Genomic DNA, 102,957 nt, shown 5'->3' on the forward strand with positions numbered 1-102,957 from the left:
CGGCGTTCTGCTGGGTCATCTGGTCCAGATGGCCGACGGCCTGGTTCACCTGCGCGATGCCGGAGCTTTGCTGCGACGCGGCGGCCGTGACCTCGCCGATCATGTCGGCCACGCGCTGCACGGACTGTACGATGTCCGCCATGGTGGCCCCGGCGTCCTGCACCAGCCGCGAGCCGGCGTCCACCCGCTCGACCGAGGCACCGATCAGCGCCTTGATCTCGCGCGCGGCCTCGGCGCTGCGTCCGGCCAGCAGGCGCACCTCGCCCGCCACCACCGCGAACCCCCGGCCCTGCTCGCCGGCCCGCGCGGCCTCGACCGCGGCGTTGAGCGCGAGGATGTTGGTCTGGAACGCGATGCTGTCGATCACGCCGATGATGTCTTCGATCTTGCGGCTGCTCTGCTGGATCTCTTCCATCGTGGCCACCACCTGGGACACCACCTCGCCGCCCCGCCGCGCCACGCCCGAGGCCCCTTCGGCGAGCCCGCTCGCCTCGCGTGCGCTGCCGGCGCTTTGCTGCAGGGTGCTGGAGAACTGCTCCATGGTCGCCGCGGTCTGCTGCAGGTTGCTCGACGTCTGCTCCGTGCGCGTCGACAGGTCCTGGTTGCCTGCGGCGATCTCCGCACTGGCGATGGCGATACTGTCGGTGCTGCGGCGCACCTGCTGCACCATGCGGCCCAGCGAATCGCCCATGGTCTGCAGCGAGCGCAGCAACTCGCCGAACTCGTCGCCGCGCGCCGAGGTTTTAGCGGCGCTCAGGTCGCCGCCTGCGATGCGCGCGGCCAGCGCATTGGCCTCGGCCAGCGGCTGCTGAATGCTGCGGATCAAAAAGTACGCCCCCGCAACGATGGCCGCCACCAGCAGCGCCACCGCCAGCGCGCCCAGGCGCACCGTCAGCAGCCGCTCCGCCGCCACGGCCTGCTGCCCCTCCACGGCGTTCCGTTGCTGCAGTTGCACGAAGTCGCGCAGCGTCTGCAGGTAGGCGGCCACGGCCGGGTTGTAGCTTTGCTTGACCAGGGCCGCGGCCTCGGCCTGCTTTCCCTCGGCCTTCATCTGGCGAGCGCGGGCCCGCAGGTCGGCCATGGTCTTGCGGGCTGTGGCAATGGCACCCATTTGCGCCTTATCAGCGTCCGATAGCGGCAAGGCTTCCAGCGATTTCTGCACCTCGGTGATCTGTGCGGTCGTGGCGGCGATCAGGTCCTTGAACTCGGCCTCCACCGCCGGGTCGGTGCTCACGATGATGGCCTGCGTGCGCGCGGCGTTGGTCTCGGTGAGGCCGGCCCAGCGCAGGGCCGCCTCCACCCGGCTGGCCATGTCGGCCGTCACCTGTGCGGAACGCGCCTGCGTGGCGGCCGAACGGGCGGCCGAGGTACCGACCACGGCGGCCAGGGCGAGCACGATCGCCAGGACCGCCCACCAGAGCTTGTGGGAAATACGCAAATTCTTCATGGCCGATCTCCGTTGGCTCCGTAAAACCCAGTGATGAAGGTTCCATGGTGCGCACGGTTGGAGGGCTTGTGCAGCGCACAAACCCTTGGGCGCGGAGGCGAGAAAACCCCAGCCCCGGCCCTGCCCTGGAGAGCCAGGGCCGTCGGGTTACTCGACCCGGAACAACGCTGCCGGCTTGAAGCCCAGGTCCGCCGCCTTGCCCTTGCGCCCGCGTGGCGAGCGGGCGTTGTTCAGCGAGCGGATCTCCAGCGTTTCTTCGCGCTCCTTGCCGCCACGCCCCAGGCCTTCCAGGCGAATGCTGCGTGTGTACGCCACGGCACCCGCCAGAGTGTCCTTCGGCTCCAGGTCGATCAGCATCAGGCCGCGCCCGCCATTGGTCATGGTCTTGAGTTCGCCGATCTCGAAGGTGAGGATGCGCCCGCCCGCCGAAGCGCAGGCCACGTGCGTGGCCGCCGGCAGCAGTTGCGCGCCGCTGGTGCCCCAGGCGTGAGAGGGGCGACACACCGTCTCGCCCTCGCCCAGCGACAGGAAAGCCTTGCCGCCCCGCTGGCGCGCCGTCATATTCTCAACGGACGCCAGGAAGCCATAGCCCCCCGATCCCGCCAGCAGCAGCGTGGCGGTGGCCGGCCCGGCGAAGTAGTGCAGCAGTTGCGTGCCCGACTCCAGTTCGATCAGCGTGGTGACCGGCTGGCCGTCGCCCCGCGCGCCCGGCAGCACCGACACCGCCACCGAATACACCCGGCCGTTGCTGCCGAAGGCCAGCAGCGTGTCCACCGTGCGGCATTCGAAGGTGGCATACAGGCCGTCGCCCGCCTTGAAGGCGAAGCTGCCCGCCTCATGCCCGTGCCCGTGCCCGCTGCGTGCGCGCACCCAGCCCTTTTGCGAGACGACCACGGTGACGGGCTCGTCCACCACGCGCACTTCGGCGATGGCTTTCTTCTCGGCCTGGATGAGCGTGCGGCGCGCATCGGCGAAGGTCTTGGCGTCGGCCTCGATCTCCTTGATCATCAGCCGGCGCAGCGAGCCCGGGTTGCCCAGGATGTCTTCCAGCTTGCCCTGCTCGATGCGCAGTTCCTTCAGTTCCTGCTCGATCTTGATGGCTTCCAGCCGCGCCAATTGGCGCAGGCGGATTTCCAGGATGTCTTCGGCCTGCCGGTCCGACAGCGCGAAGCGCGCGATCAGCGCCGCCTTGGGCTCGTCGCTCGCACGGATGATGGCGATCACCTCGTCGATGTTGAGCAGCACGATCTGCCGCCCTTCCAGGATGTGGATGCGGTCCAGCACCTTGGACAGGCGGTGCTGCGAGCGCCGCGTGATCGTGCCCTGGCGGAAGGCGATCCATTCCTCCAGCATCTTGCGCAGCGACTTCTGCATGGGCTTGCCGTCGCCGCCCACCATGGTCAGGTTGATGGGAGAGGACGTCTCCAGGCTCGTGTGCGCTAGCAAGGTGGTGATCAGCTCCTGCTGCGGCACCTTGCCGGTCTTGGGCTCGAACACCAGGCGCACCGGCGCGTCCTTGCTCGACTCGTCGCGCACGGCATCGAGCACGCCCAGCACGCTGGCCTTGAGCTGCACCTGGTCTTGCGACAGGGCCTTCTTGCCGGCCTTGACCTTGGGGTTGGTGATCTCTTCGATCTCCTCCAGCACCTTCTGCGTGCTGACACCGGGCGGCAGTTCGGTGACGATGAGCTGCCACTGGCCGCGCGCGAGGTCTTCGATCTTCCAGCGCGCGCGCACCTTCAAGCTGCCGCGCCCCGTGCGGTATGCGTCGGCGATGTCGCCCGCCGTGCTGATGATCTGGCCGCCGCCGGGGTAGTCGGGCCCGGGCACGATGGCCATCAGGTCGGCCTCGGACATCTGCGGCGTCTTGATCAGCGCCACGCAGGCATCGGCGATCTCGCGCAGGTTGTGGCTCGGGATTTCGGTGGCCAGGCCCACGGCGATGCCGCTGGCGCCATTCAGCAGCGCGAACGGCAGGCGGGCGGGCAGCTGGCGGGGTTCCTGCGTGCTGCCGTCGTAGTTGGGCATGAAATCGACCGTGCCCTCGTCGATCTCGTCCAGCAGCAGGCTGGTGATGCGCGACAGCCGTGCTTCGGTGTAGCGCATGGCCGCCGCGCCGTCGCCGTCGCGGCTGCCGAAGTTGCCCTGGCCGTCGATCAGCGGGTAGCGCTGGTTGAAGTCCTGCGCCAGGCGCACCAGCGCGTCGTAGGCAGACTGGTCGCCGTGCGGGTGGAACCGGCCCAGCACGTCGCCCACCACGCGGGCGCTCTTGACCGGCTTGGCCGCCACGTTGCGCGTCGGGCCCGAATACCCCAGGCCCATGCGGTCCATGGAATAGAGAATGCGGCGCTGCACGGGCTTGAGGCCATCGCACACGTCGGGCAGCGCGCGGCCCTTGACGACGGACAGCGCGTATTCCAGGTACGCACGCTGGGCGTAGCCGGCCAGGCCCAGGTTGTCGCCCGTTTCGGGCGAAGAAAGATCGAGAGGGGTTTGGTCGCTCATTCGGGGGATCGGGAAAGTCAAGGGGCGCGCGGGGCGCCGACGTTGCGGGCCGGCAGGCCGGACGCAGCGCTGGAGGGATTGGTGTCGTCGGAGCCGGCGCCCAGCTCCATGCGCACGCGGCCCGGCACGGCGCGGTGGGCCAGCAGCGGCGCCGGGGGCTTGAGCTGGGCATACAGGCCCAGCACGCTCTTCACGTAGTTCTGCGTTTCGCGGTAGGCCGGAATGCGATTGCCCGCGCGCTGCACCGCGCCTTCGCCCGCGTTGTAGGCGGCCAGCGCCAGGTCGGTGCGGCCATCGAACAGGTCCAGCAGGTGCCGCAGGTAGCGCGTGCCGGCCGATACGTTGATGGCCGGCTCGGTGAGCTTTTGCTCGACCGACCGGCGCGCTTCGCCCGACACGCCGAAGCGGGAGGCGGTGGCCGGCATGAGCTGCATCAGCCCCACCGCGCCCTTCGGAGAAACGGCGCGCGCGTCGAAGCCGGATTCGGTGGCGATCAGCGCCTGCAGCAGTTCGTAGTCCACGCCGTTCTGGCTGGCCGAGGCGCGCAGGTGGTGCTTGACGCGCTTGTAGTCGGGCGAGATGTCGAAGAACGCCAGCAGCCGTGCGCCCGAGGGCGTGGCCGGCTGCGCGCCGCCGGGCGCGACCGACGGGCCGTCGCGGGTGGAGTCGAAATCGTTGCCGCGAAAGAACAGCCCGTAGCGCTCGTCCACCTGCTCGGCCGCGAAGTGGGTCACGCCGCGCTCATCCACATAGGCCCACAGATCGGCGCGGGCAGCTTGCTGCAAAAACAATAGCAGCACACCGGCGCCAATCATGCGCCAGAGGCCAAAAAGGCTCAAACGCCGGGGCCGGTCAGACCACGCCATGGCCATGGTTCAGATGTCCACTTCCACGGCATCGCCGTGCAGTTCCATCAGTTCGCGACGCGCGGCCGCTTCGCCCTTGCCCATCAGCTTGGTGATGAGGCCTTCGGTGGCGGCGAAATCCATGTCGCCCAGTTGCACGGGCAGCAGGCGGCGCGTGTCGGGGTTGAGCGTGGTCTCCCACAGCTGCTCGGCGTTCATCTCGCCCAGGCCCTTGAAGCGGCTGATCTGGCATTTTTCGCGCGCCACGCCGTCCTTGGCGCATTTGTCCAGGATGGCGACCAGTTCGCCGTCGTCCAGCGCGTACATCTTGGAGGCCGGCTTCTTGCCGCGTGCGGGCACGTCCACGCGGAACAGCGGCGGGCGCGCCACGTAGATGTGGCCCGTCTCGATGAGCTTCGGAAAATGCCGGAAGAACAGCGTGAGCAGCAGCACCTGGATGTGCGAGCCGTCCACGTCGGCGTCCGACAGGATGCAGACCTTGCCGTAGCGCAGGCCTGAGAGGTCGGGCGAGTCGTTGGGGCCGTGCGGGTCCACGCCGATGGCGACCGAGATGTCGTGGATTTCGGTGTTGCCGAAGAGCCGGTCGCGGTCCACTTCCCAGGTGTTGAGCACCTTCCCGCGCAGCGGCAGGATGGCCTGGCTTTCCTTGTCGCGGCCCATCTTGGCGCTGCCGCCGGCTGAATCGCCCTCGACCAGAAACACCTCGTTGTGGGCCAGGTCGCGGCTCTCGCAGTCGGTGAGCTTGCCGGGCAGCACGGCCACGCCCGAGCCCTTGCGCTTTTCGACCTTCTGGCCGGCCTTCTGGCGCGTCTGCGCCGCCTTGATGGCCAGCTCGGCCAGCTTCTTGCCGTAATCGACGTGCTGGTTCAGCCACAGCTCGAGCGCGGGGCGCACGAAGCCGCTCACCAGCCGCACGGCATCGCGTGAATTCAGGCGTTCCTTGATCTGGCCCTGGAACTGCGGGTCGAGCACCTTGGCCGACAGCACGTAGCTGGCGCGGGCGAAGACGTCTTCGGGCAGCAGCTTCACGCCCTTCGGTAACAGCGAGTGCAGTTCGATGAAGCTCTTCACCGCATTGAACAGGCCGTCGCGCAGGCCGCTTTCGTGCGTGCCGCCCGCGCTGGTGGGAATCAGGTTGACGTAGCTCTCGCGCACCGGGTGGCCGTCTTCGGTGAAGGCCACGCACCAGGACGCGCCCTCGCCTTCGGCAAAGCTCTCGTTGTGCCGGTCGGCAAAGCCTTCGCCCTCGAAGAGCGGAATCACGGGGTCGCCGTTCAGGGTCTGGCCCAGGTAGTCGCGCAGGCCGCCCTTGTACTGCCAGGTCTGCGTCTCGCGCGTCTTTTCGTTCACCAGCGAGACGGACACGCCAGGCATCAGCACCGCCTTGCTGCGCAGCAGGTGCGTGAGCTCGGCCATGGGCAGCGCGGTCGCCTCGAAGTATTTACCGTCGGGCCACACGCGCACGGTGGTGCCCTGCTTGCGCTCGCCGGCGGCCAGCGGCCGGGCGACCAGCGGCTCGGTCACGTCGCCGCCTTCGAACACCAGGCGGGCAACCTTGCCTTCGCGGTGGGTGCTGGCCTCCAGCCGCAGCGCCAGCGCATTGGTCACCGACACGCCCACGCCGTGCAGCCCGCCCGAGAAGCTGTAGGCGCCGCCCGAGCCCTTGTCGAACTTGCCGCCCGCGTGCAGCCGCGTGAAGACCAGTTCGATCACCGGCGCCTTCTCTTCGGGGTGCAGGCCGAACGGAATGCCGCGGCCGTCGTCTTCCACGCTCACCGAGCCGTCGGCATGCAGCGTGACCTTGATCTTCTTGCCATGGCCGGCCAGGGCTTCGTCGGCCGCGTTGTCCAGCACTTCCTGAATGATGTGCAGCGGGTTGTCGGTGCGGGTGTACATGCCCGGACGCTGCTTGACAGGCTCCAGTCCCTTGAGGACGCGGATCGAACCTTCGGAATATTCGCTGGGTGGAGTGGAGGAGGGTTTGGCTGCCATGGGGGCGGATTGTAGTGCCGCAGGGCCTGGCGGGCTGTATGCAAACCCAGTTCCTATGGAAGACCCGGGGAATCTTTCTGCGGAATGCACCGTGGCGGCAGAGGCGCGATCTTCTCGGTTTGGCTACATTTGCCGGATGCAGCAAGACCCCAAAAAACTGTCCATGGCCCAGGTTCTGATGTGCGGCGCCGCCATCGTCACGCTGTCGATGGGCATCCGCCACGGCTTCGGGCTGTGGCTGCAGCCCATCACGCAGGACATGGGCTGGACCCGCCAGTCGTTCGCGTTGGCCATCGCCATCCAGAACCTCGCCTGGGGCTGCTTCGGGATTTTCGCGGGCATGGCGGCCGACCGGTTCGGCGCCTTCCGCGTGCTCATCGGCGGGGCCGTGCTGTACGGCCTGGGACTGGTAGGCATGGCCCTGTCGCCCACGCCGACGCTCTTCGCGCTGACGGCGGGCGTGCTGATCGGCGCGGCGCAGGCGGGCACCACCTACGCGGTGATCTACGGCGTGCTGGGCCGGCAGATCGCACCGGAGAAGCGATCGTGGGCCATGGGCGTGGCGGCAGCGGCCGGCTCGTTCGGGCAGTTCCTGATGGTGCCGGTCGAAGGCCAGCTCATCGTGCGGCTGGGCTGGCAGGAAGCGCTGCTGGTGCTCTCCGCCTTCGTGCTGCTGATCGTGCCGCTGGCGTTCGGCCTGCGCGAACCGGGCTTTCAGGGCCGCGCGGCCGGCCAGCGCTCGCAGACGGTGGTCCAGGCGATGGGCGAGGCCCTGCGCTACCCAAGCTTTCTGATGCTGACCGCGGGCTACTTCGTGTGCGGCTTCCAGGTAGTTTTCATCGGCGTGCACATGCCCAGCTACCTCAAGGACCACGGCATGTCGCCGCAGGTCGCCAGCTACGCGCTCGCGCTGATCGGGCTGTTCAACGTGTTCGGCACCTACATCGCCGGCACGCTGGGCCAGCGCAACCCCAAGCGCTACATCCTCGCCTTCATCTACTTCGCGCGCGCCGTGGTGATCACCATCTTCCTGCTGGTGCCGCTGACGCCCATGTCGGTGTACGTGTTCTCGGCCGTGATGGGCGCGCTCTGGCTCTCCACCGTGCCGCCCACCAACGCCACGGTCGCGCAGATCTTCGGCGTGCAGCACCTGTCCATGCTGGGCGGGTTCGTGTTCTTCAGCCACCAGATCGGCAGCTTCCTGGGCGTGTGGCTGGGTGGCTATCTGTATGACACCACCGGCAGCTACGACGTGGTCTGGTACCTGTCGATCGGCCTGGGCGTGCTCGCCGGGCTGGTGAATCTGCCGGTGAAGGAAGGCCCCATCCACCGGGCGCCACAACCCGCATGAACGGACACGAGATGCGCACCACCCCGCCCGGCCCCGCCCACAGCGCGCCGCGCCGGTCGGCCGGCGCCCGGCGGCGCGCCTGGGTCTGGGCCGCCGCGGGCGCCGTGCTGCTGGGCACCGTCTTCCTGCTGTACGCCGAGCCGGACTTCGTGGTGATGATGGCCGACCAGATGTGGGCGTGCTTCTGAAAGCCCTTGCATCAAAACGGCCTCCAGCGCATATTCCCCTAGGGAGTATTGCTATTAATTCAATAGCATGACGCCTTCACACGCCATCGAGCCGCCCTCGGCACCATCCGAATGGGTCCGGCGCTGGGCCCACCTCGTCGCGCCGGGCGGGAGCGTGCTGGACGTGGCCTGCGGCACGGGCCGCCATCTGCGCTGGTTCCACGGCCGCGGCCACCCCGTGGCGGGCGTGGACCGGGACCGCGAGGCCATCGCGCCGCTCCATGATCTGGGCGAAGTGGTCTGCGCCGACATCGAGGCCGGGCCGTGGCCGTTCGCCGGCCGCACTTTCGATGCCGTCGTCGTCACCCGTTACCTGTGGCGCCCGTTGATGCCCACGCTGATCGCCAGCGTGGCGCCGGGCGGCGTGCTGCTGTACGAGACGTTCGCCGCCGGCAACGAAACCGTCGGCCGCCCGTCGCGGCCCGACTTTCTGCTGCGCCCCGGGGAACTGCTGCAGGCCTGTACGGGTCTGTGCACGGTGGCCTATGAAGATGGCTTCCTCGATGCGCCCGAGCGGTTCGTTCAGCGCATCGCCGCCGTCCGCCTCCCACAGGGGGCTGCGCCAGGGCGACACAGGCTGGCACCGCCGCTCTAGTTAGAATGCGCCTTTACCCGTTTTCCACCGCGGACATGACCCTTCCCAGCTCTCTCACCGGCAGCATCGTCGCCCTCGTCACTCCCATGCACGAGGACGGCAGCGTGGACTACCCCACCCTGCGCCAACTGATCGACTGGCACATCGCCGAGGGCACCGACTGCATCGGCGTGGTGGGCACCACCGGCGAGTCGCCCACGGTGAACGTCGAAGAACACTGCGAGATCATCCGCGTGGCCGTCGAACAGTCGGCCAAGCGCGTGCCCATCATGGCCGGCTGCGGCGCCAACTCCACGGCCGAGGCCATCGAACTGGCCCGCTTCGCCAAGACCGTCGGCGCCGACACGCAGCTGCAGGTCGTCCCCTACTACAACAAGCCCACGCAAGAGGGCCAGTACCAGCACTTTAAGGCCATCGCCGAAGCCGTGGGCGACCTGCCCATCGTGCTGTACAACGTGCCCGGCCGCTCGGTGGCCGATATGCTGCACGACACCGTGCTGCGCCTGGCCCAGGTGCCCGGCATCATCGGCATCAAGGAAGCCACCGGCAACATCGAGCGGGCGCAATGGCTGATCCGCGACGTGCCCAAGGGCTTCGCCGTCTATTCGGGCGACGACCCGACCGCCGTGGCGCTCATGCTCTGCGGCGGCCAGGGCAACATCAGCGTGACCGCCAACGTGGCGCCGCGCCTCATGCACGAACTGTGCGTGGCCGCCCTGGCCGGCGACGTGCGCCGTGCCATGGAAATCCAGTTCAAGCTCATGCCCATCCACAAGCAACTGTTCGTCGAAGCCAACCCGATTCCGGTGAAGTGGGCGATGCACCGCCTGGGCCGTTGCGGCGGCGCGATGCGCCTGCCCATGACCCCGCTGAGCCAGGGCAACGAAGCGGTGGTGGAAGCCGCCCTTCGCGCCGGCGGCTTGCTGTGACCCTGCCGCATTGCCCGCACCGCTCCCCCCAGACATCAAAGAGGATTTCCGCGTGAACGCTATCAACCGCCTGGGCCTGCTGGGCCTTGCCATGGCCCTGTCTGCCTGCTCCGTCCTGGAAAACGACAAGATCGACTACAAGAGCGCCACCAAGGGGGCGACGCTCGAAGTGCCCCCCGACCTGAACCAGATCTCGCGCGATTCGCGCTATGCGGTGCCCGGCGGCGTGGTGTCGGCAGCGGCCTTCGAGGCCGGCCAGTCGCAAAAGCCCGTGGGCTCCGTCAACGCGGCCACCCGCACCATCGGCGACGTGCGCATCGAGCGCGACGGCAACCAGCGCTGGCTGGTCGTGACCCGCCCCGCCGACGCCCTGTGGGACCCGGTGCGCGACTTTTGGACCGAGAACGGCTTCGTGCTGGTGCAGGACCAGGCCAACCTCGGCATCATGGAAACCGACTGGGCCGAAAACCGCGCCAAGCTGCCCCAGGACATCATCCGTTCCACCATCGGCAAGATGTTCGACTCGGTCTACTCCACCGGCGAGCGCGACAAGTTCCGCACCCGCCTGGAGCGCGGCCCCAACGGCAGCACCGAGATCTTCATCAGCCACCGCGGCATGGTCGAGGTCTATACCTCCGCACAGAAGGAAAGCACCGTGTGGCAACCCCGCCCGGTCGATCCTGAACTGGAAACCGAATTCCTGCGCCGCCTGATGGTCAAGCTGGGCGTGAGCCAGGAACAATCCCGTGCCATCGCCGCCGCACCGGCGCAGCAAGTGCCCACGGCCCGCATGGCGCGCCAGGGCAACGTGCCCGTGGTCGAGATGGACGAGAACTTCGACCGCGCCTGGCGCCGTGTCGGCCTGGCGCTCGACCGCACCGGCTTCACCGTGGAAGACCGCGACCGCGCGCAAGGCGTGTACTTCGTGCGCTACGCCGAGCCCACCGAGAAGAAAGACCCCGGTTTCTTCGGCAAGCTGCTGGGCCGCTCTTCGGATGCCGCAGCGCCCGTCAAGTACCGCGTCGTGGTGCGCAGCGTCGAGAACAAGAGCACCGTCTCGGTGTTGAACGCCGCCGGCACGCCGGAAACCTCGGCCAACGCCGAGCGCATCGTCCGCGTGCTGACGGACGACCTGAAGTAATACGGGGGCCCGGGGCTGCGTGCTGCGTTTCAAGAACCTGGGCAGCGGCAGTACGGGCAACGCCACCGTCGTTGAGGGGCGCAGCGGCACGCAGGTGCGGCGCCTGCTCATCGACTGCGGACTGGGCCCACGGCAGCTGGCAGTGCGCCTGGGCGCAGCCGGCCTTTCGATCGATGACCTCGATGCCCTCTTCATCACCCACGAGCATTCGGACCACGTGGGCTGCATGGAAAAACTGGCGCTACGGCACCGCATTCCCGTCTGGATGAGCCATGGCACGCATGCCGCCATCGGCGCGCCCCTGCTGGACGGCCTGCTGAACATCGCCCAGGACGGCGTGCCCATCGACATGGGCGCATTCGAGGCCCTGCCCTTCACCGTGCCGCACGATGCCCGTGAGCCGCTCCAGCTGCGCTGCAGCGATGGCGAAACGCACATCGGCCTGCTCACCGACCTGGGCCACGCGACGGACCATGTGCTGGCCCACCTGGAAGGCTGCCACGCCCTGCTGCTCGAATCCAACCACGACCCGGAACTGCTGGCCGGCTCCAGCTATCCGGCCTTCTTGAAACGCCGCATCGGCGGCCTCTACGGCCATCTGGCGAACACCGTGGCGGCCGACATCCTGCGGGCCATGCAGCACACCGGCCTGAGCCGTGTGGTCGCGGCGCACCTGAGCGCCCAGAACAACCGCCCCGAACTCGCCCAGGCTGCGCTGGCCACCGCCCTGGGATGGGAGCTGTCGCAGGTGGATGTGGCCAGCCCGGTCACCGGGTCCGACTGGATCGCCTGCCACTGAGGCGCCCCGCGCAGCGCAAAGCCCCGCGCAAGAACGCCGCCTCACAGACCGCAGGCCGGCGCAAGAACAAAGACACCCCAGAAACAAAAAAGCCCCGACCTGGTGGTACGGGGCTTTTGCCGGGTCTTCAGTCACCCAAGGTGCCGAAGACCGGTGGCTGCAATTACTTGGCGGTCGAAGCGGCAGCGGCTGCGGCAGCTGCGTCGGCAGCAGCCTTGGCGGCGTCGCCTGCAGGAGCGGAGGCTGCGTCGGAAGCGGGAGCCGACATCGACGAGGCAGCTGCATCGGAAGCGGCAGGTGCGGGCATAGGAGCGGGTGCTGGTGCCGGGGCTTCCACAGGAGCGGGAGCGGGTGCAGGAGCGGCAGCTTCTTCCTTCTTGCCACAAGCGGCGAGAGCGACGGAGGCGACCAGGGCAGCCAGAACGAGAGAGTTCTTCATTTCAGTTTTTCCTATTGGACAGACGGATCTTGAATTGCCGCCATTGGCGCCCTCTTGCAGCGTGCTCCCTGGCGGTGCTTGGCGCTCAGGGCGCCTTTTTTACCTCAACCGCAAATTATAGGGAGATTCAGTCAATACAGACTAACACTGACGTGACGTTTTGTTTCCCTAAGGTAAACCATTGCGACACCTTGCTCTTCAAAGGCCGAGCGTGGTGGCTGGAAACCCGGGCGAACTCTTGCGCAGCAGCCACTCATTGAGGGCTTCGCGCGCCAGCAGGCGGCGCTCCGGCTCACGGCCTGCCACGCCGGCGCAGCGCTCGGGGTCGAGCCGCTGAAGGACCCACGCATCGGACCAGAGCACGCTGGGCAACTCCAGCCGGTCGGCAGATGGTGCACGCCGGCATTCGATCACGTGATCCCACACGCCCCGCCACTGCACGAACCGCGCATGGCGCCGCACCATCTCGTCGTACGTACCCGCCAGCAGCGTGAGGCGCCGGCCACGCCGGGCCCAGGCCTGCAGAGACGCAACCACTTCGCGTTCGCCCAGCGGCCAGTCGTGAAAATCGAAGTCGCTCAGCACGATCTCGCTCCATCCTTCCCTGGCGGCACGAGCCAGCCCGTCGCGCACCCATTGCCGAAAGTCGTTTCGGCCATTGAACCGCCCGGTGGGCAGCGCCGCTGCGGACTCGGCACGGGGGGATTCGTCGGTCATGGGAACTCCTTCGATCCTTCTCAGAGGCTTTTCGGGTTCACTCCGGTGCAGTCCAGGCGTGCGCCCAGCCGGTTTCGCACCAGGAAGACAGCAGTTCGAGCGCATCGTCGCTGGCTCGCGCCAGGTCGCGGCGGTGCAGCAAGCGCTCATCTGCCAGGCGGCGCATCAAAGTGGCATCGCGGCCGGCGGCCAGGTAGCTGTCGCCGTTGATGAACACATGGCGCGCGTCGTACAACATGCGCGTGCGTCGATCCAGTTGAACGCCTTCGAGCATGCCGCCCGCACGACCAGGCTCGAACCACACGTTGGGCTTGGGCTCGGTCAGACTTTCGCCCAGTGCGCGCTCCAGCGCCAGCGGCTCGGACAAAGCGCGTTCCAGTGCATCGCGGGCAAAAGCCTGCAGCGCCTGCGGAATCTCGCCGGGCTGCGCCAAGGCTGGCTGCGATGGGTCGCGATACAAATGCGGCGTGCCCTCGTCGTCAGCGGCATCGTCAGCCAGCCGCGACAGCAATTCCTGCGCAATGCCTGCACGGGCGGGCGCCCGGAAACCAATGGAATACGTCATGCATTCGCCCTCGGCGACGCCGTCGTGCGCATAGCGCGGCGGGAGGTACAGCATGTCGCCGGGTTCGAGCACGAACTCCTGCTCGGGCTCGAGCTCCGCCAGCACCTTGAGCGAAATGCCTTCGCGCAGCGTGAGGTCCTTCTGCCGTCCGATGCGCCAGCGGCGGCGTCCATGGGCCTGAAGCAGGAACACGTCGTAGCTGTCGAAATGCGGCCCGACGCCACCGCCATCGGACGCGTAGCTGATCATGAGATCGTCCAGCCGAGCGCGCGGCACGAAGCTGAACTGATCCAGCAACGCATGCACCGCATCGTCGTGCAAGTCAACGCCTTGCACTAGCAGCGTCCACTCGCGCGTGGTAAGCGGGGGCAGTGAGCGGCGCGCGAACGGGCCGTGCCTCAGCTTCCACGCACCCGCCTTCAATTGCACGAGGCGCGATTCGACGCTTTCTTGCGCGGCCAGCGCGAACAGTTCGGCGCGGCCCACGGGCGGGGCGAATGCGGGGACGGCCTGGCGGACCAGCAAGGGCTTTTTCTGCCAGTGTCGGCGCATGAATTGCGCCGGCGTGAGGCCGCCCAGCAGCGCCAGAGGTTGTTGAACATCCATGGGGAAAATACGCCGTGTGTGCGGCTGAGGGTCGAACTGCGACAATTCTCCTATGGAAATCAACCAACAATGTGTGGTCGCTTTGACCTGGATCTTGAAAGACACTCTGGGTGAGGAGCTGGACGTGCTCGATGAGCCGGTCGAGTTTCTCGTCGGTGGCGACGATCTGCTCACCCGAATCGAGGAGGCCCTGCAGGGCCACGCCGCAGGCACCTCGCTGTCGCTGCACCTGGAACCGGAAGAAGCCTTCGGCGACTACCAGGACACGCTGCTGTTCCTGGAGCCGCGAAACCTGTTCCCGGCCGACCTGGAGGAAGGAATGACGGTCGAGGGCAGCGCGCTGCCAGAGGGCACCAACCCGGCAGCACCCCGCGACGTGCTCTACACGGTGGCGCAGATCTATCCCGAGCACATCGTGCTCGACGGCAACCATCCGCTGGCCGGCATCGCGCTGCGCCTGCACCTCACCGTGCAGAGCGTGCGCGAGGCCACCGAAGAAGAGATTGGCCGCGGCTCGGCCGGGACCGGTTTCTTCCGCATCCAGCCGCCTTCGGCCGACAGTCCCACCCTCCACTGAACCGACGCAGCCAATTCACCATGCAAAACGGGCCCCGAGGGCCCGTTTTGCATGGTCCGCCCGGCGCCAATGCGCGTGGGGCGAAAAAAGTCCGGGGGTCAGATGCGGGAGATCTGGCCGCCATACAGGCGGACACGGTCACCCGTGCGCAGATCGCCCGGCGTGCTCACGTCATATACGCGCTGACCGCCCTGATCCAACTGGATCGTCAGGCGATAGCCCTCGACCTGTCCATCGTTATTGCCGGTGCGGCCTTCGACCTGGTTGCCCACGACACCGCCGCCCACGGCGCCCAGCACGGTCGCTGCGGCACGGCCGCTGCCCTTGCCCACCTGGTTGCCCAGAACGCCGCCGACCACGGCCCCCAGCACGGCACCAGCGCCGCTGGTGCCCTTGCGGCCTTGCAGCGTTTCGATGTTGGAGACCACGCCGAACTCGGTACCGTTCTGGTTTTGGTTCTGTGCGGCAGGGTAGGAGGAATAGCCCGGCTGGGGTTGAGCAGGGTAGTTGTTGGAATAGCGCGGCTGCTGAGCGCAGGCGGAGAGCAAGGTCACCAGGGCGACGGAACCAGCCAGGGTGGCGGAGCGGATGAAACGGGACATAAGAGTTCTCCTTCAGAGCGATGCGCAGGCTGTGGAAGCCTTTGACGTGAAGCGGATTGCACCATGCAGCCCGCCCCGGGACCCGCCGGGCAATCGCGGCCAGGCAAGCAAGACAATGACCGGCGGCCGTGTCGGCGCCGGACTACAAACATCCGTGAAATGGCGATCCGGATCAGGATTGACCGGTCGAGCCGTAGCCGCCTTCGCCGCGCTGCGTGGCCGGGAAGTCGCTGACCACGTTGAACTGCGCCTGCACCACCGGCACGATGACCAATTGGGCCAGCCGCTCCATGGGTTGGAGGGTGAAGGCGGTGCTGCTGCGGTTCCAAGCGCTGACCATGAGCTGCCCCTGGTAGTCGCTGTCGATCAGCCCCACCAGATTGCCCAGCACGATGCCGTGCTTGTGCCCGAGGCCCGAGCGCGGAAGGATCAATGCAGCGTATCCCGGGTCTTTCAGGTAGACCGCAATGCCGGTTGGCACCAGTTGCCAGGCATTGGGTTCCAGGGTGAGCGGCTCCGGTAGGCAGGCCCGCAGGTCGAGTCCGGCGCTGCCCGGGGTGGCGTAGGAAGGCAGTTGCTCTGCCATGCGGGGGTCGAGAATCTTGACGTCGATCTTCACAAGCTAAGTTCATTTCTTGGGGGGACGGGGAAGAGAAGGCTGGCGCGCTGCATGGCGCAGCGCTTCCAGCAGGGTTTGGAGCAGCGTGGTCCAGCCGGCTCCCGTGGTCGGCGTGGCGTTGCGGGTGCGGGACTTCCTCGTCGCGCCGACGCCTGCTGGCGCCGATCGGTCACCGAACAAGTCGGGTCGCACTCCAGGCGCGGTTGGCCGTGCAGGCTGCTGCAACTGAACGAGGCGCTCGACATAGCTCGCGAAATCACCGTCGGGCGGTGTGTCCCATTCGGGCCGGAGTGGATGCTGCACGGGCAATGGCCGATGGTGTAAAAAATCAGGCCGCGCCAGCGATGCGCTGGGCGATCTCGGCCACCAGTTGCTTGGCGAGGTCGCGCTTGGAAGCCCGCGGCAATTCGCGATGGCCCTGCGCATCCACCAGCAGCAGCGCGTTGTCGTCCTGCCCGAAGGTGGCCGGACCGATGTTGCCGACCAGCAGCGGCACGCCCTTGCGTTCGCGCTTGGCGCTGGCATGGCGCAGCAGGTCTTCGCTTTCGGCAGCGAAGCCGACGCAGAACAGCTGCCCCGAGCGCGCACGCTCGGACTGCGCCACCTGGGCGAGGATGTCGGGGTTTTCGACGAAGGCGAGCGTCGGCACCTGGCCGGAACCATCTTTCTTGATTTTGTGGTTGGCGGCCTGTGCAGGACGCCAGTCGGCCACGGCGGCAGTTGCTACGAAAACAGTAGCATCAGAAGCATTGCCCACCACGGCATCGCGCATATCCTGCGCAGATTGCACATTCAAGCGGCGCACGCCGCGCGGCGTGGGCAAATGCACCGGCCCTGCCACCAGCGTGACCTGCGCCCCGGCTTCGCGGGCGGCCCGGGCGATGGAAAAGCCCATCTTCCCGCTCGACAGGTTGGTGATGCCGCGTACGGGGTCGATGGCCTCGAACGTGGGCCCGGCCGTCACCAGCACGTGCTGGCCTGCCAGGACCTTGGGTGCAAAAAAGGCGATCAATTCTTCCAGCAGCTCCGCCGGCTCCAACATGCGGCCGTCGCCCGTTTCGCCACAGGCTTGGTCGCCATTGCCTACGGCCAGCACGACGGCACCGTCGCGCGCGACCTGCGCCAGGTTGCGCTGCGTGGCCGGGTGCGCCCACATCTCGCGGTTCATGGCGGGTGCCAGCAGCAGCGGCACCCGGTCAATGGGTCGCGCCAGGCAGGTGAGGCTCAGCAGTTCGTCCGAGCGCCCCTGCGCCAGGCGCGCGATGAAATCCGCGCTGCACGGCGCGATGACGATGGCGTCCGCCTCGCGGCCCAGGTTGATGTGCGGCATGTTGTTGGGCTCGCGCGCATCCCATTGCGAGTGGTACACCGTGCGCCCGGTCAGCGCCTGCATCGTGACGGGGGTCATGAACTGCGCGGCCGCTTCGGTCATCACCACCTGCACGGTGGCGCCGGCCTTGATGAGCAGGCGGGCGAATTCGGCCGATTTGTAGCAGGCGATGCCGCCGGAGAGTCCCAGGAGAATGTGTTTGCCGGCAAGCTCGTTCATGGCGCGCAATTTAGCAGACGGGGCCTGCGGGCTTGCAAAGCGCCGGCAAGGGCCTTGATGGCCGGCCTCTATAATCCCAATTTCCCACCACCTAAAAAGACATGACCAAATTTGTCTTCGTCACCGGCGGTGTGGTGTCTTCCCTGGGCAAGGGAATCGCCTCAGCCTCCCTTGCCGCGATCCTCGAATCGCGGGGCCTCAAAGTCACCCTCATCAAGCTCGACCCGTACATCAACGTGGACCCGGGCACCATGTCCCCGTTCCAGCACGGCGAGGTCTTCGTCACCGACGACGGCGCCGAAACCGACCTCGATCTTGGCCACTATGAGCGTTTCATCGAAACGCGCATGAAGAAGACCAACAACTTCACCACGGGCCGCATCTACCAGTCCGTGCTGGAGAAGGAACGCCGCGGTGATTACCTCGGCAAGACGGTGCAGGTCATCCCGCACGTCACCAACGAGATCCAGGAATACATCAAGCGCGGCGCCGGCGTGGGCACGGGCGACGCGGTGGATGTCGCCATCGTCGAGATCGGCGGTACGGTGGGGGACATCGAATCCCTGCCCTTCCTCGAAGCCGTGCGCCAGTTGAGCCTGAAGCTAGGCCCCAACAACGCCGCATTCGTGCACCTGACCTACCTGCCGTGGATCGCAGCAGCGGGCGAGCTGAAGACCAAGCCCACGCAGCACACCGTGCAGGAACTGCGCAAGATCGGTATTCAGCCCGATGCCCTGCTGTGCCGCGCCGACCGCCGCATTCCTGAAGAAGAGCGCGGAAAGATTTCGCTGTTCACCAACGTGCCCGAGTGGGGCGTGATCAGCATGTGGGACGTGGACACGATCTACAAGGTGCCGCGCATGTTGCACGAGCAGGGTCTGGACGGCCTGATCTGCGACAAGCTGCGCCTGAACACGCCGCCCACCACCCTCAAGCGCTGGGACCAGCTCGTCTACGAAACCGAGCACCCGCAGGGCGAGGTCACCATCGCGATGGTGGGCAAGTACGTCGATCTGTCCGACAGCTACAAGTCGGTGAACGAAGCGCTGCGCCACGCCGGCATGAAGAACCATGTGCGCGTGAAGATCGAGCACATCGATTCCGAAACCATCGGCGCCGCCGATGCGCCCGAGAAGCTCGCCAAGTACGACGCGATCCTGGTGCCTGGCGGCTTCGGCGCGCGTGGCGTCGAGGGCAAGATCAGCACGGCCCGCTACGCCCGCGAGCACCAGGTTCCGTACCTGGGCATCTGCCTCGGCATGCAGGTCGCCACCATCGAATACGCGCGCCACGTGGCCGGTTTGAAGAACGCCAACAGCACCGAGTTCGAGCCCGCAACGCCCCACCCCGTGATCGCCCTGATCACCGAGTGGAAGGACGCCGACGGCACCATCAAGACCCGCGACGAGAACTCCGACCTGGGCGGCACTATGCGCCTGGGCGCGCAAAGTTCCGACGTGGCAGCCGGCACACTGGCGCACGAGATCTACGGCAACATCGTCACCGAACGCCACCGCCACCGGTACGAAGCCAACGTGAACTACCTGGAACAGCTGCGCAAGGCGGGCCTGGTGATCTCGGCGCTCACGCAGCGCGAGCAGCTCACCGAGATCGTCGAGCTGCCCAAGAGCGTGCACCCCTGGTACATCGGCGTGCAGTTCCACCCCGAGTTCAAATCGACCCCGTGGGACGGCCATCCGCTCTTCAACGCCTTCATCAAGGCGGCTGTCGAGCACCAAAAGCGCCACCAGCCGGCCCTGGCCGCGGCGTAACCGACGGCCCGACCTGCAGCAACGACAGCAAAGAAAAGTAGAAAGACCAGCCATGAAACTCTGCGGCTTCGACGTCGGCCTGGAACACCGCTTCTTCCTCATCGCGGGCCCCTGCGTGATCGAGTCCGAGCAACTGCAGATGGACGTGGCCGGCCAGCTCAAGGAAACGGCAGCGGCCCTCGGCATTCCGTTCATCTTCAAGAGCAGCTTCGACAAGGCCAACCGCTCGTCGGGCACCAGCTTTCGCGGTCCCGGCCGCGAGAAGGGCCTGGAGATCCTGGCCAAGATCCGGCGCGACCTGGGCGTTCCGGTGCTGACCGACGTGCACACCGAAGACGACATCACCGAAGCCGCCAAGGTGGTCGACGTGCTGCAGACCCCTGCATTCCTGTGCCGCCAGACCGATTTCATCCGTGCCGTGGCGCAGTCGGGCAAGCCGGTGAACATCAAGAAGGGCCAGTTCCTCGCGCCGCACGACATGAAGAACGTGATCGACAAGGCCCGCGCCGCCGCACAGGAGGCCGGCTTGCCCGAAGACAGTTTCATGGCCTGCGAGCGCGGTGCAAGCTTCGGCTACAACAACCTCGTCTCCGACATGCGCGGTCTGGCCATCATGCGCGAGACCGGGGCGCCGGTCGTGTTCGACGCCACCCATTCGGTGCAGTTGCCCGGCGGTCAGGGCACGAGCAGCGGCGGCCAGCGCGAAATGGTGCCGGTGCTGGCACGCGCCGCCGTTGCGGTCGGTGTGGCGGGCCTCTTCATGGAAACCCATCCGGACCCGGCCAAGGCACTGTCGGACGGTCCCAACGCCGTGCCGCTGAAGCACATGAAAGCGCTGCTGGAAACGCTGGTCGCACTGGACACCGTCACCAAGCGCAACGGATTCCTCGAAAACAACTTTGGAGCTTGAGACATGAGCAGTGGTTACGTCATCGCATCCGTCACCGTCACCAACCCCGAGCAGTACGAGGAGTACAAGAAGTGGAGCACCCACGCCATGCAGGTGCATGGCGCCGAGGTCTGCATTCGCGGCGGCAAGGTCGAGGTGCTCGAAGGTGACTGGAACCCCGGCCGCACCGTCCTGCTCAAGTTCCCGAGCTTCGAGGCGGCCCGCGCCTTCTACGACACGCCCGAGTACCAAAAGGCCAAGGCGGCCCGCGAAGGCGCGGCCGTCATGCGCATGGTGTGCGTCGAAGGCGTCTGAAATTGAAGGTCGCGCTGCATCCGCCCATGGTGGTCGCCATCGCCCAAGACAACTACCTCACGCCGCAGCACGCCTTTCCGGACACCACCTACATTCCTGCGATGAGCCCTCCTCGGTATGGTCAAGACATCACGTCTGGCTGCCGCTTTCGCGCACCGAGGGGGCAAAGCGTAGGAAGCGACACCAGTGAACTCGCACCGAAAATGCTGAAATTGCTCGGCATCTTTGCTGCGGGCGATAAAACGGGTATGGCGAAACGCCTGTTTGATGAATTCTTGAACACGCGCAGGACCGCAGTGGAGTATTTCGATGACGAGCGGCTCAACACTGCGGTGAGCAACCATCCTAATATCAATTCATTCTGCAATGCGGTCGTTTCGGCCCCTAACTCACCCAACAGAACCACAGGACAAGCACGCATTCATCAACTGCTGAAAAGTGCGCAATGGAACATCAAGGAACTTTATATGCCGACCAGTCTGGGCGTTCCTGCCTTGAACTTGGGAAGCAAAGTTTTTTCGACCAGAGATTTCGATAACGGACTGGGCTTGATGATCAATGGCGTGCAGTACGTCTATGTCATCGCCACCCACTACCACCATGACAGCACTGCAAAGAAATATTGGCTGACCCTCAACTTCGTGTTCTACGATATTTTTGGTTTGGATGATGATGATGATTTGAAAGAATACGGCGCGGCTTCGGATTCCATCTTGGCGTCGAAGGCTTCGGTCGGGATTACCGCTTGGTGGCAGCTCCAGCACCAGTTCGGTTACTGCCCTCTCGTCACCCGTGCGGTCACCACCAAAGATTATGAAATCTCTGCCGAATAAGCCTTTCGGGACCAGTAGAGCATTGTCATTGGCATGCTCATGCTTGATTCTGGGACTTCTGCTGACCCCATTGGCCTACATTGCCATTGGCAGCCTGGGCGGTTTCTCGACTGAGTTTTCATTGATTTCGTTGCCCTTATTGGCATTCAGCATATTATTTTTGCTTTTCAGATTTTTCGGTAAAAAGACGCCTGACAAATCATTCAACTTGCGGCATGCCATCGAAGTAATTTGCTGGTTATTGATCATTGCTTTTTTATTCTTCGTCTCCAACTTCACGTTGCTGACGGCCTTTGAACGCATCGGTTTATTTACAGCGCTATTTGTCGCATGTGCGATCATTTCAATCCCGATACTGGCAATCCTTCAGTCCGCCTTGGTCAAAAGAGTGGAAGCTTGGCCAAGAGCCTGGACCGTTGCTGTGCAATTGGTGATAGGCATTCCCGCGATTATTTTGACGGCCGCCTACCTGTTCACTGCCACCGCATCGCTTTGAAAATGACGCTATAGAAATGAAAGAGGTTTTCTGCAACCCAGTTGCCGTAGAACTTCACGCCAAATTCAATCATCAACCGGAGAACCCTGAATGAGTGCCATCGTTGACATCGTAGGCCGCGAAGTGCTGGACAGCCGCGGCAACCCCACCGTCGAGTGCGACGTTCTGCTGGAATCGGGCGTGATGGGCCGGGCGGCCGTGCCCTCGGGCGCCTCTACCGGCAGCCGTGAGGCCATCGAACTGCGCGACGGCGACAAGGGCCGCTACCTGGGCAAGGGCGTGCTCAAGGCCGTGGAGCACATCAACACCGAGATCTCTGAAGCCGTGCTGGGCCTGGATGCCTCCGAGCAGGCTTTTCTCGACAAGACGCTGATCGACCTGGACGGCACCGACAACAAGAGCCGCCTGGGCGCCAACGCCATGCTGGCAGTGTCGATGGCGGTGGCCCGCGCCGCGGCCGAAGAGTCCGGCTTGCCGCTGTACCGCTACCTGGGCGGGATGGGCGGCATCCAGTTGCCCGTGCCGATGATGAACGTGATCAACGGCGGCGCGCACGCGAACAACAGCCTGGACCTGCAGGAGTTCATGATCGTTCCCGTGGGCGCACCGAGCTTTCGCGAAGCCGTGCGCTGGGGCGCGGAAGTGTTCCATGCGCTGAAGAAGATCATCAACGACAAGGGCATGAGCACGGCCGTGGGCGACGAAGGCGGTTTTGCGCCCAGCGTCGAAAACCACGAAGCCGCGATCCAGCTCATCCTGCAGGCCATCGACGCCGCAGGCTACACGGCCGGCGAGCAGATCGCCCTGGCCCTGGACTGCGCTGCCAGCGAGTTCTACAAGGACGGCCACTACGTGCTGGAAGGCGAAGGCGGCATCCGCCTCACGGCCCAGCAATGGACCGACATGCTGGCGGCCTGGGTGGACAAGTACCCCATCATCTCCATCGAAGATGGCATGGCCGAAGGCGACTGGGATGGCTGGAAGCACCTGACCGAACGCCTGGGCGAGAAGGTGCAACTGGTGGGCGACGACCTGTTCGTCACCAACACCAAGATCCTGAAGGAAGGTATCGACAAGCGCATCGCCAACTCGATCCTCATCAAGATCAACCAGATCGGCACGCTGACCGAAACATTCGCAGCCATCGAGATGGCCAAGCGCGCCGGCTACACGGCCGTGATCTCGCACCGTTCGGGCGAGACCGAAGACAGCACCATCGCCGACATCGCGGTGGGCACCAACGCCGGGCAGATCAAGACGGGCTCGCTGTCGCGTTCGGACCGCATCGCCAAGTACAACCAGCTCCTGCGCATCGAGGAAGACCTGGGCGACATCGCCCACTACCCCGGCCGCGCTGCGTTCTACAACCTTCGCTGACCTTTGCGCCTGCGGCACGGCCCTTCCAATGGGCCGTGCTGGAGGGGCAACCGATTCGATCTTTTCCTTTCACCCCCGCCTGACCCCGGGCCTTAGGCCGCCATGAATTCCCGCATCGTTCCGCTGGTGCTTCTGCTCCTCCTCGTCGGGGTGCAGGCGCAGCTGTGGTCGGGGCGCGGGAGCGTCCACCATGTGCAGGAAATGAAGGAAAAAATCGCGGTCCAAAAGCAGGCCAACGCCGACGCGCGCCAGGCCAACGAGCGCCTGACCTCGGAAGTGCACGACCTCCGCGACGGTCTGGACATGGTCGAGGAAAAGGCGCGCAACGAATTGGGCATGGTCAAACCCAACGAGATCTACGTGCAGGTGACCCACCGCTGAGCGCGGGCGTCTGCGGCGTCTTTCTTTTCCTTTCCTTGCCAGCCATTCCGGTCCGCATCGCCCTGCTGGGTACACCGGGCGAAAGCCTGGAGGCTTTTGCGCGCACTGTCGCGCTGCATCTCGACCCGGTGCATGCCGCCATCGACACCTGCCCTGCACTAAGCGCCGCGGTGCTGCAATGGCTGGATTTGCCCGCACCTCTGTCTCAGGCCGAGGCGGCGAAAGAGGCTCTGGCATCGCTGGCCAGCGCCCATGCGGCCACGGCGGCGTTGACGCTGCTGACCGGCCTGGAAAGCCCAGGTGGCTCGCCATTCCCGGCATTGCCCACATCGCCTTCTTCTTCGCCTCAGCGTTCAACATCGGAGCGGTTCGATGCCTGCCTGCGCCAGGCGCTTTCAGACGCCGGTGTGGCGTACCGCGTGCTATACGGCAGCCATGACGAACGCTTGCGATCCACGCAGGTTGCTATAAAAAACATAGCTGTCAGCGCAGTGAATACGGCGGCAGAGCCCGCTTTTGATGCAAACGCGCTGCGCCCCGTCCGGCTGCGTGCCTGGTCGTGCGAGAAATGCAGCGACCCCGAATGCGAGCACAAGCTGTTCACTGCGCTGCGCGGCTGAAGCCTCGCCGCCCACGGCCCCGTGGACGGCTGCACGCCCGTCGTTACTGAACGCTCGAAGGTCCTGGCAACTGCTTGCCCGGCTCTGTGAAGATCTGCGCGGCATCGACCGCGTCGTAGCGGTACTGCTGGCCGCAGAACTCGCATGCCACTTCGATGTCGCCGCGTTCGGCCAGGATGCTCTCGGCCTCTTCCACGCCCAGGCTGCGCAGCATGGCGCTGACGCGCTCGCGGCTGCAGGTGCACGCGAAGCGCGGGCCGTCCACGCCCTGGCTCGGCACGAAGCGCAGCAGCTTTTCTTCCCAGAACAGGCGGCGCAGGATGGTGTCGACATCCAGCCCCAGCAGTTCGTCGCGCGTGAGGCTGGCGGCCAGCGTGGCGATGCGGTTGTAGTCCTCGTTGCGGCCGATCTCGTCCTCGTTTTCGCGGTAGGTCATTTCGCCGGCCAGGTTGCCCTCGCCCTTGATCGGCATGCGCTGGATGAGCAGCCCGGCGGCCACCTTGTCGTCGGCCGCCAGCACGAGTGTGGTGTCGAGCTGCTCGGACTGCAGCATGTAGTGCTGGAGCACGTCGCTGAGCTTCTCGATCTTCTCGTTGTGGTCGCCGTGCAGCGGCACCACGCCCTGGTAGGGCTGCTGGCCTGGCAGGCGGTCCTTGGGGTCGAGCGTGATGGCGCAGCGGCCGCCGCCACCCACGTTCACCATGTCGCTGAGGCGCGCGCTGTCGGGCACTTCGCCGTTCACCGAGGCCGTGGCGCGCAGGCTGAGGTCCGATTGCACCTCGGCCACGGCCAGCTTCACCGGCCCGTCGCCGAAGACCTGCAGCACCAGCGCCCCGTTGAACTTGATGTTGGACTGCATCAACACGCCCGCCGCCGCCATCTCGCCCAGCAGTTCGCGAACGGGCGGCGGGTAGGCGCCGGAAGTGGTGTTGGCGGCGCGCCGCGCGAGGATTTCGGTCCAGGCGTCGGTCAGGCGCACGATCATGCCGCGCACGGGCAGGCCATCGAAAAGAAACTTGTGGAGTTCAGACACCTGATTGATTCCTGAAAAGATTGCGCCGCCGTTCAGGCCAGCTTGCGCAGCCCGGCGCGAAAACGGCGGGCGTTGTCGACATAGGACTGCGCGTTCCTGCGCAGCCCTTCGATCTGCTCGGGCGAGAGCTGGCGCACCGCCTTGGCGGGGCTGCCGATGATCATGGAGCCATCGGGAAACTCCTTGCCTTCCGTCACCAGCGCGCCGGCGCCGACGAGGCAATGCTTGCCGATCTTCGCACCGTTGAGCACCACCGCGCCGATGCCGATCAGTGATTCGTCGCCCACCGTGCAGCCGTGCAGCACGACCTTGTGGCCCACCGTGACACGCTCGCCCAGCACCAGCGGCTGGCCGGGGTCGGAATGCAGCACGCTGCCGTCCTGCACGTTGGTGCCGGCGCCGATGGTGATCGGCTCGTTGTCGCCCCGCAGCACGGCCCCGAACCAGATGCTGGAAGCCTCGCCCAGCACGACGTTGCCCATCACTTCGGCACTGTCCGCCACCCAGGCCGAGGGCGCGGTGCGGGGTGAAATGCCGTCGAGTTCATAAAGCGCCATCAAAGTCTCCTTTTTTTGTGATCGGGGCCGAATCCTAGAATTGTAGGGATGGACCTTCGCCAATGCGCCCTCTCAGCCCTGTGCCTGACTGACCCTGAGGCCAAAGCCGCCGCCACACTGGACCTGCATGCGCGCGCCGCCACCGGCTCTGTCAGCGCCCAGTGGCCGTCCGGCCCGGTGGACGCGGCCGCCCTGCCCGGCCGGCCCGAGCGCCCCACCTTGCTGCGCCACACCGAAGTGGCCCGCCGCTCGCCCGCCACGCACGAAGGCCGCGCGGTGCTGATGCACGCCATTGCGCACATCGAATTCAACGCCATCAACCTCGCGCTCGATGCCGTCTGGCGATTCGACGGCATGCCCCAGGCTTTCTACCTCGACTGGCTGCGCGTGGCCGCCGAAGAAGCCAAGCACTTCGGCCTGCTGCGCGAACACCTGCGCGGAATGGGGCACGACTACGGCGACTTTCCCGCGCACCAGGGCCTGTGGACCATGTGCGAGAAGACCGCCGGCGACATCGTCGCGCGCATGGCCCTGGTGCCGCGCACGCTGGAGGCCCGCGGGCTCGATGCCACCCCGCTCATCCAGCGCAAGCTGCGGCAAGTGGGCACCCCCGATGCGCTGGCCGCCGTGGACATTCTGGACATCATCCTGCGGGAAGAGGTGGGGCACGTGGCGATTGGTAACCATTGGTATCGCTGGCTGTGCGATCGGGATGGTCTTGATCCGCTGGCGCACTACGGGCTATTGGTGCGGCGCTACGAGGCGCCGCGCCTCAAACCGCCATTCAACGCCGAAGCCCGCCGCGCCGCAGGGTTCAGCGACGCCGAAATGGAGTGGTTACAGCATGGCTGACAAGGCCGTGCTGCCTTACGATCTTTCCTACAATGCGCCAAACCCGCAGCCTCCGACGCCGAGGGGTGCGGCCCTTCACCGATCGCCTTCAGTTCGCCACCCATGCCACAAACGCCTGTCGCCGGCACCTCTCCGTCCATTGCTCCCGAAAGCAACCCTGCAGGCGCGATGATCGCGCGGCAGGCAATCATGAACGGGCAGCAGGCAGTGGTCGGCTACGAGCTTTTCAACCGGTCCCGCGCCGGCCACGCCCACACCGCTGCCACGGACGTTTTCCTGGTGTTCACCGCGCTGTCCCATGCGGGCAGCGAGGAGCTGGTGGGCAAGAAGCTGATCTTCGTCAACTGCACCCATGAGAGCCTCTCGGGCGGCCACCTCGAACTGGTCGATCCCGACAAGGTGGTGCTGGAGATTCCGCCCCTGGGCCATGCGGCCGCCGAAGAGGTGAGCACGCGGCTGCCGATCCTGTCGGGGCTGCGCGAACGCGGTTTTCACCTGGCGTTCAACCACACGGTGCTGGAGTCGGCCTATGCGCCCTGGCTGCCGCTGGCCGACTACATCAAGCTCGATCTTTCGGTGCTGGCACCAGACCAGTTGGCCGTGCTCATCAAATACGCAGGCCGGCATTCCAAGGCCGAGTTGATCGCCGAAAAGGTCGAGACCGCCAAGCAATACGACATGGCATCGAGCAAAGGCGTGCAGCTGTTCCAGGGCTACTGGTTTTCTCGCCCCTCGCTGGTGGAGGCCAAACTGCTCACCCCGGCGCAAAGCAGCATCATCCACCTCATCAACCTCGTGCGGCAGCAGGCCAGCACGGACGAGATCGAAGAGGTGCTCAAGAAGGATGCGGGCCTGGCCTTCAACCTCATGCGGCTCATCAATTCGTCCGGATTCGGGCTGACGCGCGAGATCACCTCGTTCCGGCAAGCGGTGATGCTCATGGGCCTCAAGAAGCTGTTCCGCTGGGCCGCCCTGCTGCTCACCGCTTCGCGGGCCGGGGGCATTTCCGCCTCGGTCGGCCACACGGCCGTGGTGCGGGGCCGGTTGATGGAACTGCTCGCCCTGGAAACCATGTCGCAGGACGAGGCCGACCAGGCTTTCGTGGTCGGTATTTTTTCGATGCTCGATCAGATGTTGAGCATGCCCATGGAATCCGCCGTAGGGCTGCTGCACGTGCCTGAGACCGTCTCCGAAGCGCTGCTTGAGCGCACGGGCGTGCTCGGAGAGCTGCTGCGGCTGGCTCAGGCCTGCGAATCCGCCGACGATGCCGCCTTCGACCAGGCCGCCAGCACGCTGCAGCTTTCGAGCCAGCAGATCAATATGGCCCATTTGCAGGCACTCGCCTGGGTGGACCAGTTGGCGGAATGAGGTCCAGAGTGGGCGACACCGCGCAACTCTGGTGGTAAGGTCACCGAATTCATTCAATTCACTGACGCAGACCCCCATGTCGAGCAACTCCGAAAACGCCCCAGCTTTCGAGAACACCGCCCCCCAAGGGGAAGACGAGGACTCGAGCAACCTGGCGATCATTGCGCGCCAGGCGATCGTGGATGAGCAGCGCGCCGTGTTCGGCTACGAACTGTTCGATCGCTCCACCGCATCCGACGCCCACACCGCCGCCAGCGATGCCGCCCTGCTCTTCAACGCCCTTTCGTACGCCGGCACCGAAGCCCTGGTGGGCAAGAAGACGGTGTTCATCAACTGCACGCACGAAAGCCTGGCCGGCGGGCATCTGGAACTGATCCACCCCGAAAAGGTGGTGCTGGAAGTGCCGCCGCTGGCCGATGGCGCCACGGCCGAAGAAATCGAAGGCCGCGTCTCCACGCTGGAAGGCCTGCGCACCCGGGGCTTTCGGCTGGCATTCAACCAGAACGTGTTGCGCCGCACCTACGCCGCCTGGCTGCCCCTGGCCGCTTTCGTGAAGCTGGACATGCAGGCGTTCCGGCCCGAACTGGCCGAACCGCTCGTCAAGTTCGCCCGGGCCAATTCCAAGGCCATCCTGGTCGCGGAAAAGGTGGAAACCGCCGAGCAGCACGAACGCATGTCGGCCCTGGGCGTGAAGCTGTTCCAGGGTTACTGGTTCGCACAGCCTGCGCTGGTGAAGGCGCAGACGATCCGGCCCTCGCAGGCGACGATCATTCAGCTCATCAATCTGGTGCGCAAGCAGGCGAGCACGGCAGAGATCGAAGAGCTGCTCAAGAAGGACCCCACGCTGTCCTTCAACCTGCTGCGGTTTATCAACTCGTCGGGCTTCGGCCTGTCGTGCGAGGTAACCTCGTTCCGCCATGCGGTGATGATTCTGGGCCTCAAGAAGCTGTTCCGCTGGGCGGCGCTGCTCATGACCACCTCGCGCGCTGGCGGCTCCCCGCCGGCCGTGGGCCAGACCGCCGTGGTGCGCGGACGCCTCATGGAACTGCTGGCGGCCGAATTGCTGCCTCCCGAAGAATGCGACAACGCCTTCGTGGTCGGCGTGTTCTCGCTGCTGGACACCATGCTCGGCGTGCCGCTGGAAAAAGCCCTCGACTCGGTCGCCCTGCCCCAGCCCGTGATCGATGCGCTGCTGCACAACACGGGCGTGTTCGCACCTTTCCTGGAACTCACCAAGGCATGCGAGAGCGGCGACGAAGTGGCCTTCGCCCGCGCAGCCGAGGCACTGCACCTGTCCAACCGGCAGGTGAACTGGGCCCACTTGCAAGCGCTGACCTGGGCTGAAAGCCTGGGCGAGTGATCTGCCAATGATCCGCCGGGCACCCGCCCGGCAGGAACGGCGCTTACCGCTAGTCCGCTTGCAACGGCGGGCTTTCGCCCCGTTGCCCTCGCCGGAACTCCGCAGGCGCACATCCCACTTCCCGCTTGAAGAATTTGGTGAAGTGGGTCGCCTCGTCGAAGCCCAGTCTGTCCGCGATGACTCCGACGGGCAACTCGGTGTGCACCAGCAACCGTTTGGCTTCTAGATTGATCCGCGCAGCGATGAAGGCTTTGGCAGTCGTCCCCGCCACTGCAGCCAAAGACCGGCCCAAACTCTTTTCGGTGTAGCCCAGATGGCTCGCGTAGTCGGCCACCTGATGCCATTTCGCAAAGCGCTCTTCCACCAGTGCCTGAAACCGCTTGAAGCGCTGTGATGCCGCGGAGGCAGCTGGCTCGACCGACTGCTGCTGCCCTTTCAGAATGCTCAATCGCGCCAGCAGGGCGTGAAGCTGGTGGCGCAGCAGAGCGTGCATCTGGCCGAGTGGAGCATCCAGGTGCACGTCCTCGTACATCTGCTGAATCGAGCGGGTTACCGTTCGCAGTTCTTCTTGAGTCAACAGCAGCTGTTCCGGCAGCCCGACCCCGTCAGGCGACCGCATGGGGTCGCCGGACGCAGCAGACGCAGCGACTGCAGCAGCGGCGGGCATTGCAAATTCCGGACGGAACAGGACGATCCAACCCTCCCAGTCTTCATCGCTGCCGAGGTTATGGGCCTGCCCTGGCTGCAGCATCAAGAAGGTGCCCTGCGGGCAGGCGAGCGCCTGGAAATCCACCCATTGGGTGCACTCTCCCTGGGTGACGCACACCAGCATAAAAAAGTCGTAGCGGTGGGTGGTTTGTACCTTCGCCCTGCCGCCGCGGCGCCAGAGTTCGCGGGCCGGATAAACCTCCACATCGAGCTGGTAGGGTGCCGTGGGGTCGTATTGCAGCCGCTGGATGTCGGCCTTCAATGCTTTCTGCCGGGTTCGCTTCACCGCCGCCATCACATGGGTCCCGCTTATTCAAGAATGTCTTGAAAGTACCATTGATTGTCGCGATTGCGCCGTTTCATTGGGCCTCATCCGTCCAACAATGACCATTCCTACTTTTGAAGAAACGGAATTTTCATGACTGGCATCGACATCTCCAAGGCCTACATCCGCGCGGTCCAGACCGGCGATCAGACGGCGCTGGGCCAACTGATCTCTCCGGATGTGATCTGGCACCAGCCGGGGAACCATCGGTTCTCCGGCACCCATCGTGGAATGGCGGAAGTGGGTCCGATGCTGGGCAAGATGATGGAAATCTCCAAGGGCACCTTCACCATCACCCATGCCAGTCACTTCATGGCAAATGGCGACTGGGTCGCCGTCACCCTGGAGTTCGCCGGTGAAGCCAACGGCATCACGATGAAGCAGCCGGGGGTCGATCTCATCCGCATCGAGGGAGGCCGGATCGTCGAAGTCCGCCTGTTCTCTAGCGATCAAGCACAGGAAGACCTGTTCTGGGGGCGCTGATACCGTTTCTGCATGCGGCGCTGGCGGCACATTGAATGATCGACCGCACATGCCGGTGCATCGCGGCATGTGCGTGTCGCGGCGCCGATCGATCGCGCCGGTACACCGACTCAATTCATCTGAATGCCCGCCGCGCGGATGATGCGGGCGTTGTTCTGCGACTCCTCCGCAATCTGCTTGGCGAAGTCCGCGGCCTTGCCGCCTTGCGGCACGTTGTCGGTGGCCTCGAACCGGGCGCGCAGGTCCGGCTGGGCCAGCGCGTGATTGATCTCGGCATTGAGCCGCTCCAGGATGGACGTGGGCGTGCGCGCTGGCGCAAATAGGCCGAAGAGCGAACTGACGTTGGCCGCCGGAATACCCAGCTCGGCCAGCGTGGGCACGTCGGGCAGCGAATCGAGGCGGGCGGGCGCGCCCACCGCCAGCGCACGCAGCTTGCCGGCCTTGATCTGCTGCATGACCGCAGGTCCGGCGTTGGTGGACAGTATTTCGAACTGTCCGCTGAGGGCATCGTTGAGCTGCTGGCCGCCGCCCTTGTAGGGCACGTGCGTGATCTGGACCTGCGTGGACTGCATGATCTGCTCCAGCATGATGTGTCCGAGCGATGCCAGCCCCGACGTGGCCCAGCGCACCTCGCCCGGCTTGGCTTTAGCGGTCGCCAGCAACTGTCGGAAATCCTTGGCCTGGCTGGAGGGCGTGCCGAGCAGCAGCACCGGCGACACCATCACGCTGGCCACTGGCACGATGTCGCGCTGCGGGTCGAACGGCGATTTGCCCAGGTGCGGGTTGAGCACCAGCGGGCTGATGGAAGAAAAAGCCAGGGTATAGCCGTCCGGTGCGGCTTTCGCCACGGCATCCATGCCGATGGAGCCGCCCGCGCCGGCCTTGTTGTCCACGATCACCGAAGTGCCCAGTTGGGCAGACAACTTGTCGCCGAGGGCCCGTGCCACCACATCGCTCACGCCCCCGGCGGGGTAAGCCACGACGATGCGGATGGGGCGGGCGGGCCAGGTGCCCGGTTGTTGGGCGTGGGTGGCGATTGGCAATGCCAGCGCGGCGAGCCAGGAACAACTGGCGGCCGCCATCAGCCGGCGGCGGGAAAGATCGGTCATGGAAGGCTCCGGGTGCGCAAAAGAAAAAACCGTGATTGTCCGCGCGTGCAACGGCCTTTTGCAGCCGCAACCCGCACATTCCGCATCGGGCTACCCGCGAGGATGGTGCTGCGCGTGCAGCGCCTTGAGCCGTTCGCGCGCCACGTGGGTGTAGATGGTGGTGGTGGAAATATCCGCATGCCCCAGCAGCAATTGCACCACCCGCAAATCGGCCCCGTGGTTGAGCAGGTGCGTGGCGAAGGCGTGGCGCAGCGTGTGGGGCGACAGCGGCACGGTGATGCCCGCCACCTGCGCCTGCTTTTTGACGATGACCCAGAACATCGCACGCGTCATGCCCGCGCCGCGCTGCGTCACGAAGAGATCGTCGGTCTGCTGCCCGCCCAGAATCGCCGCCCGGGCCTCGGCAAGGTAGCGCTCCAGCCAGGCGGCGGCCTCGTCGCCGAACGGCACCAGCCGCTCCTTGCCGCCCTTGCCCATCACGCGCAGCACGCCTTCGCGCAGGCCCAGTTGAAAGGTCTTGAGCGTCACCAGCTCGGTCACGCGCAGCCCGCTGGCATACATCAGTTCAAGCATGGCGCGGTCCCGCAGGCCCAGCGGATTGCCCGTGTCCGGCGCGCGCAGCAAGGCCTCCACATGCGCTTGCGACAGGGTCTTGGGCACGCGCAGCGGTTGGCGCGCGGCCTGCAGGCGAACCGTCGGGTCGGCCGCGATGTACCGCTCGCGCAGCGCCCAGTGAAAGTAGCGGCGCAGCACGGTCAGGCGCCGGTTGGCCGATGTGGCGCGGGTCTCTGCATGGCGTGCGGCGAAGTAGCCCTGCAGATGGTGTTCCTGGGTGGCATCGATGCGCAGCGGCGCCGGCTGCTGCTGCGCCAGCCACTGGGCGTACAACGTCAGGTCGCGCCGGTAGGCGGCCAGGGTGTTGCGCGAAAGGCCGTCCTCCAGCCATAGCGCGTCGATGAAGGTGTCGATGGAGGTCTGGCTCTCGGGCAGCATGGCAAAACCATAGCACGATCAAAAAGAAAGGCCCGCGGGCGGTGCCGGCGGGCCTTGTCTGAAGCAGCGCAGCAGCGCGGTATCAGTCGAGCGACAGCTTCTGCTTTTGCACCACGGTCTTGTAGACCGCGAACTCGGCCTTGATCTGCTCGGCGAACTGTTCAGGCGTGTTGCCGATGATGATCGAGCCGGTGTCTTCGATGCGCTTGCGCACGGCTGGATCTTCCAGGGCCTTGCGCACGCCGGCGTTGATCTTGTCGACCACGTCCTTGGGCAGGTTCTTGGGACCGAGGATGCCGTAGTAGGCCATGCGGTTCACCGGCTCCAGGCCCACTTCCTTGAAGGTGGGCACATTGGGCAGTGCAGCCACGCGCTGCGGGGCGGCCACCACGATGGGCACCAGGCGGCCATCCTTGATGAAGGCCAGGGCCGAGGGCAGGTTGTCGAAGATCATCGGGACCTGGCCGGCCACCGTGTCGTTCAGGGCCGGGCCCGCGCCGCGATAGGGAATGTGCGTGACGAAGGTGTCGGTCAGGCTCTTATACAGCTCCATCTGCAGATGGCCGATGCCGCCCGTGCCCGACGACGAGTACGAGTATTTGCCCGGCACCTTCTTGATCTCGGCGGCGAACGTCTTGTAGTCCTTGGCCGGGAAGCTGGGGTTCACCGCGATGATGTTCGGCGTGGCCGCGATGTTGATGATCGGGGTGAAGTCGGTCAGCGGGTTGTAGGGCGTCTTGGGGTTGATCGCCGGGTTGGCGGCCGTGGTGGACACGGTTGCGATGCCCAGCGCATAGCCGTCGGGCGTGGCCTTCGCGGTTTCGGCCGCGCCCACCACACCGCCGCCACCGGCCCGGTTGTCCACGATCACCGGCTGGCCCAGCGCGCGCGACAGCGGGTCGGAAATCACGCGGGCGATGATGTCCGTCGTGCCGCCCGGCGCAAAGGGCACCACCAGCCGGATCGGTTTGGTGGGATAGCCTTGGGCCATGGCACTGCCAGTGGCCACGACGAGAGCCAGACCCAACCAGTTTCGGCGCTGCATAGAAGTCTCCTTGTACTGCATGAACACGTTAAAACGATGGAGTGCATCCTAATCGCTGGCGCACGCCGATCGTGGTCCGCATTGCAGTCCACAGTGAGGGATTTCCCGCACCGTGACGGGCGGTTCCAAGCAGCAGAAAGGGGCTTGAACTGGGGGTTGAGAGTGCTAGGTGGCCTTTTCCGGCAAGAGGTGTTGAGTGGGTCGATGAAACATGGCTCGCGTGACCAGGCGCGGAAAGTTCAGGCTCACGCCAGCGCATCCCAGATCAGCTTGGCGCCCACGAGCATGGTGCCTGCCAGGAACACCGTTTTCATTCGCGCAGGCGACAGCACCCGGGCGACCCAGGCGCCCAGCACCCCGCCCAGCGCACAGCCGATGAAGAGCGGAATGCCCCAGTGGAAATCGACCACCCCATGGGTGATGAAGGTGGTCACCGAAGACCCGATCACCAGCAGATTGAGCCGCGTCATCACCGAAGCGCTGTCGGAAAAAGACAGGCCGAAAAAATGCATCAGCGCGAAGATGAGAAACGTGCCGAAGCCTGCACCGAAGAACCCCGAATACACGCACAAGGCGAACACGGTGGCGATGCCGGCCAGCGGCAGTTTGCCGGAGGCCTGCGGCGTGGCCGTGCTGGCGGAAAAGTCGGTGCGGTAGGTGATCCACATCACGACCGCCATCATGGCGGCGACGAGAATCCGCAGCACCCGGTCATCCACGCCCGTGACGATCAGCGAGCCCATGATCGACCCCGCCACGGCCAGAGGCCAGAGCACCCAGGGAATCTGCACCGGGGCGCTCACCGCACGGCGATGGGCGAGCGTGCCCGTGAAGAACGACCCCACGAGCGCGAACTTGACGGTGGCGATCGCCGCCGCCGCCGAGTGCCCCATGAGCAGCAGCAGCGGCACCCCGATGGTCACGCCACCGCCGACCGTGACGGCCACGCCCCCTACCAGCAGCCCCATCAGGGCCATTGCCCAGAGCATCACCATGTGAGGGACGGCTCATCGTTGCGCAGCACCTCGATGGCGCGGCGCGACACGGCATCGGCCATGCCGAGCCCACCCGAGCCACCGCAGCCCCCACCCACGCTGGAAGCTGCCATGTAGCGGCGCAGCACGGCCATGCGCAGCGGCACGCCGTAGGCGGCCTGCAGAAAGTATTTGTTCTGGGGCGTGGCGTCCACGTCGGTATCGAGTTCTTCCGTGCGCGGCAGGCAATGCATGACGGCCAGCCAGGGCGGTGCCTTGGCCAGCAGTTCGCGGTGCACGCGGCACCGGTCCAGTTGCCGCTGGTGCAGCGCGCCGTCGCTGAATTTTTCGCGCTGCACGCGCACGACGTACAGCAGATCGACCTGCCCCATCATGGCCTGCACCGAGGCATGCAGGCGGATGGGCCGGCCCGCCGCTGCAGCCAGGGCAGCCGGAAGGGGGCTGCCTTCGTCGGCCTCGTTGGCGGCGTCGACGGCGTGGAGTTCGATGTTGTTGAACAGCCTGAGGCCGGCGAGCAGCGACTTGGCGGCACGCGAGTACCGCAGCCCGCCGACGAAGCCCACCCGCAGGCCGTCGATGGTGTCGAAGTGCTCACGCGCCGTGTACAGGTCGATCAGCGTCTGGGTCGGGTGCCTGCCGAGCCCCTCGCCCGCGTTGATCAGCGGCACATCGATCGTCTCGGTGATCTGCTCCATCACGCCGTGGTCCGGGTGCCGGGCGATCAGCGCATCGGCGTAGTAGCCCGCCATGCGGGTGGTGTCGAGCAGGCTCTCCCCCAGGCTCTGGCGGGTGCTGTGCATGTCGAACACGCTCAGCACACGGGCGCCGAGCCGGTAGGCAGCGGATTCGAAACTCAGCCGCGTGCGCGTGCTGGGTTGGCAAAACAGGGTGAAGACGATCTTTCCGGCCAGCGCGTTTCCGAACGACTCGGGAAACCGGCGGATGTCGTCGGCATCGGAGAACAGCGATTCGATGTCTTGGCGCGACAGGTCTTCGATGGAAATCAGATTTTTTGAGGCCATGCGCCCTCAATCATTGCAGCTCAGACAAAACACAAGGCGCTATCGGTGCGCTCATCGCGCACCGATAGCAGCTTGCTCCCTCCCTCCCGGCTTTGTTCGTTTCCTGGAGATTTTTTACGTGTGTTGAATATTGACGGCAATGCTTCCATAAGTGAAGATTTGCAGTCTTATACAAAACATAAGCTAAGCCTATGGAACGTACCTTGGATCTCGATCAATTACGGACCTTCGCGCTGGTGCTGGAATTGGGGAGTTTTTCTGCTGCGGCGCTGCGGCTGGGTGTGACCCAGCCTGCGGTGAGCCTGCAGGTGAGAAATCTGGAGCGCCGCCTGTCGGTCAGGCTCATCGAGCGGCTCGGCCGCCGCGTGGGGCCGACACCGGCCGGCGCCGATCTGCTGGCGCATGTTCCGCATGTGTCCGCCGCCGTGGCCAATGCCGTCAGCGCCGCCACGTTCCACTCCGCGGGGGTCACCGGGCGGGTGCGCCTGGGCACGGGACTGACCTCGTGCCTGTACCTGCTGCCGCCCATCCTGCATGACCTGCGGCGGCGCTATCCGTCGCTGAGCATCATCGTGAGCACGGGCAACACCGACGATTACGTGCGCCGCATCGAGGACAACTCGATCGACGCCGCCATCGTGACGCTGCCCATCGTCTCGCGGGCCGTGGCCTCCATCCCCATCGTGCAGGACGAGCTGATGGCCATCTGCCGCCGCGGCACGTGCGACTGGCCGGCCGCGGTCACCCCGCAGATGCTGAACCAGTTCCCGCTCGTGAAGTTCGAGCCGGGCAGCAGCACGCGCGGAATCGTCGATGCCTGGCTGAGCACTGGCGGCGGAGCGCCCCCGCCCGCCGCCGTGATGGAGTTCGACAGCGTCGAAGCCATCAAGGCGATGGTGGCGGCCGGGCTGGGCTGCAGCATCCTGCCGCGCATGGCGCTGTCGGGCCCCAACCGGCGCCACGAAGACCTGGAACTGCGGCCGCTGGACCCGCCGCTTTATCGCACGCAGGCGCTCATCACCCGCCACGACAAGCCCATGAACCGGGGCCTGCAGAAGGTGATCGAGGCCATCGTCGAAGGGGGCAAGGCCGCAGCGCCGCCGGGTCGCTGAAGCGTCTCTTGCGCCACCGCATCGGGCGAGAGGCGTCGGGCCGCGCGTTATCCTGCACGCCGTGAATTACGCGCAGCTCCTTTTCCCCGACTTTGCCCTCATCCTTTGCGGCTACCTGGTGTGCCGCTACACCCCTCTCAACCGCAGCGTCTGGCAGCCGGTGGAGAGCCTCGTGTACTACCTGCTTTTCCCGGTCCTGCTGTTCCAGTCGATCGTCAAAAGCCCGATCCACATCGGCGAGGCTTCGGGGCTGATCGCCGCCGGTGTCGCGACCGGCATGGTGGGCATTGCGCTGGCCTATAGCCTGCCGCGACTGCCGGGGCTGCGGGGCCGCATCGACCCGCGCGACCATGCCGCCAGCGCCCAGGTGGCGTTCCGCTTCAACTCCTTCATCGGCCTGGCGCTGGCAGAACGGCTGGCCGGCGCGCAGGGCCTGTTGCTCATCGCCGTGCTGATCGGCGTGTGCGTGCCGCTCTTCAACGTGGCCGCGGTGTGGCCCATGGCTCGCACGGGGCAGCACGGGTTCTTGAAGGAACTGCTGCGCAATCCGCTCATCGTGGCCACCGGCTCCGGGCTGGCGGCGAACCTGCTCGGCTTTCACATTCCGGTCTGGATGGAGCCCACCGTGAGCCGCATCAGCGCTGCATCGCTGGCGCTGGGGCTCATGGCGGCGGGTGCGGGCATGCAGTTCGGGCTGCTCACGCGGGGCAAGCTGCTGTCGGCGTCGGTGCTGACGATCCGTCACCTGGTGCAACCGGTGATCGCGTTCGGCATGGCGCGGCTGCTGCGGCTCGATGCCGTGCAGACCACGGTGCTGCTGGCGTTCTCCGCCCTGCCCACGGCCTCGACCTGCTACGTGCTGGCGGCCCGCATGGGCTACAACGGCCCTTATGTGGCGGGGCTGGTCACGCTGTCCACGCTGCTTGGCGTGTTCAGCCTGCCGTTCGCGCTGGCCGTGCTGCGCTGAAACGCTGAGACTTACGGTGGCGAGTGCAGTGGCGAGTGCGGTGGCGGGCCAGCCGCCCGCTCACCACACGCCCGCCCAATGCAGCAGCGCAGCCACCGCTGGCATGAGCAGCGCCGTGGCGATGCCGTTGAGCGCCATGGCCAGCGCGGCGAAGGAGCCCGCCGTCGGGTTCGCCTGCAACTCGCGCGCGGTGCCGATGGCATGCGCCGTCAGCCCCACCGCGAAGCCGCGCACCACCGGGTCGTCGTTCAACCGCAAGAGGCGCAGTAGCGGCCCGGCGATCACCGCGCCGGCAATGCCCGTGATGGCGACGGCCACCGCCGCCAGCGAGGCGATGCCGCCCAGGCGTTCGGCCACGGCCGTGGCGATGGGAATGGTGGCGGACTTGGGGGCCAGCGACATCAGCGTCTGCAGCGAGCCGCCCAGCGCCCACGCCACCAGCACCGCCGACGCGATGGCCGCGACCGACCCGGCCAGCAGCGCGATGGCCACCGGCCGCCAGATCTGCCGGATCTTGCCCAGTTGGCTGTAGAGCGGCACCGCCAGCGCCACGGTCGCCGGGCCGACGAAAAAATGGATCAGCTGCACGCCTTCGAAATACACCGGGTACGGCACGCCGAGCACCAGCAGCACGCACACGATGCCAACCACCGCCGTCAGCACGGGCAGCAGGAAAGGGTTGTTGCCGCTGCGGCGGTACAGCCACAGCGCGGCCAAATACGCCAGCAGGGTTAGCGCCAGCCACGGCAGCGGCGAACGCTGCAGCGCGCCCAGCGCCGCGAGGCCACTGGCGGCGGTCACTGCGGTGATCGGGTCCGTCATGCCGCGCCCCTCATGCTGGCGGCTCCGCAGGCTTGGCGCGGGCGAGCAGCCAGTGCAGGGTGAGCGCGGTCACCGCCATGGTCACCGCGGCGCCCACGACGCAGGCGATGAGAAAAGGCTTCCATTCCTCGGCCACGCGGCCGAAATGCACCATCACGCCGGTGACGGTCGGGATGAAGAGCAGCATCATGTGCTGCAGCAGAGTGGATGCCGTGGACTGCAGCGATTCGGGCACGCGCCGGCGCCACGCCAGCCAGCCCAGCAAGAGGAGCATGCCCAACAGCGCCCCCGGCAAGGGCCAGCCGGTCAGGCGCACCGTGGCCTCTCCCAGCAACTGGAAGGCGATGAGCAGGAACAGGGCGTAGATCATGGGCAGGGCGGTATTGTCGGCCAGGCCAGGCCGGCATGCGATCGGGCATTTCGACGCAGCCGAATGCTATTTAATTGATAGCGCACTGCCGCCGTCTTTATTGCGCTGGAGGCCTTTTTGGCTCAAACCCCATTCCACGTGCTCCCGCACCAGTGCGCTCGGGTCCGAGGCGCGGGACTGCAGCGCGGCCTGCACGCCGGGGTCGCCCGTCGCCCGCAGGGCATTGCCCAGCGCCACGGCCACGTTGCGCAGCCAGCGTTCGTGCCCGATGCGCCGGATGGGGCCGCCCTCGGTCAGGCGCAGGAACGTGGGTTCGTCCCACGAAAACAGGTGCGCCAGTTGCTGCCCTGCCAGGCCCGGCCGCGCGTCGAAGTCGGGCAGCCGGCTGGCCTGCGCGAACTTGTTCCATGGGCAGACCAGTTGGCAGTCGTCGCAGCCGTAGATGCGGTTGCCCATCAAGGGCCGCAGTTCGACAGGAATGGGGCCTGCGTGCTCGATGGTGAGGTAAGAGATGCAACGGCGGGCGTCCACCCGGTGCGGCGCGACGATCGCTTGCGTGGGGCAGATGTCCAGGCAGGCTTGGCAACTGCCGCAGTGCGCAGTCACCGGCTCGCTGGGGTCGAGCGGCATGTCGACATAGATCTCGCCCAGGAAGAACATCGAGCCCGCCTCCCGGTTGAGCACCAGGGTGTGCTTGCCGCGCCAGCCCTGCCCGCTGCGGCTCGCAAGCTCCGCCTCCAGCACGGGCGCCGAGTCGGTGAACACCCGATGCCCGATGGGCCCTACTGCCTCGGCGATGCGGTCGGCCAGCTTCTGCAGGCGCTGGCGCAGCACCTTGTGATAATCGCGCCCCCGGGCATAGACCGAGACGATGCCCTCCGACGGGCGCTCCAGCCGCGCGAATTCGATGGCCTGCCAGCCCGGCCCTGCCGACTTGCCGGCCGCTGCGGCGCCCTGCACGGGCGTGTCGCGCGGCAGGTAGTCCATGCGCGCGGTGATCACGCTCACGGTGCCGGGCACCAGCTCGGCCGGCCGGGCGCGGCGCAGGCCGTGGGCTTGCATGTATTGCATCTCGCCATGGAACCCTTGCGCCAGCCACTGCATCAACCCCGGTTCTGCGGACGACAAGTCCACACCGGCCACGCCGATTTGGGAGAATCCCAGTTCGCGGGCCCAGCCTTGCATTTGAGGAACGAGTTGACTGCTGCTGAACATCACCACCGGATTGTAGAAAGCCCCCCTGCCGACGCGCCTGTCGCGTTGCGCTGGCACAGCGAGGAAGACACCGCCGCCTTCGCCGTGCGCCTGGCAGCGCAGCCCCTGATCGCCAACGCCTTCATCACGCTGCACGGCGACCTGGGGGCCGGCAAGACCACGCTGGTGCGCCACCTGCTGCGCGCGCTGGGAGTGCAGGGCCGCATCAAGAGCCCGACCTACGCCGTGGTGGAGCCGCACGAGGCGCCGGGCCTGGCCATCTGGCATTTCGACTTCTACCGCTTCAGCGATCCGCGCGAATGGGAAGACGCGGGCTTTCGCGACATCTTCGCGGGCCCGGGACTCAAGATCGCGGAGTGGCCTGAGAAGGCCGCCGCGCTCATCCCCGTTGAAGACCTTGCTATACACATTGAAGCAGTGGATGATGCCGAGCGGCACGTCACCCTTCAGGCCCACACCGCTTCGGGCCGCACGCTTGCACAAGGATCGAAGGCATGAGCGAAGCGCCCTTTCCCCCCCAACCCTCCCGCCGTTCGCTGCTGCAGGCAGGCACCCTGGTGCTGCTGCTGGGCACCCAGCAGATCGCGCGGGGCGCCAGCATTCTGGCGGTGCGCGTCTGGCCGGCGCAGGACTATTCCCGCGTCACGATCGAATCCGACCGCCAGCTGGTGGCCAAGCAATTCTTCGTGACCACTCCGCCCCGTCTGGCGGTGGACATCGAAGGCATCGACCTGAACCCTGAACTGCGCGAGCTCGTCGCCAAGGTGAAGGCGGATGACCCCAACATCGCCGGCATCCGCGTGGGCCAGAACGCGCCCAACGTCGTGCGGCTGGTGCTGGACCTGAAGCGCGCCGCGCTGCCCCAGGTGTTCACGCTGCCGCCGATCGCGGCCTACCAGCACCGGCTGGTGTTCGATCTGTACCCGGCCGAGCCAGAGGACCCGCTGGAGGCCCTCATCGCCGAACGGCTGCGCGAGGCCCCGGCGGCGGCGCCGCTGCCCAACATCGCGGCGGCCAGGCCCGGCACGCCCGGCGATCCGCTGGGCGACCTGATCGCCCAGCAGAGCCAGCGGCCCGGCGCCCCGCCCCCGCCGGTCGGGCTGCCCGCGCCAGCGGCACCGGCCACGCCGCCCCCCGTCGTCGCGGCAGCCCCGACGCCACCGCATGCGCCGCCCCCCACGCCGGCCGCCCCCACCATCGCGAAGGCGACCGACCGGCTCATCATCGTGGCACTGGACCCAGGCCATGGGGGCGAGGACCCCGGCGCCACCGGCCCCGCCGGCACGCGGGAGAAAGACATCGTGCTCAAGGTGGCGTACCTGCTGCGCGACCGCATCAACGCCACCACCGTGGGCGGCAACCCCATGCGGGCGTTTCTCACCCGCGATGCGGACTACTTCGTGCCCCTGGGCGTGCGAGTGGAGAAGGCGCGCCGCGTGCAGGCCGACCTGTTCGTGAGCATCCATGCCGACGCGTTCACCACGCCGGCCGCGCGCGGCGCCAGCGTGTTCGCGCTGAGCCAGGGCGGCGCCTCCAGTTCGGCCGCCCGCTGGCTGGCCAACAAGGAAAACCAGTCCGATCTGATCGGCGGCCTGAACGTGCGCGTGCAGGACCGGCACGTGCAAAGCGCCCTGCTCGACATGAGCACCACCGCGCAGATCAACGACAGCCTGAAGCTGGGCAGCGTGCTGCTGGGCGAGATCGGCAGCATGGCCAAGCTGCACAAGCCGCGCGTGGAGCAGGCCGGTTTCGCCGTGCTGAAGTCGCCGGACATTCCGAGCGTGCTGGTGGAGACGGCCTTCATCAGCAACCCCGAAGAAGAGGCCAAGCTGCGCACCGCCGCGTACCAGCAGCAGTTGGCCGACGCGCTGATGCGCGGTATCACGCGATACTTCGCCAAGAACCCGCCGCTGGCGCGCAGCCGGTCCGTGTGAGCGTGCAGACAGCGCAGCGGGCCGGCATTCAACAGTAGGATCCCATGGCCCTGCCCCACGCACGTTCCGGAGAAGTCGTCAGCCTCAGCCCGCTGGGCGACCGGCTGGCGGGTACCGCCACCACGGCCATCATCAAGGCCGCCCAGCTCGAAGTGATCCGGGTGGTGCTGCCCGCCGGCAAAGACCTGCGGCAGCACGACACCCCTGGCGAGATCACCGTGCACTGCCTGGAAGGCGAAGCCGAATTCCACACGGCCAGCGGCGCACGCCTGCTGCGCCCGGGCGACTTCGTTCACCTGCAGCCCAAGGCAGCGCACTCGCTGCGCGCGGTGACGGACGCCTCGCTCCTCGTCACCATCTGCCTCGCCCCGGGCTGAAACAGACCCGGCAGCGGCCTCCGGGCCTGCGGGGGCACCTCCTACAGCACGGTCCCTTGACTGCCTACACCGCACGAGCGGGGCCGGGGCGATAGTCTGGGCATGGGTTGGGACAGGCGAATTGCAGCGGTTTCAGACCGCCGGCCTGTCCGGATTCCATAACCCCCAAAGACACAAGGAGCAAGTCATGAACTACCGCCATATCGTTTCCGCCGCCGCTGTTGCAGCCGCCCTCGGCCTCGTCGGCTGCTCGTCCAATCCCACCAATGCACAAGTGGGCACCGGCGTAGGCGCCGTGGCCGGCGGTGTACTGGGCAGTGCCGTCGGCGGCACCACCGCCACGGTGATCGGCGCTGGCGCCGGTGCGCTGGTCGGCCATGAACTGGGCGAAGACCGCGACCAACGCCGCCGTTAATCGGCGAGGGGATGGTTTAACACCCATCCTGCTTTCCCCCGAAAACGCCCGCACGGCTTTGCGCCTTGCGGGCGTTTTTGCGTTTTCTGCTGGGGATTGAATCGGACTGAAAAAGCACGCATGGCCGCATGAAGCGCTCCACCGTCGATCGATACGGTTTAGTACATTTAAACGGCTCCGGCGCGGCTACCATCGTCGTTTTCCACTCTGCAGAACGACTCCATGCACTCTTCGCCCTTGGCACCCGCCACTCAGAATCGTCCGCCCGAGCCCGCATTGAACCGCCGCCGAGCGGCTCTGCAGATGATGGCGATACCGGCCGCCATGGCGTCGGGCGGCGTTCTGGCGAACAGCGCGGAAGACCCGGCAGGCATTGCAGAAACTTCACGGTTCACCACGCCGCAGGGTTGCCATCTGCACTACCAGGACCGGGGCAAGGGGCCGGTCGTCCTGCTCGGTCACAGCTATCTCTGGACGTCGGGCATGTGGGCGCCGCAGATCAAAGCCCTGTCCCGGCACTACCGGGTGATCGCGCCCGACCTGTGGGGTCACGGCGCCTCCGGGGCGCTGCCCGCGGACACGCAGGACCTCAAAGGCCTCGCAGCGCAGATGCTGCAATTGCTCGATGCCCTGCACGTGCGCGAATGCGCGGTGGTCGGCCTGTCGGTCGGCGGCATGTGGGGTGCGGAACTGGCGCTGCGGGCACCGGAGCGGGTGCGCAGCCTGGTGATGATGGACACCTTTCTGGGGGCCGAGCCGGAGCCGACACGCCTTCGCTACTTCGGACTGCTCGATGCGATCGAGGCGGGTGGAAAGGTCACGCAGCCCCTGATCGATGCCATCGTTCCGATCTTCTTTCGCCCGGGCACCGATCCGGCCAGCCCGCGGCCGGCAGCCTTCGGGCGCAGCCTGGCGGCCATGAGGGCGGACCAGTTGCGGGAGTCGGTCGTGCCGCTGGGCCGCATCATCTTCGGCCGTGCCGACGCGATGGACCGGCTTGCAGGGCTGGATGCAAACACCACGCTGCTCATGGGCGGTGATGAGGACATTCCCCGCCCGCCGCGCGAAATGCAGGAAATGGCGGAGGTGATCGGCTGCGAGTCGGTGCTGATTCCGCAGGCCGGCCACATTTCGAACCTGGACAACCCGCAGTTCGTCACCCAGCACTTGCTGCAGTGGCTGGACCGCACGATGCGGTGAAACCGCGGCCGGCTGCCGTTCGGCAGCCGCCTCGACATTGGCGTCAGGCCGTCTTCTGCCGGCCGGCGCGCCAGCCGCCATAGAGCGCGATGAGCCCGGGCACCAGAATCAGCGCCCAGATGATCTTGTCCAGGTTCGCCTGCACCCACGGGAAATTGCCGAAGAAGTAGCCCGCGGTGCAGATGCCCAGCACCCACAGCAGCGCCCCGCCCACGTTGAACGCCGTGAACTTCGCGCGATTCATTTCGGCCACGCCCGCCACGAAGGGCGCGAACGTGCGAATGAACGGCATGAAGCGCGCCAGCACGATGGTGACGCCGCCATAGCGTTCATAGAAGTCGTGCGCCTGCTGGAACGCACGGCGGTTGAACCAGCGCGAATCGGGCCACTGGAACACCTTGGGGCCGAAGTAGCGCCCGATCGAATAATTGCACTGGTCGCCCAAAATGGCCGCGGCGATGAGCACGGCGCAGGCCAGCGGAAAGTTCATGAGCCCCGCGCCGCACAGCGCTCCCACGATGAAGAGCAGCGAATCGCCGGGCAGGAACGGCATGACGACCACCCCCGTCTCCACGAAGACGATGAGGAACAGCAATGCGTAGACCCAGGGCCCGTAGGCGGTAACGAACGCCGCGAGGTGCTTGTCCACATGCAGGATGAAGTCGATCAGGAACTGGATGATTTCCAAGGGCGGGCCTTCTGAGGTGGGTTGGAGGGATGACCAATGCGGCGCGTACTCTAACCGCACTCCCTAGAATGCCGGGCAATGACCACAGAGCCGACCACAGAGCCCACCCTGCGCCGACCGATCCGCGACCTGCCCGACGAACTCATCAGCCAGATCGCGGCCGGCGAGGTGGTCGAGCGGCCCGCCTCGGCCGTGCGCGAGCTGGTGGACAACGCGCTCGACTCCGGCGCCACCCAGATCGCCGTGCGGCTGCTCGCCGGGGGCGTGCGCCTGATTTCGGTGGAAGACGACGGCAGCGGCATTCCGCAGGAAGAGCTGCCCATCGCCCTGCGTCGCCACGCCACCAGCAAGATCACCAACCTGCACGACCTCGAATCGGTGGCCACCATGGGCTTTCGGGGCGAGGCGCTCGCGGCCATCGCCTCGGTATCGGAAATGGCCCTGCTCTCGCGCACGGCGGAGCAATCCAGCGCTTTCCTGCTCGATGCGCGCAGCGGCGAACTGCGGCCCGCGGCACGCAGCCGCGGCACGACGGTGGAGGTGAAGGAACTGTTTTTCGCCACGCCCGCGCGGCGCAAGTTCTTGAAAACCGACGCGACCGAACTCGCCCACTGCATCGAGGCCGTGCGCCGCCATGCCCTGGCCCGGCCCGACGTGGGCTTTGCCATCTGGCACGAAGGCAAGCTGGTCGAACAATGGCGCGCCACGCTGGCCGCTGGCGACGGCTCCGCCGAAGCGCTGCAGCAGGCGCTTGCCCGGCGGCTGGCCGATGTGCTGGGGGAAGACTTCCTCGCTGAATCGGTGCCGGTGCAGCACCGCCATGGCCCCATCACGGTCACGGGCCGTGCCGGCCTGCCGGACGCCGCACGCTCCCGCGCCGACCAGCAGTTTTGCTACGTGAACGGCCGCTTCGTGCGCGACAAGGTGCTGACCCACGCCGCGCGCAGCGCCTACGAAGACGTGCTGCACGGGCAAAAGCAACCCGTGTATGCGCTGTACGTGTCGATCGACCCGCTGCGGGTGGATGTGAACGTGCATCCCACCAAGATCGAGGTGCGCTTTCGCGACAGCCGCGAGGTTCACCAGGCCGTGCGCCATGCGGTGGAAAACGCGCTGGCCGTGCCCCGCGCGCAGGCGCTGGCTGCAGCCACGGCAGCAGCTGGCGGCGCCGAAGCTCCGGCAGGTGCCGGGACAGCCGAGATGCCCACCCTTTCACCGACGCCTTCGTCCGGCCTGCCCGGCTGGAAGGCACAGGCGGCCATCCGTTTCGACGAGCCGGTCATCGGCCACCGGGTGAGCGACCTGCAGGCGCTGTGGGGCGCACCCAAGGTGCCGGCCGCAGGGCCTGCACCGCTCGCCGGATGGCACAACGCCAGCGGAGAAAGCGGAACAAGCGGCGGCGGAACCTCGTCGAGCCCCGCGCCATGGCCTTCTGCCGCTGCACCGCACGACGGCCTGCGGCCCACGGCGGAAAACGTTGCGCCCCCGCAGCGCGACGACGCACCTGCCTGGCCCCTGGGCCGCGCCGTGGCGCAGATTCAGGGCGTGTACATCCTGGCGGAGAACGCCCACGGCCTGGTGATCGTGGACATGCATGCCGCGCACGAACGCATCGTGTACGAGCGCCTCAAGGCACAGGTGGACGGCAGCGAGCGCATCGCCAGCCAGCCGCTGCTGATTCCCGCGACCTTCGCCGCAACCCCCGAAGAAGTGGCGACGGCCGAATCGCAGGTCGACACGCTGTCGATGCTGGGGCTGGAGATTTCGCCGTTTTCCCCCAAGACGCTGGCCGTGCGGGCCGTGCCCACCACACTGGCGCAGGGCAACGCCGTCGAGCTGGCGCGCAGCGTGCTGGCCGAACTGGCCGCGCACGACGCGAGCACCGTGGTGCAGCGCGCGCGCAATGAAATTCTGGGTACGATGGCCTGCCACGGCGCGGTGCGCGCCAATCGCCGCCTCACCCTCGATGAAATGAACGCCCTGCTGCGCCAGATGGAAGTCACCGACCGCTCCGACCAGTGCAACCACGGGCGTCCGACGTGGCGGCAGTTGTCCATGCGCGAGCTGGACACCCTCTTTCTGCGCGGACGCTGACTTTCAGCGTCGCAGGTTCGAAAGGTCAAACCCCATGTTCCTGCGCCGCCGCCCTCGCAACCTTCGCACTGCCTGCCAGGGCTACGGCATGGCGGCCCTGGCAGCCATTGCCGCGACCACCCTTCCCGCCCACGCAGGCCGGCCACTGACGGTGGACGATGCCGGGGTGAACGCGCCCGGCGAAGGGCATGTGGAACTGTGGTGGGAAGGCGTGCACCACGACCGCGGCGCGGTGTACCTGGCGCCGGCGTATGCACCGCTCGCACTGCCGGGCCTGGAAATGGGCGCCCTGCTGGCGCGCGATCTCGATGGCCGCGCCACGCTGCAGAGCGTGGTGGCCAAATGGCAGTGGACGCCGCCGCCCGAGCAGGGCTGCCACGCCGCCAGCAGCGTCGCGCTGTGGCACACCCACCGCGAACCGCGCAGCACCCTCGCCCTCGGCATGATCGGCACCTGCACCGCCAGCTGGGGCGCGGTGCACACCAACGTAGGCACCTTGCGCGCGCCCGACCACCGCTGGCTGCCCACCTGGGGCGCGGCGATCGAGTCCACCTGGGGCGCCATCACCGCCCACGTCGAAGCCTTCGGGCAACGCGGCGGACCACCCACCTACCAGACCGGCGCGCTGTGGGAATGGACGCCGGGCTGGCAGCTGGACGGCGTGATCGGCCGGCGGCAGGGCAAGACCCTTTTGAGCCTCGGCGTCAAACGCAGCTTCTAGGGCCGCTTGCAGGCGGCGATTCGAAGGGCTGCCCCTCGCCGGGCATCGCAGCCCGGCAGGGGTTCGGCGTCAAAGGCGAAGCTCAGTCGTCCCGGGCCGACTTGGCATGGTCGGGGAAGTCGGCGAACACGCCGTCCACGCCCAGGCGGTAGAACAGGCGGTACTCGGCCTTGGGGTCGCCCTTGAAGTCCGATGCCAGGCGCTTGGCCTCGCTGCGGAACGTGTAAGGGTGCACGAACAGGCCGGCCGCGTGCGCATCGGACACCACCGAGGTCGCGGGCATCATCACGCGGTCGCTCTCGTCGATCTTGCCGTCGCCGTTCAGGTCGTCGGGCTTGCCGTCGTTGTTGCTGTCCACCTGCTTGGAGGGGATCAGGTAAGGCTTCCAGGGGCCGATGCCGTCCGCGTACGTCTTCACTTCCTTCAGGCCCGCGGGCGTCAGCAGGCTGGCGAAGGTGCGCTGGTCGCCGGCCACGGCGAAGTCGTACGGCTTGTCGAAGGGCGCGGTCAGGTCCATGCTGCCGTCGGCCTTCACGTCGTTGGCATCCACCAGTTGCACCAGACGCACCTGGGTCTTGGTGCGCAGGTACTTGAGGTTGGACACCTCGAACGACTGCAGGATGACGGGCGAAGTCGCCGTGGTGTAGCCGTATTGCGAGAGCGTGCTGAGCAACCGGTCTTCCAGGCGAAGGTTCAGATTGGCGTGGTAGGTCGGGTGCTTGGTCTCGATGTACACGCCCACCGTGCGGCCCACGCGGGTGCCTTCGGACTTGGCGAGGTCCAGCACTTCGACGAGCGTCGGAATCTGGAACTTGCCGTTGAACGACTGGTCACGCTCGGCCAGCGGCTGGATGGCGCGCAGGGTCTTGATCTCGGCCAGGGTGAAGTCGGAGGCGAACCAGCCCTCTTCCACCACGCCGTCCACCGTCTTCTTGGTCTTTCGATTGGCGAACTCGGGCCGCTGGGACACATCGGTGGTGCCGGTGATGTTGGGCTCGTGGCGGGCGATGAGCACGCCGTCCTTGGTGGCCACGAGGTCGGGCTCGATGAAGTCCGCGCCCAGTTCGATCCCCTTCTTGTAGCCTTCCAGCGTGTGGTCCGGCAGGTAGCCTGCAGCGCCGCGGTGGCCGATCACGAGCGGCTTGCTGCCGTTCAGCGTGGGGAAATCGTCGTCATCGCTTCCGCAGCCAGCCAGCGCTGCCATGACGGCCAGGGCCAGCGCGGCCCCCTTGAAACCAGACAGGTTCATGCTCTACCTCGTTGATCGTTGAAGTCCGCCACTGTGGCGGCGCCATATGACAAGACGGTGACTCGGGGAACTTACCGCCCGCACTTTCATCTCGCCCGGATTTGCACCAAGGCCGTGCGAGCGACCGGTGCCGAATCACCAGGAGCGGGCATCCTAAGTCGCATGGCCGCATGCCGTCACGGCATATCGATGTTGCGCCGCAGCGTCGGCGCTCACCCGTTCAGCCCGGTACAGCAGGGTTAGCCCAAGGGGCCGAGACGCTCCAGTCGCGGCACAATCCAGCATGTAACAAATCGCTTCTTCGGGCCCGTTTCTTGCAAAAGGCGGAAAAGACGGGGATTTCCCGGTCTGCTATCAATAAGTGAGCTGCCAGCGCAATCACTGCGCCGGCAAGTCGCCTAAAACACAACCACAGAACTTTCCAACCGCCGCGGCACTCAGTCCTACCCATGAAACGCTGGCCCCTCCTTTCATCGATCGCTCTTGCCATCGCCGTCACGGCAGGATGCGCCACCCTCGACGTGAAGCAGCGCGAGTGGATTTTTCAGCCCAGCGACCGCGCCTGGGGCGGCGCACAGGCCACCGACGACATGGAAGATGTCTGGATCGCGTTCGACTCACGCTCCACCGGCAAGGCCGAGAAGCTGCACGGCCTGTGGCTGCCGGCGGCAAAGGCCGATGCGCCCGTGCTTCTGTACCTGCATGGCGCCCGCTGGAACGTGTCGGGGTCGGCCGGCCGCATGCGCCGCATGCAGAGCATGGGGTTCTCGGTGCTGGCGGTCGATTACCGCGGCTTCGGCCGCAGCAGCGCAGCCCTGCCGTCTGAAACCACAGCCCTCGAAGACGCCCGCGCCGCCTGGGACTGGCTGGCGCAGCGCGCGCCCGAGCAGCCCCGCTACATCTTCGGCCACTCGCTGGGCGGCGCCATCGCCATCGACCTGGCCGCCATGGTGAACGACGAAAAGGGCACGATCGTGGAGGGCACCTTCACCAACATTCCCGAGGTGGTCGCCACCTTCAAATGGGGCTGGCTGCCGGTGTCGGGGCTGATCACGCAACGCTTCGAATCGGCGCGCAAGGTGGCGCACATCGGCTCGCCGCTGCTGGTGGTGCACGGCAGCGACGACAGCCTGATTCCGCCCACGCTGGGGCGCAAGCTGTACGACGCCGCACAGGAGCCCAAGCGCTTCGTGCTGGTGGAAGGCGGCACGCACCACAGCACCAACACCGTGGGCGAGCCCCAGTACCGCGCGGCCCTGGCGGACCTGTTTCAGGTGTACTGACCCGGGCGAATCACGGCCGCGCGGCAAGCGGCCGCACCAGCCCATTGGCAACATGCCATCTGGTAGGCTCGCCCGCATGTCCGTTCCCCCCTTCGCCACGGCGGGCCAGGAGCCAACGGCCGCGGCCATTGCGCCGGGCCTGGTCATCACCGTGCTCGCGCTGCTGCTCAGCCTGCAGCCCATCACCACCGACCTGTACCTGCCCGCGCTGCCCTCCCTCACGCGCAGCCTGGGCGCACCCGTGGCCTCGGCCCAGCTCACGCTCAGCGCGCTGCTGCTGGCCTTCGGGTGTTCGCAACTCGTCTGGGGACCGCTGTCGGACCGCTTCGGGCGCCGGCCCGTGTTGCTGACCGGGCTGTCGGCCTATGCCGTGGCTTCGGTGGCCAGCGTGCTGGCGCCGTCGATGGAGGTGCTGATCGGCTGGCGGATCACCCAGGGCGCCGCCATGGGCGCGGTGGTGATGTGCGCCCGGGCCATCGTGCGCGATCTGTACACGCCGGCGCTCGGCGCCCGGGCGATGTCGCGGGCGCTCACCGGGCTGGGCATCGCGGCCAGCCTGTGCGCGCCGGTGGGCGGGCTGCTGACGGAGTGGCTGGGCTGGCGCGCCGCGCTGGCCGCGCTCACGGCCTACGGGCTGGCCACGCTGGCGGTCGTCGCCTTCTGCCTGCCTGAAACGCTGGCCCGGCGCAATCCGCAGGCCCTGCAGCCCGCCACGCTGGCGCGCACCTGGGCCATGGTGCTGCGGCACCCCACGTTCTGGGCGTATTCGCTGCTGACCACGGCCACCTACGGCGGGCTCTTCACGTTCCTGGCCGCGTCGTCGTTCGTCTTCATCGAAGCCCTCGGGCTTTCGCGTCCGCATTACGGCGCCATGCTGCTGTCGACCGCGCTGGCGTACCTGGGCGGCACGGTACTGTGCCGGCGGCTGCTGGTGCGCCTGGGCCTGCGGCGCACCGTAGCGGTGGCGGGCGGCATCAGCCTGGCCGGCGGCACGCTCATGGGCGCTGCGGCACTGGCGGGCTGGCACACGCCGCTGGCGCTGCTGCTGCCGATGTGCCTTTTCATGGTGGCGCACGGCATCCACCAGCCTTGCGGCCAGAGCGGCGCAGTGGGCCCGTTCCCGCAGGCGGCCGGCGTGGCGTCGGCCCTGAACGGTTTCATGATGATGCTGGTGGCCTTCGGCGTGGGCCGCTGGGTGGGCGCGCGGCTGGACGGCACTGTCTGGCCTCTGGTGCAGGGCGTGTGGGCCTGCTCGGCCGTGGTGGCGGCCACCGCATGGACGCTCGTGCAAACACATGGAGAACCGCATGCACCGGCCTGACAGGCTTTCACCCTCCCTCCCCTGCATCGCCCTGGCCGGCCCGACTGCCTCGGGCAAGACGGCGGGCGCACTGGCGCTGGCAGAGTCGCTCGCGCCCCACCAGCCGGTGGAGATCGTCAGCGTCGATTCGGCGCTGGTGTACCGCGGCATGGACATCGGCACCGCCAAGCCGTCACCGGCCGAACTGGCCGCGGTGCCGCACCACCTGATCGACATCCGCGACCCGCTGCACGCCTACTGCGCTGCCGAGTTCGTGGCCGACGCGACACGCCTCATCGCCGAGATCCGCGCGCGCGGCGCGCTGCCGCTGCTGGTGGGCGGCACCATGCTGTACTTCAAGGCGCTGCTGGACGGCATCGACGACATGCCGGCCGCCGACCCCGCCGTGCGCGCCGAACTGGAGGCGCGCGCCGCCGACATCGGCTGGCCCGGCATGCACGCCGAACTGACCCGCGTGGACCCCGAAACAGCCGCGCGCCTGGCTCCGGCCGACAGCCAGCGCATCCAGCGCGCGCTGGAAGTCTGGCAGATCGCCGGCCGGCCGCTGTCGAGCTTTCACACTATCAAAACAAGAGCAGAGAATGTCGCCATTCCTGCGGTGGATGCCCTTTTCTCTCTAGAGCCCGAGGACCGCGCCTGGCTGCACGGCCGCATCGCCCAGCGCTTCGACGCCATGCTGGACGCCGGCTTCGTGGACGAAGTACGGCAGCTGCGCGCACGGGGCGACCTGCACCCCGACCTGCCCTCCATGCGCTGCGTGGGCTACCGCCAGGCCTGGGAAACGCTCGACGCCGAAGCCGCCACGGGTGCGCTGGACATGAAGGGCCTGCGCGAACGCGGCCTGGCAGCCACGCGGCAGTTGGCGAAGCGGCAGATCACCTGGCTGCGCAGCATGCCGACCCGCCAGGCCATCGCCTGCGACGCACCCGATGCCACGGCGCAACTGGTCGCGGCCGTGCACCGCCGGCTTTCCGAAAGGGCGCGCGCATGAACGGCGAAACCCCCGGCGCCCAGCCTCAGGCGGCCATGCCCGAGCCAGCCCCCGTGCTGCGCGTCGAAGGCCTGGGCAAGCGCTACGGCGAGGCCGATGTGTTCGCGCAGGTGGACCTGGCGGTGCACCCCGGCGAGTTCGTGGCCATCGTGGGCGAGTCGGGCGTGGGCAAGTCCACGCTGCTCAATTGCCTGGCCGGCCTCGATACCTGGGACACCGGCCGCATCGTGCATGGCACCACCGACCTGTCCACGCTGGACGACACCCGGCGCGCACTGTGGCGCCGCGCGCACGTGGGCTTCGTGTTCCAGGCGTTCCACGTGCTGCCGCACCTGGACGTGGCGCAGAACGTGGCGCTGCCGCTCATGCTGCTGGGCCGCGCCGATGCGGCGCGGGTCGAACACATGCTGGCGGCGGTGGGCCTCGAAGGCCTGGGCGACCGCTTGCCCCAGCAACTGAGCGGCGGGCAGTTGCAACGCGTGGCCATCGCCCGCGCGCTGGTGCACCGCCCCGCCCTGCTGCTGGCCGACGAGCCCACCGGCAACCTGGACCCCACCACCGCCGCCCGCGTGATGGACCTGCTGCTGGCACAAACGCGCGAGCATGGCGCGGCGCTGGTGCTGGTCACCCATTCGGACGCCGCAGCCGCCCGCGCGGACCTCCGGCTGCGCCTCACGGCCGCGGGCATGGCCGCCCCCGGCAACCACGCAGCGCTTTAGCCGACGCGGCCATGTTCCGACTGCTGCGCACCTTCTCCTGGCAGGAACTGCGCCACCACCCCTGGCGCTCGGCCGCAGCGGTGGCGGCCGTCATGCTGGGCGTGGCGCTGGCGTTCGCGGTGCATGTGATCAATGCGTCCGCCCTGTCCGAATTCGCGCAGGCGGTGCGCAGCATCAACGGCCAGCCCGACCTGGAATTGCGGGCCACGCAGGGCAGCCTGCCCGAGGCGCTGTATGGCCCGGTCGCCACACACCCGCTGGTGGCCCGCGCGGGGCCGGTGCTGGAGGTGTCGGCGCAGGCCAGCGTGTCGAATGCCTCCACACCCGCTTCCATCTCCACCCCTGCCCCGGCCCCTGCGCCAGTCTCTCTGCGCGTCGTGGGCGCCGATGCCCTGCTGCTGCCCGCGATGGCGCCCGGCCTCATGCCGCGCGCCTTCGCCGACGCCGACCGGCTCGCGCTGCTGTCGCCAGCCACGGTCTTCCTGAACGGGGCGGCGATGCAGGCACTGGGGCTGCGCGGCGATGGCAACACGGGCACGCCGCCGCTGCCATCGCTGCAATTGCGCATCGGCCTGCAAACCCGCACCGTGCGCGTGGCGGGCACGGTGGCGGCGGGCGGCGCTCCGCTGGCGGTGATGGACATCGGCGCCGCGCAGGACCTGTTCCAGCGCGCGGGCGAGCTGACCCGCATCGACGTCCAGCTGCGGCCGGGCGCCAGCGCCGAGGCCTTCCGCCAGGCACTGCAGGCCCTGCCCGGCGCATCGGCGGGCGTGGCGGTTCTGCAGCCCGGCGACGCCACCGCGCGCACCAGCAACCTGTCCCGCGCGTACCGCGTCAACCTCACGGTGCTGGCGCTGGTGGCGCTGTTCACCGGCGCCTTCCTGGTGTTCTCGGTGCTGGCCCTGAGCGTGACCCAGCGGGCGCCGCAGTTCGCGCTGCTGGCCGTGCTGGGCGCCACACCGCGCCAGCGCCTGGCGCTGGTCTTGGCCGAATCGGCAGCGCTGGGCCTGGCGGGCAGCGCCGCCGGCATCGCGCTGGGCACGGCGCTTGCGGCCCTGGCGCTGCGCTGGCTGGGCGGCGATCTGGGCGGGGGCTATTTCGCGGGGGTGCAGCCGGCGCTGCAATGGAGTGCGCCGGCCGCTTTGCTGTACGGCTTGCTGGGCCTGGCTGCTGCCCTGGTGGGGGGCTGGTGGCCGGCGCGCGCGGCGCAGCGGCTGCCGCCCGCGCAAACGCTCAAAGGCCTGGGCGCGGCGCTCGGCGGCCGGCAAAAGGGCTGGCCGGCGCTGGCGCTGGTCGCGGCGGGCGCATTGCTGGCAGGCGCGCCGCCCGTGTTCGGCATTCCGCTGGCGGCCTATGTGTCGGTCGGGCTGCTGCTGGTCGGCGGCATCGCGCTGCTGCCTTGGGGCGTCGGCGCACTGCTCACAGTTCTCGCGCCATGGGCCGGCAGGCAAGTGCTGCCGCTACTGGCCCTGGAGCGCGCCCGCCGCACGCGCGGCACCGCCGCCGTGGCGGTGGGCGGCGTGGTGGCCAGCCTGAGCCTGGCGGTGGCGCTCACGGTGATGGTGAGCAGCTTTCGCGGATCGGTCGGCCAGTGGCTGGACGCGGTGCTGCCCGCGCCGCTGTACCTGCGCATGGCAGGTGCGGCCGGAGCGGACGACGGCCCGGCATTTCCCGCAGGGTTCGACACCGCCGTGGCCCGCCTGTCCGGTGTGGCGCGCGTGCAGGCGCTGCGCACCAGCAGCCTGCTGCTGGACCCCGCCCGCCCGCCCGTCGCGCTGCTGGCGCGGCCGCTGGGCGGCGACCCGGCCCAGGTGCTGCCGCTGGTGGGCACGCCGCTGGCTGTGCCGCCAGGGCGCATCGGCGTGTATGTGAGCGAGGCGGTGCTTGACCTGTACGGCGTGCGGCCGGGCATGGACTGGCCGCAGCTATCCAGGTCTTTTAAGCCTCTGGCGCAACAAAATCCACGGCAGGATGCTATGTTTTTTATAGCGGGCGTGTGGCGCGACTACGTGCGGCAGTTCGGCGCGGTCACGCTCGACCGGGCCGATTTTGTGCGCCTGACGGGCGATGCGCGCTCCACCGACCTGGCGCTGTGGCCCCAGCCGGGGGCCGACGAAGCCCCACTGCGGCAGGCGATCGAGTGGCTGGCGGGCGAAGCGGCAGGCCGCGCACCGGGGGATGGGCCGCAGGCCGCGGGCGGCGCGCTGGAATTCGACTCGGCGGCCGGCATCCGCGAACGCTCGCTGCGCATTTTCGACCGCAGCTTTGCCGTCACCTATTGGCTGCAGGCCGTGGCGATCGGCATCGGCCTGTTCGGCGTGGCCGCCAGCTTCAGCGCGCAGGTGCTGGCGCGGCGCAAGGAATTCGGCCTGCTCGCGCACCTGGGCCTCACGCGCCGGCAGGTGCTGGCGGTCGTGGCCGGCGAAGGGGCCGCATGGACGGCCATCGGCGCCGCAGCGGGCACGGTGCTGGGACTGGCCGTGTCGGTGGTGCTGGTCCACGTGGTCAACCCGCAGAGCTTCCACTGGACCATGGATTTGCGGGTGCCCTGGTTGCGGCTTCTGGCCCTGTGCGCGGCGGTCCTGGCCACCGGCACCGTCACCGCGTGGCTCGCAGGCCGGGCCGCGGGCGGCCGGCAGGCGGTGTTGGCAGTCAAAGAAGATTGGTAACCCTGAAGCAAGCTCAAGGGCAACTTCGCGGCGGGCGCCATGGGCGTTTTCCCGATTGATGCACACGCGTCACAAGCGTTAAATATTGTTTGCAAGACATTATTTATTTCGCGATGATGCGAACCGATAGCTAAAAAAACACCGCACAGCGGACTCTAGGACAGCGCGCACGGGACGGGAGTGGCCCCGGCATTCAAACGCTGTTCGTTCACCAAGGAAAAACGGTATGAAACACACCTTCGGGCGTCTCCTGTGCGGACTGGCGGCCGCCTTCTGCTTGTGCGGTCCTGCGGCTGCGCAATGGGTCTTTCCCCCGGGCTCATCGCTCGATGTCCCTGCCGGAGGCCAGACGGATCTGGGGTGCTCCGCGCTCGACATGCAGGGCACGCTGAACCTCAACGGCGGCACCGTCACGGTGGACACCGATGCCACCTTCGGCTCGGGCGCCGTCGTCAACGGCAACAACGGCGTCATCTCGGTCGGCGGCAACCTCATATCCACGGGCGGCAACGTCAACACGGGCGCCAGCACCGTCGTGCTGCGCGACGGCTGCGACCCTGGCAACAGCAGCCAGATCAGCGGCAATTTCGTCTTTCAGAACCTGACGATCTCCAGCACCACCGGCCGCACCTTCGTGCTGCCAGCGGGCACCAACATCACCGTGCTGGGCACGCTCACCGTGCAGGGCACTCAGGGCCAGCCCGTGCAGCTCGTGTCGTCCAGCGGCGCAACCGCCGTGGTGAACCTGGGCCCGAACGCCACCGTGGTCCGCAACTTCGCCTCCGTCCCCGGCAACGTTCAGATTGGCGCCGTGACCGCCGTGGCCGCCATTCCCACATTGAGCGAATACGGCCTGATGCTGCTGTCGCTGCTGATCGGCCTGGCCATGTTCTGGAAGCGGCGCGAATTCGCGGCGCATGCCCGCAGGCTCGGCTGACCGGCTGCCTGCCGGGCAGCCTGACAGTCACCACTGAAAAATTCAACACACTGCAAGACAAGAGAGGGTTTCGCCATGTCCAAGAATCGCCTGCGCCGCTACTGGGTCGCTCCCGCCCTGAGTTCTGTCCTGGCACTGCACGCCGCCGGCGTGCTGGCCGCGGACATCAGCGTCACGCCTCCAGCCGGCGGCGGATTCGTCGTCAAGGGCCAGGGCGGCCAGGAACGCCTGCGCGTTCAGGGCACGGGTGAGGTCTACGTGCCGGGCCTGTCCGCCACGCCGACCAATACCACGCTCACCTGCTACGACGCCGCCACCGGCCAGTTGACGCAGTGCGCGGCCGGCATCGGGACCGGGGCGACGGGCGCTACCGGCGCCACGGGTGCTACGGGCGTCACAGGCGCGGTCGGACCGACCGGCGTTACAGGCGCAACGGGTGCGACCGGCGCCACGGGCGCTGGTGCGACAGGGGTCACCGGAGCCACGGGGGCGACCGGCGCCACGGGAGCGACTGGCGTGACGGGGGTGACCGGTGCGACAGGCGCGACGGGTGCGACGGGCGCCACTGGCGCCACGGGTGTGACAGGGCCTCAAGGTATTCAAGGAATCATCGGAAATACAGGGGCCACCGGCTCCACAGGCGCTACCGGTGCGACAGGCGATGCAGGTCCGCAAGGAATCCAGGGCGTGACGGGAGCCACGGGCGCCACAGGGGTCGGCGGAGGCCTGATGTGGAATACCGCAGCCGCACTGCCCTCTACCACGGCAACAACGCTTTTCCTACCCATGGGCGTGAGCGGAATCGGCGGCGGCGGTTTTGACTTTTCGGGTTGTAGCGGCGGAGCGGCCGGTAGCTGCCTGATCAATCCGACCACCTATGCCAACGTCTCGTCGCCGGTTTACAAAACCTGTACGACCAAGTCTCTGTATGTGCGCAACTACACCAATAGCTCGGGCACGCCATTGGCCATGACGGTGACGCTGTTTCGTTCTGGCGCTTCTACTGCGCTCTCCTGCAACGTCGCGGCCACCCGGGCGGCAACGTGCACCAGTAGTTCGGCCATCACGCTGGACAGCAGCACGGACACCGTTGCCTTGCAGATCAGCACGAACAATGCCGCCAATGGTGGGGGATTCCAGAACGGGGGCAACCCAATCGAAGGAGCTGTGTCGGCCACGGTTTACTGCGAATAGGCGATTGACCCGATAAGGTGGACTGCGGCGGCGCAGCCCCTGATTTGCGCCGAAACATGCGCCCTCGCATCTCCCTCAACATGATCGTGAAGAACGAGGCACCGGTGATCACCCGGTGCCTCGCTTCGGTTCGCCCGTTCATCGACCACTGGGTCATCGTGGACACGGGCTCCACCGATGGCACGCAGGACATCGTCCGCGAATTCATGCAAGGCGTGCCCGGCAGCCTGCACGAGCGTCCATGGAAGAATTTCGCGCACAACCGCAACGAGGCGCTGGAGCTGGCGCGGCCGCATGCCGACTACCTGCTGTTCATTGACGCCGATGAGCAACTGCGCATGCCGGCGCAGTACCGGTGGCCGGCGCTCGATGCGGACGGCTACCTCTTCCAATGCCAGATGAACGGCTGGGAATACCAGCGCAACAGCATGGTGGCTGCCCGCGTGCCGTGGCGCTGGGAAGGCGTGCTGCACGAGTACCTGGCTGCACCGGCGCACGGGCCTTGGCAGACGCTGGCCGGCCCGGTCATCGAAGTGGCGCACGACGGCGCGCGTGGCCGCGACCCTGACACCTACCTGCGTGACATCGCAGTGCTTGAACAAGACTTGCGAGAGCACCCGGACAACACCCGCAACGTGTTCTATCTGGCTCAGAGCTACCGCGATGCAGGCCGCTTTCAGGAGAGCTTGGAGTGCTACCGCCGCCGTGCCGGCATGGGCGGCTGGGACGAAGAGTGCTGGTACGCCGTGTTCCAGGCAGCGGTGCTGACCGAGCGGCTGCAGATGCCCGACAGCGCCGTGCGCGACGCGTACCTGGCTGCCTACACGCTGCGCCCCCAACGTGCCGAGCCGCTGTGCGAACTGGCGCGGTACCACCGCCTGCGGTCAGAGTTCGCTCTGGCGCACCTGTACGCCCAGCAGGCCGCGCGCATTCCCAAGCCGGCGGACATCCTGTTCGTGGACGGCGGCGTCTATGCCTGGCGCGCGCTGGACGAGCTGGCCGTCAGCGGGTTCTACGCCCAGGGGGCCAAGGACCAGGGCCGCGATGCCTTGCGCCAGTTGCTGCGCGAAAAGCGCTTTCCAGCGTCAGAAGCGCCGCGCATGGAAGCCAATCGCACGTTCTACGGGTTGTGAGGGCGGGCTGCGACAGGACGTAGCGGCCAGGCAAACCTGTCGTCGCGCTTTAGCCGGGTCCGCGTTCGGTTTCGACGGCCTGTGGCGGCTACCCTGGCCATGCCGGTGTTTCTCAGCGCGACGACAATCGTGCAATGCGCCTGTCTGTCGCTTCCAACCTTGCCGGCCAAGATGGCCAACGCAGGCCGCGCCGCCCCATGCACCGCGGCCCTGACACCCTCTCCAAACCATGAGACCGCTCATTCCCCCAGCACCCGGCCCCCATCCGCGGCCGCCTGCCTGCACGCGCCGCGCATGGCTGATGGCCGCTGCTGCAGTCGGCGGAGCGCCGTGGCTCATGGCCCCGGCCACTGCCACTGCACAGGCCCTGGCGCCGCGAACGTTGGCCTTCCCGCGAGACCATGGCAGCCACCCGGAGCTGCGCACCGAGTGGTGGTACATCACCGGCCAGGCGCTTGCGGCGGGGCAGCCATGGGGTTTCCAGGTGACGTTTTTTCGGTCGCGCGTGGAGGCTGCGCAGCCGCTGCAGTCGGCCTTTGCGGCCAAGCAACTGGTGTTTGCGCACGCAGCGCTCACCGACCTGCGCGGCGGCACGCTGCACCACGATCAGCGCATCGCGCGCGCGGGCTTCGGTATCGCACAGGCGAGCGAGGAGGACACCCGCATCCGCCTGGGCGAATGGACGCTCACCCGCTCGCAGCAAGGCGCGGGAAGCCGCTACGCGGCGACGGTCCAGGCGGAAGGCTTTGCGCTGGAACTGCAGTTCGACACGACGCAGCCGGTGTTGCTGCAGGGCGCGCAGGGCCTGTCACGCAAGGGCCCCGACGCGTCGCAGGCGAGCTACTACTACAGCCAGCCCCAGATGGCTGTGACGGGGCATTTGCAACTGGCAGGCCGTCGCATGGCCGTGGAAGCCGCGGCGCCGGGCAACCACCTGGACAACCGGGCCTGGCTCGACCATGAATTCGGCGATGCGCTGGCGCCGCCCGACTCGGTGGGCTGGGACTGGATCGGCATGAATTTGCTGGACGGCAGTGCGCTCACCGCTTTTCGACTGCGGCACCGGGACGGGTCGGCCATCTGGGCTGGGGGCTCACTGCGCACGGCGGGTGGCGAACCCCGCGCCTTCGGGCCGCGGGACGTCACCTTCACACCGTTGCGCCACTGGGTCAGCCCGGCCAGCCAGGCCCGCTACCCGGTGCAGTGGCGCATCGACACGCCGGCCGGCACCTTCGAAGTGCATGCGCTGCTGGACGCGCAGGAGCTGGACAGCCAGGCCTCGACCGGCGCCATCTATTGGGAAGGGCTGAGCGAGTTGCGGGACCGGTCCGGCCGCATGGTCGGGCGCGGCTACCTGGAGATGACCGGTTACGCGCGGCCGCTGCGGCTGTAGCAGCGGCGCGCAGGCCGGAGAGCGCCCGGCCATGCGGCGTGCCCCGGCCCCAAGAAGATTTCGATCAGGCCTTGCGCGGGGCGCGCCGCGGCAGGCGCGCGATGATTTCGCCCATGATCCCGCGGCGGAAGGCCAGCACGCAGATCACGAAGATCAGCCCGGTGACCATGGTGACCGACTCGCCCAGCGTGTTGAACCAGTCCACGCCCGTCAGTGAAGCGAGCAGATGGCCGAATTCGCCGATCTTGTTTTCCAGCAGCACCACCACGGCCGACCCCACGAGCGGGCCGGACAGCGTGCCCAAGCCACCCACCAGCGTCATCAGAATGACCTGGCCCGACGCCGTCCAGTGAACGTCGGACAGCGTGGCGAAGCCCAGCACCAGGGTCTTGAGCGATCCGGCCAGGCCGGCCAGCGCGGCCGAGATCACGAAGGCCAGCAGCTTGAAGCGGTGCGTGTCGTAGCCCAGCGAAATGGCGCGGGGCTCGTTCTCCTTGATGCTCTTGAGCACCTGGCCGAACGGCGAATGGATGGTGCGCACGATGAGCAGGAAGGCCAGCACCACGACGGCCAGCGCCACGTAGTACATGGTGAGGTCGCTGGACAGATCGATGAGCCCGAAGAGCTTGCCGCGCGGCACGCCCTGCAGCCCGTCTTCCCCGCCCGTGAACGGCGCCTGCAGGCAGGCGAAGAACAGCATCTGCGCGAGCGCCAGCGTGATCATCGAGAAATAGATGCCCTGGCGGCGGATGGCCAGCCAGCCGAACAGCAGCCCAAGCAACGCGCCGCCCGCCGTGCCTGCCAGCAGGCCCAGTTCGGGCGTGAGGCCCCAGACCTTGATGGCGTGGCCGGCGACGTAGGCGGCGCCGCCCAGGAAGGCGGCGTGCCCGAACGACAGCAGGCCGGTGTAGCCCAGCAGCAGGTTGAATGCCGAAGCGAACAGTGCGAAGCACATGAGCTTCATGACGAAGACCGGATAGGCGCCCATGAAGGGCGCCGCGAGCAGCGCGACGAGCAGCAGGCCGTAGCCGATGGGGGCGAGTTTTTGGGAGTTCATGCGTGCGGCCCCTGCTTATCTTTCTTTGCCGAACAGGCCGGCGGGGCGGATGAGGAGAACGATCACCATGATGACGAACACCACGGTGGAAGAAGCCTCGGGATAGAACACCTTGGTGAAACCTTCAATCACGCCCAGGCCCAGCCCGGTGAGGATCGAACCCATGATGGAGCCCATGCCGCCGATCACCACCACCGCGAACACCACGATGATGAGGTTCTGCCCCATGAGCGGCGTGACCTGGTAGACCGGCGCGGCCAGCACGCCGGCGAAGGCCGCGAGCGCGGCGCCGAACGCGTAGGTGAGCGTGATCATCACCGGCACGTTCACGCCGAAGGCTTCCACCAGCCGCGGATTCTCGGTGCCGGCGCGCAGGTAGGCGCCGAGCTTGGTCTTCTCGATCACGTACCAGGTGCCCAGGCACACGACGAGCGAGGCCACCACCACCCAGGCCCGGTAGTTGGGCAGGATCATGAAGCCGAGGTTGGTGGCGCCTTCCAGCAGTTCGGGCGTGTCGTACCCCAAGCCCGAGACGCCGTAGATGGAGCGGAACACGCCCTCGATCAGCAGCGTGAGCCCCAGCGTCAGCAGCAGGCCGTAGAGGTGGTCGAGCTTGTAGATCCAGCGCAGCAGCAGCCGCTCGATCAGCACGCCTAATACCCCCACCACCAGCGGCGCAGCCAAGAGCATCACCCAATAGTTGATGCCCAGGTAGGTCATGCCCATCCAGGTGAGCATCGCGCCCAGCATGAACAGCGCACCGTGCGCGAAGTTGATCACGTTGAGCAGGCCGAAGATCACCGCCAGCCCCAGGCTGAGGATGGCGTAGAACGACCCGTTGACCAGCCCCAGCAGAAGCTGGCTCAACAGGCCCGGCAATGAGACACCGAAGATTTGCATGGGATGGCGGCGCGAGTGGGGATTAGGGCAGTGAAAGGAGAGGTCAGCGGAACAGGCGGCGCGTCATTTCCAGGCGGCGCACTTGCTCTCGGCCTTGGTGGCGAACACTTCTTCGCCAGGCAGTTTCTTGATGAGCTTGTAGTAGTCCCAGGCGCCCTTGGATTCGGAGGGGGCCTTCACCTGCATCAGGTACATGTCGTGCACGTAGCGGCCATCGGCGCGCAGCGTGCCGGTGCCGAAGAAGTCGGTCATCTTCATGCCGCGCCAGGCGTCCATGACCTTGTCGGCGTCGGTGCTCTTGGCGGCTTCGACGGCCTTCAGGTAGTTCATGGTGGCCGAATAGTCGGCCGCCTGGATTTCGGTGGGGCGGCGCTTGGTCTTTTCCATGAACTTGTCGGCAAACTTGCGCGTGTCGTCGTTCAGGTCCCAGTACCAGCTGGTGGTGAACTGCAGGCCTTCGGTGGTCTTGAGGCCCAGGCTGTGGATGTCGCTGAAGAAGATCAGCAGGCCGGCCAGCTTCATGCTCTTGCCGATGCCGAATTCCTTGGCGGCCTTGATGGAATTGATGGTGTCGCCGCCCGCGTTCGCCAGGCCCAGCACCTGGGCCTTGGAGTTCTGCGCCTGCAGCAGGAACGACGAGAAATCGGACGCGTTCAGCGGGTGCTTCACGCTGCCCACCACCGTGCCGCCCTTGGCCTTGACCACCGTGCTCGCGTCGGCTTCCAGCGCATGGCCGAAGGCGTAGTCGGCCGTGAGGAAGAACCAGCTCTTGCCGCCGCCATCGACGATGGTGGCGCCCGTGCCCTTGGCCAGCGCGACGGTGTCGTAGGCGTAGTGCACGGTGTAGGGGCTGCACTGTTCATTGGTGAGGGCCGAGGTGGCCGCGCCGTTGTTGATGAACACGCGCTTCTTCTCTTGCGCCACCTTCGCCATGGCGAGTGCCGTGCCGGAGTTGGTGCCGCCGAACACCATGGTCAGGCCCTGCGTGTCGATCCATTCACGCGCCTTGGATGCGGCGATGTCGGCCTTGTTCTGGTGGTCCGCACTCATCATCTCGATGGGCATCCCCAGCACCTTGCCGCCGAAGTCGTCGATGGCCATCTGGATCGCCACGGCGCCGTTCTTGCCTTCCACGTCGGCGTACAGGCTGGACATGTCGGTGATGAAACCGATCTTGACCTTGTCCTGTGCCTGCACGGCCGACGCTGCCAGGCCCATGGCGCCCAGCACCAGGGCCAGCCGGGTGAGTTTGTTGCTGCTGCTTTTCATGTCTTTGTCTCCTGATCTCGGATGTGTGTCTTATTTTTTGAGTCTTGCGCGTCAGTTCACTTCCAGAGCGCGCATTTGCTCTCGGCCTTGGTGGTCCACACCTGGTCGGCAGGCAGCTTGCTCACGACCTTGTAGTAGTCCCAGGGCTCTTTGGATTCAGCGGGCGCCTTGACCTGCACCAGGTACATGTCGTGCGCGAAGCGGCCATCGGGCCGGATCACGCCCTTGCCGTAGAAGTCGTCGATGGGCGTGGACTTGAGCTTTTCCATCACCTTGTCGGCGTCCAGCGTCTTGGCGGCTTCGACGGCCTTCAGGTAGTTCATCGTGGCCGAGTAGTCGGCGGCCTGGATGTCGGTGGGCATGCGCTTGGTCTTGGCGAAGAACTTGCGGCCGAAGGCGCGGGTCTTGTCGTCCAGGTTCCAGTCCCAGCTCGTGGTGAGCAGCAGGCCTTCGGTGTTCTTCAGGCCCAGGCTGTGGATGTCGGTCACGAAGACCAGCAGGCCGGCCATCTTCATGCTCTTGTTGATGCCGAACTCGCGCGCGGCCTTGATCGCATTGATGGTGTCGCCGCCCGCGTTGGCCAGGCCCAGGATTTGCGCCTTGGAGTTCTGCGCCTGCAGCAGGAACGAGGAGAAGTCCGATGCGTTGATCGGGTGCTTCACGCTGCCCACCACCTTGCCGCCCTTTTCCTTCACCACCTTGGCCGTGTCGGCTTCCAGCGCGGCGCCGAAGGCATAGTCGGCCGTCAGGAAGAACCAGTCCTTGCCGCCCTGCCCCACGATCGCGCCGCCCGTGCCCTTGGCCAGTGCCACGGTGTCGTAGGCGTAGTGCACGGTGTAGGGGCTGCACTGCTCGTTGGTCAGTGCCGAAGAGCCCGCACCGTTCACGATGAACACGCGCTTCTTCTCCTGCGCCACCTTCGCCATCGCCAGGCCGGTTCCCGAATTGGTGCCGCCGAACAGCATGGTCAGGCCCTGCGTGTCGATCCATTCGCGCGCCTTGGAGGCGGCGATGTCGGCCTTGTTCTGGTGGTCCGCGCTCAGCAGTTCGATAGGCTGGCCCAGCACCTTGCCGCCGAAGTCGTCGATGGCCATCTGGATCGCCACGGCGCCGTTCTTGCCTTCCACGTCGGCATACAGGCTGGACATGTCGGTGATGAAACCGATCTTGACCTTGTCCTGCGCCTGCGCGGAGAACGTCGCGAGTCCCGCGGCGCCCAGCAGAAAGGCGAGTGCCTTGAGGTTCATCTTCTTCATGTCGTTGTCTCCTTGGGTCTTCGATGGAAAGGGGGATCGGGTGCTGCTCAAAAATGCGGCGCCAAAGCAGTCCTGCGCCGGGTCAGACGCCCAGCAGTTCGTTGAGCACGGGCATCTTGGCCTGCAGCTCGGCGGCGCCGAACTGCTCCACGATGCGGCCGTGCTCCATCACGTAGAAGCGGTCGGCCAGGGGCGCGGCGAAGTGGAAGTTCTGCTCCACCATCACCACGGTGTAGCCCTTCTCGCGCAGCGTGGTGATCATGCGAGCCAGGGCCTGAACGATCACGGGCGCCAGGCCTTCCGAGATTTCGTCGAGCAGCAGCAGCTTGGCGCCCGTGCGCAGGATGCGCGCCACGGCCAGCATCTGCTGCTCACCACCCGACAGGCGCGTGCCCTGGCTGTGGCGGCGCTCGGCCAGGTTGGGGAACATGGCGTAGATCTCTTCGACCGACATGCCCTGCGTGCCGGTCTTCAGCACCGGCGGCAGCAGCAGGTTCTCTTCGCACGACAGGCTGGAGAAAATGCCGCGCTCCTCAGGGCAGTAGCCCACGCCCAGGTGGGCGATGCGGTGCGTGGGCATCTGGATGGTTTCCTTGCCGTGGATGCTCACCGAGCCCTTGCGCGCACCGGTCAGTCCCATCACGGCACGCATGGTGGACGTGCGGCCCGCGCCGTTGCGGCCCAGCAGCGTGACCACCTCGCCCGGCTGCACGGTGATGTCCACGCCGTGCAGCACATGCGATTCGCCATACCACGCCTGCAGCCCGCGGATCTCGAGTGCCGGCGCGGTCATGCGTGCGCCCCTTGCAACTGGCCGTCGGTGGTGCCCATGTAGGCCTCCATCACCTGCGGATTGCGCGAGACCTCTTCGTAAGGCCCTTCGGCCAGCACGGCGCCGCGCTGCAGCACGGTGATGCGGTCGGCGATGGTCGAGATCACCTTCATGTTGTGCTCCACCATGAGGATGGTGCGGCCGGCCGAGACTTTCTTGATGAGCTGCGTGACGCGGTCCACGTCCTCGTGGCCCATGCCTTGCGTGGGCTCGTCCAGCAGCATCAGCTCGGGCTCCATCGCCAGCGTGGTGGCGATCTCGAGCGCGCGCTTGCGGCCGTAGGGCAGATTCACGGTGGTTTCGTCGGCCAGGTCCTGCAGGCCCACTTCGGCCAGCAGTTCCATGGCGCGGTCGTCGAGCTGCTGCAGGCTGCGCTCGCTGCGCCAGAAGTGAAACGCCGTGCCCAGCTTGCGCTGCAGCCCGATGCGCACGTTCTCCAGCAGCGTGAGGTGCGGAAACACCGCCGAGATCTGGAACGACCGGATCACGCCGCGCCGCGCGATGAGCGCAGGGCGCTCGCGCGTGATGTCTTCGCCGTTGAACCGGATCACGCCCGAAGTGGGCTCCAGGAACTTGGTCAACAGGTTGAAGCAGGTGGTCTTGCCCGCGCCGTTGGGGCCGATCAGCGCGTGGATGGAGCCCCGGCGGACGGCGAGATTGACATCGCTGACCGCAGTGAAGCCTCTGAACTCTTTGGTCAGGCTGTGGGTTTCAAGAATGACGTCGCTCATTGCGCCTTGGCCGCTCCGTAGTGGTGCTTTGGTGCCGGCCAGGGGCGCTTCGCCCGTGAGAGCGAGGCATCCCGGCCTGCGTTTGGTTGCACCGCATTCTGAGGCGCGCCCCTGCTGCACAGATACTGGGACAAATGCCTATGTATAAACGCCTACCGGCCCGGCGGCCTTGCCGGGCAGCAAGGCGCGGCTCCGGAGCTTTACGGTCCAGCACGGGGGCATTTCAAGCCAAATAGCCCACCACCGCCTATTTCATTGCGCTGACAGCTATTAATTTAATAGCAACTCCATTCGCATGGCGGGCTACCCGGCAAGCCGCATGCCGCCTTTCGCCCGGGCTTCTACACTGCGCCATGCCTTCCTCCACGACTTTGCCTGCCAAGGGCGCGCCGCGCTCGCTCGGCGGCCTGCTGCCCTTTCTTAGTCCCTATGCGGGGCGCATTGCGCTCGCGCTGGTCTTCCTGGTGCTGGCGGCGCTGGCCACGCTGGCGTTTCCGCTGGCGCTGCGCGAACTCATCGATGGCGGGCTGGTCGGGGCGACGCGCGGCGAGCAGGCCATGCAGTTGCGCGAGCATTTCGGGCTGCTGTTCGGGGTGGCCGTGGCGCTGGGGCTCTTTTCGGCGGCGCGCTTCTACACGGTGAGCTGGCTGGGCGAGCGCGTGACGGCCGACCTGCGCAACGCCGTCTACGCCCATGTTTTGCAGCAAAGCCCGCAGTTCTACGAAACCACGCAGACCGGCGAAGTGCTGTCGCGCCTGACGGTGGACACCACGCTCGTGCAGACGGTGGTCGGGTCGTCGCTCTCCATGGGGCTGCGCAACGCCGTCATGGGCATCGGCGCCTTGGGGATGCTGGTGTGGACCAACCCGTACATCATGTCGGTGGTGTTCGCGGCCATCGTCGTCGTGGTGCTGCCCACACTCTGGATCGGCCGCTGGGTGCGGCGCCTTTCGCGAGCCAGCCAGGACCGGGTGGCGGATTCGAGCGCCATCGCGGCCGAGGTGCTCAACGCCGTGCCGGCCGTGCAGAGCTATACGGCCGAGTCGCGCGAGGCGCTGCGCTTTCAGGCATCCACCGACAACGCGTTCCAGACCGCCGTGCGCCGCAGCCGGGCGCGGGCGGCGCTGGTGGCGTTCATCGTGATCGCCAACGCGGCGCTGCTGCTGTGGGGCCTGTACCGCGGCACCCAGGCCGTGCTGGCGGGCGAAATGTCGGCTGGCCATCTGGGCCAGACGGTGATCTACGTGATGTTTCTCGCCGGTGCCGTGGCCGTGTTGGGCGAGGTGTACGGCGACCTGCTGCGCGCGGCGGGCGCCACCGAGCGGCTGATGGAGTTGCTGGCCAGCCGCTCGCCCATCGCCAGTCCCGCCCAGCCCGTTGCGCTGCCGGACACGGGCGGGGGGCTGCGCGTGGACTTCGATCGGGTGGCTTTCCACTACCCCTCGCGCCCGCAGTCGCCTGCCTTGCGCGGTTTCGACCTGCACCTGTCGGCGGGCGAGACCGTGGCGCTGGTAGGCGCCAGCGGCGCGGGCAAGACCACGGTGTTTCAGTTGCTGCAGCGTTTTTATGACGTCAATGGCGCGGCAGGCGGCGCCATCGCGCTGAACGGCGTGGACATCCGCCAGCTCTCGCTGGCCGATCTGCGCGCCCACGTGGGCATCGTGCCGCAGGACGCCGTGATCTTCTCGGCCTCGGCCCTGGAGAACATCCGCTACGGGCGACCCGATGCGACCGAACAGGAGGTGCAGGAAGCCGCCCGTGCGGCTTTTGCCCACGAATTCATCATGGCCCTGCCGGAAGGCTACGGCACGTTCCTCGGCGAGCGCGGCGTGCGGCTGTCCGGCGGGCAGCGCCAGCGCATCGCCATTGCACGCGCGCTGCTGAAGAACCCTCCCCTGCTGCTGCTGGACGAAGCCACGAGCGCGCTTGACGCGGAGAGCGAGCGGATGGTGCAGGCCGCGCTCGACGCCGCCATGCAACGCCACAGCGGCCAGCGCACCACCCTCGTCATCGCCCACCGGCTGGCCACCGTGCAGAACGCCGACCGCATCGTGGTGATGGACCAGGGACAGATCGTCGAAGAAGGCCGCCATGCGGACCTGGTGCGGCAAGGCGGTGTGTACGCCCGGTTGGCAGCGCTGCAGTTCACGACGTGACGAATACCGGCAAAAGGCCGGTCCCCGTTGAAACTGTTCGCGTCAAGTAAGAAGACTCTAAAGAAGGCGCTGGCAAGCGGTCCGCGCCGGACGGACGCTATTGCAGCGTTTCCTTGGCGGCGTCGGGCAGCAGCAGCGGCATCACCGCAATGCCCTCTTCCATCAGTTGAGCGGCTTCCTGCGGACTGGCCTGTCCCCGGATGCCTCGCTCCTCCGTTTCGCCGTGGTGCATGCGGCGTGCCTCGTCCGCAAAGCGCGGGCCGACATCTTCGGTGTGGGCGACGATGTGCCGAGCCACGCGCAACCAGGCGGCATGCAAGGCGGCGTCATTCAGGTTGGGAGGCGCAGATTGGTTCGGCGCAGGCACTGCCACTGGGCCATCGGCCGGTCGGGGAGCGGCGGCCGGTGGAGAGGCCCCGAGGTTCAGCCGAGGGGCACTCAGGCCCTTGCGAATCTCGCCGCTGCCGCACAGTGGGCACTGCACCAGATCGCGGGCCAGCTGGCTTTGAAAGTCGGCCTCGGACCCGAACCAGCCTTCGAACACATGGCCTTGTGCGCAATGGAGATCGAGCACTTTCATGGAAATGCAGGAGGAGCAGACGAAGCAGGAGGGGCAACCACGGCGCAGCCCTCAGGCCTTGCGCCGCAGCAGGTATCGGTAGATGAAGCCGGGAAACGCCAGCGTGATGAACAAAGTGGCGGTGATCGCGTAGAACTCCCACTGCTGGGGCGCGATCTGCCCGACGCGGCGCTCCAGCAGCAGTGCCACGCCACCCACCACGAAATACAGCAGCACCATCTCGGCCAGACGGGCCGCCATGGGCTTGGCCGGTACCGCTTTCGGCCCCACCACCAGCCAGCGCTGGCTCAGAAAAGGCAGGTTGGCGCCCAGGGCCGCCAACACGATCACCAGCCAGACGGACGCAGTGGCGGACACGTCGAAAAGAACTGCAGCCGGATGAGCGCGGGCGCGCTCAGGTGGCCAGTGCGCGCACGACGGCGTCGGCGCACAAAGCCATCAGGCCGCCCGGCAGCAGGCCCAACACCAGGATCAACGCGCCGTTGAGCGTGAGCACCATGCGCACGTCCAGCGGTGCCGACACATTCACGGCCGTCAGCGGTGCGTCGAAGTACATCACCTTCACCACGCGAAGGTAGTAGAAGGCGCCGATCAGCGACATCACCACGGCGAAGACCGCGAGGGCGATGTACGGCGTCTGGCCCGAAGCCACCAGCGCCTGCAGCACCGACAGCTTGGCGTAGAAGCCCACCAGCGGCGGCAGGCCGGCCAACGAGAACAGGCACACCGCCATCACGCCGGCATACAGCGGACTGCGTTGGTTCAGGCCGGCCAGATCGGAGATCTCTTCGCTTTCGAAGCCTTCACGGGCCAGCAGCAGGATCACGCCGAAGCTGGCCAGCGTGGTCAGCACATAGCTCACCACGTAGAACATGGACGAGCTGTAGGCGTTCTCGACGGCGTTGGCATCGACGTTGCCATTCACCACGCCCGACAGCAGGCCCAGCAGCACGAAGCCCATCTGCGAAATCGTGGAATACGCCAGCATGCGCTTGAGGTTGGTCTGCGCAATGGCGGCCAGGTTACCGATCAGCAGCGACCCGATGGCCAGCACCGCGAGCATCTGCTGCCAGTCGATCGCCAGCGGTAGCAACCCGTCCACCAACAGGCGGATGGTGATCGCAAAGGCCGCCAGCTTGGGCGCGCCGCCGATGATCAGCGTAACCGCCGTGGGAGCCCCCTGGTATACGTCGGGAATCCACATGTGGAATGGCACCACACCCAGCTTGAAGGCCAGGCCGGCCACCACGAACACCAGGCCGAACACCAGCACCTGGTGGCGGATCTGGCCCGAATTGACCGCCTTGAACACTTGGCCGATGTCGAGCGAACCGGTCGCGCCGTAGAGCATCGACAAGCCATACAGCAGGAAACCGCTGGCCATCGCGCCCAGCACGAAATACTTCATTGCGGCCTCGGTCGAGGTCGCATGGTCGCGGCGCAAGGCCACCAAGGCGTAGCTGGACAGCGTGAGCAGTTCCAGGCCCAGGTAGATCACCAGGAAGTTGTTGCCCGAGATCATGATGAAGATGCCCAGCAGCGCGAACATCGACAGCGTGAAGAACTCGCCGCCACGCAGCATGCCGCGGTCGCCCACATAGGGGCGGCCATACACCAGCGTGACCATCATGGCCACCGTGGCGAAGCACTTGAGCCAGTTGCCCATGGCGTCGCTCACCACCATGTTGCCGAAGCCGTAGAACGTGTTGCCGGTGTTGGCATACAGCGCCTGGAGCACCGCCACCACCGTCAGAGTGAGCAAGGTGAGCACGTAGGTGCCCGTGCGCCGGGGGCTGGTCACGCCCAGGTCCACGAGCGCGATCACGCAGGCCATGACCAGGAGCACGATCTCCGGATACACCGCCAGCCAGCTGATGTTGTCAATCATCTCGAATCTCTCGTTTCAGTCTGGTCAGTTGAGCTTGGACAGCGCCACGTGCTTGAGCAGCTGCGCCACCGAGGCATCCATCACGTCGGTGAACGGACGTGGGTACAGGCCCATGTAGAGCACGGCAATCGCGAGCACAGCCATCACCAGGAACTCGCGGGCACCGATGTCCTTGAGATCCCGCACGTTGTCGTTGGCGACAGGGCCGAGGTACACGCGCTTGTACATCCACAGCGTGTAGGCGGCACCGAAGATCAGTGCCGTGGCAGCGGCCAGGCCAATCCAGAAGTTGGCCTTGACGGCCCCCAGGATCACCATCCACTCGCCCACGAACCCGGCAGTGCCCGGCAGGCCGCAATTGGCCATGGCGAACAGCAGCGCGAAGGCCGCGAACTTGGGCATGGTGTTCACCACGCCGCCGTAGGCCGCGATTTCACGGGAATGCACGCGGTCGTACAGCACGCCGATGGACAGGAACATGGCGCCCGACACGAAACCGTGGGCGATCATCTGCACGAGGCCGCCCGACACGCCCAGGTCGTTGAAGATGAAGAAGCCCAGCGTGACGAAGCCCATGTGTGCCACGGACGAGTACGCCACCAGCTTCTTCATGTCCTTTTGCACCATGGCCACCAGGCCCACGTAGATCACGGCCACCAGCGACAGCGTGATCATCAGCCAGGCCCACTCACGAGCCGCATCGGGAGCGATGGGCATGGAAAAGCGCAGGAAGCCATAGGCGCCCAGCTTCAGCATGATGGCCGCCAGCACGGCGGAGCCGCCGGTGGGCGCCTCGACGTGCACGTCGGGCAGCCAGGTGTGGACGGGCCACATCGGCACCTTCACCGCGAACGCGGCAAAGAAGGCGAAGAACAGCAGCGTCTGCGAGCGGCCCGACAGCGGCAGTTGGTGCCAGGTGGCGATGTCGAAGCTGCCACCGGACTGGTTGTACAGGTAGATCAGCGCGATCAGCATCAAGAGCGAGCCGAGCAGCGTGTACAGGAAGAACTTGAACGCCGCGTAGATCTTGTTCGGGCCGCCCCAGATGCCGATGATCAAATACATCGGGATCAGCGTGGCTTCGAAGAACACGTAGAACAGCAGGCCGTCGAGCGCACTGAACACGCCGATCATCAAACCGGAGAGGATCAGGAATGCGCCCATGTACTGGTTCACGCGCTCGGTGATCGATTCCCACGAAGCGATCACCACGATCACCGTGATGAAGGCCGTGAGCGGCACGAACCAGAAGGAGATGCCATCCACCCCCAGGTGGTAGTGCACGTTGAAGCGTTCGATCCACTGCGCCTTCTCGACGAATTGCGCAGCGGCAGAGGTGGCCTCGAAGCCGCCGTACAACGGCAGCGTGACAGCCAGACCTACCAGCGAACCGATGAGGGCCAACCAGCGCACAGCGCGGGCGTGCTCATCGCGGCCGAAGGCCAGCAGCAGGACACCGAAAGCGATCGGCACCCAGATGGCAAGACTCAACAAACCCATTTTTCTTTTCCCTCTACTTGTTGAGCCACACGAAGTACGTCATGAGCGCGAAGATGCCCAGGATCATGACCAGCGCGTAGTGGTAGATGTAACCCGACTGGAACCAGCGCACCACCCCTGCGATACGGCCCACCAGCTTCCAGGAACCGTTGACCAGAGCGCCGTCGATCACTGCCTGGTCGCCGCCCTTCCACAGGCCCATGCCCAGGGCACGTGCACCGCGCGCGATGATGTTCTCGTTGATCCAGTCGAGGTAGTACTTGTTTTCGAACAGTACGTAGATCGGATGGAAGATGCGCTTGATCGCCGTCGGCAGGGCCGGGTTGATCATGTACATGTAGTAGGACGCAGCCACGCCTGCCAATGCCAGCCAGAACGGTGCCGTCTGAAGGCCGTGCAGCGCCATGCCCACGGGGCCATGGAAGATCTCGGCCAGTTCCGCCATGGCGGGGTGCTTGGCCGCGTCGACGAAGATGACGTTCTTGAAGAAGTCGCCGAACAGCATGGGCTGAATGAACAGGAAGCCGATCACCACGGACGGAATCGCCAGCAGGATCAGAGGTACGGTCACGACCCAGGGCGACTCGTGCGGCTTGGCATCGTGGCCATGGCCGTGGTGGTCGTCATGGGCATGGTGGTCGTCGTGGTGCGCGTCCGGGTTCTGGTCATAGCGCTCCTTGCCATGGAAGACCAGGAAGTACATGCGGAACGAATAGAACGCAGTGACGAACACGCCCGCCAGCACGGCGAAGTGGGCGAAGCCCGCAGCCGGCAACGTGCTGGCATGCACGGCCTCGATGATGCTGTCCTTGGAGTAGAAACCCGAGAACAGCGGCGTGCCGATCAGTGCCAGCGAACCCAGCAGCGAGGTGATCCAGGTGATGGGCATGTACTTGCGCACGGCGCCCATCCAGCGAATGTCCTGGTTGTGGTGCATGCCCATGATGACCGAGCCCGCTCCGAGGAACAGCAGCGCCTTGAAGAACGCGTGCGTCATCAGGTGGAACACCGCCACGGAGTACGCGGATGCACCGAGTGCCACCGTCATGTAGCCCAGCTGGGACAGCGTCGAATACGCCACCACCCGCTTGATGTCGTTCTGAATGATGCCCAGAAAGCCCATGAACAGCGCGGTGATCGCACCGATCACGAGGATGAAGTTGAGCGCGGTATCCGACAGCTCGAACAGCGGCGACATGCGCGACACCATGAAGATGCCGGCCGTCACCATGGTGGCGGCGTGGATCAGTGCGGAGATGGGCGTCGGGCCTTCCATCGAATCGGGCAGCCAGACGTGCAGCGGGAACTGCGCGCTCTTGCCCATCGCGCCGATGAACAGGCAGATGCAGATGACCGTGATCAGCATCCAGTCGGTGCCTGGGAACGACAGCGCGCCCAGCTCGCCGGCCTTGCCGAAGATTTCGCCGTAATTCAGCGTGTTGGTGTACGCCGCGATGAGGCCGATGCCCAGGATGAATCCGAAGTCGCCCACCCGGTTGACCAGGAAGGCCTTCATGTTGGCGAAGATGGCCGTCGGCTTGTTGAACCAGAAGCCGATCAGCAGATACGACACCAGGCCCACCGCTTCCCAGCCGAAGAACAGCTGCAGCAGGTTGTTGCTCATGACGAGCATCAGCATGGAGAACGTGAACAGCGAGATGTAGGCGAAGAAACGGTTGTAGCCGTCGTCCTCTTCCATATAGCCGATGGTGTAGATGTGCACCATCAGCGACACGAACGTCACCACGCACATCATCATGGCCGTGAGGCTGTCCACGAGGAAGCCGACTTCCATCTTGAGGCTGCCGACGACCATCCAGGTGTAGAGCGTTTCGTTGAAGCGCGCACCGTCCATGGCCACGCTCTTGAGCGTCATGGCCGAGAGCACGAAGGCCACCATGACGCCGAGAATGGTCAGCGTGTGGCTCAGCCGGCGGCCGATCCGGTTGCCGCCGAAGGCGGTGCCGAAAATACCCGCCAGGGCGGAACCCACCAGCGGTGCGAGGGGCACCGCCAGCAGTGTCGAAGCAGAAAGGGTTTGGCTCATTCTTGAGGACCTTGCAAGTACCGTCGACTCAACCCTTGAGGGTGTTGAGATCTTCCGCGTTGATGCTGGACTTGTTGCGGAACAGCAGCACCAGGATCGCGAGGCCGATGGCCGACTCCGCCGCAGCGACCGTCAGGATGAAGAACACGAACACCTGCCCGTGCATGTCGCCCAGGTAGTGGGAGAACGCGACGAAGTTCATGTTCACGGCCAATAGCATCAACTCGATCGCCATCAGCAGCACGATCAGGTTCTTGCGGTTCAGAAAAATGCCGATCACGGCGAGCGCGAACAGCATCGCGCCCAGCGACAGGAAATGGCCCAGGGTCAATGTCATGCCTTCTTCTCCTCGGCAGCGGGCGATGCCGCCACTTCCTCTGCAGGCTTCTGTGTCACGGCCACCTTCACCAGCTCCACACGGTCGCTGGCGCGCACCCGGATCTGCTCGGACGGGTTGATCGCCTTGCTGTCCTTGCGCTGGCGCAGGGTCAGCGCGATCGCTGCAATCATGGCGACCAGCAGAATGACGGCCGCGATTTCCACGGGATAGAGGTACTCGGTATAGAGCAGCTTGCCCAGCGCCTTAGTGTTCGAATAAGGAACCACGTTGCCTGCCGCATCGACCATGGTGGGAAGCGCCTTAGGCTCGTCCATGCCGCGGAAACCGATCACCGACACAGCGGCCATTTCCAAAGCGATCAAAGCACCGACGATTGCCGCAATGGGGAAGTACCGCCAGAAGCCACGCCGAACAGTATCGATGTGGATGTCCAGCATCATCACCACGAAGAGGAAGAGCACCATCACCGCCCCCAGGTACACCAGCACCAGGGCGATCGCAAGGAACTCGGCCTTCAGCAGCAGCCACACTGCGGCGGCCTGGGAGAACGCGAGGATGAGATACAGCACCGCATGCACAGGATTGCGCGCGGTGATCACCCGGCAGGCTGCAAACAGCAGCACGACCGAGAACAGATAGAAGAAACCAGTCTTGGCGTCCATGAATCGGGTCTTTTTAGGGGTTCAGGAGCCGCCTTCAGCGGTACTTGGCGTCGGCCGCCTTGGCTGCGGCAATCTCGGCCTCGTAGCGATCCCCGACCGCCAGGAGCATGTCCTTGGTGAAGTACAGGTCGCCGCGCTTTTCGCCGTGGTATTCCAGGATCTGCGTCTCGACGATGGAGTCCACCGGGCAGCTTTCTTCGCAGAAGCCGCAGAAGATGCACTTGGTCAGGTCGATGTCATAGCGCGTGGTGCGGCGCGACCCGTCCGCACGGACGTCGGACTCGATCGTGATGGCCAAGGCGGGACACACGGCTTCGCACAGCTTGCAGGCGATGCAGCGCTCTTCGCCGTTGTCGTAGCGGCGCAGGGCGTGCAGGCCACGAAAGCGCGGCGACAGCGGGGTCTTCTCTTCAGGGAACTGCACGGTCACCTTGCGGCGAAACGCGTAGCGGCCCGTGAGGGCCATGCCCTTGACCAGCTCCACCAACATGAAGCTCTTGAAAAAATCCTTGATCGAAAAGGATGCAGTAGCAGCAACAGCAGTCATCAGTGTCCCCGCTCAATTCCAGATGTTCCAGGGCGAGTGCAACCACGCGCCGACGATAAGCAGCCACACGAGGGTGACCGGAATGAAGATCTTCCAACCCAAACGCATGATCTGGTCATAGCGAAAGCGCGGGAAGGTCGCGCGGATCCAGATGAACATGGATACCACGAGGAAAGTCTTGAGGCCCAGCCAGATCCATCCGGGGATGAAGTCCAGCGCCGAGACAGGCGACAGCCAGCCGCCGAGGAACATGATCACGGCCAGGATCGACACGAGCCACATGCTGGCGTACTCGGCCAGGAAGAAGATCGCGAAGCCCATGCCCGAGTACTCGACCATGTGGCCAGCCACGATTTCGGCCTCGCCTTCGACCACGTCGAAGGGATGGCGGTTGGTTTCAGCCACGCCCGAGATCAGGTACACGATGAAGATCGGCAGCAGGGGCAGCCAGTTCCAGGACAGGAATCCCAGTCCCTTGGCCGCAGCCATGCCGACGCCCTGCCCCAGCACGATCTCGGTCAGGTTCATGCTGCCCGACACCATGATGATCACGAGGAAGCAAAAGCCCATCGCGATTTCATAGCTCACCATCTGGGCCGAGGCGCGCAACGCACCCAGGAACGCGTACTTGGAGTTGGATGCCCAGCCGGCGATGATCACGCCATACACCTCGATCGAAGTGATGGCCATCACGAGCAGCAAGCCTGCATTCACGTTGGCCAGCGCCACATCGGGGCCGAAAGGAATCACCACCCATGCGGCCAGTGCCGGCATGATGGCCATCACCGGGCCGAGCACGAAGAGGCCCTTGCTGGCGGCCGCTGGTTGAATGATTTCCTTGGTCAGCAGCTTGAGGCCGTCGGCCAGCGGTTGCAGCAGGCCGAAGGGTCCCACCCGGTTGGGACCATGGCGCACCTGCATGAAGCCGAGCAGCTTGCGCTCCCACAGCGTGAGGTACGCCACAGCACCCATCAGAGGGGCCACGATGGCGACGATCTTGATCAGGTTCCAGATCACGGGCCAGACTGCCGCCGTCCACCAGGACTGGGCGAACAGGTGCAGGCCGCCGTTGTACAGCGCGTCGATCATGCGGCGACTCCTTCAGCGGCGTGGCGTGCGTCGGCCGTCAACTGCAGCGAGGGGGCGCGTCGCACCAGCCCATCCAGCTGATAGATGCTGGCCACGGCTGGGGCAGCAATCACACCGGAAGAAACGGCGATCTCGGCGCGCGTGGTGTTGACGAGGCGCTCGGCCGGCAGTTGCGCCAGCGGAGCGGCGACCGTCGCACCGGTGGCCTTTGCGAGCACATCCTGCGAGGTTTCGAAATCAATGCCCTGCACGCCCAGCAGATTGCCGAGCACGCGAAGCACCTTCCAGGCAGGACGGGCATCGGCCAACGGCTTGACCACGGCATGAAAGCTCTGCAGGCGTCCTTCTGCATTGACGAAGGTGCCCGAGGTTTCGGTGAAGGGAGCGATGGGCAGCAGCACATCGCTGAATTCCATGTTGGCCTTGAACGGGCTCAGCGTCACGACCATCTCGGCCTTGGACAGCGCGGCAGCGGCTTGCGCACCAGCGGCGGAGTCGTACACCGGTTCGGTGTTCAGCAGCAGCACGGCCTTCAGGCCACCCGCGAGCATCTGGCCCGCGTTCAGCCCGCCTTGCTGCGGTTGCGCGGCCACGAACTGTGCGCCGACGGTGTTGGCGGCTTCGGTGAGGTATCCCACCACGGCACCCGTCTGGGCACCGATCCATTGCGCCAGCGCGAGCAGGCCCGAAGCCTTCGCATGGTGCGCAGCGGCATTGCCGAGCAGAATGGCCTTGCTCTCTCCGGAGGCGAGCGCGCTGGCGATCGCTGCGGAGACATCGGTCACCTGGCCCGTGGCCACAGGCGCGGCGACGCCGCGGTCTTTCGCCACGGCAGCGGCCACATCGGCCAAGGCAGCAGCCCAATCCTGTGCAGGCGCCACGACAGACTGCGCCATCGGCATGGCCCAGTCGCTTGCCACCGCGTTGATGGCATTGACCGAACAGCCCTTGCGTGCCGCCTGGCGAATGCGTTGCGCGAACAGCGGGTGGTCTTTGCGCAGGTTGGAGCCCACGACCAGCACCGACTGCAGCGAAGACAACGATGCAATGCTCGTGCCCAGCCAATGGATTCCATCGGCCTGGGTGAAGTCGGCGTGGCGCAGACGGTGGTCGATGTTGTCACTGCCGAGGCCGCGAACCAGCGCGCCGGCAAGGAACAACTCTTCCAGCGTGCTGTGCGGGCTGACCAGCGCGCCGATCTGCTGGGCACCGTGATCGGCACGAATGCTTTGCAGGCCATTGGCCACGTATTCGAGGGCCGTCTGCCAGTCCACTTCCTTCCATTCGCCACCTTGCTTGAGCATGGGGCGCGTCAGGCGCTCCTCGCCGTTCAAGGCTTCATAGGAGAAACGGTCACGGTCGGCGATCCAGCACTCGTTGACGTCTTCGTTCTCGAAAGGAACGACGCGCATCACCTTGTGGTTCTTCACCTGGACGATGAGGTTGGCACCGGTGGAGTCGTGCGGGCTGACCGATTTGCGGCGGGACAATTCCCATGTGCGGGCGCTGTAGCGGAACGGCTTGCTCGTCAACGCGCCCACAGGGCAGATGTCGATCATGTTGCCCGACAGCTCCGAATCGACGGTATCGCCCAGCACCGTGGTGATCTCGGAATGCTCGCCGCGATGGATCATGCCCAGCTCCATCACGCCGGCCACTTCCTGGCCGAAGCGCACGCAGCGGGTGCAATGGATGCAGCGGGTCATCTCTTCCATCGAGATCAGCGGGCCCACATCCTTGTGGAACACCACGCGCTTTTCTTCTTCGTAGCGCGAAGAAGAACCACCGTAGCCCACGGCCAGATCCTGCAGTTGGCATTCGCCGCCCTGATCGCAGATCGGGCAGTCCAGCGGGTGGTTGATGAGCAGAAACTCCATGACCGACTGCTGGGCCTTGATGGCCTTGTCGCTCTTGGTGCGCACGATCATGCCCTGCGTCACAGGCGTGGCGCACGCGGGCATCGGCTTGGGAGCCTTCTCCACATCCACCAGGCACATGCGGCAGTTGGCGGCGATGGAGAGTTTCTTGTGATAGCAGAAATGGGGAATGTAGGTGCCCGCCTTCTCGGCCGCATGCATCACCATGCAGCCCTCGGCGACTTCTACCTTCTGCCCGTCCAGTTCAATTTCAACCATATGCGTTCTCGCGATCAGGCAGAGGCAGAAGCCCGAGGGGTCTTGTTGCGGATCAGCGCTTCGAATTCAGGGCGGAAGTGCTTGATCATTGCGCGTACCGGCATGGCCGCGGCGTCGCCCAGAGCGCAGATGGTGCGGCCCTGGATATTGTCGGCCACCGAATTGAGCAGGTCCAGGTCGCCTTCGCGCCCTTCGTTGTGCTGGATGCGGTCGATCACGCGCCACATCCATCCCGTGCCTTCACGGCACGGGGTGCACTGGCCGCACGATTCGTGCGAATAGAAATACGACAGGCGCAAAAGGCTTTCCACCATGCTGCGCGAATCGTCCATCACGATCACGGCGCCCGAGCCCAGCATGGAACCGGCCTTGGCGATCGAGTCGTAATCCATCGTGCATTCCATGATGACGGACGCCGGCAGCACCGGGGCCGACGAGCCGCCTGGGATCACGGCCTTGAGCTGGCGGCCCTTGCGCACGCCACCTGCCAGTTCCAGCAGCTTGGCGAACGGCGTTCCCATCGGCACTTCGTAGTTGCCAGGCTTTTCCACATCGCCAGACACCGAGAAAATCTTGGTGCCGCCGTTGTTGGGCTTGCCGCAGGCCAGATAGGCCGCACCGCCGTTGCGGATGATCCACGGCACCGCAGCGAACGTCTCGGTGTTGTTGATCGTGGTGGGCTTGCCATAGAGGCCGAAGCTCGCTGGGAATGGCGGCTTGAAGCGTGGCTGGCCCTTCTTGCCTTCGAGCGACTCCAGCAAGGCTGTTTCTTCGCCACAGATGTAGGCGCCGAATCCATGGGCCGCATGCAGCTGGAAGCTGAAGTTGCTGCCCAGGATCTTGTCACCAAGGTACCCCGCGGCGCGCGCTTCCTCGAGGGCTTCTTCGAAACGGTCGTAGGTCTGGAAGATTTCGCCGTGGATGTAGTTGTAGCCCACGGAAATGCCCATCGCGTAAGCCGCGATGATCATGCCTTCGATCACGATGTGCGGATTGAACTGCAGGATGTCGCGGTCCTTGCAGGTTCCAGGCTCGCCTTCGTCGGAATTGCAGACGAGGTACTTCTGCCCTGGGAACGAGCGGGGCATGAAACTCCACTTGAGACCCGTCGGAAAACCCGCGCCGCCGCGGCCACGCAGGCCCGATTCCTTGACGGTGGCGATGACCTGGTCCTGAGTCAGACCCAGCCCGTCGCCCTGCTCCAGGATCTTGCGCAATGCAGCGTAGCCACCACGCGCTTCGTAATCCTTGATGCTCCAGTTCGTGCCATCCAGGCCCGCATAGATCTGCGGATCGATGTGACGGTCATGGAAGCAGGTTTGAACGCCCGTCGCCTGGAACTGGGACAGGATTTGTGCAGCGGTGGTCATGCTTGCCCTTCCACCCGAGCCGTGGATGCCACGCCTTCGGCTTGCCGCAGGCCATCCACGAGCTGATCGAGCTTGTCGTTGTCCATGAAACTGCACATGGTGCGGTCGTTGACCAGCATCACGGGCGCGTCAGCGCAAGCACCGAGGCATTCGCACTGCTGCAGCGTGAACAGGCCATCGGCCGTGGTCTCGCCCATCGCCACGCCCAGCTTCTTTTCCAGGTGATGCAGCGCCTTTTGTCCGTCGCGCAACTGGCACGGCAGATTGGTGCAGACGTTGAGCTTGTACTTGCCCGTCGGCTGCTGGTTGTACATGTTGTAGAACGTGGTCACTTCATGCACTGCGATCTGGGGCATACCCAGGTAATCGGCAATCACGACCTCGCTCTCGGTGCTGACCCAGCCCTGTTCCTGCTGAACGATCGCGAGGCAAGCCATGACCGCAGATTGCTTTTGCTCTGCAGGGTACTTCGCCACTTCGCGGGCGAAGCGTGCCAACGTTGCCTCGGTGATCCGGGACACGCCGGTATCCGCGCTTTTCGTTTCGGTATTCATCGGTCAATCTCCCCGAACACGATATCCATCGTGCCAATGATGGCCACAGCGTCGGCGATCATGTGGCCGCGGGCCATTTCATCCAAGGTGGCCAGATGGGCAAAGCCAGGCGCACGAATCTTGAGGCGGTACGGCTTGTTGGCACCGTCGCTCACCAGATAGATGCCGAACTCGCCCTTGGGGTGTTCGACGGCGGCATAAGCTTCGCCCTCGGGGACACGGAAGCCTTCGGTGAAGAGCTTGAAATGGTGGATCAGCTCTTCCATGTTCGACTTCATGGATTCCCGCGAAGGTGGCGCCACCTTGTGGTTGTCCGTGATCACTGGCCCTGGATTGGCGCGCAGCCAGTCGACGCACTGCTTGATGATGCGATTGGACTGGCGCATTTCCTGCACACGGACCAGATACCGGTCGTAGCAGTCGCCCGTCTTCCCCACCGGCACATCGAAGTCCATGCGGTCGTACACGTCATAGGGCTGCGTCTTGCGCAAGTCCCATGCAATGCCCGATCCACGGATCATCGGACCGGTCATGCCCAGGTTGAGAGCACGCTCCGGCGTCACGACGCCGATGCCGACCGTGCGCTGCTTCCAGATGCGGTTGTCGGTCAGCAGCGTTTCATATTCGTCCACGCACTTCGGAAAGCGCTGCGTGAAGTCGTCGATGAAATCCAGCAGCGAACCGCTGCGGTTCTGGTTCAGCGCCTCGATGGCCTTGGCATTGCGAATCATGTTCGCCTTGTACTGCGGCATCGAATCCGGCAAGTCGCGGTAAACACCACCTGGACGGAAGTAGGCGGCGTGCATGCGCGCACCCGAAACCGCCTCGTACATGTCGAACAGGTCTTCGCGCTCGCGGAAGGTGTAGATAAGGATGGTGGAGCTGCCGCAATCGTTGCCGTGCGAGCCCAGCCACATGAGGTGGTTCAGCAAGCGTGTGATTTCGGAGAACATCACACGGATGTACTGCGCACGCAAGGGCACGTCCAGCCCCAGCAGTTTTTCGATGGCCAGACAGTAGGCGTGCTCATTGCACATCATCGAAACGTAGTCCAGCCGGTCCATATAGGGCAGCGACTGGATGTAGGTCTTGTGCTCGGCCAGCTTTTCGGTGGCGCGGTGCAGCAGGCCGATGTGCGGATCGGCACGTTGGACCACTTCGCCATCGAGCTCGAGCACGAGGCGCAGCACACCGTGCGCGGCAGGATGCTGCGGCCCGAAGTTCAGGGAATAGTTCTTGATTTCAGCCATGGTGAATCACTTGTCGGCGCGAACGCCTCAGTGCAGGCCTCCGTACTTTTCTTCGCGGATGATGCGGGGCGTGATCTCACGCGGTTCGATCGTCACGGGTTCGTAGATGACACGTCGCTGCTCGGCGTCGTAGCGCATTTCCACATGCCCGGACAGCGGGAAATCCTTGCGGAAAGGATGCCCGATGAAACCGTAGTCGGTCAGGATGCGTCGCAGATCGCTGTGGCCATCGAACACGATGCCATACAGGTCGAAGGCTTCGCGCTCGTACCAGTTGGCAGAGTTCCAGAGGTCGGCCACCGATGGCACCACCGGAAAATCGTCATCGGGACAGAACACCTTCACGCGCACACGCTGGTTCATGCTGACCGACAGCAGGTGCGACACCACGCAGTAGCGAGGACCTTCCACGCCCACATCGCCGTACGACGAGTAATCCACACCGCACAGATCGACCAATTGCTCGAAACGGCAACCCGGCGCATCGCGCAGCACCTGCATCGCAGCCAGGTAGTCGGAAGAGGCCACTACCAGAGTGACCTCGCCCAGCGCCACGGAAATCTGGCGCACCTTGTCGCCGAGCGCAGCGGCAATCGCGTCCCGAAGTGCTTCGGGTCGAATAGCAAAGGCAGTCATCGTCAACCCTTCAGACGCGAGCGATGGTGTTGGTACGGCGAATTTTCTGCTGCAGCTGGATGATCCCGTAGATCAGCGCCTCGGCCGTCGGAGGGCAACCAGGCACATAGACATCCACCGGAACGATGCGATCGCAGCCACGCACCACCGAATAGCTGTAGTGGTAGTAACCACCACCGTTGGCGCAGGAACCCATCGAGAGCACCCAGCGCGGCTCCGACATCTGGTCATACACCTTGCGCAGAGCGGGCGCCATCTTGTTGCACAGCGTACCGGCCACGATCATCAGATCGGACTGGCGCGGGCTGGCACGGAACACCTCCGCACCGAAACGGCCGATGTCGTAACGCGCCGCCGCAGCGTGCATCATCTCCACCGCGCAGCAGGCCAGACCGAACGTCATGGGCCAGAGCGATCCCGTCTTGGCCCAATTCACCACCGAGTCGTAACTGGTGGTGATGAAGCCTTCCTTCATCACGCCTTCAATCATCGTGTCATTCCTTATGAAGACCGGTCATTCCCAATCCAGGGCACCCTTTTTCCACTCGTAGGCAAAGCCCACGACGAGGATGGCCAGAAAGATGACTACGGCAATGAAACCCGTCAGCCCCACTTCGTGCAGCGAAACCGCCCACGGAAACAGGAAAGCGATTTCCAGATCAAAAAGAATGAAGAGGATGGCGACGAGGTAGTAACGCACGTCGAACTTCATGCGAGCGTCTTCGAAGGCTTCGAAGCCGCATTCGTAGGGGGAGTTCTTGGCCGCATCCGGGCGATTCGGACCGAGTACATAGCCCAGTACCAGAGGTACGACGCCGACACCGATGCCGACCAGGATGAACAAAAGGACGGGGAGGTACTGATCGAGGTTCATCTGGAGGATGTGCTCACCGCTGAAGCTACACCCAGACGCCCCAGGATGGGCGTGTTGGATGGGCTTTTTGTTTTGGTGCCGTCGGCGAGACTCGAACTCGCACAGCTTTCGCCACTACCCCCTCAAGATAGCGTGTCTACCAATTTCACCACGACGGCTGATTTATGCATCTGGATGGCATGAGGAACCCGCTTGGGGTTTTGGCTTTCCAGACAATCCGGGATTCTACTCCGGAAAAACCCTGCTCCGAAGAGCCGGGTCAAATTTTGCGCTTTTCTTCTTACTTGGTCGGAATCTGGCCCGCACCCGAGGCCGGCACAACAGGCGCCACAGGCACTTCGGAAGCTGCGCCAGAGGCGGGCTGCTGAGCTGGAGCCACGGCAGACGGCGTTTCAAGCACGCTTCCCACGCCTGCGGGACGGACATTGCCGAAATAGGCCAGCGCCAGCGTTGCGACGAAAAATACACCAGCCAGCACCGCCGTGGTGCGGGAAAGGAAATTGGCACTGCCGCTGGCACCGAACAGGCTGCCAGAACTGCCGCTACCAAAAGCCGCACCCATATCGGCGCCCTTACCATGCTGGATCAGGATCAGGCCGATCATTCCCAAGGCAGCCAGAATCTGGACCGCCAAAATTACGTTCACAAGCGCGTTCATTCTCTATTTACTCCTAATTTGATAGCTATATACCGGCGTCTTTATTGCGCCGCAGCAATGATTTGCAGAAAGTCCTGGGCCTTGAGGGACGCCCCCCCTACCAGGCCACCATCGATGTCTGGCTGCGCCAGCAACTGGGCGGCGTTCGCTGCATTCATGCTCCCGCCGTACAGCAAGCGGATGCCTCCAGCCTGGGGACTCGCCGCCGCCAGTTGCGCACGCAATACCGCATGAACCTCTTGCGCCTGCTCGGGCGTGGCGGTACGGCCCGTTCCGATGGCCCACACAGGCTCGTAAGCCACGACGATTTCGCTGATGCAATGGCCATTCGTATGAATGACAGCAGCCAGCTGCCGCTTCACGACGGCTTCGGTCTGTCCCGCCTCGCGCTCCGCCAATGTCTCGCCGACGCAGACGATGGGCGTAATGCCCGCCGCCAGCGCACGCTGCGCCTTGGCCGCGACCACCTCGTCGGTTTCCCCATGGTATTGGCGCCGCTCGGAGTGCCCTACCAGCACGTACCGCACGCCGAACTCCAGCAACATGGCCGCCGAGGTTTCGCCCGTGTAGGCACCCGCCTCATAGATCGACACATCCTGAGCGGCCACCGCCACAGCAGAGCCATCCGCGAGCGCCTTCACTTGCGCCAGATAAGGCGCCGGCACGGCGACGGCGATGTCGCAATTGGATTGACCAACACCTGAACGCAATGCATCCAGCAAAACCTGATTGGCAGCCAAGCTGCCGTTCATCTTCCAATTACCGGCAATCAGTTTCTTTTTCATGCGGACCACGTCAAAACAATCTTCCCTGCGTGCTGGCTGGATTCCATCAATGCATGGGCCTTTGCCGCCTCCGCAGCGGGAAACGTGCTGTGAACGATCGGCCGAACCGTGCGGGACGCCAATAGCGGCCAGACCTTCTCACGCAACGCGCTGGCAATGGCCCCCTTGAACGCCACGGAACGTGGCCGAAGCGTGGAGCCGGTCACGGTCAGGCGGCGGCGCAGCACCAACCCGGCATTCAACTCAGCCTTGATGCCCCCTTGAACCGCGATGATCACCAGCCGGCCGTCTTCTGCAAGGCATTCGATTTCGCGGGCCACGTAATCACCCGCCACCATGTCGAGCACCACGTCCACTCCCTTGCCGCCGGTGATGCGCTGCACCTCCTCGACGAAGTCCTGGGTCTTGTAGTTGATCGCGTGATGGGCGCCGATTTCCAGGCAAGCCGCGCACTTTTCGTCGCTGCCAGCCGTAACGATGACTGTGGCACCGAATGCACGGCCCAGCTGTATGGCCGTCACGCCGATCCCGCTGCTGCCACCTTGCACCAGCAACGTTTCGCCTTCAGACAAGCGCCCACGATCGAAGACATTGCTCCACACGGTGAAGAACGTTTCCGGCAACGAAGCCGCCTCGATGTCGCTCAAGCCCTCCGGCACTGGCAAGCATTGCGCCACCGGGGCCACGCAATATTCAGCATAGCCGCCGCCAGCCACCAACGCGCAGACGCGATCGCCAACCCGCAGCCCCGCCTTGGCCATTTCCGCCTCGTCGCCGCTTTCGATCACGCCTGCCACCTCGAGCCCGGGCAATTCCGAAGCCCCGGGCGGAGGCGCATAGTGGCCTTTTCGCTGAAGGACGTCCGGCCGGTTGATCCCGCTGGCAGCCACCCGGATCAGCAACTCGCCCGGAGCAGGCTGGGGAACCGGGCGTTCGCCCAAGCGAAGAACTTCAGGGCCGCCAGGGCTCTCGATTTCCACCACACGCATAGCACTCACCTTGCCAAAAGAGTTGAGAGAAATGCAGCGCCAGCGCAGACAGGATCTGCGCTGGCCGCTCTCATATCAATAGCGTTGGAGCTCAGGCATCCATCTGACCCGACGATTCGCCGGAAGTCAGGGATTGCTGCTGCTGTTGCTGGTCTGCGCCCTCGCGGCGCTCACGCCGTTCGCCACGGTCCGAACGCTCGCCGCGCTCGGCAGGTGCGGGACGGCCACCGCCATCACCCATGGGGCGATCGGTCAGCGCTTTCATGGACAGCTTGACGCGGCCCTTTTCGTCCGTCTCGAGCACCTTGACCTTGACGATCTGGCCTTCGGTCAGATAGTCGGTCACCTTCTCGACGCGCTCGTGTGCGATCTGGCTGATGTGCAGCAAGCCGTCCTTGCCGGGCAGCAGGTTGATCAGCGCACCGAAGTCCAGAATCTTGACGATCGGGCCTTCGTAGATCTTGCCGATTTCGACCTCGGCCGTGATCTGCTCGATACGGCGCTTGGCTTCGTCTGCCTTGGCGCTGTCGGTGGACGCGATGGTGATGGTGCCGTCTTCGTCGATGTTGATCTGCGTGCCGGTTTCTTCCGTCAGAGCACGGATCACCGCACCGCCCTTGCCGATCACGTCACGGATCTTTTCAGGATTGATTTTCATAGTGAACAGCTTCGGCGCGAAGTTGCTCACCTCGGTCTTGGCTTCGCCCATGGCCTCTTGCATCTTGCCCAGAATGTGCAGACGCGCTTCCTTGGCCTGAGCCAATGCGACCTGCATGATTTCCTTGGTGATGCCCTGGATCTTGATGTCCATCTGCAGAGCGGTAATGCCGCCCGTCGTGCCAGCGACCTTGAAGTCCATGTCGCCCAGATGATCTTCATCGCCCAGGATGTCGGTCAGCACGGCAAAGCGATTTTCTTCCTTGATCAGGCCCATGGCGATACCGGCCACGTGCGCCTTCATCGGAACGCCAGCATCCATCAAGGACAGGCAGCCACCACACACCGATGCCATCGAGGAGGAGCCGTTGGACTCCGTGATTTCGGACACGACGCGCATCGTGTAGGGGAATTCTTCCTTGGTCGGCAGCACGGCGATCAGCGCACGCTTGGCCAGACGGCCGTGGCCGATTTCGCGGCGCTTGGTCGAGCCCATGCGGCCCACTTCGCCGGTGGCGAAGGGAGGCATGTTGTAGTGCATCATGAAGCGGTCTTCATATTCGCCGGCCAGTGCATCGATGCGCTGAGCGTCCCGCTCGGTCCCGAGCGTGGCGATGACCAATGCCTGCGTTTCACCGCGCGTGAACAGCGCGGAGCCGTGGGTGCGCGGCAGCACGCTGTTGCGGATCTCGATGGGGCGCACCGTACGGGTGTCGCGGCCGTCGATGCGGGGCTCGCCCGACAGAATCTGGCTGCGAACGATCTTGGCTTCGATGTCGAACAGCAGGCCTTCGACCTTGACGGCGTCGAACTCAACGCCCTCTGCCTTCAAGGCAGACAGCACTGAGGCGGTGGCTTCACGCAGGGCTTGCGTACGAGCCTGCTTACTGCGGATCTGGTAAGCGGCACGGAGTTTTTCTTCCGCCAGGGCGTTGACCTTGCCAATGAAAGACTCGTCCTTGGCAGGTGGCTGCCAGTCCCACACGGCCTTGCCGGCGTCGCGCACCAGTTCATGGATCGCATTGATGGCCACGTTGCCTTGCTCATGGCCGAACACCACGGCACCCAGCATGATCTCTTCGGACAGCTGTTGCGCTTCGGATTCGACCATCAGCACAGCCGCTTCGGTGCCAGCCACCACGAGGTCCATCTGAGAATTCTTGCGGGCCGTCTGGCCGGGATTCAGCACGTATTCGCCGTTGATATAGCCAACGCGCGCAGCGCCGATCGGGCCATTGAACGGAATGCCGGAAATGGAAAGCGCAGCGCTCACGGCGATCATCGCGGCGATGTCTGCGTCCACTTCGGGGTTCAACGACACCGTGTGGATGACCACGTGCACTTCGTTGAAGAAGCCTTCAGGGAAGAGAGGGCGGATCGGGCGGTCGATGAGACGGCTCGTGAGCGTCTCGTGCTCGCTGGGCTTGGCTTCGCGCTTGAAGAAGCTGCCGGGAATCTTGCCAGCGGCATACGTCTTCTCGATGTAATCCACCGTCAGCGGGAAGAAATCCTGTCCGGGCTTGGCCGTCTTGGAACCCACCACCGTGGCCAGCACGACGGTGTCATCGATATTCACCAGCACTGCGCCGGATGCCTGGCGGGCGATTTCGCCCGTTTCCATGACGACGGTCTTGTCGCCCCATTGGAAAGACTTGGTGACTTTGTTAAAAATGCTCATTTTTGCTCCATTTTTATAGCTGAATACACAGCTTCAGCTAGGGAAGGAGTGCAATTCAGAACACGATGCCATTCCAATGATTCTGTCTTTTCACATCAAAGGACAAGACCATTGGAATGACACAGCTTCGCTCTGTTTTGCGGCTCCGAAGTAAAAAACGCCTGAGCTAGCGTGCTAACCCAGGCGTTTCGGCATGCGAATGCGCTTACTTGCGCAGACCCAGCTTGGCGATCAAAGCCGTATAACGTTCAGCGTCCTTCGCCTTCAGGTAGTCCAGCAGCTTGCGGCGGCGGCTCACCATGCGCAGAAGGCCACGGCGACCGTGGTGATCCTTGGCATGGGTCTTGAAGTGAGGGGTCAGTTCGTTGATGCGGGCGGTCAGCAGGGCCACTTGCACTTCCGGGCTACCGGTGTCATTGGCAGCACGGGCGTTGGCCTTGACGACTTCGGCCTTGATAGAGGATGCGATCATTGGTTTTCCTTGAATTGCGGGGCCGGTGAACACGGCGTGAACAGCCGCACAGCCCCTGACTTACTTGCGCAAGCGGCTGGAATGGCCACAAGCGTGCGTCTTGCACCATGCAAAACTCGGCGATTATACCCCGAGCCATTTTTCGAGCCGCCTCACGCCCTCCTCCAGCCGCTGAGGATCGTGCGATGCGAAGCACCATCGCAGCCATCCTTGCGCTTCATCGCCAAACGCGCTGCCAGGGGCCAAGCCCAGGCCCGCCTCCAGCACCAGGCGCTTGGCGAGCGCCAACGAGTCACCCTGACCAGCCATTCGGAAGAACGCATACATGCCTCCTCTTGGCATCGCCACCTCGACACCGGGGAGCAATTGCAGCAAGGGCACCAAGGTATCCCGGCAATTCTGCATATGTGAAACGACACGGGGAGTGATTTCCGACGCATGCTGCAAAGCAGCAATGCCCGCCCGCTGCGTGAAGACGCTAGTGAATGAGGTATTGAATTCGATCAGTTTGCCCATGTGATGGGTCAGATCGGCGGGCATGACCAGCCAACCCAGCCGCCAACCCGTCATGAGAAAGCTCTTCGAAAAACTCTGCACCACAATCAGGCGGTCTTCGGGTTCCGCCACGTCAAGAAAGCTCGGAGCGCACCCTGACGACGAAGGCTCGTAGTACAGCTTTTCGTAAACCTCATCCGCCAAGATCCAGGTGCCGGTGGTACGGCAGTGCCGGAGAATTCGAAGCTGTTCCTCATGCGTCAAAGTCCAGCCCGTGGGATTGTTGGGCGCATTCAGAATGAGGAGTCGCGTCGTGGGAGTGACGGCCTTCAAGAGTTCCTCCACATCCAACGTCCATTCACCGGTGGCCTGAGGGCGAAGCGCCACACAGCGCAAGCGGGCGCCCATGATCCGAGGCTGCGCAGTCAAGTTTGGCCATACGGGCGTAACGGCCACGACCTCGTCATCGGCATCCAGTAGCGCCTGCATCGACAGCATGAGTCCATTGACCCCGCCCGAAGTGACAGCCACCCTGTCTGAAGTGACTGGCTTGTGGGATTGCGTCGTGTAGGAAGCTATCGCAGCCCGCAATTCAGGCAAGCCCAGGTTGTGGGAATAAAAGGTTTCTCCACGCTGCAAAGATTCCACAGCAGCGCTGCGGATAACTTCGGGGGTTGTCTCATCGCTCTCGCCGAACCAGAAAGGCAAGACATCCTTGCGGCCTATTCCCGCGTTGGCTACTTCACGAATTTGGGATTCGGCAAGAGAAATGACGGTAGCGCGCATCGGAACATCCCTATGGAAAAAGAGAATGCATCGTAGTGGTTGCAGGCGGTGATTCCTGCGACACAATGCCCGGCATATCAAATATTGAAAGGGAGAAAATGCCTGTTCCAACCAAAACAAATCTCGCTGGTCTTATCTTTGCACTCTGCATTGGTGTTTTTGCCGGTACTGCAAGCCCAGCCGCGCAAGCCGCAGCGTCTCAGCCGAACACCGAGCAGCCAATCAATAAAAAGCACTCGGTCAAAATCAAAAACACTACCCAGCGAAGCACTTCCGAAGAATCAAAGGCCGAGCGCGATCGTCGGATGTACAGGGAATGCAAAGGTCGTCCAAATGCAGGGGCCTGCCTGGGATATACCCATCGATGACCGCCCCACACAATGCTGGATTCAAAACTCGTCGTGCCCAGACAATCTGGCCACTACACGTAAATCTGGCCCTACCAACCCTATCGAATGAAATGTCAGGCCATCGGCGTCTGCCAAGGATGATGTCTCTAAACGATGAGCGATGCCTAGCCCAGACCCCAACAATTTCGGCGCCAAGTACAGCAGGATTTCGTCAACCAACCCGGCCTGGAGCATCGCACCATTGAGTTGGCTACCCGCCTCCACGTGCACTTCGTTCAATTGAAGGCGGGCCAGATCAAAACACATGGCAGAGAGATCGACCCGACCTGAGAGATCGGGAAAATGCAGCACTGTGACTCCACGGGAGGCCAACAGGGCTTCCTTCTCGGGATTTCGAACCGCGGTGTAAATAAAGACACGGCGTTCAGGTCTGAACAAAGCTGCGTCCAAAGGCACCCTCAACCGGCTGTCCACCAAGATCAGGGACGGTTGGCGAGAGGTATTCACCTCCCGCACATCCAACCTTGGATCATCCGCCAGCACCGTGCCAATTCCAGTCAGCACCGCACAAGCTCGGGCTCTCCAGGCATGGCCGTCTGCACGTGCCAAAGGTGAAGTTATCCATTGACTTTCACCGGTGTGGAGGGCCGTTATGCCGTCGAGAGATGCAGCGGACTTCATCCGGATCCATGGACGCTTACGAATCATGCGGCTGAAGAATCCGATGTTCAGTTCTCGGGAAGGCTCGGCCTCCAACCCAACCGATAAAGCAACGCCTCGCGCAGCCAACTTCTGAAACCCCTGCCCGGCCACGACTGGATTTGGATCGGTGATGGATGCGACCACCCTTGCCACCCCAGCCTCCGCCAACGCATCGCAACAAGGTCCAGTCCGCCCCTGATGAGCGCAAGGCTCCAATGTCACGTAAGCAGTCGCGCCTTCTGACGAAAACCCATGTTCACGAGCATCCTGCAATGCCATGATTTCTGCATGAGCTTCGCCCGCTGCCTGGGTGGAACCCCGTCCAATAACCTGTCCGGCATCGTCAACAATGACACAACCAACGCGGGGATTCGGAGATGTGCGAAAGAGGCCCTCCTTCGCTAACCCTAAGGCCATCGCCATGTAGGCGGAGTCTGAAATCATCTACATGTACCCCTGTAAAACGGACCCATACGGTCGTGCAGCCGTGAATTCTGCCGCCAAACGGTCAGCCTCAAAGAGCTAACGGCAGAGGTGACAAGGACGAATTTACGTAACATCCGCCAATGACATCTTCCGCCTTGTTACCAATGAGTTCGCTTCGCTCCACATCACTCTCTACTCAGCAGAAAGCTCGGAAGCTGCGGGGTCTTACCCTGATTGAAGTGCTGGTAGCGATCGTGATCATGTCTTTTGGCATGCTGGGCTTGGTGGGCATGCAAGCATTCGCTTTGCAGTCAAATAGAGAGGCCAGACTGCAGGCGCAAGCAGCAATGCTGGCAAGGGAACTCGCAGAAATGATGCGTGGCAATAAAGAAATCGGCGTAATAACCACACCCGCTGATAATCCGTATTTGGTTTCGCTTTCAAGCGGTTCTATGGTTGCAGCCACCCCTTCTTATTGCCTTAGTGTTGGAAATGCCGCCACAGGCTGCACGTCCGCAACAGACATTGCAAATGCAGAGATGACCGATTGGTTAGCACGTGTTGATAACCTCCTTCCGGGAGCGCGCGTTGTTATATGTTTTGACAGTTCTCCCTACGATAGCAACGGTATACCCCGATGGTCATGCAACACTTCAGGAACAAATGAAATCGCAGTCATCAAGATAGGTTGGACAAGAAATTCCACGGACAGAAGCAAAATTGGAGTTGATGTGCTTGAACAAGCCAGCACTACGGGCAGTACTCCTTATATTATTTTTCCAGTCACCAGCGGAAATGCAAGCGCCATATGAAAAATAATATGAAGCCAAGTTTTCCGGCTTTTCAAAAAAGACAAGCAGGGTTGACTCTGATTGAGTTGATGGTGGCAATGGTCATCAGCTTGCTCATTGTACTTGCCGCTGTTGCGGCGCTTGTCGTGTCCCGCCAAGGTTTCAGCAGTGTTGATACAGCCTCACAGCTTCGCGATAACAGCCGATTCGCGGTCGATCTTATTCAACGTCTGGGCGTTCAAGCAGGATATAAAGATGTAAGGGATGCTGCCACAGCCCTATTAGCCGACACCGCCGGAATTGAATCAAACCCGCCACCAAATATTTATGGAATCAATAATCAAAAGCGCAGCCAAACAAATGCCTGGGATGAAAGTTCAAATTGGTCATCATCCGAGGTAGGCAGAGGTAGCGACATTCTGATTATTCGCAATCAAGCAAGCCGACTATCGCCTACTGCCACGACCTCTGACGAAACGATGATCGACTGCATGGGCAATGCGCCCACAGCGGTGCCGATAGACCGGTACGACCGGATGATCAGCATTCTTCATGTCAGCGCTGGCGATGATGGCGAACCGTCCCTCATGTGCACTTATGTATCCTCGGCCGGCAGTCTAAAAGCAGAGCCATTGATCAGGGGTGTGGAGAATTTTCAAGTTCTTTATGGTGTGGACGGTATCGGGCCAAATAACGCTACTTTACCCGCGAGTTCAGCAAGCTCGCCAGAAAATGGGCCAGAGCGTTACTTGAGAGCCGACCAAATTACTAACACCTCAAATGCGGCAGTTAGCTATGCAAATTGGCAACGCGTCAGGAGTTTACGCATAGGGATGGTCGTAAGAGGTCCATCTGGCTCTGCTATTGATAAAAGCTCACAAACTCTATATCCGATGGGTACTGGCAAAGGCTCAAGTTCTGGGTCCATTGGGAGTGGATTAGCTGACGCTACAAATGACCCTGGCACAGTTGTGACATTTAACGATGGACGACTACGCCAAACAGTTACTTTTACTGTTCATTTGCGCAATTACCAGCAAGACAATTAACCAAGATTATTGTTATGAAATCAGCCCATGCGCATCAAACGTCAAAGGAGCAAGGTGCCTCTCTGATTGTGGTGATGCTAATTCTCGTCATCGTTTCTATCTTAGGCATATCCGGAGTACAGATTTCCATGATGGCGGAGCGAGGTACACGAAATGATCGAGACACGCAGATCGCGTGGCAAGCAACTGAAGCTGCTTTAATGGATGCAGAATTTGACATCCTAGGGCAACCAGCAGCTTCCACCACTAAACGCAATAGCATCTTCAAACGCGGCAATACTGACATTGCACAATTTGCTCCTGATTGCGGCAACTCCGGGAACACAACCGGTCTGTGCAGTCTTAATGCGGCAGGGAAACCTGCATGGTTGGCTGTCAACTTCCTCTCTACCGACACTAATAAGCCTACAACGGAATTTGGACAATTCACGGGACGGACGTTCCCATCCGGAGCAGCCGGAATTCAACCGGCACGGCCTCCTCGGTATGTCATAGAACCTATTCCCGAACCATCCATGTCTAGAACAAAAAATCCGACTGAGATTAAATACATCTACAGAATCACAGCAATGGGGTTTGGGCCTAATGAAGATACCCAAACTGTTTCCCAAGTAATTTTTAGAAATTAATGAGGCCTATATGAAATCAGATACCACCCTTAGGCCCATAGCAAAGAAAACAACAAAAACGTTGCTGAATTTACAAAATTTTTTACGACGTCCCCGTACTAAATTTATTGCATGGGCATTTTTGCCAATTACGGCGACGGTTTCGTTTTTAGCGTTTGGCACCGGGACGGCTCCTGCAATACCTGCAATTAATATATCTGCGGATCCTCTTTATGCCGCTGCGGCGGTGGATAAGCCTACGTTGGCCTTAGCTTTGTCTGTTGAATACCCTACTGTAGGATCACAATATCCCTCAGGAGGAACAACAGACAATACGTACTCTAATCTCCAAGAATATCTCGGATATTATGATGCAGAAAGTTGTTATGTATATAACAATGCACCTTCTGAAACTCCAGCGGCTGGCCTGACGACTGCCGACTACAAACGTTTCGACCGTAGCGGTGCAGCAACCAGTCGGAAATGTACAGATGCTTTCAGTGGAAATTTTTTGAACTGGGCGAGTAGCTCGGCCATCGACATGTTGCGCCTTGCCTTGTCGGGAGGTGATCGCTACATTGATACCGCGACACCAAACTCGTCATTGACGATCTTGCAGAGAGCGGTTATTCCAAATAATGACCCCGTCTGCATGTGGAACACCAGCAATTTTCCGGCGAAACAGTTGCAACGCGATGGGAGCGCTGCCGGAACTTATTGGGGGGCAGTGCCTGCGGCAATGATTACAGCTGCCAATGGAAATGATATATGGGTTGCAAACACCTTGAACCGAATCTATTTCGGTACGTCCAATACTGGCGATTGCTCTACAGGACCTGCGTCATATAAGTTGGGTTCTCCCACCGCAACCTCATCGGTTGGTCCGGTTACAACCACCTCAAATGCATTGCCTCTTTCCGGCATGACATCGTGCAGCAATGAAGGTAACACCTGCAGCTTTAGCGGCACCAAAGAAGTTTGGTATGGGGTACGAGTGGGCTTGACCAATTATTGGAAGGTGGCGCCTGCGTCTAATGGCGTAGCTTGCTCAAACGACGTTTTCGGTGATCCAAAAAGTGGAACGCCAAAACAATGCTATTACAGAAACTATACCGGCAATTGGACTCCACCCGTTGCTACTGGCTTGAACAGCGATGGATTCTTTTATGCTCGTGTTCAAGTATGCAATACAACTTCAGGAACCCTGCAAGACGTTCGGTCTGCATACAACTTATGCAGACAATATCCTAACGGCAACTATAAACCTACTGGAGTAATTCAGAAATATAGCGATCAAATGCGACTTGCTGCATTTGGTTATCTAATGGATCAAACTGCGAGTTATAACAATGGTCGCTACGGTGGCGTACTGCGTGCGCCTATGAAGTATGTGGGCAGCAAGACCTTTAACACTACTGGTCAAGACAATACCCCCAGTGGCGGAAACCCCAATGCCGAATGGAATGCAAATACCGGCGTTTTCTTATCCAATCCAGATAATGACAACACGCAGACTCCAAACATAAGTGGCGTCATCAATTATTTGAATAAATTTGGGAGAACTGGACCTACCCCTGGGCGCTACAAAATTTACGATCCCGTGGGAGAATTGCACTATGAGACGCTTAGGTATTTGCAGGGTTTACAGCCAACTTCTGCAGCAACCAACAACATAACATCAGAAATGTATGATGGATATCCAGTTTACCAAAATTGGACAGACCCCTATGCCAACAGAAGCAATGCCTCAGATTACTCTTGTCTTAAGAGCAACATAGTCGTAATTGGCGATATTAATACCCATGACGGCAACAGATTTCCCACGCCAAGCGGAGCAAATAATATTCCAGATATCAATGCCTGGCGCGGTATAGTTCAAGCTTTTGAAAAAAACCAGTCGGTGAGTTATCTAGATGGGCAAAATGTTTCCCGCACCACAGGCAACCCGAACGGCGCCAATAACAGTGTCCCCACCAACTCCCAGACTAGCCAGATCATGGGTTCGGCTTATTGGTCTCATACGCATGACATTCGTGGAGCTGACTGGACTGCAGCACCAGATAAGCAGCGCCCAGGTTTGAGAGTAAAAACGTTTCTATTTGACGTGAATGAGTACGGTGCACAAAACAATGCATCCACTCGCCGTTTTGCAAACCAATTTTTCATGGCCTCAAAGTACGGTGGCTTTGAATCTGATCCGACCAATTCCGGCGCCAAACCCTACAACACGTATGGCAACCCCTTCAAACGCCAGGATGGAACAAACGACAATAATGTCTGGCAAAAATCAGCTGATCCTGGTGAAGCGGGAACGTATTACCTCCAGAGTAGTGCTCGAGGAGTATTGTCGGCTTTTGACGAAATTTTCAGCCGCGCATCTACTCAAGCCAGAAGCATCGCAGGCAGTTCTGCTGCTTCTACCACCATTAACAGCTCGTCTGGAAGTGTTGTATATTCAGCGAAATTTGATACCAGCAATTGGAGCGGTGACGTTATTGCAGAGCCATTGAGCGCTTCTGGTTCAAGTCTTGTATTGGGCACCCCGCTCTGGAGTGCGGCGGATCGCCTCTCAGTCATGGCTTCCCCAGCAGTCAATCGAAAAATTTATGTGGGTAATACAGCTGGAAATGCAAATCCGGTCGCATCGGATTTCACTTGGAGCACTATTGAAGGCTCTCTCCAAGCCTATTTGGATAAAACTGATCCGGCCGCTTCAGCGGATGGGCAAGGTTCAGCACGGGTCAGTTTCTTGAGAGGTGACAGAAGTAAAGAAGGTAGTCCTTTCCGCGTTAGAAGCTCCCTACTTGGAGATGTAGTCAATTCGAGTGTTGTATATTCCGGCGCACCGACAGCAGCCTATTCAGGCGCGGGCTACACAGCATTTCGAAATGCCTATAAAACCCGGACTCCTGCTGTTTTTGTTGGCGCAAATGACGGAATGCTTCATTCTTTTAATGCAACCAATGGGAACGAACTCTTTGCTTATATTCCAAGCTGGCTGGGCCACAAGCTTTCAGCATTGACAAATCCAACCTATTCGACCAGCCATCAAAGTTATGTAGACGCATCACCGGTGGTGGCAGAAGCGCAGGTGGCATCCAATGGCACAGCCTCCGACTGGAAGACAGTTCTAGTGTCAGGGACAGGCGGGGGTGGTTCTGGCGTTTTTGCTTTAGATGTGTCTGACCCTTCCAACTTCACAGTTGCAAATGTGATGTGGGAATTCAAACGCTCCGACGACGCCGATATGGGGCAGGTCATAGGGAAACCACAAATTCTGAAGCTGAAGACTAGCGGCAGTTCCAGCACCAGTACCTATCGCTGGTTTGCTGTGGTCGCTAGCGGTGCAAACAACTATGTGCCCGACATAAACGGCGCATTCAGTGCGTCAGGACAGCCTGCCCTTTTCCTCCTTGCCCTAGATAAGCAACCGGGCACGACTTGGAGTCTCGGGAACAACTATTTCAAGATTTCATTACCCGTCGACAGCTCATTAAGCACAACGAAGGCGACCGGTCTCGTTAATTTTCAGCCGCTATGGGGCAGCGCTGGAGAGGTCACACAGATCTATATGGGCGACTTTCACGGTAATCTTTGGAAATTGGACTTCTCAAAGAACCTTGCTACCAGTGATTGGAATATGAACAAGCTAACGGCATTTAACAAAGGCACTGCGGGCTCCCCCACACCATATCCTTTGTATATCGCCAAGGATGCAAGCAATAACGTTCAGCCCATAACGTCGGCTCCCGCGATTTTCTCAGGCCCGACAGTTTCTGGGCTGGAAACCTTTTACGTGACTTTTGGCACTGGAAAGTATTTGGAAACTGGCGATAACACCTCTACAGCGACAAACAGCTTTTATGCGGTATATGACAATGGCAATACCGCTGCAGACAGCTCTCCAGCAGGAGCCAGCGTTATCAATGGCAGAGCACGTTTAAAACAAGGCTCTGTCAACACCAATACAAGAGTAGTTACTGTAGGTGCATTTAAATGGGGTCGAGCTGCCTCCGATACTGATGCGACACAGCGTTCAGGCTGGTATTTTGACATGCCGACTGCAGGTGAGAAGTTGGTCAGCGCTATCGGCGATCAAGGCAGTCTTTACGCTACATTCAATACCATCATTCCTGGTGCTACCGGCGCTACCGGAACTTGCACGAATACGCCGGGCAACAGCAATGCCTACGTTATTGATATTGGTGAAGGCTCAGGACGATACAACCGATCAACCGTCGGACTGTTAGGACCAAGCATGTTTTTTACGAACGAATCTGAGACCACTCCGGCGCCACTTGATAGTACCGGTCGAGGCTGGCGGACTACCACCCTGCGCAGTGCCACCATTGGACAAGGGGGGGCGAGCACAAGCACCCAAGTGGTTAGCATCACCGAAGCAGTAGGACGGCTAAGCTGGCGCCAAATAAATAATTATCAAGACATGAAGAACAAGGTAGTCCCATGATGAATATTCGAAAGAATTACGGTTTCACTTTGATCGAACTCATGATCGTGGTGGCGGTAATCGGTATTTTGGCGGCCGTTGCTTATCCTGCTTATAACGACTCCATCTTGAAGGGGCGCAGAGCCCAAGGCCGCGCCGCTTTGGCGGAGCTTCTTCAACAGCAGGAGCGATATATGACACAGAGGAACTGCTATCTGGCCTTTAGCAATAGTGGGGGGACCGCTACGCCTTTAGCGCCATCTCCTTCTACAGCCTGTGGAGGAGTAACTGCCAGTGGTGTGCCCTTCAAGACATTCTCAGGAGATGGAAATGCTGCATCAGCTGCCTATCTGTTGTCTGCCAATACGTGCCCCGGTGCTGGGAGCAGCACCCTATCTATTTCTCAATGTGTCAGAGTAATTGCAACCCCTGTTAAGTCGGACCCTGCAGTTGGTAATTTGGAGCTGATGAGCAATGGCACCAAAAAATGCACTGGGACTACCACCAATCCCAAACTATGCTGGCCATAATATGAAATTCAAATTTCATTATGGTTTTACTCTTATTGAATTGCTAGTGACGCTAGCAGTAGCGGGCGCATTGTTACTTGTCGCAGTTCCTGGCTTTCAGGCCTTTCAAAGGAATTCTCAATTAACCTCGCTCATCAATTCTTTGCTTGTGGCTATTAATACAACAAAAGCGGAAGCAATGAAGCAAAATGCTAACGCTTTTGTTGTTCCTTCCGATGGAACTAATTGGGCCAGTGGTTGGACGGTTTTTGTCGACAAAGACCGCAGTGGTAATTACAGCGAAAGCGGGGATATCACTGTGATGGTTCAAGAAGCGCCCGCCAGTTACTTCAGTATTTCAGGAAACGGCACGTCGGGTGACACTACGCCATATATTAAATTTGACAGCTCTGGATTCTCCAGAACTACCTCAGGCTCATACCCAGCAAATCTGACGCTGACAATAGCCAGAAATGATTTAACTGGTACCAAGCAAACAGAAGAAACTCGGCGGATTATCATTTCAAAAAGTGGCAGGGCCAGGTCTTGCAGCCCGTCCAAAGATTCGAGCTGTACTACTACAGCTTCGGAGTAAGCAGCCAGAATTTTCAAAATAACGCGAGTGAAAAAACCTTCTGTACATGGCTTCCGCTTAACGGTCGCACTTTTTACGGCATTATTTATTTCAGGTTGCGCGGGCCTGCCTGCGGAAATCCATCGACCCGTCTCTCAAGCATTAGCTCAACCCGGAAATACTGGTCTATTCAAAATAGTCGACGAACAGCGTCGTAATTCGAGTGCACGCCATGACTCCGGTTTCCTCCTGCTCAGCGGCCCCCAAGAGGCATACAGCAGCCGCCTGGCTCTCGTAGAAAACGCCCAGAAAACCCTGGACCTGCAGTACTACGCCATTCATGCCGATGCCAGCAGCGAACGATTGCTGCGCGGCGTGGTCGCTGCAGCCCGCCGGGGTGTACGGGTGCGGGTATTGCTGGATGACTTTCACAGCACGGGGCGCAATGCGCTGGTGATGGGCATGGCGTTTCAGCCCAACGTGGAAATGCGCATGTTCAATCCGGTGGCGGGGCCTCGTGGTTCGATGCTAGGGCGCCTGTGGGGCTCGGTCACTGACTTTTCCCGGGTGCAGCAGCGCATGCACAACAAGCTCTTCATTGCGGACAACGTCATGGGGGTGACGGGCGGACGCAACCTCGGCGACGCCTATTTCGGCAATGCGGAATCGGGCAACTTCGTGGACGTGGATGTACTGGCGGTCGGCCCGATCGTGCAGGACCTGTCCCGCAGCTTCGACAGCTATTGGAACAACGAGCGCGCGTACCCGGTGCAATCGCTGATCACGCAGCAGGAACTGGCCCGGCTGCGCGAGCAGACGGTCAAGGCAGCGGGCGCTGCTCAGCCCCACCAGGGGGATGGCAACGACAACAACAATAACGACGACGACTTGTCCACCCCAGCCAGGGCCGCGCCAGACGCCAATGGCTCTCGGAGTGATGGTCCCAAGCCCCCGGATGGCGAGCCGCGGCCTTCCCGCGATGGCCCGACGCAAGCGCAGCGCAACTGGGCCTGGAACCAGCAGCCCATGGATCTGCGCACTGCCGCATTCGTGTGGGCGCCCGCCGTGATGTTGGCGGACCGGCCGGCAAAGATCCCGGCGGAAGGGGATCGAGTGGCAGCTGCCGCGGACATGAAACCGGGTGCTGCGGTGCAAGTGAGTGCCCCCAGGTCGCAATCGGAAGGCGGCAAAGCCATGACGACGACGACGACGGCCACGGCGCCGCGCGCACAGGCACTGCAAGCGTCTGCCGAGCATGTGGCGCAAGGCGATACGGTGGTGGATGGACTGCTGCAGCTTCTGGCCCAGGCGCGGCAGGATCTGCTCATCATTTCGCCCTACTTCGTGCCCGGCGACGACATGAAGAAGGCGTTTGCAGATGCCCGTGCGCGCGGTGTGCGCGTGCGGGTGCTGACCAATTCCCTGGCTTCCAACGATGCGCCGGTCGCGCATGTGGGCTACGCACGCCACCGCGACGAATTGCTGGCGATGGGGGTGGAACTGTATGAATTGCGCAGCGAACAACCCGGCCTCAAATCAACGTTCGGCTCATCCGGCGCGACGGCCACTGGCGAGTCGCGCTCCATGCTGCACTCCAAAGTGCTGGTGCTGGACGGTCGATTGCTGGTGGTCGGGTCGATGAACCTGGACCTGCGGTCGCAACTGCAGAACACCGAAATCGCTTTGCTCATCCAAAGCCGGGCGCTGTCGCGGATGGCGTCGGAGCAGATCGAGACAGCGATGCGCGAAGGCGCGTGGCGATTGGAGAAAACCGAACAGGGCCTGGTCTGGCGCGCGCCACAGGGCAGCGGGCTGCCGGATGCCACGACCGATCCCGACACCGGACTGGGCCTGCGTTTGCTGCTGAAGCTTCTGGGCCCGCTGGCTCCGGATCACCTGCTGTAGCCAGCGCCTCACCTCGCAGCACCATAGATTGCGGAAACAGCAGCGCACCGCTGCTGCTTCTGCCGCAGATCACGGAAGCAGGTCAACCGCTATTCCCATCATTCCCGGGTTGGGGACGAACAAGCTGCCTGCCGCTGCAGCCACTCCGTGATCTCCCGCTGGTCCGTCATCGTCCGCACTTGTTGGTAGTCCGCCCTGAACAATCTGCAAGCCCTTGATCTGACACGTAGTTCTGCTGATGGATGGGCGCAGGATTTGCAAGGTATGGTTGTTCCAGTACCTGTTTTCTTGCAAATTTCTCCGAGGAGTTCCATGGGTCCGAAGCCTTCGCTGCCTCAGTCCGGTGAGTTGTTTCGCCCACGGCTGGACGAGCAGCTCAACATGAAGCACCCGCTGGTCCGTTTGGCTGCGCTGATCGACTGGGCCGAGATCGAGCGCACGTTCGTGGTCTCGTTCACTTCCTGGCGGGGCCGGCCCGCATTGCCACCTCGTCTGATCGCCGGGTTGCTGTACCTGCAGCACACCTTCGATGCCTCCGAC

100 protein-coding genes and 1 tRNA gene (1 of these 101 only partly in view) are annotated in these 102,957 nt (G+C 64.1%); 47 read left to right on the forward strand and 54 right to left on the reverse strand.

Features of this window, described 5'->3' with window-relative positions:
* The 4 genes from BLT03_RS13870 to BLT03_RS13885 form a co-directional block, all read right to left on the reverse strand.
* Positions 1 to 1,447, reverse strand: partial view of a methyl-accepting chemotaxis protein gene (locus tag BLT03_RS13870; RefSeq protein WP_092744357.1) — the 5' portion only. 455 nt of this gene lie to the left of the window's left edge; only the first 1,447 of its 1,902 coding nucleotides appear in the window; the start codon lies at positions 1,445 to 1,447; its stop codon lies off the left edge, out of view.
* Between the two features lie 147 nt (positions 1,448 to 1,594).
* Positions 1,595 to 3,952, reverse strand: a complete 2,358-nt coding sequence (gene parC, locus BLT03_RS13875) for a DNA topoisomerase IV subunit A (RefSeq protein ID WP_092744358.1) — start codon at positions 3,950 to 3,952, stop codon at positions 1,595 to 1,597.
* 17 nt (positions 3,953 to 3,969) lie between these two features.
* Positions 3,970 to 4,767, reverse strand: coding sequence for a lytic transglycosylase domain-containing protein (locus BLT03_RS13880; RefSeq protein ID WP_245711390.1), 798 nt, complete (start codon positions 4,765 to 4,767; stop codon positions 3,970 to 3,972).
* Positions 4,768 to 4,827: 60 nt separating this feature from the next.
* Positions 4,828 to 6,810 carry a DNA topoisomerase IV subunit B gene (locus BLT03_RS13885; protein WP_092744359.1) on the reverse strand — a complete coding sequence of 661 codons (1,983 nt, stop codon included), beginning with the start codon at positions 6,808 to 6,810 and terminating at the stop codon, positions 4,828 to 4,830.
* Positions 6,811 to 6,946: 136 nt separating this feature from the next.
* On the opposite strand from BLT03_RS13885, the gene BLT03_RS13890 reads away from it, so the two are divergent.
* The 6 genes from BLT03_RS13890 (at position 6,947) to BLT03_RS13915 (ending at position 11,852) form a co-directional block, all read left to right on the forward strand.
* On the forward strand, positions 6,947 to 8,161 hold the full coding sequence (locus BLT03_RS13890) for an MFS transporter (protein WP_092744360.1): 1,215 nt from the start codon (positions 6,947 to 6,949) through the stop codon (positions 8,159 to 8,161).
* 11 nt (positions 8,162 to 8,172) lie between these two features.
* On the forward strand, positions 8,173 to 8,349 hold the full coding sequence (locus tag BLT03_RS24495; RefSeq protein ID WP_175537754.1) for a hypothetical protein: 177 nt from the start codon (positions 8,173 to 8,175) through the stop codon (positions 8,347 to 8,349).
* Positions 8,350 to 8,416: 67 nt separating this feature from the next.
* On the forward strand, positions 8,417 to 8,983 hold the full coding sequence (locus BLT03_RS13900; protein ID WP_092744362.1) for a class I SAM-dependent methyltransferase: 567 nt from the start codon (positions 8,417 to 8,419) through the stop codon (positions 8,981 to 8,983).
* Between the two features lie 35 nt (positions 8,984 to 9,018).
* Entirely contained in the window at positions 9,019 to 9,912 is an 894-nt protein-coding gene (dapA, locus tag BLT03_RS13905; protein ID WP_092744363.1) for a 4-hydroxy-tetrahydrodipicolinate synthase, read from the forward strand.
* A 52-nt stretch (positions 9,913 to 9,964) separates the two neighbouring features.
* Positions 9,965 to 11,053 carry an NlpB/DapX family lipoprotein gene (gene bamC, locus BLT03_RS13910; RefSeq protein WP_092744452.1) on the forward strand — a complete coding sequence of 363 codons (1,089 nt, stop codon included), beginning with the start codon at positions 9,965 to 9,967 and terminating at the stop codon, positions 11,051 to 11,053.
* A gap of 19 nt (positions 11,054 to 11,072) precedes the next feature.
* Positions 11,073 to 11,852, forward strand: coding sequence for an MBL fold metallo-hydrolase (locus tag BLT03_RS13915; protein ID WP_092744364.1), 780 nt, complete (start codon positions 11,073 to 11,075; stop codon positions 11,850 to 11,852).
* A 163-nt stretch (positions 11,853 to 12,015) separates the two neighbouring features.
* Here the strand turns inward: BLT03_RS13915 and BLT03_RS13920 are convergent, their stop codons facing one another.
* From BLT03_RS13920 to BLT03_RS13930, 3 genes are all read right to left on the reverse strand, one after another.
* On the reverse strand, positions 12,016 to 12,291 hold the full coding sequence (locus BLT03_RS13920) for a hypothetical protein (RefSeq protein WP_092744365.1): 276 nt from the start codon (positions 12,289 to 12,291) through the stop codon (positions 12,016 to 12,018).
* A gap of 198 nt (positions 12,292 to 12,489) precedes the next feature.
* On the reverse strand, positions 12,490 to 13,008 hold the full coding sequence (locus BLT03_RS13925; RefSeq protein WP_092744366.1) for a hypothetical protein: 519 nt from the start codon (positions 13,006 to 13,008) through the stop codon (positions 12,490 to 12,492).
* A gap of 37 nt (positions 13,009 to 13,045) precedes the next feature.
* On the reverse strand, positions 13,046 to 14,179 hold the full coding sequence (locus tag BLT03_RS13930) for a cupin domain-containing protein (RefSeq protein ID WP_092744367.1): 1,134 nt from the start codon (positions 14,177 to 14,179) through the stop codon (positions 13,046 to 13,048).
* Positions 14,180 to 14,231: 52 nt separating this feature from the next.
* On the opposite strand from BLT03_RS13930, the gene BLT03_RS13935 reads away from it, so the two are divergent.
* Positions 14,232 to 14,756, forward strand: coding sequence for an FKBP-type peptidyl-prolyl cis-trans isomerase (locus tag BLT03_RS13935; protein WP_092744368.1), 525 nt, complete (start codon positions 14,232 to 14,234; stop codon positions 14,754 to 14,756).
* Between the two features lie 98 nt (positions 14,757 to 14,854).
* On the opposite strand, the gene BLT03_RS13940 is transcribed toward BLT03_RS13935, so the two are convergent.
* The 4 genes from BLT03_RS13940 to coaBC form a co-directional block, all read right to left on the reverse strand.
* Positions 14,855 to 15,358 (reverse strand): outer membrane lipoprotein, encoded by a 504-nt coding sequence (locus tag BLT03_RS13940; protein WP_092744369.1) that lies wholly within the window; start codon positions 15,356 to 15,358, stop codon positions 14,855 to 14,857.
* A gap of 172 nt (positions 15,359 to 15,530) precedes the next feature.
* On the reverse strand, positions 15,531 to 15,977 hold the full coding sequence (gene dut / locus BLT03_RS13945; RefSeq protein WP_092744370.1) for a dUTP diphosphatase: 447 nt from the start codon (positions 15,975 to 15,977) through the stop codon (positions 15,531 to 15,533).
* 9 nt (positions 15,978 to 15,986) lie between these two features.
* The gene (locus BLT03_RS23970; RefSeq protein WP_139160398.1) at positions 15,987 to 16,280 is read right to left on the reverse strand and encodes a hypothetical protein; all 294 of its coding nucleotides are present in this window, start codon (positions 16,278 to 16,280) and stop codon (positions 15,987 to 15,989) included.
* A gap of 25 nt (positions 16,281 to 16,305) precedes the next feature.
* Positions 16,306 to 17,526, reverse strand: a complete 1,221-nt coding sequence (gene coaBC / locus BLT03_RS13950) for a bifunctional phosphopantothenoylcysteine decarboxylase/phosphopantothenate--cysteine ligase CoaBC (protein WP_092744453.1) — start codon at positions 17,524 to 17,526, stop codon at positions 16,306 to 16,308.
* Between the two features lie 101 nt (positions 17,527 to 17,627).
* Between coaBC and pyrG the strand changes: the two genes are divergently transcribed.
* The 8 genes from pyrG to BLT03_RS13990 all read left to right on the forward strand — a co-directional run bounded on the left by pyrG (position 17,628) and on the right by BLT03_RS13990 (position 24,209).
* The gene (gene pyrG / locus BLT03_RS13955; protein ID WP_092744371.1) at positions 17,628 to 19,298 is read left to right on the forward strand and encodes a CTP synthase; all 1,671 of its coding nucleotides are present in this window, start codon (positions 17,628 to 17,630) and stop codon (positions 19,296 to 19,298) included.
* A gap of 52 nt (positions 19,299 to 19,350) precedes the next feature.
* Positions 19,351 to 20,208 (forward strand): 3-deoxy-8-phosphooctulonate synthase, encoded by an 858-nt coding sequence (gene kdsA / locus BLT03_RS13960; RefSeq protein WP_092744372.1) that lies wholly within the window; start codon positions 19,351 to 19,353, stop codon positions 20,206 to 20,208.
* Between the two features lie 3 nt (positions 20,209 to 20,211).
* On the forward strand, positions 20,212 to 20,502 hold the full coding sequence (locus tag BLT03_RS13965) for a DUF1330 domain-containing protein (protein WP_092744373.1): 291 nt from the start codon (positions 20,212 to 20,214) through the stop codon (positions 20,500 to 20,502).
* Between the two features lie 26 nt (positions 20,503 to 20,528).
* Positions 20,529 to 21,335, forward strand: a complete 807-nt coding sequence (locus tag BLT03_RS24860) for a hypothetical protein (protein ID WP_245711391.1) — start codon at positions 20,529 to 20,531, stop codon at positions 21,333 to 21,335.
* Between the two features lie 70 nt (positions 21,336 to 21,405).
* On the forward strand, positions 21,406 to 21,831 hold the full coding sequence (locus BLT03_RS13975) for a hypothetical protein (RefSeq protein WP_092744374.1): 426 nt from the start codon (positions 21,406 to 21,408) through the stop codon (positions 21,829 to 21,831).
* Between the two features lie 90 nt (positions 21,832 to 21,921).
* Complete coding sequence (gene eno / locus BLT03_RS13980; RefSeq protein WP_092744375.1) at positions 21,922 to 23,208, forward strand: phosphopyruvate hydratase; 1,287 nt, start codon at positions 21,922 to 21,924, stop codon at positions 23,206 to 23,208.
* Positions 23,209 to 23,310: 102 nt separating this feature from the next.
* Positions 23,311 to 23,589 (forward strand): septum formation initiator family protein, encoded by a 279-nt coding sequence (locus BLT03_RS13985; protein ID WP_092744376.1) that lies wholly within the window; start codon positions 23,311 to 23,313, stop codon positions 23,587 to 23,589.
* A gap of 35 nt (positions 23,590 to 23,624) precedes the next feature.
* Positions 23,625 to 24,209, forward strand: coding sequence for a hypothetical protein (locus BLT03_RS13990; protein ID WP_092744377.1), 585 nt, complete (start codon positions 23,625 to 23,627; stop codon positions 24,207 to 24,209).
* Positions 24,210 to 24,252: 43 nt separating this feature from the next.
* On the opposite strand, the gene hslO is transcribed toward BLT03_RS13990, so the two are convergent.
* Together hslO and BLT03_RS14000 are read right to left on the reverse strand one after the other, a co-directional pair.
* Positions 24,253 to 25,242, reverse strand: coding sequence for an Hsp33 family molecular chaperone HslO (gene hslO / locus BLT03_RS13995; RefSeq protein ID WP_092744378.1), 990 nt, complete (start codon positions 25,240 to 25,242; stop codon positions 24,253 to 24,255).
* A 32-nt stretch (positions 25,243 to 25,274) separates the two neighbouring features.
* Positions 25,275 to 25,799 carry a gamma carbonic anhydrase family protein gene (locus BLT03_RS14000; protein ID WP_092744379.1) on the reverse strand — a complete coding sequence of 175 codons (525 nt, stop codon included), beginning with the start codon at positions 25,797 to 25,799 and terminating at the stop codon, positions 25,275 to 25,277.
* A 48-nt stretch (positions 25,800 to 25,847) separates the two neighbouring features.
* Between BLT03_RS14000 and BLT03_RS14005 the strand changes: the two genes are divergently transcribed.
* The 3 genes from BLT03_RS14005 to BLT03_RS14015 all read left to right on the forward strand — a co-directional run bounded on the left by BLT03_RS14005 (position 25,848) and on the right by BLT03_RS14015 (position 29,379).
* Positions 25,848 to 26,651 (forward strand): ferritin-like domain-containing protein, encoded by an 804-nt coding sequence (locus tag BLT03_RS14005; protein WP_092744380.1) that lies wholly within the window; start codon positions 25,848 to 25,850, stop codon positions 26,649 to 26,651.
* Between the two features lie 102 nt (positions 26,652 to 26,753).
* A complete protein-coding gene (locus BLT03_RS14010; RefSeq protein ID WP_092744381.1) occupies positions 26,754 to 28,019 on the forward strand; it encodes an EAL and HDOD domain-containing protein in 1,266 nt (421 codons plus the stop codon).
* 76 nt (positions 28,020 to 28,095) lie between these two features.
* A complete protein-coding gene (locus tag BLT03_RS14015) occupies positions 28,096 to 29,379 on the forward strand; it encodes an EAL and HDOD domain-containing protein (RefSeq protein ID WP_092744382.1) in 1,284 nt (427 codons plus the stop codon).
* A gap of 49 nt (positions 29,380 to 29,428) precedes the next feature.
* Here the strand turns inward: BLT03_RS14015 and BLT03_RS14020 are convergent, their stop codons facing one another.
* The gene (locus tag BLT03_RS14020) at positions 29,429 to 30,382 is read right to left on the reverse strand and encodes an AraC family transcriptional regulator (protein WP_092744383.1); all 954 of its coding nucleotides are present in this window, start codon (positions 30,380 to 30,382) and stop codon (positions 29,429 to 29,431) included.
* Between the two features lie 123 nt (positions 30,383 to 30,505).
* Between BLT03_RS14020 and BLT03_RS14025 the strand changes: the two genes are divergently transcribed.
* Complete coding sequence (locus BLT03_RS14025; protein ID WP_092744384.1) at positions 30,506 to 30,895, forward strand: nuclear transport factor 2 family protein; 390 nt, start codon at positions 30,506 to 30,508, stop codon at positions 30,893 to 30,895.
* A 110-nt stretch (positions 30,896 to 31,005) separates the two neighbouring features.
* Here the strand turns inward: BLT03_RS14025 and BLT03_RS14030 are convergent, their stop codons facing one another.
* The 5 genes from BLT03_RS14030 to pyrB all read right to left on the reverse strand — a co-directional run bounded on the left by BLT03_RS14030 (position 31,006) and on the right by pyrB (position 36,059).
* Positions 31,006 to 32,004 carry a Bug family tripartite tricarboxylate transporter substrate binding protein gene (locus BLT03_RS14030; RefSeq protein WP_092744385.1) on the reverse strand — a complete coding sequence of 333 codons (999 nt, stop codon included), beginning with the start codon at positions 32,002 to 32,004 and terminating at the stop codon, positions 31,006 to 31,008.
* A 90-nt stretch (positions 32,005 to 32,094) separates the two neighbouring features.
* Entirely contained in the window at positions 32,095 to 32,997 is a 903-nt protein-coding gene (gene xerD, locus BLT03_RS14035) for a site-specific tyrosine recombinase XerD (RefSeq protein ID WP_092744386.1), read from the reverse strand.
* An 82-nt stretch (positions 32,998 to 33,079) separates the two neighbouring features.
* Entirely contained in the window at positions 33,080 to 34,042 is a 963-nt protein-coding gene (locus BLT03_RS14040; protein ID WP_092744387.1) for a tripartite tricarboxylate transporter substrate binding protein BugE, read from the reverse strand.
* Between the two features lie 245 nt (positions 34,043 to 34,287).
* On the reverse strand, positions 34,288 to 35,037 hold the full coding sequence (locus tag BLT03_RS14045) for a sulfite exporter TauE/SafE family protein (protein ID WP_092744388.1): 750 nt from the start codon (positions 35,035 to 35,037) through the stop codon (positions 34,288 to 34,290).
* Complete coding sequence (gene pyrB / locus BLT03_RS14050; protein ID WP_092744389.1) at positions 35,031 to 36,059, reverse strand: aspartate carbamoyltransferase; 1,029 nt, start codon at positions 36,057 to 36,059, stop codon at positions 35,031 to 35,033. Before pyrB ends, BLT03_RS14045 begins: the two co-directional genes overlap by 7 nt.
* Positions 36,060 to 36,250: 191 nt before the next feature.
* Between pyrB and BLT03_RS14055 the strand changes: the two genes are divergently transcribed.
* Together BLT03_RS14055 and BLT03_RS14060 are read left to right on the forward strand one after the other, a co-directional pair.
* Positions 36,251 to 37,171 carry a LysR family transcriptional regulator gene (locus tag BLT03_RS14055; RefSeq protein WP_092744390.1) on the forward strand — a complete coding sequence of 307 codons (921 nt, stop codon included), beginning with the start codon at positions 36,251 to 36,253 and terminating at the stop codon, positions 37,169 to 37,171.
* 61 nt (positions 37,172 to 37,232) lie between these two features.
* Positions 37,233 to 38,138 carry an AEC family transporter gene (locus BLT03_RS14060; RefSeq protein WP_092744391.1) on the forward strand — a complete coding sequence of 302 codons (906 nt, stop codon included), beginning with the start codon at positions 37,233 to 37,235 and terminating at the stop codon, positions 38,136 to 38,138.
* A 60-nt stretch (positions 38,139 to 38,198) separates the two neighbouring features.
* Here the strand turns inward: BLT03_RS14060 and BLT03_RS14065 are convergent, their stop codons facing one another.
* From BLT03_RS14065 to queG, 3 genes are all read right to left on the reverse strand, one after another.
* Complete coding sequence (locus tag BLT03_RS14065; protein ID WP_092744392.1) at positions 38,199 to 38,960, reverse strand: LrgB family protein; 762 nt, start codon at positions 38,958 to 38,960, stop codon at positions 38,199 to 38,201.
* A 10-nt stretch (positions 38,961 to 38,970) separates the two neighbouring features.
* On the reverse strand, positions 38,971 to 39,330 hold the full coding sequence (locus BLT03_RS14070) for a CidA/LrgA family protein (RefSeq protein ID WP_092744393.1): 360 nt from the start codon (positions 39,328 to 39,330) through the stop codon (positions 38,971 to 38,973).
* Positions 39,331 to 39,396: 66 nt separating this feature from the next.
* Positions 39,397 to 40,515, reverse strand: a complete 1,119-nt coding sequence (gene queG, locus BLT03_RS14075) for a tRNA epoxyqueuosine(34) reductase QueG (RefSeq protein WP_092744394.1) — start codon at positions 40,513 to 40,515, stop codon at positions 39,397 to 39,399.
* A gap of 12 nt (positions 40,516 to 40,527) precedes the next feature.
* Between queG and tsaE the strand changes: the two genes are divergently transcribed.
* The 5 genes from tsaE (at position 40,528) to BLT03_RS14100 (ending at position 44,471) form a co-directional block, all read left to right on the forward strand.
* Positions 40,528 to 41,043, forward strand: coding sequence for a tRNA (adenosine(37)-N6)-threonylcarbamoyltransferase complex ATPase subunit type 1 TsaE (gene tsaE, locus BLT03_RS14080; protein WP_092744395.1), 516 nt, complete (start codon positions 40,528 to 40,530; stop codon positions 41,041 to 41,043).
* Positions 41,040 to 42,479 (forward strand): N-acetylmuramoyl-L-alanine amidase, encoded by a 1,440-nt coding sequence (locus tag BLT03_RS14085; RefSeq protein ID WP_092744396.1) that lies wholly within the window; start codon positions 41,040 to 41,042, stop codon positions 42,477 to 42,479. The genes tsaE and BLT03_RS14085 overlap by 4 nt, the downstream gene beginning before the upstream one ends.
* A 44-nt stretch (positions 42,480 to 42,523) precedes the next feature.
* Positions 42,524 to 42,856 (forward strand): cupin domain-containing protein, encoded by a 333-nt coding sequence (locus tag BLT03_RS14090; protein ID WP_092744397.1) that lies wholly within the window; start codon positions 42,524 to 42,526, stop codon positions 42,854 to 42,856.
* A gap of 187 nt (positions 42,857 to 43,043) precedes the next feature.
* The gene (locus BLT03_RS14095) at positions 43,044 to 43,271 is read left to right on the forward strand and encodes a YMGG-like glycine zipper-containing protein (protein WP_092744398.1); all 228 of its coding nucleotides are present in this window, start codon (positions 43,044 to 43,046) and stop codon (positions 43,269 to 43,271) included.
* A gap of 222 nt (positions 43,272 to 43,493) precedes the next feature.
* Positions 43,494 to 44,471, forward strand: coding sequence for an alpha/beta fold hydrolase (locus tag BLT03_RS14100; protein WP_245711392.1), 978 nt, complete (start codon positions 43,494 to 43,496; stop codon positions 44,469 to 44,471).
* Positions 44,472 to 44,514: 43 nt separating this feature from the next.
* Here BLT03_RS14100 and BLT03_RS14105 read toward each other — a convergent pair whose 3' ends face one another.
* Positions 44,515 to 45,159 (reverse strand): DedA family protein, encoded by a 645-nt coding sequence (locus BLT03_RS14105; RefSeq protein WP_092744399.1) that lies wholly within the window; start codon positions 45,157 to 45,159, stop codon positions 44,515 to 44,517.
* A gap of 78 nt (positions 45,160 to 45,237) precedes the next feature.
* Here BLT03_RS14105 and mutL point away from each other — a divergent pair, with 78 nt between their 5' ends.
* Together mutL and BLT03_RS14115 are read left to right on the forward strand one after the other, a co-directional pair.
* The gene (mutL, locus tag BLT03_RS14110; protein ID WP_092744400.1) at positions 45,238 to 47,253 is read left to right on the forward strand and encodes a DNA mismatch repair endonuclease MutL; all 2,016 of its coding nucleotides are present in this window, start codon (positions 45,238 to 45,240) and stop codon (positions 47,251 to 47,253) included.
* Positions 47,254 to 47,287: 34 nt separating this feature from the next.
* Positions 47,288 to 47,974, forward strand: coding sequence for a PA4824 family protein (locus tag BLT03_RS14115; protein WP_092744401.1), 687 nt, complete (start codon positions 47,288 to 47,290; stop codon positions 47,972 to 47,974).
* Between the two features lie 82 nt (positions 47,975 to 48,056).
* Here the strand turns inward: BLT03_RS14115 and BLT03_RS14120 are convergent, their stop codons facing one another.
* Complete coding sequence (locus tag BLT03_RS14120) at positions 48,057 to 49,223, reverse strand: glycerophosphodiester phosphodiesterase (protein WP_092744402.1); 1,167 nt, start codon at positions 49,221 to 49,223, stop codon at positions 48,057 to 48,059.
* Positions 49,224 to 49,672: 449 nt separating this feature from the next.
* Between BLT03_RS14120 and BLT03_RS14125 the strand changes: the two genes are divergently transcribed.
* The 9 genes from BLT03_RS14125 (at position 49,673) to BLT03_RS14165 (ending at position 60,863) form a co-directional block, all read left to right on the forward strand.
* Entirely contained in the window at positions 49,673 to 50,506 is an 834-nt protein-coding gene (locus BLT03_RS14125) for an alpha/beta hydrolase (RefSeq protein ID WP_092744403.1), read from the forward strand.
* Between the two features lie 76 nt (positions 50,507 to 50,582).
* On the forward strand, positions 50,583 to 51,827 hold the full coding sequence (locus BLT03_RS14130; protein ID WP_092744404.1) for a multidrug effflux MFS transporter: 1,245 nt from the start codon (positions 50,583 to 50,585) through the stop codon (positions 51,825 to 51,827).
* Positions 51,814 to 52,818 carry a tRNA (adenosine(37)-N6)-dimethylallyltransferase MiaA gene (miaA, locus tag BLT03_RS14135; RefSeq protein ID WP_092744456.1) on the forward strand — a complete coding sequence of 335 codons (1,005 nt, stop codon included), beginning with the start codon at positions 51,814 to 51,816 and terminating at the stop codon, positions 52,816 to 52,818. Before BLT03_RS14130 ends, miaA begins: the two co-directional genes overlap by 14 nt.
* Positions 52,815 to 53,537, forward strand: a complete 723-nt coding sequence (locus BLT03_RS14140) for an ABC transporter ATP-binding protein (RefSeq protein WP_434802402.1) — start codon at positions 52,815 to 52,817, stop codon at positions 53,535 to 53,537. The genes miaA and BLT03_RS14140 overlap by 4 nt, the downstream gene beginning before the upstream one ends.
* Positions 53,538 to 53,548: 11 nt before the next feature.
* Positions 53,549 to 56,206, forward strand: a complete 2,658-nt coding sequence (locus tag BLT03_RS14145; RefSeq protein WP_092744405.1) for an ABC transporter permease — start codon at positions 53,549 to 53,551, stop codon at positions 56,204 to 56,206.
* 226 nt (positions 56,207 to 56,432) lie between these two features.
* On the forward strand, positions 56,433 to 57,143 hold the full coding sequence (locus tag BLT03_RS14150) for an IPTL-CTERM sorting domain-containing protein (protein WP_092744406.1): 711 nt from the start codon (positions 56,433 to 56,435) through the stop codon (positions 57,141 to 57,143).
* A gap of 75 nt (positions 57,144 to 57,218) precedes the next feature.
* Positions 57,219 to 58,337, forward strand: coding sequence for a collagen-like protein (locus BLT03_RS25015; RefSeq protein WP_271466485.1), 1,119 nt, complete (start codon positions 57,219 to 57,221; stop codon positions 58,335 to 58,337).
* A 56-nt stretch (positions 58,338 to 58,393) separates the two neighbouring features.
* Entirely contained in the window at positions 58,394 to 59,470 is a 1,077-nt protein-coding gene (locus BLT03_RS14160; RefSeq protein WP_092744407.1) for a tetratricopeptide repeat-containing glycosyltransferase, read from the forward strand.
* A gap of 229 nt (positions 59,471 to 59,699) precedes the next feature.
* Entirely contained in the window at positions 59,700 to 60,863 is a 1,164-nt protein-coding gene (locus tag BLT03_RS14165) for a lipocalin-like domain-containing protein (RefSeq protein ID WP_434802403.1), read from the forward strand.
* A 64-nt stretch (positions 60,864 to 60,927) separates the two neighbouring features.
* Here BLT03_RS14165 and BLT03_RS14170 read toward each other — a convergent pair whose 3' ends face one another.
* From BLT03_RS14170 to BLT03_RS14195, 6 genes are all read right to left on the reverse strand, one after another.
* The gene (locus tag BLT03_RS14170) at positions 60,928 to 61,920 is read right to left on the reverse strand and encodes a branched-chain amino acid ABC transporter permease (RefSeq protein ID WP_092744409.1); all 993 of its coding nucleotides are present in this window, start codon (positions 61,918 to 61,920) and stop codon (positions 60,928 to 60,930) included.
* A gap of 15 nt (positions 61,921 to 61,935) precedes the next feature.
* Entirely contained in the window at positions 61,936 to 62,820 is an 885-nt protein-coding gene (locus BLT03_RS14175; RefSeq protein ID WP_092744410.1) for a branched-chain amino acid ABC transporter permease, read from the reverse strand.
* Between the two features lie 63 nt (positions 62,821 to 62,883).
* Positions 62,884 to 64,089, reverse strand: a complete 1,206-nt coding sequence (locus BLT03_RS14180; protein WP_092744411.1) for an ABC transporter substrate-binding protein — start codon at positions 64,087 to 64,089, stop codon at positions 62,884 to 62,886.
* Between the two features lie 56 nt (positions 64,090 to 64,145).
* Positions 64,146 to 65,345 (reverse strand): ABC transporter substrate-binding protein, encoded by a 1,200-nt coding sequence (locus tag BLT03_RS14185; RefSeq protein WP_092744412.1) that lies wholly within the window; start codon positions 65,343 to 65,345, stop codon positions 64,146 to 64,148.
* An 82-nt stretch (positions 65,346 to 65,427) separates the two neighbouring features.
* On the reverse strand, positions 65,428 to 66,138 hold the full coding sequence (locus BLT03_RS14190) for an ABC transporter ATP-binding protein (protein ID WP_092744413.1): 711 nt from the start codon (positions 66,136 to 66,138) through the stop codon (positions 65,428 to 65,430).
* Positions 66,135 to 66,908: an ABC transporter ATP-binding protein gene (locus tag BLT03_RS14195; protein WP_092744414.1), complete on the reverse strand. Its 774-nt coding sequence runs from the start codon at positions 66,906 to 66,908 to the stop codon at positions 66,135 to 66,137. Before BLT03_RS14195 ends, BLT03_RS14190 begins: the two co-directional genes overlap by 4 nt.
* Before the next feature lie 353 nt (positions 66,909 to 67,261).
* On the opposite strand from BLT03_RS14195, the gene BLT03_RS14200 reads away from it, so the two are divergent.
* A complete protein-coding gene (locus BLT03_RS14200; protein ID WP_092744415.1) occupies positions 67,262 to 69,064 on the forward strand; it encodes an ABC transporter transmembrane domain-containing protein in 1,803 nt (600 codons plus the stop codon).
* A 97-nt stretch (positions 69,065 to 69,161) separates the two neighbouring features.
* On the opposite strand, the gene BLT03_RS14205 is transcribed toward BLT03_RS14200, so the two are convergent.
* From BLT03_RS14205 to BLT03_RS14315, 23 genes are all read right to left on the reverse strand, one after another.
* Positions 69,162 to 69,644 (reverse strand): DUF1178 family protein, encoded by a 483-nt coding sequence (locus BLT03_RS14205; RefSeq protein ID WP_092744416.1) that lies wholly within the window; start codon positions 69,642 to 69,644, stop codon positions 69,162 to 69,164.
* A 51-nt stretch (positions 69,645 to 69,695) separates the two neighbouring features.
* Positions 69,696 to 70,001: a DUF2818 family protein gene (locus BLT03_RS14210; RefSeq protein ID WP_092744417.1), complete on the reverse strand. Its 306-nt coding sequence runs from the start codon at positions 69,999 to 70,001 to the stop codon at positions 69,696 to 69,698.
* 37 nt (positions 70,002 to 70,038) lie between these two features.
* A complete protein-coding gene (gene nuoN / locus BLT03_RS14215; RefSeq protein ID WP_092744418.1) occupies positions 70,039 to 71,532 on the reverse strand; it encodes an NADH-quinone oxidoreductase subunit NuoN in 1,494 nt (497 codons plus the stop codon).
* A gap of 24 nt (positions 71,533 to 71,556) precedes the next feature.
* Positions 71,557 to 73,032, reverse strand: a complete 1,476-nt coding sequence (locus tag BLT03_RS14220; RefSeq protein ID WP_092744419.1) for an NADH-quinone oxidoreductase subunit M — start codon at positions 73,030 to 73,032, stop codon at positions 71,557 to 71,559.
* Between the two features lie 13 nt (positions 73,033 to 73,045).
* Positions 73,046 to 75,079, reverse strand: coding sequence for an NADH-quinone oxidoreductase subunit L (nuoL, locus tag BLT03_RS14225; RefSeq protein WP_092744420.1), 2,034 nt, complete (start codon positions 75,077 to 75,079; stop codon positions 73,046 to 73,048).
* Positions 75,080 to 75,107: 28 nt separating this feature from the next.
* Entirely contained in the window at positions 75,108 to 75,416 is a 309-nt protein-coding gene (nuoK, locus tag BLT03_RS14230; protein WP_005793248.1) for an NADH-quinone oxidoreductase subunit NuoK, read from the reverse strand.
* On the reverse strand, positions 75,413 to 76,081 hold the full coding sequence (locus BLT03_RS14235; protein WP_092744421.1) for an NADH-quinone oxidoreductase subunit J: 669 nt from the start codon (positions 76,079 to 76,081) through the stop codon (positions 75,413 to 75,415). The genes nuoK and BLT03_RS14235 overlap by 4 nt, the downstream gene beginning before the upstream one ends.
* Positions 76,082 to 76,115: 34 nt before the next feature.
* Positions 76,116 to 76,628, reverse strand: a complete 513-nt coding sequence (nuoI, locus tag BLT03_RS14240) for an NADH-quinone oxidoreductase subunit NuoI (protein WP_092744422.1) — start codon at positions 76,626 to 76,628, stop codon at positions 76,116 to 76,118.
* 12 nt (positions 76,629 to 76,640) lie between these two features.
* A complete protein-coding gene (gene nuoH, locus BLT03_RS14245) occupies positions 76,641 to 77,717 on the reverse strand; it encodes an NADH-quinone oxidoreductase subunit NuoH (protein ID WP_092744423.1) in 1,077 nt (358 codons plus the stop codon).
* Complete coding sequence (gene nuoG, locus BLT03_RS14250) at positions 77,714 to 79,852, reverse strand: NADH-quinone oxidoreductase subunit NuoG (RefSeq protein ID WP_092744424.1); 2,139 nt, start codon at positions 79,850 to 79,852, stop codon at positions 77,714 to 77,716. Before nuoG ends, nuoH begins: the two co-directional genes overlap by 4 nt.
* A gap of 14 nt (positions 79,853 to 79,866) precedes the next feature.
* On the reverse strand, positions 79,867 to 81,222 hold the full coding sequence (nuoF, locus tag BLT03_RS14255) for an NADH-quinone oxidoreductase subunit NuoF (RefSeq protein ID WP_092744425.1): 1,356 nt from the start codon (positions 81,220 to 81,222) through the stop codon (positions 79,867 to 79,869).
* Positions 81,219 to 81,776 carry an NADH-quinone oxidoreductase subunit NuoE gene (gene nuoE, locus BLT03_RS14260; protein ID WP_092744426.1) on the reverse strand — a complete coding sequence of 186 codons (558 nt, stop codon included), beginning with the start codon at positions 81,774 to 81,776 and terminating at the stop codon, positions 81,219 to 81,221. The genes nuoF and nuoE overlap by 4 nt, the downstream gene beginning before the upstream one ends.
* On the reverse strand, positions 81,773 to 83,026 hold the full coding sequence (locus BLT03_RS14265) for an NADH-quinone oxidoreductase subunit D (protein WP_092744427.1): 1,254 nt from the start codon (positions 83,024 to 83,026) through the stop codon (positions 81,773 to 81,775). Before BLT03_RS14265 ends, nuoE begins: the two co-directional genes overlap by 4 nt.
* 27 nt (positions 83,027 to 83,053) lie before the next feature.
* Positions 83,054 to 83,662, reverse strand: a complete 609-nt coding sequence (locus BLT03_RS14270; protein ID WP_092744428.1) for an NADH-quinone oxidoreductase subunit C — start codon at positions 83,660 to 83,662, stop codon at positions 83,054 to 83,056.
* Between the two features lie 10 nt (positions 83,663 to 83,672).
* Positions 83,673 to 84,152, reverse strand: a complete 480-nt coding sequence (locus BLT03_RS14275) for a NuoB/complex I 20 kDa subunit family protein (RefSeq protein ID WP_007849129.1) — start codon at positions 84,150 to 84,152, stop codon at positions 83,673 to 83,675.
* Positions 84,153 to 84,176: 24 nt separating this feature from the next.
* Positions 84,177 to 84,536 (reverse strand): NADH-quinone oxidoreductase subunit A, encoded by a 360-nt coding sequence (locus tag BLT03_RS14280; RefSeq protein WP_092744429.1) that lies wholly within the window; start codon positions 84,534 to 84,536, stop codon positions 84,177 to 84,179.
* 73 nt (positions 84,537 to 84,609) lie between these two features.
* Positions 84,610 to 84,694 (reverse strand) — tRNA-Leu (locus BLT03_RS14285).
* Between the two features lie 122 nt (positions 84,695 to 84,816).
* Positions 84,817 to 85,194, reverse strand: a complete 378-nt coding sequence (gene secG / locus BLT03_RS14290) for a preprotein translocase subunit SecG (protein ID WP_092744430.1) — start codon at positions 85,192 to 85,194, stop codon at positions 84,817 to 84,819.
* Positions 85,195 to 85,235: 41 nt separating this feature from the next.
* Positions 85,236 to 85,979 (reverse strand): triose-phosphate isomerase, encoded by a 744-nt coding sequence (gene tpiA / locus BLT03_RS14295; protein ID WP_092744431.1) that lies wholly within the window; start codon positions 85,977 to 85,979, stop codon positions 85,236 to 85,238.
* A complete protein-coding gene (locus BLT03_RS14300; protein ID WP_092744432.1) occupies positions 85,976 to 86,968 on the reverse strand; it encodes an NAD(P)H-quinone oxidoreductase in 993 nt (330 codons plus the stop codon). Before BLT03_RS14300 ends, tpiA begins: the two co-directional genes overlap by 4 nt.
* 91 nt (positions 86,969 to 87,059) lie before the next feature.
* Entirely contained in the window at positions 87,060 to 89,303 is a 2,244-nt protein-coding gene (pnp, locus tag BLT03_RS14305) for a polyribonucleotide nucleotidyltransferase (RefSeq protein ID WP_092744433.1), read from the reverse strand.
* Positions 89,304 to 89,508: 205 nt separating this feature from the next.
* Positions 89,509 to 89,775 carry a 30S ribosomal protein S15 gene (rpsO, locus tag BLT03_RS14310; RefSeq protein ID WP_007849123.1) on the reverse strand — a complete coding sequence of 89 codons (267 nt, stop codon included), beginning with the start codon at positions 89,773 to 89,775 and terminating at the stop codon, positions 89,509 to 89,511.
* Positions 89,776 to 89,898: 123 nt separating this feature from the next.
* Positions 89,899 to 91,056: a pyridoxal phosphate-dependent aminotransferase gene (locus BLT03_RS14315; RefSeq protein WP_092744434.1), complete on the reverse strand. Its 1,158-nt coding sequence runs from the start codon at positions 91,054 to 91,056 to the stop codon at positions 89,899 to 89,901.
* 98 nt (positions 91,057 to 91,154) lie between these two features.
* Here BLT03_RS14315 and BLT03_RS14320 point away from each other — a divergent pair, with 98 nt between their 5' ends.
* Positions 91,155 to 91,424 (forward strand): hypothetical protein, encoded by a 270-nt coding sequence (locus tag BLT03_RS14320; RefSeq protein WP_092744458.1) that lies wholly within the window; start codon positions 91,155 to 91,157, stop codon positions 91,422 to 91,424.
* A 21-nt stretch (positions 91,425 to 91,445) separates the two neighbouring features.
* Here the strand turns inward: BLT03_RS14320 and ribD are convergent, their stop codons facing one another.
* Positions 91,446 to 92,552: a bifunctional diaminohydroxyphosphoribosylaminopyrimidine deaminase/5-amino-6-(5-phosphoribosylamino)uracil reductase RibD gene (gene ribD / locus BLT03_RS14325; RefSeq protein WP_092744435.1), complete on the reverse strand. Its 1,107-nt coding sequence runs from the start codon at positions 92,550 to 92,552 to the stop codon at positions 91,446 to 91,448.
* 122 nt (positions 92,553 to 92,674) lie between these two features.
* Here ribD and pilV point away from each other — a divergent pair, with 122 nt between their 5' ends.
* The 8 genes from pilV to BLT03_RS14365 form a co-directional block, all read left to right on the forward strand.
* The gene (gene pilV, locus BLT03_RS14330; RefSeq protein WP_092744436.1) at positions 92,675 to 93,346 is read left to right on the forward strand and encodes a type IV pilus modification protein PilV; all 672 of its coding nucleotides are present in this window, start codon (positions 92,675 to 92,677) and stop codon (positions 93,344 to 93,346) included.
* A complete protein-coding gene (locus BLT03_RS14335; RefSeq protein ID WP_092744437.1) occupies positions 93,343 to 94,374 on the forward strand; it encodes a PilW family protein in 1,032 nt (343 codons plus the stop codon). The genes pilV and BLT03_RS14335 overlap by 4 nt, the downstream gene beginning before the upstream one ends.
* A 14-nt stretch (positions 94,375 to 94,388) precedes the next feature.
* A complete protein-coding gene (locus tag BLT03_RS14340) occupies positions 94,389 to 95,003 on the forward strand; it encodes a pilus assembly PilX family protein (RefSeq protein WP_092744438.1) in 615 nt (204 codons plus the stop codon).
* Between the two features lie 10 nt (positions 95,004 to 95,013).
* A complete protein-coding gene (locus BLT03_RS14345) occupies positions 95,014 to 99,450 on the forward strand; it encodes a pilus assembly protein (RefSeq protein ID WP_092744459.1) in 4,437 nt (1,478 codons plus the stop codon).
* On the forward strand, positions 99,447 to 99,959 hold the full coding sequence (locus tag BLT03_RS14350) for a type IV pilin protein (protein ID WP_353615279.1): 513 nt from the start codon (positions 99,447 to 99,449) through the stop codon (positions 99,957 to 99,959). Before BLT03_RS14345 ends, BLT03_RS14350 begins: the two co-directional genes overlap by 4 nt.
* A gap of 1 nt (position 99,960) precedes the next feature.
* Positions 99,961 to 100,533, forward strand: coding sequence for a GspH/FimT family pseudopilin (locus BLT03_RS14355; protein WP_092744439.1), 573 nt, complete (start codon positions 99,961 to 99,963; stop codon positions 100,531 to 100,533).
* A gap of 27 nt (positions 100,534 to 100,560) precedes the next feature.
* Positions 100,561 to 102,417, forward strand: a complete 1,857-nt coding sequence (locus BLT03_RS14360) for a phospholipase D family protein (RefSeq protein ID WP_245711393.1) — start codon at positions 100,561 to 100,563, stop codon at positions 102,415 to 102,417.
* 312 nt (positions 102,418 to 102,729) lie between these two features.
* Positions 102,730 to 102,957 (forward strand): transposase (locus BLT03_RS14365; RefSeq protein WP_491907766.1); only part of this gene is annotated, 228 nt, incomplete at its 3' end.

The sequence above is a fragment of the Paracidovorax valerianellae genome, from assembly GCF_900102625.1.
Taxonomy (GTDB): domain Bacteria; phylum Pseudomonadota; class Gammaproteobacteria; order Burkholderiales; family Burkholderiaceae_C; genus Paracidovorax; species Paracidovorax valerianellae.

Coding starts and splice junctions, on each gene's coding strand:
- BLT03_RS14015 (WP_092744382.1), top strand. CDS start 28,096: ATGTCGAGCAACTCCGAAAACGCCCCAGCTTTCGAGAACACCGCCCCC.
- nuoI (WP_092744422.1), bottom strand. CDS start 76,628: ATGACTGCTGTTGCTGCTACTGCATCCTTTTCGATCAAGGATTTTTTC.
- nuoL (WP_092744420.1), bottom strand. CDS start 75,079: ATGAGCCAAACCCTTTCTGCTTCGACACTGCTGGCGGTGCCCCTCGCA.
- nuoK (WP_005793248.1), bottom strand. CDS start 75,416: ATGACATTGACCCTGGGCCATTTCCTGTCGCTGGGCGCGATGCTGTTC.
- eno (WP_092744375.1), top strand. CDS start 21,922: ATGAGTGCCATCGTTGACATCGTAGGCCGCGAAGTGCTGGACAGCCGC.
- nuoN (WP_092744418.1), bottom strand. CDS start 71,532: ATGATTGACAACATCAGCTGGCTGGCGGTGTATCCGGAGATCGTGCTC.
- BLT03_RS14340 (WP_092744438.1), top strand. CDS start 94,389: ATGAAATCAGCCCATGCGCATCAAACGTCAAAGGAGCAAGGTGCCTCT.
- BLT03_RS14195 (WP_092744414.1), bottom strand. CDS start 66,908: ATGAGCGACGTCATTCTTGAAACCCACAGCCTGACCAAAGAGTTCAGA.
- BLT03_RS14115 (WP_092744401.1), top strand. CDS start 47,288: ATGTTCCTGCGCCGCCGCCCTCGCAACCTTCGCACTGCCTGCCAGGGC.
- BLT03_RS14120 (WP_092744402.1), bottom strand. CDS start 49,223: ATGAACCTGTCTGGTTTCAAGGGGGCCGCGCTGGCCCTGGCCGTCATG.
- BLT03_RS24495 (WP_175537754.1), top strand. CDS start 8,173: ATGCGCACCACCCCGCCCGGCCCCGCCCACAGCGCGCCGCGCCGGTCG.
- BLT03_RS14005 (WP_092744380.1), top strand. CDS start 25,848: ATGGACCTTCGCCAATGCGCCCTCTCAGCCCTGTGCCTGACTGACCCT.
- BLT03_RS14335 (WP_092744437.1), top strand. CDS start 93,343: ATGAAAAATAATATGAAGCCAAGTTTTCCGGCTTTTCAAAAAAGACAA.
- BLT03_RS13940 (WP_092744369.1), bottom strand. CDS start 15,358: ATGTCCCGTTTCATCCGCTCCGCCACCCTGGCTGGTTCCGTCGCCCTG.
- rpsO (WP_007849123.1), bottom strand. CDS start 89,775: ATGATCGCATCCTCTATCAAGGCCGAAGTCGTCAAGGCCAACGCCCGT.
- BLT03_RS13885 (WP_092744359.1), bottom strand. CDS start 6,810: ATGGCAGCCAAACCCTCCTCCACTCCACCCAGCGAATATTCCGAAGGT.
- BLT03_RS14180 (WP_092744411.1), bottom strand. CDS start 64,089: ATGAAAAGCAGCAGCAACAAACTCACCCGGCTGGCCCTGGTGCTGGGC.
- BLT03_RS14095 (WP_092744398.1), top strand. CDS start 43,044: ATGAACTACCGCCATATCGTTTCCGCCGCCGCTGTTGCAGCCGCCCTC.
- BLT03_RS13985 (WP_092744376.1), top strand. CDS start 23,311: ATGAATTCCCGCATCGTTCCGCTGGTGCTTCTGCTCCTCCTCGTCGGG.
- BLT03_RS13925 (WP_092744366.1), bottom strand. CDS start 13,008: ATGACCGACGAATCCCCCCGTGCCGAGTCCGCAGCGGCGCTGCCCACC.
- BLT03_RS13880 (WP_245711390.1), bottom strand. CDS start 4,767: ATGATTGGCGCCGGTGTGCTGCTATTGTTTTTGCAGCAAGCTGCCCGC.
- BLT03_RS14025 (WP_092744384.1), top strand. CDS start 30,506: ATGACTGGCATCGACATCTCCAAGGCCTACATCCGCGCGGTCCAGACC.
- BLT03_RS14235 (WP_092744421.1), bottom strand. CDS start 76,081: ATGGACGCCAAGACTGGTTTCTTCTATCTGTTCTCGGTCGTGCTGCTG.
- dapA (WP_092744363.1), top strand. CDS start 9,019: ATGACCCTTCCCAGCTCTCTCACCGGCAGCATCGTCGCCCTCGTCACT.
- BLT03_RS14185 (WP_092744412.1), bottom strand. CDS start 65,345: ATGAAGAAGATGAACCTCAAGGCACTCGCCTTTCTGCTGGGCGCCGCG.
- BLT03_RS14010 (WP_092744381.1), top strand. CDS start 26,754: ATGCCACAAACGCCTGTCGCCGGCACCTCTCCGTCCATTGCTCCCGAA.
- BLT03_RS14345 (WP_092744459.1), top strand. CDS start 95,014: ATGAAATCAGATACCACCCTTAGGCCCATAGCAAAGAAAACAACAAAA.
- BLT03_RS14070 (WP_092744393.1), bottom strand. CDS start 39,330: ATGATCTACGCCCTGTTCCTGCTCATCGCCTTCCAGTTGCTGGGAGAG.
- queG (WP_092744394.1), bottom strand. CDS start 40,515: ATGCAAGGCTGGGCCCGCGAACTGGGATTCTCCCAAATCGGCGTGGCC.
- mutL (WP_092744400.1), top strand. CDS start 45,238: ATGACCACAGAGCCGACCACAGAGCCCACCCTGCGCCGACCGATCCGC.
- BLT03_RS14055 (WP_092744390.1), top strand. CDS start 36,251: ATGGAACGTACCTTGGATCTCGATCAATTACGGACCTTCGCGCTGGTG.
- pnp (WP_092744433.1), bottom strand. CDS start 89,303: ATGAGCATTTTTAACAAAGTCACCAAGTCTTTCCAATGGGGCGACAAG.
- BLT03_RS13930 (WP_092744367.1), bottom strand. CDS start 14,179: ATGGATGTTCAACAACCTCTGGCGCTGCTGGGCGGCCTCACGCCGGCG.
- ribD (WP_092744435.1), bottom strand. CDS start 92,552: ATGATTTCAGACTCCGCCTACATGGCGATGGCCTTAGGGTTAGCGAAG.
- xerD (WP_092744386.1), bottom strand. CDS start 32,997: ATGCTGCCCGAGAGCCAGACCTCCATCGACACCTTCATCGACGCGCTA.
- BLT03_RS14270 (WP_092744428.1), bottom strand. CDS start 83,662: ATGACTGCCTTTGCTATTCGACCCGAAGCACTTCGGGACGCGATTGCC.
- BLT03_RS14040 (WP_092744387.1), bottom strand. CDS start 34,042: ATGCAGCGCCGAAACTGGTTGGGTCTGGCTCTCGTCGTGGCCACTGGC.
- BLT03_RS14175 (WP_092744410.1), bottom strand. CDS start 62,820: ATGCAAATCTTCGGTGTCTCATTGCCGGGCCTGTTGAGCCAGCTTCTG.
- BLT03_RS13965 (WP_092744373.1), top strand. CDS start 20,212: ATGAGCAGTGGTTACGTCATCGCATCCGTCACCGTCACCAACCCCGAG.
- BLT03_RS14200 (WP_092744415.1), top strand. CDS start 67,262: ATGCCTTCCTCCACGACTTTGCCTGCCAAGGGCGCGCCGCGCTCGCTC.
- secG (WP_092744430.1), bottom strand. CDS start 85,194: ATGAACGCGCTTGTGAACGTAATTTTGGCGGTCCAGATTCTGGCTGCC.
- BLT03_RS14085 (WP_092744396.1), top strand. CDS start 41,040: ATGAGCGAAGCGCCCTTTCCCCCCCAACCCTCCCGCCGTTCGCTGCTG.
- BLT03_RS14355 (WP_092744439.1), top strand. CDS start 99,961: ATGAAATTCAAATTTCATTATGGTTTTACTCTTATTGAATTGCTAGTG.
- BLT03_RS25015 (WP_271466485.1), top strand. CDS start 57,219: ATGTCCAAGAATCGCCTGCGCCGCTACTGGGTCGCTCCCGCCCTGAGT.
- BLT03_RS14125 (WP_092744403.1), top strand. CDS start 49,673: ATGAAACGCTGGCCCCTCCTTTCATCGATCGCTCTTGCCATCGCCGTC.
- nuoF (WP_092744425.1), bottom strand. CDS start 81,222: ATGACCACCGCTGCACAAATCCTGTCCCAGTTCCAGGCGACGGGCGTT.
- BLT03_RS14150 (WP_092744406.1), top strand. CDS start 56,433: ATGAAACACACCTTCGGGCGTCTCCTGTGCGGACTGGCGGCCGCCTTC.
- BLT03_RS14315 (WP_092744434.1), bottom strand. CDS start 91,056: ATGCGCGCTACCGTCATTTCTCTTGCCGAATCCCAAATTCGTGAAGTA.
- tpiA (WP_092744431.1), bottom strand. CDS start 85,979: ATGAAAAAGAAACTGATTGCCGGTAATTGGAAGATGAACGGCAGCTTG.
- BLT03_RS14100 (WP_245711392.1), top strand. CDS start 43,494: ATGCACTCTTCGCCCTTGGCACCCGCCACTCAGAATCGTCCGCCCGAG.
- nuoH (WP_092744423.1), bottom strand. CDS start 77,717: ATGATCGACGCGCTGTACAACGGCGGCCTGCACCTGTTCGCCCAGTCC.
- BLT03_RS14065 (WP_092744392.1), bottom strand. CDS start 38,960: ATGACGGACCCGATCACCGCAGTGACCGCCGCCAGTGGCCTCGCGGCG.
- BLT03_RS14145 (WP_092744405.1), top strand. CDS start 53,549: ATGTTCCGACTGCTGCGCACCTTCTCCTGGCAGGAACTGCGCCACCAC.
- BLT03_RS14020 (WP_092744383.1), bottom strand. CDS start 30,382: ATGGCGGCGGTGAAGCGAACCCGGCAGAAAGCATTGAAGGCCGACATC.
- nuoG (WP_092744424.1), bottom strand. CDS start 79,852: ATGGTTGAAATTGAACTGGACGGGCAGAAGGTAGAAGTCGCCGAGGGC.
- pyrG (WP_092744371.1), top strand. CDS start 17,628: ATGACCAAATTTGTCTTCGTCACCGGCGGTGTGGTGTCTTCCCTGGGC.
- pilV (WP_092744436.1), top strand. CDS start 92,675: ATGACATCTTCCGCCTTGTTACCAATGAGTTCGCTTCGCTCCACATCA.
- miaA (WP_092744456.1), top strand. CDS start 51,814: ATGCACCGGCCTGACAGGCTTTCACCCTCCCTCCCCTGCATCGCCCTG.
- BLT03_RS14165 (WP_434802403.1), top strand. CDS start 59,700: ATGAGACCGCTCATTCCCCCAGCACCCGGCCCCCATCCGCGGCCGCCT.
- BLT03_RS14190 (WP_092744413.1), bottom strand. CDS start 66,138: ATGACCGCGCCGGCACTCGAGATCCGCGGGCTGCAGGCGTGGTATGGC.
- BLT03_RS14170 (WP_092744409.1), bottom strand. CDS start 61,920: ATGAACTCCCAAAAACTCGCCCCCATCGGCTACGGCCTGCTGCTCGTC.
- BLT03_RS14030 (WP_092744385.1), bottom strand. CDS start 32,004: ATGACCGATCTTTCCCGCCGCCGGCTGATGGCGGCCGCCAGTTGTTCC.
- nuoE (WP_092744426.1), bottom strand. CDS start 81,776: ATGAATACCGAAACGAAAAGCGCGGATACCGGCGTGTCCCGGATCACC.
- BLT03_RS14140 (WP_434802402.1), top strand. CDS start 52,815: ATGAACGGCGAAACCCCCGGCGCCCAGCCTCAGGCGGCCATGCCCGAG.
- BLT03_RS14320 (WP_092744458.1), top strand. CDS start 91,155: ATGCCTGTTCCAACCAAAACAAATCTCGCTGGTCTTATCTTTGCACTC.
- parC (WP_092744358.1), bottom strand. CDS start 3,952: ATGAGCGACCAAACCCCTCTCGATCTTTCTTCGCCCGAAACGGGCGAC.
- pyrB (WP_092744389.1), bottom strand. CDS start 36,059: ATGGCCTCAAAAAATCTGATTTCCATCGAAGACCTGTCGCGCCAAGAC.
- BLT03_RS13935 (WP_092744368.1), top strand. CDS start 14,232: ATGGAAATCAACCAACAATGTGTGGTCGCTTTGACCTGGATCTTGAAA.
- BLT03_RS14280 (WP_092744429.1), bottom strand. CDS start 84,536: ATGAACCTCGATCAGTACCTCCCCGTCCTTTTGTTCATCCTGGTCGGC.
- BLT03_RS14275 (WP_007849129.1), bottom strand. CDS start 84,152: ATGATTGAAGGCGTGATGAAGGAAGGCTTCATCACCACCAGTTACGAC.
- BLT03_RS14300 (WP_092744432.1), bottom strand. CDS start 86,968: ATGCGTGTGGTGGAAATCGAGAGCCCTGGCGGCCCTGAAGTTCTTCGC.
- BLT03_RS24860 (WP_245711391.1), top strand. CDS start 20,529: ATGGTGGTCGCCATCGCCCAAGACAACTACCTCACGCCGCAGCACGCC.
- BLT03_RS14205 (WP_092744416.1), bottom strand. CDS start 69,644: ATGAAAGTGCTCGATCTCCATTGCGCACAAGGCCATGTGTTCGAAGGC.
- BLT03_RS14000 (WP_092744379.1), bottom strand. CDS start 25,799: ATGGCGCTTTATGAACTCGACGGCATTTCACCCCGCACCGCGCCCTCG.
- BLT03_RS13920 (WP_092744365.1), bottom strand. CDS start 12,291: ATGAAGAACTCTCTCGTTCTGGCTGCCCTGGTCGCCTCCGTCGCTCTC.
- coaBC (WP_092744453.1), bottom strand. CDS start 17,526: ATGAACGAGCTTGCCGGCAAACACATTCTCCTGGGACTCTCCGGCGGC.
- BLT03_RS13890 (WP_092744360.1), top strand. CDS start 6,947: ATGCAGCAAGACCCCAAAAAACTGTCCATGGCCCAGGTTCTGATGTGC.
- BLT03_RS14045 (WP_092744388.1), bottom strand. CDS start 35,037: ATGGTGATGCTCTGGGCAATGGCCCTGATGGGGCTGCTGGTAGGGGGC.
- BLT03_RS13900 (WP_092744362.1), top strand. CDS start 8,417: ATGACGCCTTCACACGCCATCGAGCCGCCCTCGGCACCATCCGAATGG.
- BLT03_RS14090 (WP_092744397.1), top strand. CDS start 42,524: ATGGCCCTGCCCCACGCACGTTCCGGAGAAGTCGTCAGCCTCAGCCCG.
- BLT03_RS14160 (WP_092744407.1), top strand. CDS start 58,394: ATGCGCCCTCGCATCTCCCTCAACATGATCGTGAAGAACGAGGCACCG.
- BLT03_RS14220 (WP_092744419.1), bottom strand. CDS start 73,032: ATGGGTTTGTTGAGTCTTGCCATCTGGGTGCCGATCGCTTTCGGTGTC.
- kdsA (WP_092744372.1), top strand. CDS start 19,351: ATGAAACTCTGCGGCTTCGACGTCGGCCTGGAACACCGCTTCTTCCTC.
- BLT03_RS14350 (WP_353615279.1), top strand. CDS start 99,447: ATGATGAATATTCGAAAGAATTACGGTTTCACTTTGATCGAACTCATG.
- BLT03_RS14130 (WP_092744404.1), top strand. CDS start 50,583: ATGTCCGTTCCCCCCTTCGCCACGGCGGGCCAGGAGCCAACGGCCGCG.
- BLT03_RS14265 (WP_092744427.1), bottom strand. CDS start 83,026: ATGGCTGAAATCAAGAACTATTCCCTGAACTTCGGGCCGCAGCATCCT.